Source organism: Kocuria massiliensis, from assembly GCF_900169715.1.
Lineage (GTDB): Bacteria > Actinomycetota > Actinomycetes > Actinomycetales > Micrococcaceae > Rothia > Rothia massiliensis.
Genome location: NZ_LT835160.1, coordinates 229,910 through 345,252, shown reverse-complemented (window position 1 = coordinate 345,252; position 115,343 = coordinate 229,910). Strand labels below are relative to the sequence as shown.

Genomic DNA, 115,343 nt, shown 5'->3' with positions numbered 1-115,343 from the left:
TGTCCGATCTGGGGCTAAACGAAACCGACATCGGTCAGTCGATCCTGAACTTCATGCAACCGGCGCGGGTCCTGAGCGCGGTGACCACGATACTCAGCGGACTCTCCTCGGCCAGCTCCCAGATGTTCGTGCTCGTCATGGTCATGGCTTTCCTCTTTATCGACTCCACGGTCGTTACGGGACGCCGCGAACGCCTGACCACCTCCCAGCCCGGTCTCGGCGCGGCATTCGCGGACTTCACCCACCGCACGTCCAAATATTGGGTGGTCAATACTATTTTCGGCGCCATCGTCGCCGTCTTGGACACGATCGCCCTCATGATCCTCGGCGTGCCCCTGGCGTTTACCTGGGGCGTGTTTTCCTTCGTCACGAACTACATTCCGAACGTTGGATTCATCATTGGCCTGATCCCGCCCGCGTTGCTTGGCCTGCTCGCCGGTGGACCCGCCACCGCCATTTGGGTCGTGGTGTTGTACTCGGTCATAAACTTTGTGGCTCAGGCCGTGATTCAACCGAAGATCACCGGCGACGCGGTGGGCCTGAACACCACGGTCACCTTCGTATCGCTGATCTTTTGGTCCGCCATCGTCGGCCCCTTGGGCGCAATTCTCGCGGTCCCGTTGACCTTGTTTTTCAAGGCCGTCTTTATTGATTCGGATGTGCGGTCCCGATGGGTTGGTATCGCCTTCGATTCCCGGGGCAAACCAAATGATCTGTCACAGAGCCAAGACGCCATGAACGATGACGGCCGGTACTCTTTGCGTAAGACCTACGGCGCCCCGCGCGACTCAGACGAATCGCAACGTGGCGAGAGGCGTCAATTGAAACGTGCGCGTGCGCTGAGGTTTCGCGCGAAGAGCGAAGCCGAAACCCAGGAATAGCCGACCTCGACTACAGCCTCCCAGAAAGAACGACATGAAAATTATCCTCACTGTTACGGGCCTGGATCATGAGGGCATCATCGCCGCGGTGTCATCCGGTTTGGCCGAACAACACGTCAACATCCTCAACGTTTCTCAGACGTTGATGGAAAACTACTTCACCATGATCATGCAGGGGGAATTCGACGAAGATTCCCAGACCATTGAGGATATTCAGGCCGCCATGGAGCCCGTGGGTGAGTCCGCCAAGGTAAAAATCCGGATTCAGGCGGAATCCATCTTCCAAGCGATGCACAGCCTCTAAGGACGGCGCTCATGATGGAAACTAACGCGAATATCCTCGAAACGATTCAGATGATCGAGGAAGATAAGCTCGACATCCGAACCGTGACCATGGGAATCTCCCTGCTCGACTGCATCGATTCCGATGGGGAACGCGCCCGGCAGAAAATCTACGAAAAAATCACCCGGTACGCTCGCAATCTCGTATCGGTCGCCCGCGGTATCGAGGCCGAATTGGGCGTCCCGATCATCAATAAGCGCATTTCCGTAACCCCGATAGCGCTCGTGGCCGGGGCCTCCTCGGACTCCGACTACACGGAATTCGCTCGGACCCTCAACGCCGCAGCTCGAGCCGTCGGCGTGGATTTCATCGGTGGATTCTCGGCCCTCGTCGATAAGGGCCAAAGTCCTGCTGATCGCATTCTCATGGACTCGATCCCCAACGCGCTCGCGGAAACCGACGTCGTCTGCTCGTCGGTCGACATCGGCTCCTCCCGCGCCGGAATTAACATGACAGCCGTCCAGCAGATGGGCGAGGTCATCCGACGCACCGCCGATCTCACGGCCGATTCACACGGCTCTGGTTGCGCCAAGCTCGTCGTCTTTGCGAATGCCGTTTCGGATAACCCCTTTATGGCAGGGGCGTTCCATGGGGTTCAGGAAGCCGATTGCGTGGTGAGCGTGGGTGTCTCGGGGCCCGGCGTGGTCAAACGTGCCCTGGAGAAGGTTCCCGGCGCGTCATTGGACGTATGTGCCGAAACCATTAAGAAGGCCGCATTCAAGATCACCCGGGTCGGCCAGCTGGTGGGAAACCTCGCCGCGGAACGACTCGGCGTGGATTTCGGCATCGTGGACCTTTCCCTGGCGCCCACGGCCGAGGTCGGAGACTCCGTGGCCCGCGTGCTGGAAGAGATGGGCTTGGAAATCGTCGGAACTCACGGGACCACGGCGGCTCTGGCTCTGCTTAATGACGCGATGAAGAAGGGCGGTCTGATGGCGTGTTCGCGCGTCGGCGGCCTGTCCGGATCTTTCATCCCGATCTCCGAAGACATCGGCATGATCGAGGCCGCTGCTCAGGGCGCGATCACTTTGGACAAACTCGAGGCGATGACCGCGATCTGTTCGGTCGGCTTGGACATGGTCGCCGTCCCTGGAGAAACCAGCGCGTCAACCATATCCGCGATGATCGCCGACGAGGCCGCCATCGGGGTCATGAATCACAAGACCACGGCCGTCCGTGTGATCCCGGCTGTGGGCTTGGAGGTGGGCGACCTGATCGAGTTTGGTGGGCTTTTGGGGCGGGCACCTGTGATGCCGGCTCACCAGGGGTCGTCTGAGGTCTTCGTCCGGCGATCCGGGCATATCCCGTCGCCGGTGCACGGGTTCCGTAACTAGCGGTCACGGACGACGCCGCGGCTTCGGGACGAGCGGTGCGGTCGGTTGAATCGGTCCCACCGCACTCGGGAGCGCTGGGCCGCGGCCTCAGTGTCTTTGGATTAAGCTGGCCGCCATCGCCTCGAAGGCGAGCCGTGGGTTGACGTTGGTCGAGATGCGACGTCGGGTGAGGTTGATCGTATCGATCTGCTCGAGGGTGCGTTCGGCGCTGGAGTTGAGGGCGTAGTCTCCGAGCTCTCGTTCCAGGTGATGGTTGATCAGCAATGACCCCGTCTTGAGCTGCAGCGTCAAGACATCCCGGAAGAACGTCGTGAGATCGATCAAGAAGCGATCAAGTGTATCGACTTGAATGCGGCGGGCACGACGCTTTTGGTCCTCTTCCAACCGACGGATCGCAGCCTTGACCGTGGGTGGAACCCGGCCCGATTCTGGGGCGCCGAGCGTCACGAGCAGATCATTCTTTTCCCGCTCGTTCCGTTCTTCGGCGTCTGCGGCAGCTTCCGCCTCTGCCGTGGAGATCAGACGCTCGGCGGCGGCCACGGCCGAGCTGATCCCGTCCAGACCCAGAGGCAACCGCACCACGTCTTCTCGGCGTTGCTTCGCATCGGGGAACATTGCTAATCGACGGGCGATACCGATATGCCCCTGAGCGAGCCGTGCGGCTCGAAGGGCCGTCTCGCTGGGGACCCCATCGCGACGTTCCAGAAGTTCCGCGACTTCCTCGGCGCCGGGAACTTTGAGGTTCACCGCGCGGCACCGGGAACGAATGGTCACGAGGACATCGATAGGGCTCGGTGCGCAGAGCAACCACACGGTATGTGGTGGCGGTTCTTCGATCGCCTTGAGGAGAACGTTCGAGGTCCGCTCGGGCATTCGGTCGGCGTCTTCGACCACCATGATCCGCCAGCGCCCGACGGCGGGCCGATCCTGGGCCTTGACCACGAGCTCGCGAGCCTCTTCGATCTTGATGCTGACGTTTTCGGTCGCGAAATTCGTGACGTCGGCATGGGTCCCGGACATCGCGGTCCGGCAGGACTTGCATTCTCCGCAGCCTCGTTCGGAGGGATCGGGGCGTTCACACAAGAGTCCCGCTGCCAGAGCGCGTGCGGCGACGGACCGGCCCGATCCGGGAGGCCCCGTGAAGAGCCAGGCGTGCGGAACCGCCTCAGAGGCCGCCGCCCTGCGGAGCTGTTTCACGGCCTGGGGCTGACCCACCAATTGATCCCAAACGTTCATCGCGTCCCCTCCTCCCGGAGCACCGGGGCGACGGCTTCCCACACGCGAGCGGCTACCTCGTGGGGCTCTCCCGTGCCATCGACCCGGACCCGGCCAGAGGTCGCGTCACTGGTCAACGACCGAAAAGATTCCTGAACCTTGAGGTGAAATTCGTCGGGCTCGGATTCGAGCCGGTCCGCGGCACCCCGGTTTGCCATGCGACGTCGTGCGTCTGCCACATCCACCGAGAGCACCACGGTGATATCGGGAAGAAGCTCCTCGGTGGCCCATCGAGAGAGGTTCGTGATGTTCTCCTCGCCGAGACCACGCCCAGCTCCTTGATAAGCGGCTGAAGAGTCGATGTAGCGGTCGCAGATGACGATTCGGCCGGCGTCGAGTTCCGGGGCGATGAGCTGGTGGGCGTGGGCGGCTCGAGACGCCGCGTAAAGGAGTGCTTCGGTGTGAGCGTCGATCTCGCCTTGCCCGTGGTCTAAAACGAGGGCGCGGATCCGTTCGCCGATATCGGTGCCTCCCGGTTCCCGCGTCAGCGTGACGGGTCGATCGAGTTCGAGGAGTCGATCGCGAAGAAGTCGGGCTTGGGTCGACTTGCCGCTACCGTCGCCGCCTTCGAAGACGATGAAGATCCCCGGCTTCTGCGGTGCGGGGGAGTCACGGGAATAGCTCAGGGTTGATGTCACCCTCGTAGCCTATCGAATCGCCGACGACGTACGCCGTAGTCTACGGGCGTTAGGGCAGGGGACGCCGGTACCCTGTGGACCATGCAGCAGAATTCGACGGATATCCACAGCCCAGTTGACTCCGACGCGACGGAGCTAGACCCCGCAGACCTTGGCGCCGAATCTGCCGGAGCCGAACGTCGGAACGAATTCTCTCGCGACACCCTCGTGGTGTCCGCCGGACGACCGCCCAGAGAACATGACCAGCCGGTGAATCAACCGGTCGTCTTGTCCTCGACCTTTCATGGCACCGGGGACGTGCAATCGTCGGATCGGACCTACGGTCGGTACACCAACCCCACATGGGAAGATTTCGAAACTGTCCTGGCCGACCTCGAGGGCTCCGAACTTCCGGCCCTGCTCTTCAGCTCGGGTATGGCTGCGGTCGCGGCGGTGGTGCGGCAGGTCCCGGTCGGATCAATCATCGTGATGCCGGAGCATACGTACCTCGGTTCAATGGCTTTGGTCCGTCAGATGGCCGAGCGGGGTATCTGCACTTTGGTCGAGGTGCCCGTCGAAGATACCGAGGCGACTCTCGAGGTGCTCACCCAGCAGGTTCGGGCCCTCCCGGGTTCGGTGCCTGGCGCCGCCGCACCCTACGTCTTGTTCTGGCTCGAAAGCCCCACCAACCCGATGCTGGAAGTCGCCGACCTCCCGACCTTGCTCGCGGCGGCACGCGACCTGGGCGTCCGGACGGCGGTGGATAACACTTTCGCCACGCCACTCGTTCAAAGGCCACTCGTCTGGGGGGCCGACTACGTCGTTCATTCCGCGACCAAGTACCTGGCCGGTCACTCCGACGTCGTCTTGGGCGCCGTGGTCACCCGGGATCCCGACCTCCGCGCGGCGGCTCTTGCCGAACGTTCGCTCGCCGGTGCCATCCCGGGCCCCTTCGAAGCCTGGTTGGGGCTGAGGGGGATGCGAACTCTGGCTCTACGTCTCAAGCAGTCTTCGTCGTCGGCGCAAATTCTCGCCGAGCGGTTGGCTGACCATCCGGCCATCGACGAGGTGCGGTATCCCGGTCTCAGTACGGATCGTGGGCATCACCGTGCGGCGGCTCAGATGAGTTCTTTCGGTTCCATCTTGTCGATCACTCTGCGTGACGGCGCCGCAGCCGCCGAACGCGTGACGGAGCAGACCCAGCTCTGGACGCCGGCGACGTCGCTGGGTGGCGTGGAGTCCCTCATCGAACGACGCCGCCGCCATGCGGGGGAGGCGCCGAGTGTTAGCCCGTCACTATTGCGGCTGTCCGTGGGAATCGAGGACGTCGAGGACCTGTGGACGGATCTGTCGCGTGCCCTGAAATTCACCGGTCCACGGTAGGCTAAGGCCCATGCATATTTTGAACATCGTGCTGATGGCTGAGCATTTCATCAACTTTGCGTTGGGGCTCATTCTCTTTGCCTTGGCGTTGTGGGCCTTCATCTCCGCCCTGGGCGCGAGCGACTACGCCTACCAGTCCGCGTTCAAGCGCACCAAGAAATTTTGGGTGCTCGTGACCGGCGCGTGCTTGCTGGGCGCTTTGCTGTCTATGTTCAGTGCTTTCCGAGGTGGATCGCCGAGCCTGTTTATCCAGCTCATCGCCGCCTCCGCGGTCGGTGTATTTCTTGCCGACGTTCGTCCGGCGGTGCGCACCCGAAGGTAGCGCCGTCGATGTTCATCCTCACGCATGCCCCGGGTTCGCCCGGGGCATGCGTCGTTAACCCACAGTTTCGACTCATGAGGGCGCTCAAAGTGGAACAATGGGGGCATGGCTGAAACGTACAAACTTGTTTTGCTCCGTCACGGACAGAGCGAATGGAATCGAGAGAACCTGTTCACCGGCTGGGTCGACGTTCCGTTGTCGGAACAGGGCCGCACCGAAGCTGCGAAGGGTGGTGCGCTCCTCAGGGAAAGGAACATCCTGCCCGACGTCGTGCACACCTCGTTGCTTCGTCGCGCGATGAATACCGCGAACATCGCCTTGGACGAGGCGGACCGTCTGTGGATTCCGGTGAAGCGCGACTGGCGCCTCAACGAGCGCCACTATGGGGATCTCCAGGGGAAAGATAAGGCCGCGGTACGCGAGAAGTACGGCGAGGAGCAGTTCATGCAGTGGCGTCGGTCCTACGACGTCCCGCCGCCCCCGCTGTCCGACGACTCCGAGTTCTCCCAGGCCCACGATCCACGCTATGCAGACGTGGACGATGCCCCGCGTACGGAGTGCCTCAAGGACGTGCTCGAGCGCATGCTTCCGTACTGGGAATCGGGCATTAAGCCGGATTTGGCGTCCGGGAAGACGGTGCTCGTGGCGGCCCACGGCAATTCGTTGCGTGCGCTGGTTAAGCACCTGGATGGCATCTCCGACGAGGAGATTTCCGGTCTGAATATCCCGACCGGAATTCCGCTGTACTACGAGCTAGACGAAAACTTCGCCCCCACCAAGCCGGGCGAATATCTCGACCCCGACGCCGCTCAGGACGCCATCAAGGCCGTCGCAAACCAGGGCAAGAAGTAACCCTTCCGTCGGCGAAGATTTCGGCTCTCCTGGAAGGCCAATAGAAAAGATCCGCCCCACGAGGACTTCCTCGTGGGGCGGATCTTTTGCGTAGAGCGGGTCTTAGGACGCGGGGTTCGGCTGCGAGTCCCAATCTCCGGTCACCAAGTAGGTCACCTTGCGTGCCACGGAAACGCCGTGGTCACCAAAGCGCTCCATGTAGCGCGACACGAGGGTCATATCGATCGTCGTCTGAGCGTTGCTGCCCCACGAGGCCTCTGCGATGTGGGAAAAGACCGATTCGTGGAGGGTGTTGATGCGTGCCTTCGCGGTGTACACCTCATCCGCGTAGCTCAGCTCTCGGGTCTCCAAGAGCTGGATGACGGACTTGATGATGGTCTTGTCCAGGTCGATGATTTCCTGGAAGGTCGGCACCAGATCGGTGGGCACGGCCGGCTCGGGGAAACGCAACCGGGCGACCTGCGCTACGTGGCGGGCGAGGTCGCCGGCCCGTTCGAGAGAAGCACTCATGCGCAGGGCTCCCACGATCATGCGAAGGTCGGAAGCCACGGGACCTTGGAGGGCCAGGAGATCGATCGAACGCTCGTCGAGCTGGTTCTGCAAGAAATCGATCCGAGCATCATTCGAGATGACCTCTTCGGCTTCTTGCACGTCGGCGTTCAACAACGAATCCGCCGCGCGGTCGAACGCGGCCTCGACGAGAGTCGCAATTTCGACGAGGTCGTCTCCCACCTGTTGGAGCTCGGCCTGAAAAACTTTGCGCACGGTATACGGTCCTTTCCTGACATCACGGAACTATTGTTCCCAGAATTCCAATCTCTCATGAACGAGACCTCGGTCTTGGGTGAACCTTAGTTGAACCCATCGTCTGATGAAGCCACGAAAGCCTCTTTCGGTCCATACTTATGCTTAAGCTGTAGGGGTGAGTTCTGTCGCCTTTGCTCTGATGTGGTGCCTGATCGGGCTTTCTCTCGGTCTGGTCAGCCACTTTGCGTTGCGCAAAAGCGACCGCCAACGCGCCGAATGGGCGGTGGTGGATGAACCTACCATCAGCGACGGCGCGGCACAGGTCTTGGCCGTCGTGGGGCAAGCCTACGTCTTGGTGGACGCGGTCGACGGCGTCGTGAGGGCCTCGCAAGGTTCCTATGCGTACGGGCTCGTGCGCGGGCACAGCCTTACCCAACCCGAACTCCTGGACCTCATCCGGCAAGTCCGGCGGGATGGCGTGATTCTGGAAAAGACCGTCGAAATATCCCGCGGCCCGATGGGCCAGGGAGTCCTCGTGCTTAACGTTCGGATTGCCCCCGTGGCGGACGAATACATTCTGATGCTTGCCGACGATCGCACCGAGATCACCAGAGCCCAGGCGATTCGTACGGACTTTGTGGCCAACGTTTCGCACGAGCTCAAAACCCCCGTGGGAGCCGTCCGGCTTTTGGCCGAGGCCATCGAGGGATCGTCGGAGGATCCTGAGGCGGTTCGACACTTCACGAAAAGGCTGCACAAAGAGACGACGCGACTCACAGCCCTCGTGCATGACATCATCGAGCTCTCCCGGCTTCAGGGAACGGACATCGTCCAAAAGGGCAAGATTATTGACGTGAATCAGTTGGTTCACGAGGCCGCAGACCGCAACAAATTGACGGCCGAAAACAAGAACATCTCCATTCGCGTGGGAGGGGCCGCGACTCGACCCGTTCACGGAGACCCGGAACTGTTGATGACTGCCCTCCGCAACTTGATCGATAACGCCATCCGATATTCGCCGGATAACACCCGAATCGGCGTTGGCATACGATCTAAAGACGGCATGATCGCGATTTCCGTCAAAGACCAGGGCCCGGGGATTCCGGAGGACGAACAAGACCGAATCTTCGAGCGTTTCTATCGGGTAGACGCCGCGCGTTCGCGGCAAACCGGCGGTACCGGCTTAGGCCTGTCGATCGTCAAACACGTGATGGCCCAACATGGCGGAGAAATTTCGCTCTGGTCCACGCCCGGGCAAGGCTCGACGTTTACCGTGACGCTTCCCGAGCTCGACGAGGCGACCGAACGAGACCTGCGCGAGGCGGAATCGGAGCCCGCGCCGGTCCGCGATCAAGAACCCGTATCCATCCTCAGGATGGATCAACCTTCCGCGCCAGACGCGGACAACGAAACTACCCATACCCGGCAAAGCCGGGGTTGACGAGGAGGAATCTCTCGCATGACGCGAATCCTGGTAATCGAGGATGAGGAAGCCCTCAGCGAGCCCCTGGCATTTCTTTTGGGCCGCGAGGGGTTTGAAGTGACGGTCATCGACAACGGCCTCGACGCCGTCGCCGAATTCGATCGTGCCGGAGCCGACCTCGTTCTCCTCGATCTGATGCTCCCAGGCCAGTCGGGCACGGAGGTCTGCAAACAGATTCGTCAGCGCTCGCAGGTTCCGATCATCATGCTGACCGCCAAGGACACGGAGATCGACAAGGTCGTCGGCTTGGAGCTGGGCGCGGATGACTATGTCACCAAGCCGTATTCTTCCCGGGAGCTTGTCGCCCGAATCCGTGCGGTCTTACGCCGGCAGAGCGAAACGGAAGAACTTGTCTCGTCCACGGTCGAGGGCGGCCCGGTGCGCATGGACATTGAGAGGCACGTGGTGAGCGTCAATCGTGAACAGACGGCGATGCCACTCAAGGAGTTCGAATTGCTGGAGATGCTCCTCCGCAACGCGGGACGCGTGCTGACCCGCGGGCAGCTGATCGATCGCGTGTGGGGAAGCGACTACGTCGGCGACACCAAGACACTCGATGTTCACATCAAACGGCTTCGGTCCAAGATCGAGCCGGACCCCTCGCACCCGAGGTACCTGGTCACCGTCCGCGGCCTCGGCTACAAATTCGAGCCGTAAACCGCCGGTAGCCCCCGTCGTTTTGCTCGGGGGCTTCACCGCCAAAACGCCACGAGGCCCCGTTTCCATCAAGGAAACGGGGCCTCGTGAGCGTTGTGCCGCTGGCGCGGCCGACAGGGTTGTTAGGAGGCGCTCGGTGACGAGCTGGTCTCGGCCAAGTTCGGAAGGTACTGCTTGTACTCGTCCAGCGTGCCGTCGAGGACCGGAATATTGGCCGTCGTACTCTGTGCGCCGGAGCTGATCTTGGTGTTTTCCAAGAGTTCGCCCGGTGCCTTGCCGACGGGCTTAAGCAGGGTTTCCTTCTGCTCGAAACGGACCTCGCCGTTGGCGGGGACCTTGACGTCGGCTTTCGCGTCGCCGGTGTCGATCGTCAGTGTCAGGTCTTTATCTGAGGAGTTGACGACGGTTCCCAGCAAGCGACCGGGTGAGTTCTTGTCCTTGGCAATCACCATGACGTTGCGGAACTTGGCGTCGGCAACATTGGCCTGGACGCCGTCGGAGGCGGCGTAGTGAATGGTGGTCGGTTGCTGATGGATGTAACCGCAACCGGTTGCGGACAGAACGGCTGCGGCAAGAGCCATCGTGACACCGGCGCGCCGGACGTTCTGGCGAGCAAAAGACTTCACGTCTCACTCCTTGTGTGGTGATGCGAGGATCGGCCGGCGTTCTGAGGAGAACGCCGAAGACTCATTCTCACGTAAGTTTAGCGCCTTTTGTGGACGCTTCGTCGGTATCCAGGAATATCGCGTGCCGCAGGCAGCGTGAACCTGTGCGCTGACGAGGTGGCCCTCCCCACGATTGGAGGCCAGAGTCCGAATGTGAAGGGTGTCGAAGACCTCAGAATTTGATGAGCTTCATTGTCCGAAACTCGCCTCAAGGGGGTGTATTGAGGCCGTGGTAAACTGGATTGGCTGAAAGGGGTTAATCCATATGCTTTTTGAGGTTGGCGAAACCGTCGTTTACCCTCACCACGGAGCGGCGACGATCGAAGAGATCAAGACGCGCACCGTCAAAGGTGAAGAGAAGATGTATCTCAAATTGCAGGTCGCGCAGGGCGATCTGACGATTGAGGTCCCGGCGGACAACGTCGACATGGTGGGCGTCCGAGATGTCGTCGATGAAAAGGGCCTTCAGGAGGTCATCGGCGTTCTCCAGGCTCAGGACGTCGAGGAAGCTAGTAATTGGTCCCGTCGTTTCAAAGCCAATTCCGAGAAGCTTGCTTCCGGCGATGTGCTCAAGGTTGCCGAGGTCGTCCGCGACTTGTGGCGCCGGGAACAGGTCAAGGGGCTATCCGCTGGAGAGAAACGGATGCTCTCGAAGGCTCGTCAGATTCTGTCCTCCGAGGTCGCATTGGCCAAGGATATCGACGAGGAAGCCGCAGAGACGGAGCTCGACAAAATTCTCGAGGCGTAATGCTTTAGCGACCGCATCACGGTGAAAGCGCGTTCCTCCACCAAGGAGGGGCGCGCATTTGTCGTTTAACGCGTCGATGCGGGGCTTTGGGCGTGGACGACGAAGCGAGCTCGCATTCTCGTTAGACTGACTGCGTGAGCTTGCGTTTTTACAGTACCGATACGGCCAGTGTCCGAGATTTTGAGCCCGTCTTCCCTGGGGAGGCTCGGCTCTATTACTGTGGCGCCACTGTTCAGGGCATGCCGCATATCGGCCATGTCCGTTCGGCTCTCGTCTTTGACCAGCTCAGCCGCTGGCTGAGGTACCGCGGCTACGCCGTCACCACCGTTCGGAACGTGACCGATATCGATGACAAGATTCTGGTGAATTCGGCCAAGAGTTTTGAACAGGGATACACGGGCACACACCCGCGGGAGCCGTGGTGGGCTCTGGCCTACCGCTTCGAACGCGTTTTTGGGCAGGCCTATCAGGCTTTGGGTATCGAGCAACCGACCTATGAACCGAGGGCCACCGGTCACATTCCCGAGATGATTTCCATGATCCGGGAGCTCATCGATAACGGCCACGCCTACCCGGCCCTCGATGATTCGGGAGACGTGTACTTCGACGTCCGTTCCTGGAAGAGCTACGGATCCTTGACCAGGCAGAGCATCGACGAGATGCAGGCCGCGCCCGACGCCGACCCCCGAGGCAAGAAGGACCCCCGAGACTTTGCCTTGTGGAAGGGGCATAAAGACGACGAGCCGGAATCTGCTTCTTGGGAGTCGCCGTGGGGTCGGGGGCGTCCGGGATGGCATCTGGAGTGCTCGGCGATGGCCGGAAAATATCTCGGTGAAAGTTTCGATATTCATGGTGGCGGCCTTGATCTCAGGTTCCCTCATCATGAAAATGAGCTAGCCCAGTCGACGGCGTCCGGCCGTGGGTTTGCCAATTTTTGGCTCCACAATGGGTTGGTCACGTACGAGGGCGACAAAATGTCGAAGTCGATTGGCAATACGGTTTCCCCGGAGGAAATGTTGGCAACCGCCCGACCCCTCGTCGTCCGCTACTACCTCGGCCAGGCGCACTATCGTTCGATCCTAGACTACCGGCCCACCTCGCTCGACGAGGCGAAGACGGCGGTTGAGCGGGTAGAAAACTTCTTGGTCAATGCTGGCGGAGGCTCGGGACTTGCTGAGGTGCCCGAAGAATTTGGCCGGGCCATGGACGATGACCTGAATATTCCTCAGGCCTTGGCCGTCTTGCACGAGCATGTACGGACGGGAAACTCGGCGCTGTCGGCCAAAGACGGGAGCACGGTCGAGGCTGAAGCTGACGCCGTTCGAGCGATGACGGATGCTTTGGGTTTGACGCAGCTGATGGACTTCGGTTCCGCTGGATCGTCGAACGCGGAGCATCAGGCCTTGGACACGTTGATCCGCTCACTCTTGACCCAACGAGCCGACGCACGGGCCTCGAAAGACTGGGACCGTGCTGACCACATCCGCGACGAATTGTCCGCAGCGGGAATCATCGTGAAAGATTCCGCTGACGGATCAAGCTGGTCGGTCTAAGACCGAACCGGATCAGAAAGGCAAAAATGGCTGACGTGAATCGCCCCGGCGCGATCCGAAAGAAGAAGCGAGCCCCCTTGAAGGGCTCAGGTGGCAAGGGACGCCGTTCCCTCGAGGGCAAGGGCCCGACTCCGCGCGCCGAGGATCGCCCCTACCACAAAGCTCATAAGGCGAAGAAGCTGGCTGAACGTCAGCAACGCTCGGCTGGTCCTGCCCGCCAGCAGCGACTCGGCGGCAAACGCACGAGTGAAGAATTGGTTACGGGGCGGAACGCCGTACTCGAGGCCCTGCGTACGGACATCCCGGCCAAACACATCTTTGTGATGGCGAACCTGGAGCAGGATGAGCGGATCCGTGAAATCCTCACCACCGTGACGCGGCGCAATATCCCGGCCCTGGAAATCACGCGTGGAGAAATTGAACGCCTGACCGAGGGCGCCGTCCATCAGGGCGTCGCTCTGCAGGTCCCTCCCTATAAGTACCCCGACGCCGGAGACATGACGGCCAGCGTCTTGGAGAAATGGCATGCAGGGAACCTCTCGAAGCCCCCGCTGTTTGTGGCCCTGGATGGGATCACTGATCCACGCAACCTTGGTGCGATTATCCGTAGCGTCTCGGCCTTTTCCGGCCACGCGGTGATCGTTCCCGAACGTCGCGCCGCCGGTGTGACGGCGTCTGCGTGGAAGACTAGTGCGGGCGCAGTCTCACGAGTTCCTGTTGCCAAAGCGAGCAACCTCAATCGCGTGATTGATCAGCTGAAAGACCAGGGCGTTTTTGTCGTTGGTCTGGCCGGCGACGGCGACGTCGCCCTTCCCGATCTCAATCTGGCGACCGAACCGCTGTGCATCGTCGTGGGATCCGAGGGCAAAGGACTCTCCCGGCTGGTCGCCGAGAAGTGCGATCAGATCGTCTCTATTCCCATCGATTCGGCGATGGAGTCGTTGAACGCGTCGATGGCAGCCGGAATCGCCTTGTACGAGGTCTCTCGCCTGCGGTCACAAGCCTCTTCCTAGAAGAGAGGGCGCGAGCCCGAATACGGTAACCCACATCACGGGCCCTCGAGTTGCGAGGGCCCGTTGACGTATGTAAAGTAATGCGAGTTGCCACGGCGACCGGGTCCAAGACCTGGAAGTGGCTTCCACAAATTTCGCTTTCTTTCAGATTGTCGACTTGCGTCGGAGATCTGAAGGGTATAAACTGAAATATTGTGACTCTCTGAAGCTTCGGTTTCAGAAGGGTGTCGACGAAGTGAACGAGGCGGAAACGTCAAGTTGACTCGCCGAGGAACGGCCGGTAAGGTTGTTCGAGCAAGACCACGGGAGTGATCATCGCTTAGAGCGGTGTTAGTTCCTGATGGGCTCGTTGTTTGAGAACTCAATAGTGTGCTTTGTTTATAGAATGTTGTACCAATGTTTTTTGTAGAAATTCTTGTTGGTTTCAGCATGACCTGATGAACGTTTGATCATCACCCCGTGATGGTTGTTTGTTGGGGTTTTATTTTGTTGAGCCTCGGGTTTTTCTCTTTGTTTGTTTTTTAACGGAGAGTTTGATCCTGGCTCAGGACGAACGCTGGCGGCGTGCTTAACACATGCAAGTCGAACGCTGAAGCTTGGTGCTTGCACCGGGTGGATGAGTGGCGAACGGGTGAGTAATACGTGAGTGACCTACCTTGGACTCTGGGATAAGCCTGGGAAACTGGGTCTAATACCGGATATGACCAATGGGCGCATGCTCTGTTGGTGGAAAGGGTTTGTACTGGTCTTTGATGGGCTCACGGCCTATCAGCTTGTTGGTGAGGTAATGGCTTACCAAGGCGACGACGGGTAGCCGGCCTGAGAGGGTGACCGGCCACACTGGGACTGAGACACGGCCCAGACTCCTACGGGAGGCAGCAGTGGGGAATATTGCACAATGGGCGCAAGCCTGATGCAGCGACGCCGCGTGAGGGATGACGGCCTTCGGGTTGTAAACCTCTTTCAGCAGGGAAGAAGCGAAAGTGACGGTACCTGCAGAAGAAGCGCCGGCTAACTACGTGCCAGCAGCCGCGGTAATACGTAGGGCGCAAGCGTTGTCCGGAATTATTGGGCGTAAAGAGCTCGTAGGCGGTTTGTCGCGTCTGCTGTGAAAGCCCGGGGCTTAACCCCGGGTGTGCAGTGGGTACGGGCAGGCTAGAGTGCAGTAGGGGAGACTGGAATTCCTGGTGTAGCGGTGAAATGCGCAGATATCAGGAGGAACACCGATGGCGAAGGCAGGTCTCTGGGCTGTTACTGACGCTGAGGAGCGAAAGCATGGGGAGCGAACAGGATTAGATACCCTGGTAGTCCATGCCGTAAACGTTGGGCACTAGGTGTGGGGGACATTCCACGTTTTCCGCGCCGTAGCTAACGCATTAAGTGCCCCGCCTGGGGAGTACGGCCGCAAGGCTAAAACTCAAAGGAATTGACGGGGGCCCGCACAAGCGGCGGAGCATGCGGATTAATTCGATGCAACGCGAAGAACCTTACCAAGGCTTGACATACACCGGATCGCAGCAGAGATGTTGTTTCCTTTCGGGGCTGGTGTACAGGTGGTGCATGGTTGTCGTCAGCTCGTGTCGTGAGATGTTGGGTTAAGTCCCGCAACGAGCGCAACCCTCGTTCTATGTTGCCAGCACGTGATGGTGGGGACTCATAGGAGACTGCCGGGGTCAACTCGGAGGAAGGTGGGGATGACGTCAAATCATCATGCCCCTTATGTCTTGGGCTTCACGCATGCTACAATGGCCGGTACAATGGGTTGCGATACTGTGAGGTGGAGCTAATCCCAAAAAGCCGGTCTCAGTTCGGATTGGGGTCTGCAACTCGACCCCATGAAGTCGGAGTCGCTAGTAATCGCAGATCAGCAACGCTGCGGTGAATACGTTCCCGGGCCTTGTACACACCGCCCGTCAAGTCACGAAAGTCGGTAACACCCGAAGCCGATGGCCTAACCCTTTGTGGGGGGAGTCGTCGAAGGTGGGACTGGCGATTGGGACTAAGTCGTAACAAGGTAGCCGTACCGGAAGGTGCGGCTGGATCACCTCCTTTCTAAGGAGCTCAACTTTTGGTTGGCCATGCTGTGCACGAGTGTTGTGCAGGTGGTTTGCTCATGGGTGGAATACAATGTTCGTTCCGCTGATGCCGCGTGTGTGGTGTTGGTGGTGGATGAAGCGCACTGTTGGGTTTTGAGGCAATGAACCTGTGGGTTGTTGTCTTGGTTGTCCCTTCCAGGGGTGTTGCTGCATGGTTGTGTGGTGGTGTTTCTGGTGTGGGGTTGTTGTTTGAGAACTATATAGTGGACGCGAGCATCTTATGATCTGCCGCATCGTTGTGGTGTGGTGGGTTGTATTGTTCTATGTGAATGTCTTTGTGGTGATTATTCGTGTGTTAAATCGTTAAGGGCGCACGGTGGATGCCTGGGCATAAGAAGCCGATGAAGGACGTGTGAATCTGCGATATGCCTCGGGGAGCCGATAACTGGGCTGTGATCCGAGGATTTCCGAATGGGGAAACCCCGCTGCCTGTCAAGGGTAGTGACCCGCACCTGAATGTATAGGGTGTGTGGAGGGAACGGGGGGAAGTGAAACATCTCAGTACCCTCAGGAAGAGAAAATAATAATGATTCTGTGAGTAGTGGCGAGCGAAAGCGGATGAGACTAAACCTGTGGTGTGTGATACCGGTAAGGGGTTGCATCATGGGTGTTGTGGGGTCAATGCGTACCAGTTCTTACTTGGCTGGTGATGCTTGGTGTGGTGATAGGCGAATCATCTGGGATGGTGAACCGGAGTGGGTGAGAGTCCTGTAGCTGAAATCATTGTGCCGGTGTTGGTGTTGATACCCGAGTAGCACGGGGCTCGTGGAATCTCGTGTGAATCTGCCAGGACCACCTGGTAAGTCTAAATACTTTCTTGTGACCGATAGTGTATCAGTACCGTGAGGGAATGGTGAAAAGTACCCCGAGAGGGGAGTGAAATAGTACCTGAAACCGTGTGCCTACAAGCCGTCAGAGCCTTTTGGGGTGATGGCGTGCCTTTTGAAGAATGAGCCTGCGAGTTAGTGCTGTGTCGCGAGGTTAACCCGTGTGGGGTAGCCGTAGCGAAAGCGAGTCTGAATAGGGCGTTGCAGTGGCACGGTCTAGACCCGAAGCGGAGTGATCTACCCATGGCCAGGTTGAAGCGCGTGTAAGAGCGTGTGGAGGACCGAACCCACTTCAGTTGAAAATGGAGGGGATGAGCTGTGGGTAGGGGTGAAAGGCCAATCAAACTCTGTGATAGCTGGTTCTCCCCGAAATGCATTTAGGTGCAGCGTCGCGTGTTGCTTATCTGAGGTAGAGCTACTGGTTGGCTGATGGGCCTGATCGGGTTACTGACGTCAGCCAAACTCCGAATGCGGGTAAGTGTAAGCGCGGCAGTGAGACAGTGGGGGATAAGCTTCATTGTCGAGAGGGAAACAGCCCAGATCATCGACTAAGGCCCCTAAGCGTGTGCTAAGTGGGAAAGGATGTGGAGTTGCTGAGACAACCAGGAGGTTGGCTTAGAAGCAGCCATCCTTGAAAGAGTGCGTAATAGCTCACTGGTCAAGTGATTCTGCGCCGATAATGTAGCGGGGCTCAAGCACACCGCCGAAGTCGTGGCAATAACTTTTTTGTTGTTGGGTAGGGGAGCGTCGTGTACTGCGGTGAAGCTGCCGTGTGAACGTGTGGTGGAGTGTACGCGAGTGAGAATGCAGGCATGAGTAGCGAATGATGCGTGAGAAACGTATCCGCCGAATGATCAAGGGTTCCAGGGTCAAGCTAATCTTCCCTGGGTTAGTCGGGGCCTAAGGCGAGGCCGACAGGCGTAGTCGATGGATAACGGGTTGATATTCCCGTACCGACGAAGAACCGTCCATACTAAACCGTTGAGACTAACCATCCTGGCAGCATGTTTGGTGCACTTTGTGTGCTGGTGTGTTGTTGGCATGGGACCTGATACGGGGCGGTAAACGCATTAACGGGTGTGACGCAGGAAGGTAGCCGGGCCACGCGGTGGTTGTCGTGGTCTAAGCATGTAGGGTTGGTCGTTGTTAAATGCGCGGCCTGTGTGCCTGAGATGTGATGGGACCCCCGTTTGTGGGGGGATTCGGTGATCCTATGCTGTCGAGAAAAGCATCGGCGTGAGGTTCTAGTTGCCCGTACCCTAAACCGACACAGGTGATCAGGTAGAGAATACTAAGGCGTTCGAGAGAATCATGGTTAAGGAACTCGGCAAAATGCCCCCGTAACTTCGGGAGAAGGGGGACCTTGAGCGTGAACTGCCCTTGCGGTGGGGAGCGTGTATGGGTCGCAGAGACCAGGGGGAAGCGACTGTTTATCAAAAACACAGGTCCGTGCGAAGTCGCAAGACGATGTATACGGACTGACTCCTGCCCGGTGCTGGAAGGTTAAGAGGACCCGTTAGCTTCGGCGAAGCGGAGAATTTAAGCCCCAGTAAACGGCGGTGGTAACTATAACCATCCTAAGGTAGCGAAATTCCTTGTCGGGTAAGTTCCGACCTGCACGAATGGAGTAACGACTTCCCTACTGTCTCAACCATGAACTCGGCGAAATTGCAGTACGAGTAAAGATGCTCGTTTCGCGCAGCAGGACGGAAAGACCCCGTGACCTTTACTATAGTTTGGTATTGGTGTTCGGTGTGGCTTGTGTAGGATAGGTGGGAGATTGTGAAGCTACGGCGCTAGTCGTGGTGGAGTCGTTGTTGAAATACCACTCTGGTCATATTGGATGTCTAACCTCGGCCCATGATCTGGGTCAGGGACAGTGCCTGATGGGTAGTTTAACTGGGGCGGTTGCCTCCTAAAGAGTAACGGAGGCGCCCAAAGGTTCCCTCAGCCTGGTTGGCAATCAGGTGTTGAGTGTAAGTGCACAAGGGAGCTTGACTGTGAGACTGGCAGGTCGAGCAGGGACGAAAGTCGGGACTAGTGATCCGGCGGTTCATTGTGGAATGGCCGTCGCTCAACGGATAAAAGGTACCTCGGGGATAACAGGCTGATCTTGCCCAAGAGTCCATATCGACGGCATGGTTTGGCACCTCGATGTCGGCTCGTCGCATCCTGGGGCTGGAGTTGGTCCCAAGGGTTGGGCTGTTCGCCCATTAAAGCGGTACGCGAGCTGGGTTCAGAACGTCGTGAGACAGTTCGGTCCCTATCCGCTGCGTGCGTTGGAGAATTGTGGAGGCCTGTCCTTAGTACGAGAGGACCGGGACGGACGAACCTCTGGTATGTCAGTTGTACCGCCAGGTGCATGGCTGATTGGCTACGTTCGGCAGAGATAACCGCTGAAGGCATCTAAGCGGGAAGCTTGCTTCGAGATGAGTTCTCCTTGCCCCTTTTGTGGGGTGTGAGGCTCCCTGTAGATGACGGGGTTGATAGGCCAGGTATGGAAGCCAGGACTGAAGACTGGTGGAGTTGACTGGTACTAATAGGCCGAAGGTTTATCACACAAATAATGTTTTTTGTTGCTATGAAGATGTAGTGGGACTTGTTGTGGTGTGTCGCGTTCACTGTATGGTTTTGGGATAACAACCCTGTAAATTTGGGGTGTGTTGTTTGAGGTTTCCCGGCTGCACCGTTTGTGGTGTGGTTGTGGTTGAAGGTTTTTCGGTGGTTATGGCAAGAGGGGTACACCCGGTCTCATTCCGAACCCGGTAGTTAAGGCTCTTAGCGCTGATGGTACTGCACCCGGTAGGTGTGTGGGAGAGTAGGTCGCCGCCGAAAATATTTTTGAGTGATGAGGGAGGCGGTTAGCATCGTGATGATGCTAACCGCCTCCCTTTATCCATTTAAGAGCCATTTGGGTTAAGAAGGGGGTCGGCGCCGCATGGCGCCGACCCCCTTTTTCGTGGATTTGGTGAACGTGGGAAGGCGCGATTCCTAGTGGTTAATGACCACCTTCACTGCCTGGGATTCGGCTGCATTCTTGAAGACATCCCAAGCTTTCTCCATGTCGGCGAAATCGAAGTGGTGAGTGGCCAGGCTCTTGATCGGCAGATGCGTGTTCTGAACGGCCTTGATGAGCATATTGGTCGTATTCGCGGAGACGAGGCCGGTCGTGATGGTGAGGTTCTTGATCCATGCCTTCTGCAGTTCGAATTCCACGGGCTTACCGTGGACGCCAACGATGGCGATGTGGCCGCCCTCCTTCACACTGTTCGAGCAGAGTTCCCACGTTGCGGGGAGCCCAACGGCTTCGATGGCCGTGTCGACCCCTCGGCCGGAGGTAACGGTGGCGAGAAGGTCCTCGAGGCTCTCCTTGCCGGGGTTGATGGTGTGCGTAGCGCCCATGCGCTTGGCCATGTCGAGCCGGTTGTCGTCCATGTCCACGACGATGATATTCGCTGGTGAATAGAACTGAGCCGTCAGGAGAACTCCCATGCCCACGGGGCCTGCGCCGACAATCATCACGTCCTTACCGGGGGCCACCTGGCCATTGATCACGCCGATCTCGTGGCCCGTCGGGAGAGCATCCGAGAGGAAGACTGCGACGTCGGTGTCGATGCCTGCCGGGAGGTGGAAGAGAGAATTGTCGGCGAACGGGGTACGCACGTACTCGGCTTGCGTGCCGTCGATCATGTAGCCCATGATCCATCCGCCGCCCTGCCGGCAGTGGGCGTAGAGCTGCTTCTGACAGTTCTCGCAGGTGCCGCATCGTGAGATGCAGGAAACCAATACCCGATCGCCAGGTTTGATGGAGGTGACGGCGTCGCCGACCTCCTCAACTATTCCAATACCTTCGTGCCCCAGAATGCGGCCGTTCCAGCTTCCGGTGGCTTCCCGGGCAGCCGATTCGATCTCGGGGTTCTTGCCTTTGTATATGCCAAGGTCAGTACCGCAGATGGTGGTTTTCGTGATGCGGACGATGGCGTCAGTCGGGTCGATGAGCTTCGGCTTAGGCCGTTCCTCGAATCGAATATCGTGTTCGCCGTAGTAGGTCATGGCGGTCATCGTGTCGGACATGATTACCTCTCTCCAAATGATTTACACGATAATTCAATTTTATACTATGTGTTGGTCGGTGGGTATGTTTGCTGCCTCAATACCGGGCCCGGTGCTGACCTGGAGCGGGCGGCACCGGGCCCGGTCGTTCAATCGGACTGAACTAGTCTTCCCGAAGTGAATTTTCTACGTCGTCGCTGGTTCGAGTGTGTTGACGGCGGAGGTGTGCCAAGCGCGCCAGCGCGTGCGACATCGCCTCCGGGCCGGTGACTCGTACTCGGGCGATAGATTCCGCACGGCCCACCTTGACGCCGAGGTCCTGGGGCTCGAGATTTTTGAGCGCGTCTTCATCCGTGAGGTCGTCGCCGGCGAAGATTGTGATGTCCGCACCCGTGAAGTCCTTGAAGAGGTCCAAGGCGTCGCCCTTCGTGACCTCGAGGACGGCGCATTCGACGACGTATTGTCCTGGGGACAGTCTGACGCCCGGAATGTCCTTCAAGATGCGGACGGCTTCCGCTTCCGCGGACTGTGCGGCGTCGTCGTCGCCCATGGTTCTGGTGTGGAAACCAACCCCCGCGGGTTTGTACTCGATCTCGGAGCCTGGGTGGCGGTCGACGAGCTCCTGGACGGCCTCGGTGGCTTGGGCCAGCGCTTTCTTCTGGGACTCGGTGAGTTTCAGCTCGGGCGATTCTTTCCCGGCCGCAGAGTAGTCGAACTCGCCACCATGAGAACCGGAGAGAAGCATCTTTCCATTCGGGTCGGCGACCTCCTTGAGGAAACTCATCGGCCGACCAGAAATCAGGGCAACCGAGGTGTCCGGCTGTTCTGATAGATCCTCGAGGGAGGACTGGGAGAGGGGAAGGGCTCGGGCTTCTTCAGGAACATTGGTGAAGGGGGCCAGCGTGCCGTCGAAGTCCATGGCGACCAGGAGGTTCGGAGCCGCGGCCGCGCGCTGGAGCTCTTCCTCGACCGCCGGCGTCGGGAACGGGCCGTGCCCGCGGTCGAGATCACCGATCATGGGCAACTCATCCGTCTTGGGTTCTGGGCCCAGATCGTCCTCCCGCGTGCGGGAGAGATCGTCAAGGAAGCGAGTCGACCAATCCTCGACGTCGTGAGCAAAGATCTGCTCACGCATGGCCTTCATGCGCGCTTGGCGTTCCTCGAGGGGCATGTTCTTGGCGTACAGCAACGCATCCTTGAACCCGTCTATATCGTGCGGGTTAATCTGGATCGCATCCGGGAGCTGTTCGGCAGCCCCCGTAAATTCGGAGAGCACTAGTGCACCTGTGTGGTCGAGGTGGCTCACCACGTATTCCTTGGCTACCAAGTTCATGCCGTCACGGAGCGAAGAGACGACCATGACATCCGTGGCGAGGTAGAGGGCGATCATCTCTTCAAACGGGTATCCGTGATGGAGATATCGGATCGCGGTATGCGCCATGGTGTCGAATTGGCCGTTGAGGCGACCGACCATCCCCTCGATCTGCTCCCGGAGCTCAATATAGGAGGCGACTCGTTCACGGGACGGGCTCGCAACCTGAATCATCGTTGAATTCTCCACGGTGAGGTCGCCGTCGTTGAGCAATTCACCATAGGCCTTGAGGCGATGGCGGATGCCCTTGGTGTAGTCCAGCCGGTCCACGCCGAGGTACACCGTCTCGGGATTGCCTAACTCTTGCCGGATCTGCTCGGCGCGACGCTTGGTCGACGGACGTGAGGCCATCTCGGTCACGGCTTCCACGTCGATGGAGATGGGGTAAGACGTCGCCCGTGTGATCCACGTGGGTAGGTCGTGGTTGAGTCGCTCTTTCCGAGCCCGCCGACGTGACGTGACGTTGGGCATCGCCGTCGTGTATGCGCGGTGGAACCGTTCATTGCCTTCGTCCCCGCTTTGCTCCTGTGGGGTTTGGGTAACCTCGGCCCTTTCGCCGTCGAACTGGACTCCCAAAATCTTGTCGCAACAGCGCCTGAAATTGCTGGCGTCACCGGGGCGTTGAAATCCGAGAAGGTCCGCGCCGAGGAGGCCAGTGAGAACCTGTTTCCGCCACGGCAACTGGGCAAAGATTTCCAAAGGCGGGAAGGGGATGTGGTCAAAGAACCCAATCGTCAGGTCCGGCCTGAGGTGGCGCAACATCGCAGGGACGAGTTGCAATTGGTAGTCCTGCACCCAAACGGTGGCGTTCTGTGCAGCGCTATCGGCCGCCGCTTCCGCGAACCTGCGGTTCACCGTGCGGTAGGTATCCCACCAAGTACGGTGAAACTCTGGTGGGGCGATGACGTCGTGATACAACGGCCAGATGGTGGCGTTGGAAAAGCCTTCATAGTATCGACGGACCTCGCCCTCGGAGAGGGGGACCGGCACGAGGTGGAAGACATCGTGGTCAAAAGGCTCGAGCTCCTCGTCGGATGCACCATGCCAACCGATCCATGCACCGGCATGCGATGACATTACCGGTGCCAATGCACTGACGAGTCCACCCGGGGAGCGTCGCCACGATGAGTTTCCCTCGTCGTCGATTGAACGATCCACGGGCAATCGGTTAGCTACGACGACAAAGTCGTACCCGCCACCGTTACTCTCCCGTGTACTCGCGCGTTCCTCGTGAATATTCGTCATGGGGCACATGCCTTTCTCTCTTCGAGCCAGCCTACTTCTAAGCCTATCCGCAGATCTCGCGGGGTGGAGAGGGAATTTTCCGCGGGTGTATTTACCCATGAGGTACCCAGGTATCTCCGTTAGGATGTGGGGGATTCTGTAGTGACTATTCATTCGAACAGGGAGCAAAACGTGGCATCCTCCTCTTCTCCACGGAGTAGCGAGGCGCGAGAAAAGGCGCGTCAAATCGCTGCCAAGCAGAGCAGCCGTAAGACCTCGGGCCTGTGGTGGCAGATTTCCTCAGTGGTGCTCGTCGTGATCATTATTGGCGTTATCGCGGCGGTTTATCAGCACAATAAGAAGTCCGAAATCCCCGATTCCGGTCCAGTCGCTTCGAGTTCCAACCAATATGGCGGAATCGTGGTGACCAAGGACGGTATCAAGAAGGACACCTCGGATGTCGATACGCGTGATATCAACGATCTGAAGACATCGAAGGAAACCGGGCCGGCCGATGACCAGTCGAATGGAAAGCCGGCCACACTTCCGGTCGGTATGCCTTCTGAGCAGGACGCCAAGAAGAATGGTGAGCCCGTCAAGGTCACCATTTTCCAGGACTACAACTGCATTCACTGCGCAGAGTTCGAAAAGTCCAACGGTGAACAGCTGAAGAAGCAGGTCATGGACGGTCAGATCCAGCTGGAAATCAGGAACCTCAACTTCCTGGACCAAGAGACCAGCACGGAATACTCATCCCGAGCTGCCATGGCTGCCTACTCTGTCGCCGAGCAGGTCTCCCCGGAGAAGTTCCTTGACTGGCAGGAAGAGATGATGTCTCACCAGGGTCAGGGCGGCATGAATAACCAAAAGCTCGCAGATATCGCCAAGAAATATGGTGCCGATATCAAGAGCGACTTGGACAACAACAAGTACCGTCCGCTGGTGAACGTCACCGTCAAGGAGTCGCAGAACAACGGCATTAGCGGAACGCCGACGATCTACGCCGACAGTCAGAAGTACGGTAACGGCAGCTTCTCCGATTTCCTGAGCGGAGTCATCAAGGGCAAGTCCGGTAAGTAAGCCGTAACGCTCACCTGTTGAGGGGGTGTCCCGTCGCGATGGGGCACCTCCTCACGGCATTGTTGGGGGTCCGTTTGGGAATGGGACCGCAGCCGGGTAATGTAAGGTGCCGCGAGAACGTGCCTCCTTAGCTCAGCTGGCCAGAGCATCTGTCTTGTAAACAGAGGGTCACCGGTTCGAATCCGGTAGGAGGCTCTAAGATCCCCGGAATATCAACGGAAAAGCGTTGGTGTTCTGGGGATTTTTTCGTTTAATCGTCCCCGAGTCACGGTTAAGTCACGGACTCCACACCCTTTTGCTCCAGGTCCGAACGCTTCGACGATGCTCGAAAAGTCCACCAGGCCCTCCCGCTCGACGTAGTGGCGTCGGGTAAACTCCGGTGAGGAGCGACATGGCTGACCAGCTACCACAAGGGCTTTCTTGGGTCTATCTCATCAATGTATCCGCTTTAGTATTAGCGACAGTGTGCTCAGTTCTTGAGAAAGCACGTTCGGGAAGTGTGGGGTCTAGCGTAAGAGGGTGCGACCAGGAGCTTACTCGCATTGTTTTGCGTTAAGTCTTAGTACTTCACGAATGAAGGGAGGCTGCATCGTTCTTGGTGCCCTTTTGGCACCAGCCGGGTACGGCGGGTTTTAGAACGTGTTGAGCCCCCCCGGATGCAGCGGGCGTGAATCCGGGGGCTCGTCTTCCTAGGAATCTTGATCGAGTTAAGTGTTTGGCTCCAGTTGCCGCGAGTGTCAGAGGTTTATTTGGTGGAACATAGAGGTTTGTGGTTCCTGGAAGCCGGCCTGCATTAAATATCTGCAAGCTTGACAGTCTCAATGGCCTAGGGTTAGGGGGTCGCTGTTGGCTGTAAGCGTATTTCCGTCGATCGTAACTGTGCCGGCTAAGTAGAGGGTTGCTTCCCCCGAGCACACGTGAGGGTCGAGGGGTGCGTAAAAGCTCGGGTGACTCGTAGCCCGCAATCGTTTGTCACGACTTTGGAAGTCCCAGGTTCCTGAGTAACGAGTCGTGTATGCGGTGTACCCACCCCTTTGTGGCGCGGATGGATTGTGCTGGGGAATGGACCAGGCTCCGTTATCGTGTTCAGCTTGCCATCTTAAAGGATCGAAACGATGTGGCATGTAGAACGTGATCATGGCATTGGTTGCCTTGATGTTTGCTCTTGCGTTTTCGACCCATAGCCCAGGTTCAAATTTTCTACTAGGACCGACAGTGATTTCAGAGCGGCTGCAATCCTTGACGAGGTGCAGCCAGCCTCGAATTCTAGGTTCCGGCGATGCTGCATAGGCGGGGACAGCGCTAGCTGCGACTAAAACAGGGGTTGACCATACTGCGGCTTTAGCGATATTTCGCCTGGTGAGTGTAGGCGATTGTGTAGAGGACATGGGGAATCCTTGGTTGAAAAGTGGCTCGTCCGATCGAATAGCTTAACGGTGTACTGCATGGTGACACAAATTTGAATCAGATTCCAGGAGGCTACTTTCGTTGGAGGGGGAGAATATTTACAGGGAATGCGAGGAACCTTGTCTGCGCTATGTGCCAATTGCTGCTCTATATTTATAGGATTGGTGGGGTGCTGGTGAGAATTGTTTGGATGTGTCGAAAGCTCCAGAACTAGGTCAGGGTGGCGGTTCGAATCCGGTAGAAGGCTCCACAGGGTCGGTCCGACCTGGCAATAGCCGGGATCGGACCGACCTTTTTCGTTTTAAGCGGCTTCCGGGGCTACGTTGAAGAGTGCCGAAATCCTCCGCATGTGGAGGTAGTTACCTTGACAGGGGATCCACGAGTGAACGATCAAAACATGGGACAACAGCTGATGAGCGGACGCCTCGTCGTGGTCCGTCACGGGCAAACCGACTGGAATAAGGCCGGGCGAATGCAAGGCAGCTCAGATATTCCGCTGAATGACACGGGGCGTCAGCAGGCGCGGGAGGCGGGAAAGCTCCTGGCCCACAACTATGGTTCGTGGGATTTCCTGGGAGCTTCACCGTTGTCGAGAGCGCAGGAGACGGCGCGCATCATCGGCGAATACGTGGGAATGAAGGACGTGCAAACGATTCCCGGCGTCATCGAGCGCGCGTACGGCCAGGCAGAGGGCGAAGTACTGAGCTTTGAAGACTCGCGTCATCCGCAAGACCTCTTCGAGGGCGTGGAGCCGGAAGGCGAGGTGTACCGGCGTGGAGTAGCGACTTTCAAACAGCTGGTCTTGGACCATCCCGGGAAGAACCTCCTGGTTGTGAGCCACGGGACGCTGATACGACGCACACTGATCGCGACAACGCCGGGGGACTGGAGCGAACACGTCCCGAACGCAACGCCAATCGAAGTGAGCCTCGAGGGACTGTTCTCGTGGGATCCGGCGAGCCTGGACCTCGACTAATCCGGTGCAAGGGGTCTGGGATCATGATCGTTCCCACACGTTCTCATTGACCAGGCCACTTAAAGCCACATAAAATCAAAAATGCACAAACGGGGCCTTCCCCGTGATCGTCGCTGGGGAGTATTAGCACCATGTTCGCTGAAGAACGACGGGCGGAAATCGCCAAGCTGGTTAGCAGCGCCCGTAGGGTCAACGGGGCTGAGCTGTCGCGTCGCTACGACGTCACGATGGAAACCGTGCGGCGAGATCTGGCTGCCCTGGAAACGGACGGCAAATTGCGCCGTGTTCACGGTGGTGCCGTAACGGTCGAACAGTCAACCGCGGTTGAATCCAGCATCTCGTCCCGCCAGACCGTCAATACTCCGGAAAAGCAGCGGATCGCCGCGCGGGCATACCAACTGTTGCAAGACGCCGACGCCGGCGCCGTCGTGCTCGACGCGGGTTCGACCACCGAAATCCTCGCAGACTTGATTGCGACCTCTGACTTTTCCCTCAAATCGGGGGCGGACCGCCTGATCATTACCCACGCCCTACATATTGCGGTGAAACTCGCGGAAGCGGACGGCATCGTGTTGGATCTTGTGGGCGGTCAACTCCGCAAGATGACCTGGGCTGCCGTAGGCACCCGTGCTGCGGACCATTTTTCGACCATTCGTCCCGACATTGCCCTGATTGGGGTTAATGGACTGGATGAAGAATTTGGACTGTCGACGCCGGGACTCAACGAGGCCATCGTCAAGACATCCATCGTCCGATCGGCCCGCCGAGTGGTGCTGCTGTGCGACTCCGCCAAATTTGGGCAGGAGTCGCTGGTCCGATTCGCGGATCTGTCAGACATTGACGCCCTGGTCACCGATAAAGCCCCGGAAGGATCCTTGGCCTCGGCCTTGGAAGAAGCGAACGTAGAGGTTCTCATCGCATGATCGTCACCCTGACAGCGAACCCCAGTCTGGACCGCACGGTCGAGATCCCTGCCCAGTTGGGACGGGGCACCGTGATTCGCGCAACACGGTCCGTGGCGGACCCTGGAGGGAAGGGCGTCAACATTGCCCGGGCCCTCAGCGTGAGCGGTGTCGAGTCGGTCGCAGTTCTGCCAGGGGACAGCGGCGACCCCGTCTTGGCCGGCCTGACCGAAGCCAACGTCCGCTATTCCAACCTCGCCACGGGGTACCCCATCCGTACCAACGTGACCATCGCCGAACCCGATGGAACCACCACCAAAATCAACGCTCCCGGCGAACCGTTCGACGACGTTGCACAACGGGAGCTCACGCGGCTGCTCATCAATGACGCCAAAGGCGCCAGCTGGTTGGTCTTGGCCGGCTCCTTGCCGCCCGGTGTCCCGAGTGATTACTACGCCGTTGTTTCGCGGGCTGTCCGGGAGGTCCTGGGAGACGACGCGCCCCGCATGGCCGTTGACACCTCCGGCGCCTCGTTGCGAGACACCTTGATCGGTCAGGACGGCCTGCCGGACTTGATCAAACCCAATAGTGAGGAACTCGCGGAATTGGTTGGTGGGTCAACCGACGCGGCGGCTCTAGAAGACGATCCGCAAGCCACCGCGCAGAAGGCGCGTGAACTCGTCGATCGAGGTGTCGGCTCGGTACTGGCAACTATGGGAGCGAAGGGAGCCGTTCTGGTGACCCCCGACGGTGCCTGGTATGCCCAACATGCACCCATACGCGCGCGGAGCACCGTGGGTGCAGGGGATTGTTCGCTGGCAGGTTTTCTCTTGGCCGACGAGGCCGGAAAGTCCCCGCGCGAGTGCTTGGTTCAGGCCGTCGCTCATGGGTCGGCCGCCGCATCGTTGCCCGGTACCCAGGTGCCTTCACTCGAAGAAACTACTCCGGAAGCCGTTACTGTCACTGAGCTCAGATAAGGACCTTCTGAGTTCATCTTTCACACTGCAGCCGGGATGACGACACCTCGTATGGGGTGAGGGCTCGCCGGAGGCACTTTCAACAAGGAGCACTATGTCCGCACTAATCACCGTGGATCTCGTCACGCTGGATGAAAACCTTGGCGACGATCGCTTCGCCGTCATCCGGCATCTGACGGGCAAGGTTGTGGACGCCGGACGCGCGACGTCGTTCGACGACCTCTACCGTGATGCCGAGGCCCGCGAAGCCAAAACGGACACGGGCATTCCCGGCGGTATTGCGATTCCGCACTGCCGTTCCTCGGCAGTTACCGAACCCACGCTCGCCATGGCCCGTCCGGCACCGGGCGTGAGCTTTGGCGCGAAGGACGGCCCGGCGGACCTCATCTTCTTCATTGCGGCCCCGGATGGGGCGGACCAGGAACACCTGACTCTGCTCTCGAAGCTGGCTCGGTCTCTGGTTAAAAAGGACTTCGTGGCAGCTCTAAGGAGCGCATCGTCGAAGCAGGAGATCGTGGAACTGGTGAACTCTGCGCTGGGAGTCTCCTCTGCGCCGAAGGCCGAAGGCGCCACGGTTGCCGCAGCGACACCAGCCGAACCGTCGGAATCTGCCGGCCAGCGCAAGCGCTTGGTGGCAGTGACGTCATGCCCGACCGGCATCGCCCACACCTACATGGCCGCGGATTCACTCTCCCAAGCGGCGGAAGAGATGGGCGTGAAGCTCGACGTCGAGACCCAGGGGTCCTCCGGCAACGAAGTCCTCTCGCAGGACGTGATCGACGCCGCGGATGCCGTGATATTCGCGGCCTCTGTGGACGTGCGTGATCGGAATCGATTCGCCGGCAAGCCCGTGGTCGAGTCCCCGGTTAAACGAGGGATCGATGAACCGCGCGTCATGATCGAAGAAGCACTTGCCGCCTCGGAGAACCCCGACGCGCGCCGGGTCTCGGGATCGCGGGCGGAAGGCTCGTCGTCGTCATCTGATGATGGTTCGTGGGGCTCACGGGTTTATCGGTCGCTGATGACCGGTGTTTCGTACATGATCCCGTTTGTTGCCGCAGGCGGCCTGCTGATCGCCATCTCCTTCATCATGGGTGGATACGAGATCGCCAACAATGCTCAGGACATCCTGGGCATTAAAGACGGCGTGGTCAGCGGAGACGGCGCTTCCCTCTTCCACCCTGGCGACGCTGGCCTGTGGCAATACCTGGCCGCGGTGGTCTTCGTCATCGGTAGCCAAGCGATCGGACTTCTGGTTCCGGCGCTCGCAGGATTCATTGCTTACGGAATGGCTGGACGCCCGGGTATTGCGCCCGGATTTGCCGCCGGTCTGGTCGCCAACATGGTGGGTGCCGGATTCTTGGGCGGCATCGTTGGCGGTTTACTCGCCGGATTCGTCGCTTACCTCCTGGCTCAACCGAAATTGCCGCGTTGGTTGGCTGGCATGATGCCGGTGGTCATTATCCCGCTGCTGGCGACCTTGATTTCCAGCGGACTCATGTTCCTGATCCTCGGTCAGCCGATTGCCTGGATCATGACCGTGCTCAACGACTTCTTGATGTCGATGTCCGGCGCCTCGGCGGTCATTTTAGGCCTGGTCTTGGGTGCGATGATGGGCGCGGATCTTGGGGGCCCGATCAACAAGGCCGCCTACCTCTTCGCCACAGCGGGCCTTTCCGCCGGAACGGACGTTTCCAAAGAGATCATGGCGGCGGTCATTGCTTCGGGAATGGTCACTCCATTGGCCATGGCTCTGGCCACCACCGTGCGTCGGAAATACTTCACGGAAGCGGAAGTTTCCAACGGACGAGCTGCCTGGTTGCTGGGTGCATCGTTCATCTCGGAAGGCGCCATTCCGTTCGCCGCGGCCGACCCTCTGCGGGTCATTCCCTCGTCCATCGTGGGTAGCGCCGTCGCGGGGGCGATCTGCATGGGAAGCCACGTGGGATCCCCTGCACCGCACGGTGGTGTGTGGATCCTGTTCTTGGTGGAGAATTGGCCCATGTACCTCGTGTCCGTGATCGTCGGAGCTGTCATCACGGCGATCGTTTACCTGGTCCTCAAAAGGATCGGGAACGCCACATCCGGTCAGGAAAAAGTTGGAGAAACGGCTGCGGCCGCCTAAAACAACCGATCAGAGCATTTCGAGTAAGGATTGATCATCATGAAGAAGCTCACTGGAGTCGGCGTTTCCGCCGGACGTGTCATCGGCCCCGTTGTGCAGATGCCGGAGCCCATCCGGGAACCTGCGGTCGGCTCGACCCTCGAAGATGGTGAGAGCCCGGAGGCCGCCATTGAGCGTCTTCAGGAGGCAGCTGGTCGCGTCAAGGAAAACCTGAAGGAGCGCGCCGGTCGGACCACGGGCAATGCCGCCGCCGTGTTGAAGTCCACGGCCCTGATGGCCGGCGACAAAGCCCTGCTGAAAAATGCCGGCAAGTTGATCACGGGGGAGCAGTACACGCCGGAGCGTGCCATTTGGGAGGCTGCCGGTTCCTACGCGTCACAGATGAAGGCCCTCGGCGGCTACATGGCACAGCGCGTCACGGACATCTTGGATGTGCGCTCGCGCATCGTAGCCGAGCTGACCAACCAGCCGGCCCCGGGAATTCCCGAATCCGACGCACCCTTCGTTCTCATCGCTGAGGACCTGGCTCCCGCGGACACCGCGACGCTCGATCCGACCAACGTGCTGGCCTTGGTGACCTCTGAGGGCGGACCGCAGGCGCACACCGCAATTCTCGCCCGGGATTTGGGACTACCGGCGATCGTGGCGGCCACCGGCGCCACCGAGGTGCCCAACGGAACGCAGGTCTACGTGGACGCGACCGATGGCACCGTCGTGATTACCCCCGGCGCTGCCGAGGAACGCCTCGCGGAAAAGTACGCGAACCGCAAGGAAATCCCGGCCTTTGACGGGCAGGGTGTGCTGGCCGATGGGACCAACATCCCCCTGTACTCCAACGTCGGTAACGGTAAAGCGGCGCAGACGGCTGCGGAGAATATGGCCGAGGGTGTGGGACTTTTCCGCACCGAATTTGCCTTCCTCAACCGAGAAGAAGAGCCGTCGGTGGAAGAGCAGACGGTGGAATACAAAGCCGTCTTCGATGCCTTCCCGGGCAAGCACGTCGTCGTGAGGACCCTGGACGCTGGCGCTGATAAGCCGTTGCCGTTCCTGACCGACACGAGCGAGCCGAATCCTGCCCTGGGTGTGAGGGGCTACCGCACGGACTGGACGACCCCGGGAGTGCTTGGGCGCCAGCTCGAGGCCATCTCGGCCGCCGCCGAGCAGAGCACCGCGGATGTCTGGGTCATGGCACCCATGATCTCCACGGCGCCCGAGGCCCGCGACTTTGCTCGCATGCTCCGTGAGGCGCATCTCGATGTTCATGGCGTCATGGTCGAGACTCCCTCGGCTGCTGTGACGGCGGAGGATATTCTGCATGAAGTCGATTTCGTGTCCATGGGCACGAACGACCTGACTCAGTACACGATGGCTGCGGACCGCCTTTTGGGCGCACTGGCTGAGCTCAACAACCCGTGGCAGCCCGCCGTTCTGAAGATGATTCAACTGACAGTTGAGGGCGCGCAGCGCGCGGAAAAGGCCACGGGTCGTACCAAGACGGTGTCGGTTTGCGGTGAGGCCGCGGCCGATCCTGCCCTCGCCGTCGTGCTCGTCGGTCTGGGCGTGAAGGCGCTGTCCATGAACACCCGTTCCTTGTCCGCCGTCGCTGCCGTCCTCAAATCCGTTACTCTGGAACAAGCACAGCAAATCGCGGCCAAGGTCATGGACGCGCGATCGGCTGAAGAAACTAAGGATGTGGCTCGCGTGGAGCTGCCCATCCTTGATGACCTCGGTCTGTAATCAGTCCGGCATTTCAGGGTTAGCTTCGGCAAGCCCGCAAGACCACAAAATCAAGGAGAACAATCATGGCAGAACGTATCGCCACCATCGCCAGCCGCGTGGGACTCCACGCACGCCCGGCAGCGATTTTCGCCGAAGCCGCCGGCGACCTCCCCGTTGAGGTCACCATTGCGGGCGAGGGCGAACCCGCCGACGATGCGATGGATGCTTCGTCGATCCTGTCGCTGATGTCATTGGGCGCCAAGCACGGGGACAAGGTTGTTCTTCGTGCGGAAGGTGAAGGCTCCGAGGAGGCTCTCGATAGCCTCGTCAAGATCCTCGAGACGGACCACGACGCCGAGTAATTCCGCTTCGCCGGTCTCGTGCCGAGCCGTACGGTTCGGTCGTCCGGCGTCTCACGCTGGTGCCCGGGACCGCAGACCTCAAGGGGTCGCAGTCTCGGGCCTTTGCGTGTGTTTATCCCAGCGATCCGCCTAAACTGAAGATCAGAGTAGCCCGCCGTGCGGGACCACCAACCACGGCGTGGGAAGCACCCCACGCTCGGCAGATGAGGATTCATTGCGACATTTCACCGCTCGATTCGCCACCGACCACGAGATTTCACACTGGGACGATCACGTCACCGCCAACCCGAACGGCGGAAACCTTCTGCAGTCGGCGTCGTTCGCCTCGGTCAAGTCTCATCACGGCTGGAAGCCCCTGTATCTCGTCTACGAAGGCGTGACGGAAGTCCAGGGCGAGGACGGCAGCATCGAGGAGCGCGAGGTCGCCAGCTACAACCTCGTTTTAGAAAAATCGATCCCCGTGTTGGGCAAGCTCTGGTACATGATCAAAGGGCCCGACGTCGCCGATATCCACGATATCCCGGCAATTCTCGACGCCAACCGCGACTTTGTTCGGGAGCAGGGGCTCAAAGTCTTTGCCGTGAAAATTGAGCCAGACATCCTCGATTCGGATGAGAATGCCGCCTTCTTGAAGCGTGCCGGGCTGGTCAAGCAGTTCAACATCCAGCCGAACGATTCCACGGCGATCCTGCCCACCGACGCCGACGAAGAGACCGTGTTGAAGTCCCTGCACTCCCGCGGCCGAAACGCGGTGCGTCGTGCGACGCGCGAAGGTGCCGAAGTCGAGCGCGTGGAACTCACGGAAGAGAACATGAAAAAAATGTTCTCCCTCATGGATACCGTCGGGCAGGGCAACGCTAACGTCAATTTGCGGTCGTTCGAGTACTACAAGGAGTTCTGGACCACCTTCGCCGAGGCGGGGCAGGGGCGGTTGTATTTCACGTACGAAGACGGCGAACCGTCCGTGGGTGCCTACGTCATTCGATACGGCCGCAAGGGAACCTATAAAGACGGCGGTTCGAAACCTCGTCGCAAGCAATATGGCGACTCTCACCTGGTGCAGTGGAAAGCCCTCACGGATCTGATGGAGGACTACGGCATCCAGGAATACGATTTTTGTGGGACGCCGCCGAAGGCCGAGCTCAAGAACAAGGAACACAATTACTACGGCTTGGGCCTCTTCAAGACCAGCTTCACGAAGTCCGTGGTGGATTTTGTTGGTGTGTACGATCAGGTGCTCGCGCCGTCGTCGTATAAGGCCTGGGTCAAGATCGTTGAGCGCGTGATGCGCCAAATCTGGTGGCGCCGCACGCAGCAGCCGTTCTACTAAACCGACGGTTCAGCCGCCATCAACCGTGGGCACAGGATCGCGGTCTAGCGTGAGAGTAACCGAGTTCAAGGAGGGCAGATGAGCGAAGGCACCGAGGGTGAACCCCTGACCGGGGCCTATCCGTCCTCGGGGATCTCGCAGGGCTCGGAGGAGACCTCTGATCCCTTCGGTCCGGATACGTCGGAGGACGTGTATTCGGATCCCTTCTTTGGCACGTCAACGATTCGGACGGTATCGCAACCTTCGGACGACGTCGCCTCCTCGCGGAGCCCTCACGAACCTCATGAACCACCGGTGGCTTATGAGGACCCCTTCGGCGTGCCTTCGGAAGCGGATCCGGGTGAGGCCCAAACCTTTGTCTCCGCCATGCCGATCGTCGATTCCGGACAGGACCGCACCGATAGTCGTTCCCGAAACGTGACGGCGGATTCCACGGATCCGAGTTCGGGAAGCCAACCGCCGACGTCGCGGAGCGGCTCCAGCGCTTATCACCCTGAACGGCCCGCTCCCGAAGCCGTGGAAAACTCCTTGGGCGCCGCTACTCAAGGGTCCGGCGTTCACGACGCGGAACGTATTGGTGCTGCCCGGACGGCACCGCACGATATTTTCCGCAACACACAAGATTTGTCGGAGTCTTCCTCTATTCCGAGCCGCGAGGGCTATTCAACCAACGATGCCCCCGACCCCGGGGTGACTCGGGCGAGCTACCCTTCGGCTGAGGCCTCCCCGCCGGTACCCGGCACCGGGCGGAGAAGCTTCGGCATTCGGCGCATGATGCATTCGGAGAACGTGCCGACCGCACCCATGCGTGTGGTCGAGCGCCTCGCGAATTCACCGTTCGCGAATCCCCGAAGGTTCCAGGAGCGCACCGAGGTTCGAAAGACCCTCAATTTCTCCCTGCGCCTGGCCGAGACCATGTTCCACTTTGGAGCGGATGCGCGCGACGTCGAGACCGCCATCGTGGCGACGTGCGCAACCTACGGGGTGGAGGACGTCGATATCGACATCACGAATCAGTCCGTGGTGATCAACTACATTTCGGAATCCGGCAACGTCGGCCTCGATGCGAACGGTGACGAGGTCTTTAGCCACACGGTGGTGCGGGTGGTGCGTTCATGGTCGGATAACTACGCCGGTTTGACGGAGACACACCGCCTCGTCAAAAGGATTACCAACGGTGATTTGTCGAGGACCGAGGCGGAAAAGCGACTTTCCAGAATTCTCTCCAAGCCCAAGCCGTATCCCCGTTGGCTGGTGAATATTTGCAATTCTTCCGCCGCGGCCGCGATTACGGTGGGTATTGGCGGAACCTGGTTGGGTTCCATCGTGTCCTTCCTGACCTTCACCGTGGTCCAGTACATGGCGGGAAAGCTCGCCGCTTGGCGCATTCCGTCCTTCTTCACCATGGCGGCGTGTTCTTCCCTGGTGACCTTGATCGCGATGATTCTGTTCGCCGTTGGGGCGCCGGTCTCGCCCGCCCACATCGTGGGTTCCGGGCTGATCATGTTGTTGCCGACCCTGACGTTGGTTTCCACGATTCAAGACGCCATTAACGGATTCCCCGTGACCTCGGCCGGCAGGCTCATTTCCACAGGCCTTTCTTTCATGGGGCTGATCGTTGGTATCGCGATCGCGGTGTCCATCACGACCAGTCTGGGTTTCCGGGAGATCGACGTCGACAGCGTGGTCTTCTCTGGGGCGGAACCACTGGTCAATATCGTCTTCATGCTCATTGCGACGGCGTTGATCGCCATCACTGTTCAAGTCAAACCCGAACATATTCTTCCAGGGGTATTTAGCAGTTTGTGCGGCCTGACGGTGTTCCATCTCTTTGCGCTGACGGGCGCCGGCGGACGCATGACGTCGATGGTGGGTGCGATCGGCGTCGGTTGCGCTTCAGCGTTGATCGCGCAGAGGAGGCTCATTCCTCAGGTGGTTTTGGCCGTTCCAGGCCTCACCTTCCTGCTCCCCGGACTCACGATTTTCCGTGGAATGTACACCCTCACGGTCAATATCGATCCCGTGACCGGCCTGATCCCCATGCTCAACGCGGGCGCGATCATCATGGCGATGGCGGCGGCCGTGGTCTTGGGCAATTACCTCATGAGACCGTTTATGAGCAAAGACCCACAAATCCAACGGAAGTTGGTCCGAAGACGCAAGCAAGAGCCTGATCCCCTGGGTAATTAATGCCGGAAGTGCTCGCGGGATTTGATCTTCCGAAGACCTCACTCGAGGGCGCTAGCCGAGGTTCCAATCGACGGGTGATTCGCCCAGCGACGCCAGGGCTTCATTGGCTCGGCTGAACGGACGGGAGCCGAAGAAGCCACGGGACGCCGAGAGCGGGGACGGATGGACCGACTCAATCTTCGGGATGGCGGGCCCGAGCTGCGCGCCCGCGTTCCGAGCGTCGCGACCCCACAGAATTGCCACAAGGGGCTGATTCCGGGAAGCGAGAGCCTGAATCGCGGCGTCGGTGACGTGTTCCCAGCCCCGGTTGCGGTGAGAACCTGCCTCTCCGGCACGGACCGTCAAACAGCGGTTCAACAACATGATTCCCTGACGCGACCACCGCGAAAGATCGCCGTGCTCGGGCGGTTCCACACCAAGATCCGAGCGAAGTTCTCGATAAATGTTGGTCAAGGACCGGGGGAGGGGGCGGACGTCGTCTTGAACGGAGAAGGAGAGCCCCATGGCATGCCCGGGGGTCGGATATGGATCCTGCCCGATGATGAGCACGCGCACCGATGAGAGCGGTTCTTGGAAGGCCCGAAAGATGTTTTCGGCGGCCGGAAGAGTGTGAAAACCGTTCTTGTGCTCGTCGCGGAGAAACTGACCCATAGTGCGAATCGTGGGTTCGACCGGCTTGAGTGCGTCGGCCCAGTCGGCGGCCATGATTTCCTCGAGAGGCTTGACGGTCACGGGTTTTCCTCCGAAGTTCGTGGACGGGGTTGATTCTCCCTAGACTATCGGCGTGGATTCATTGACCGAAGCCGAACTCGCAATTCTCGCGATGGAGAAAAGAACCTGGAAATACTCCGGTGCGAAAGAACGCGCCGTGCGGGCCGAGTTGGGCATGCCGGGAACGGAATACTACATGCGACTGAACCGGTTGATCGATGACGAACGAGCCATTCGAGCGGAACCTGCGCTGATGAGACGCCTCCGCGAACATCGAGACGGTTGATCTCATGACGAAAGACGGCGGTGGGCCGTGGGCTAACTCGGGGCCAAAGGGGATACCCTGGGATTTTGAGCCGTACACGCACCGAGCAGTGCGCCCCGTCAGACTTTGAGGACACGCATGGCCGACTACGAACACGATCAATTCGACGATGTCCCCTGGGATTCTTCGCACCGCGGCGCCTACCGTGGTGACCTTCCGGAGAAGACTGGTGGATTCAAGCACCTGGCCGCCGTGATAGTGGCTGGGATTTGTGCGCTGGTGATCGGTGGGTTGCTGTTCCTGTTCTCCCCGAAAACGGCCGGACCAGAAGCCGCCGGAACGTCGTCGAGTTCGTCGAGCTCGGCTTCGGCCTCGACGTCCGCGTCGTCGGGGGACCAGGCGTCGTCCTCCAGTGACTCCGGCTCCAGTCAGGCAGATCCCTCGACGACCATCGGTGTGTATAACTACGGGTCCAAGGAAGGTACCGCGACGAAGTCGGCCTCGACCTTGCGTGATGCCGGGTGGACGATTTCGGATGTGAGCAACTGGGATGGCCAGGCACAGAACGCGTCGGTCGTCTATTACGCCCAGGGGTCGGATGCGCAGGCCAAGGAGATTGCGAAGAAGCTCGGCATCCAGGACGTCCGGCAGTCCAGCGGATACACCTACGACGTCGTCGTGGTTCTTGCGGCTCACGATGCAGCGGGTGCGACGGGACAATAGTCCGTGCGACCCGAGCCCAAAGGGTGATCCTTGAGGGTTCGCTGTGCTCTGAGCGAAGCCCGGTCAAGGACTGCCGAATCGTTTGCACTCTCTGCGGTGGAGTGCCAATATTGGGGTTAGCACTCATCCTCCTCGACTGCTAAAGAGTTCCTCCGTTTCGGATTTTCGTTCACCGTGAGGACTCACAGTTGTGGGTCGATGAGGATCAGACTCAGTCACCACGGTGAGGCTTGGTGAACTACCGCCCAGAGTGCGGTAGAGCATCGGTCGTCCGTCGCGGGCACCGTGGACGACGCATCCGTCTACCGTCCAGGAGGGACGTCAACCGCCATGGCAAAATTGATTGCTTTTGATGAAGAGGCACGCCGCGGACTCGAAAAGGGTTTGAATACCCTCGCCGACGCCGTCAAGGTGACCTTGGGGCCGCGCGGCCGCAACGTGGTACTGGAAAAGAAGTGGGGCGCACCCACGATCACCAACGATGGTGTTTCCATCGCCAAGGAAATCGAGCTCGAGGATCCCTACGAGAAGATCGGCGCCGAGCTCGTCAAGGAAGTTGCGAAGAAGACCGACGACATCGCCGGTGACGGCACCACCACCGCGACCGTTTTGGCCCAGGCCCTGGTTCGTGAGGGCTTGCGCAACGTCGCGGCCGGTGCGGACCCGCTGTCCCTGAAGCGCGGTATCGAGAAGGCTGTCGAGGCCGTGACCAAGGAGCTTCTCTCCTCGGCCAAGGAAATCGAAACCGAAGAAGAGATCGCCGCAACCGCATCCATTTCGGCCGGCGACCCGGAGATCGGCAAGCTCATCGCTCAGGCGATGGAGAAGGTCGGCAAGGAAGGCGTCATCACCGTCGAGGAGTCCAACACCTTCGGGCTGGACCTCGAATTGACCGAGGGCATGCGCTTCGACAAGGGCTTCCTTTCCGGTTACTTCGTGACCGATGCCGATCGTCAGGAAGCGGTCCTCGAGGATCCCTACATCCTGATCGTCAACTCCAAGATCTCCAACGTGAAGGACCTCGTCCCCGTTCTGGAGAAGGTCATGCAGTCCGGCAAGCCGCTGCTGATCATCGCTGAAGACGTCGAGGGCGAAGCCCTGGCGCTGCTCGTGTTGAACAAGATGCGTGGCTCGATCAAGTCCGCCGCCGTCAAGGCTCCGGGCTTCGGCGACCGTCGTAAGGCACAGCTCGCCGACATCGCCGTTCTGACCGGCGGTCAGGTCATCACCGAAGAGGTCGGCCTGTCTCTCGACACCGCCACCCTGGACCTGCTGGGCCAGGCACGCAAGGTCGTCGTGACCAAGGACGAGACCACCATCGTCGACGGCGCGGGATCCGCTGAGGAGATCGACGGTCGCGTTGCACAGATTCGTGCCGAGATCGCCAACACCGACTCCGATTACGACCGCGAGAAGCTCCAGGAGCGTTTGGCGAAGCTCGCAGGCGGCGTCGCCGTGCTCAAGGCCGGTGCCGCTACCGAGGTCGAGCTCAAGGAGCGCAAGCACCGCATTGAGGACGCCGTCCGCAACGCCAAGGCAGCCGTCGAAGAGGGCATCGTCCCCGGCGGTGGCGTGGCACTGATCCAGGCTGGCGTTCGTGCCTTCGAGACCCTGACGGTCGAGGGCGACGAAGCAACCGGCGCCAACATCGTCAAGGTTGCCGTGGACGCCCCGCTCAAGCAGATCGCTTCGAACGCTGGCCTCGAGCCCGGCGTCGTCGCCGACAAGGTGCGCGGCCTCGAGCAGGGTCACGGTCTCAACGCGGCCACCGGTCAGTACGAGGACCTGATGAGCGCCGGAATCAACGATCCGGTCAAGGTGACCCGTTCCGCATTGCAGAACGCCGCATCCATCGCGGGTCTGTTCCTCACCACCGAGGCCGTTGTGGCCGACCAGCCGGAGAAGAACGCCGGCGCCGGTGCCGAGGGCATGGACGGCATGGGCGGTATGGGCGGCATGATGTAATTTCGGCTCACGCCGGTACATCCCGCTGACGTCAAACCCCCGCACGAGCACTGGCTCGTGCGGGGGTTTTGCCGTGGTGAACCGACGACGGGCAAACCCGCCCCTCGGCGATACCCGTGGGGCGCGCGGCGGTACTAGCATGGACTGACGATGCACTGTGACTATTTCTCCGCCCAGCTCTGCCGTTCATGCGTGCGCATGGGCGTGCCGTACGAACAGCAGCTTGAGGACAAACAGGGCAAAGTGCGTGCCCTGGTGGGGAACCGGCCGGGGCTGGTGTGGCATGAGCCCATGGGGAGCCGGGAATCCGGGTTTCGCAATAAGGCCAAAATGGTGGTCACCGGGACTGCGGAGGACCCTCAGTTAGGCATCGTGGATCGGCGGGGTCGAGGGACCGACCTCAGCGAATGCGGCCTGTATCCCCAAGAAATCACGGATGCTCTACCGATGCTCAAGGACTTCGTGAGAGAGCATCGATTAGTGCCGTACGACATCGCCGCCCGGAGGGGTGAACTCAAAAACCTCATCGTGACGATTTCTCCTCAGCGGGAACTCATGGTGCGTTTCGTTCTGCGAAGCAAAAAGTACGTGGTCCCTATTCGCCAAGGCGTGCCTGAGCTGAAGAAGTCCTTGCCTGGTCTACGAGTGGTCAGCGCCAATATATTGCGCGAACACAAGGCGGTGATGGAAGGACCGGAGGAGATCCCTCTGACGGATCAACGGGTCTTGCCGATGCGCCTCAACGGAATTGACCTCCACTTGAGGCCTCACGGTTTCTTCCAGACCAACTCCGAGATCGCGGCAGGGATGTACCGGCAGGCGGCAGCGTGGGCCGAATCCGTCTCGCCTTCCTCGGTATGGGACCTCTTCTGCGGCGTCGGCGGATTCGCCATGCACCTTGCCGAAAAGTTGGGTGACAGCGTGGAGGTTCGTGGCATAGAGATAGATCCGGAAGCGATTGAGGCGGCGCGTTCCAGCGCTCGGAGCGCCGGCCTTCATCACATCGATTTCGCCGCCGCGGACGCTGGAACTTTTACCAACGGGAGCCATGACGAGCCGGACTGCGTCGTCGTTAATCCGCCTCGACGGGGCATTGGCCTGGAAACTGCTCGGTGGCTGGAATCTTCCCGCGTGGCAACGGTCATCTATTCGAGTTGCAACGCAGAGTCTCTCGCTCAGGACTTGGACGCCCTGAGGTCCTTCACCGCGGTCGAAGCACGACTCTTCGACATGTTTCCGCAGACCACCCACAGCGAAACCATGGTTCTGCTGCGGCGACGGGGAGAGCCCTGAGCTGGCACCGACGGGGGAAAAGGCTAGCGGGGCTAAACTAGTCCGAGTGTTGAAGAACAGGGATCGAGGATTGTGAACATGAGCCTCTCGGAGAGCATCGGGGTGCCACGATCGGATAAAGACGGCGATCCGCTTACCCCTGACCGCACTATCGCGACATCGAACGGTGACCAACACGCTCGCCTGCCAGGATTCACGATGACGACGCCGCGCGGAACACTGGAAGCCGGCGGCGAATTGCACGAAGTCGACCGTGACGAATGCCTGGATGTGGCCCGTGAAATTAATTCCATCGTCGTCGGGCTTCTGCCTTTCGACCCGGCGGAGGCGCCGAGACTCGCGGTACCCGAGTGGTTTAGGTGGACTCCACGAGAGCAAGGCGAGGAGAACCGCATACCTCTTGCTCGGCCCACGGGCACTCTTGGCCTTGATAGCCGCATTTTTCGGGACTCGGTGGCTGCGGCGGTGCAGAGGATTCACGACGGCCAACTAGAAAAGGTCGTCCTGTCTCGGGCGCTGGAGCTTCACTACGACGACGAACCGTTGGATCCCGCGGCACTGTACGCGAATCTGAAAAAAATGAACCCCTCGGCCTACGTGTTTAGCGTCCGCGACACTTCCACGGGTGAATACATCATGGGGGCCAGCCCAGAGTTGGTAGTGGGTGTCGAATCCGGTGAGGTTTCGACCAAGCCGTTGGCGGGATCCGCTTCACGGGCGGCGTCGGACCCGACAGAGGACGCCCAAACGGGCGAAGCCCTCATGAGGTCGGCCAAAGACCGCGCGGAGCATGCGACCGTCGTGGACGATATTGCACATCGATTGAAACCGATCACCACCGAGCTCAATGTTCCCGCGGCGCCCTCGTTGGTGGCGACCCCGCAACTATGGCACCTGGGAACGTACATTTCGGGGCGTTTGCTCCCCGGACTGTCCGCGTTGGACGCGGCACAGGCGGTTCATCCCACGCCGGCTATTTGCGGAACGCCTCGAAACGTCGCATTGGACGTGATCCGAGAGCTCGAACCTTCTCAGCGTGGGTTCTACGGCGGCCTCGTCGGCTGGACCGATCCGGACGGTAACGGAGAATGGGCCCTGAACCTGCGGAGCGGCCGCGTCGGACCTCGGACCGTGACCCTTCGAGCAGGCGCGGGCATCGTGAACGGTTCGACTCCGACGGGGGAGCACCACGAAACCGCCGTGAAACTCTCGACCTTTTTGGCGTCCCTGGGCCTAACCCTCGACGACCTAAACACCCTCGATCAGTAAGGCAGACTTTCGATGACCACCTCGGAAAGAGCCAGCGGCTCGCGGCATGAGCCCGCCGACGACGGCCCGCTCGTCGCCGCTGCCGACGGTTCGGCCTTGGGCAATCCAGGACCCGCCGGATGGGCCTGGTACGTGAATGAGACCTGCTGGCGAGCCGGCGGCTGGCCCCACGGAACCAACAACATGGGGGAGCTGAAGGCCGTTCTGGATCTGGTCGAATCCACCGCGGGTATGCCCGAGCGTCCGCTCAAGATCCTTTGTGATAGCCAATATGTGATCAAGTGCATCACCCAGTGGATGCCCGGGTGGAAGGCCAAAGGCTGGAAGAAGAAAGACGGCAAGCCGGTTCTCAACCGAGACCTCCTGGAGCAACTCGATGCAGCTTTATCCGGCCGCACCTATGAATTTGAGTGGGTCAAAGGCCACGCCGGACACGAGTTGAATGAACACGCCGATGACAAAGCCCGCGCCGCGGCCACGGCGTACCAAAAGCACCAGACGCCGGATGAAGGCCCCGGCCTGGGCGGACTCGCACCGAACGAAGTATCGCGGGAGGTTTCCCCGGGGGCCACACGGAGTACCGCGGCGGGGGAGGCCGCAACGAGAGATGCATCCACGCTGACGGGGGTCCAACCCTCCCGCGCGCAGGAATCTCCCGCCGAGGCCGCCCTCCGATGCGAACAAGAACTCAACGATCCCGCGACTCACCATGACGCCTCACGGGTGCAAGATTTACTGGCCGAAGAACTCGTCTGGATCACGGTGCGTGGCCGTCACGCCGGGCGAGAAGCCGCCCTCCGGTACTTGGATCAGGCGTTTGGCCTCCGGGGAGACCCCGAATACGTCAGCACCCATTCACCGTCAGAGCACGCGGGACTCGTGGTGAGCCGGGTCAAAACTCCTCGCGGACCAGCCGTGCGGACGAGCCTGTGGGTCCGTCGAGAGACCGGTCGATGGGGTCTCGCCGTGCGGCAAGATACCCCGGAGGCCTAAGGCGGTCTACCCGGCGAACATCGAGGCGTTGGCGGCCTCGGTTTCCGCGTAATTGGTGCCCGCGCTCGCGAGGGCCTGGTTGATCTGTCCCATAGATTCCTCGACTCGTGCTTGAGTTTGGCGCCAATTCGACAGGACTTCTTGGAACCTGGCCGAGGCCGTTCCCGTCCACGTGGACTGGAGTTCTTGGAGTGACGTCGTGAGACCATTGACCTCGGTGGCGATGCGCTCCATATAACCTCGCGCCTCGGACGTTTTACCCGTGATGACCTCGGAATCGACGACGAACTGAGCCATGGTGACCTCCTGTGGTTAGGTCCGCGGAGCCTTTCCGCGGTAGCCGATAGCAGGAGGGTAGATCGACGAGTCGAGCCGCTCGACGTCGGGACGACTCACGGCAGCCCCATTGGGGATAAACCGCTATGCCGTGACGTTTTTGCCACTTTGTGGATGGGGATCCTCGGCACCGGGGCGCGCTTGCGGGATCTGGACGACCATTGTCGCGCCGCCGCCATCCGTCTCTTCGACCCGTACCGTGCCGTGATGTTGCGTCACGATGGCCGCCACGATGGCGAGACCGAGGCCGGTGCCGCCAGTGTCGCGGGTGCGGGAGGTGTCTGAGCGATAAAACCTCTCGAAGACCTTCTGCATGTCGTCGCCGTGGATGCCCGGACCGTGATCCACGACCTTCAGTACGGAGAGGTACTCGCCGTCGATTCCCGGCCGAGATCCCACCGCGAGTTCCAGCGGGCTGCCTTCCGGCGTGTACCGCAGAGCATTGGTCACCAGGTTGGCCAAAACCTGCCGCAAGCGCGACTCATCGCCGCGCACCGGAGCGGGAAGGCCTGGGCCTTCCTCGAGGCCGACGACCGAAATCTCACGTTCGGGGGCAGATGCCGCGGCGTCGTCGGCGGCGTCCTGAGCCAGTTTCAAAAGGTCTACCGTGGTGACTTCGAGCGGGCGCCGTTCGTCGATTCGGGCGAGCACCAAGAGGTCCTCGACCAGCTGCCCCATTCTCTTCGACTCTGCCTCGATACGGCTCATCGCCTTTGCGACGTCCTCGTCCGTTTGAAGCGCGCCGTGGCGGTACAACTCGGAATAGCCGCGAATCGACACCAACGGGGTACGCAACTCGTGCGAAGCATCGCCCACGAAGCGACGCATCTTGACCTCGGAATGTTTCTGCGCATCGAAGGCTTCCTCAATGCGGGTCAACATGACGTTGAGGGACAAGGACAGCTGGCCGATTTCGGTTCGTGGATCATGCCGCTCGATGCGTTGGGAGAGGTCGCCCGCGGCAATTCGAGATGCGGTTCGTTCGACCCTTGCGAGAGGCTCGAACGCGCGCGTGACCAACACCCAAGCCAAGGCCGCAGCCGCCGCCAACGTGGCCATGCCGAAGGCGAAGGTAAGGACGCCGACGAGCGTCACCACGGCATTGGTCTGCGTCAGGGGCGTCGCCACGATGACGGTGTAGTTGGAATCCTTCGAGGCGATCGGCAAGATACGCCATTCGGTGTCCCCGGTGTTGCTTGGGACCGTGAGGCCTTGGCCGTTGTACCTCACTCCGTTGTCGTGATTCCAGCCCGTGAGCCGCGGCGATGAATTGCCGTCGTCGGCGACGATCGAACTTACGAGGTTGCCGTCGGAGTCCATGAGGTAGGCGGAATAGCGGAATCCGGGGCCGTCCGTCGACGTGGACTTATCGTTGCCAAGATATTTTGTGAGATTCGCTGCCGAGGAATTCATCTCGGAGTCAATCTGCTGAATCAACTGCCCGCGCAAGGCAGAGACTGCCACCAGGCTGGTCACCGCAATCGCCAATGCGAGAAGAAGAGCCGTCAACATGACCAATTGGGTGCGCAAAGAGAGCGCGCCCAATTTGGACTGTCGGACTCGGCTGGTGACGGACTGCACCACGGTTTAGTGCTTGGACGTCCGCAACAGGTAGCCGACGCCACGCTTGGTGTGGATCAGCGGCGGCAATGACTTGTCGTTGTCGATCTTTCGACGCAGATACGAAATGTAGGACTCCACGATGGAGGCGTCACCGTTGAAGTCGTATTCCCACACGTGGTCGAGGATCTGTGCCTTCGAAAGGACCCGGTTGGGGTTGAGCATGAGATACCGGAGAAGCTTGAATTCCGTGGGCGACAGGTCAATCTCGCGGTCGCCTCGGTAGACCTCGTGTGCGTCGTCGTCGAGCACCAGATCTTCGACGTGCAGCCGGGAATCTTCCTCTTCCAGGGCCTGGGTGCGGCGCAAGACGGCGCGGATGCGGGCAACCACCTCGTCCAAGCTGAAGGGCTTAGTGACGTAGTCGTCGCCGCCCACCGTCAAACCGGTGACCTTGTCCTCGGTGTCGTCCTTTGCGGTGAGGAACAAGATCGGGAAGAGCAAACCGGTGGCACGGATTTTGCGCGTCACGGTGAATCCGTCCATGTCGGGCAACATGACATCCATGACGGCCAAATCAGGGGTTTCGGCGGTTGCTCGGTCCAGAGCTTCGCGACCGTTGGCAGCGGTGATGACCTCGAAGCCGGCGAACCTCAGCGAGGTCGCAAGGAGCTCGAGGATGTTGGGCTCGTCGTCGACAACGAGCAGCTTGGCTTCAGTTTGATGTGCTTTCACAGGCCCAAGTGTCACCTAGTAGGCTGAATGAAGCCTGAATATTGAAAGAGTGCAGGCTGATTTGGCACTGTGGACAGAAAATATTCCCTCAGATTCTGTTACTGGGTACGACGTCGGCGCGCGGCCAAAAAGAGCGCGACCATCAACAGAATAAACGCGAGAGGGAGCAACATCATGGGAAGCATCGTCAAGATGTTCCACGGGTGCATGCCTACCCACTTCAGGATGAGCATGACAACGCCGCTTACCACGCTGATCGCGGCAAGAACGGCAGCCACTACGGCAAACCCGGCAAATCCCGGCGCCTCGGAGGATTGAGGTTCGGGGTGGCCGGAGTCGTGGGGCGAGTCAACGGTGGCTCTGCCCTGGGAAGAACGAGAAGTCATGGGTACCACGGTACCTTTTCGGCCTGAGGGCAGAATGCCGAGGCACCCTCACCGCGTCAGGGTGGCTGTATAATTGATGCTCAAGACTTTTTGACGAGAGGTCTTCCCCGCGATGAGTCCCACAACGGCGTTCGCTTCTGCGTGAACCGCCAAGGGATCGAGGGTAGAGGACCTGCAGAAGCGCCCGCGTGGACGATAAGGGACCGTCTCGCGAACGCGTCGAATGGGGGACATCCCCACGAATACAGCAAAGGAACGCAACATGCCCACCGGAAAAGTGAAGTGGTACGACGAGACGAAGGGTTTCGGGTTCGTGACCGTCGAGGACGGCCAGGAAGTCTTCCTGCCGTCCTCTGCCCTCCCCTCTGGAGTCACGTCCGTCAAGGCCGGAACCCGTTTGGAATTTGGCATCGCTGAAGGTCGCCGCGGAGCCCAAGCGCTCTCGGCACGTTTGCTCGACCGGATCCCCTCCTCGGTGAAGAACCACCGTAAACCCGCTGACGAGATGGCCGTTATCACCGAGGACCTCATCAAGCTCCTCGACGGCGTCTCCAACTCCTTGCGCCGTGGGCGTTACCCGGAACGCGCCGTGGGTAAGAAGGTTGCGACGATTCTTCGGAATGTCGCGGACAACCTCGACGCATAATTAGGCTCAGCACAAGGTTGAATAGGAGTATGTCGAAAACAGTGCAGGACGAACCGGTCACGTCGGTCTCTTCGGGGGCCGCAACGTCCGTGGCGGAACGGGCGGAAGCTCCCACGACTCTGACGCTCGGCTCCCCGCGCAAGGTACGGCGTCGGACCACACGCCTCGACGCCGTGCTCGCCGAGGCCCAGGATGTCGCGCGAGCTGGCGTCCTGGAGATAACCTCCGAGTCTACGATCGGCACGATCCACCACGTTCGTGGTGAAGAAGATCGTTTGTCCACGCACCTCTTTGAATGCACCCTGCCCGGATACCGCGGATGGTATTGGTTCTCGACCGTCGCACGGGCGCCACGGTCGAAAAAGGTCACGGTGTGCGAAGTTGGCCTTGTGCCGGGTGACGACGCCCTGCTCGCCCCCGAATGGATTCCCTGGGCCGACCGGGTACGTCCCGAAGACATCGAAAACGAGGAACCTGAAGAAACCAACGCGCCGGAAACCTCCGACGCGAACGATGACCGCGAAGACTCGCACGGCGCGGACCACGATGCGGACTCCACGGAGGGGGACGCACCGGAGGAATAATTCCCCGGGGACCTGCCCGAGGCGAGGAGATGACCGGGAACGTCACACGAAATCCTGACGGACGACAAACACCACCGGACGGGAACCTTCCGATCCCTTCGCGTGCCCAATTACCGCTGGTGGTTTTTGGGCGCGCTGGTTTCCAACATCGGCACCTGGATGCAACGTATCGCTCAGGACTGGCTGGTGTTCAACGACCTGTCCCACGAGGACTCGACGGCCATGGGCATCGTGATGGCCCTCCAGTTTCTTCCTCAGCTCTTCTTAGCGCCGTACGCCGGGCTCCTCGCGGACCGTTCCGATCGCCGCAAGGTCCTTTTCTTGACGCAAGGAGCCATGGCGGTTCTGGCCGCCCTCCTCGGAGTGCTTGTCATCAGTGGCTCCGCGCAACTGTGGCAGGTCTATGTATTTGCCCTTCTCCTGGGCATCGTCACGGCAATCGACTCGCCGGTGCGGCAGACCTTCGTCTCTAATCTGGTGCAAGACCGTGACTTGCCGAATGCCGTGGCGCTGAATTCGATGTCCTTTAACTCGGCACGTTTGATTGGGCCGGCGATCGCTGGGCTCTTAGTCGCGGCGGTCGGATCAGGCCCGGTGTTCCTGATAAATACGGTGACATTCTTGGCAATGATTGGGGCCATCGTCGCGATCGATACGACTCGGCTTCGACCCATGCCTAGGGTCTCCCGGGCGAGTTCTCGACTACGCGATGGTTTTGCTTACGTGAGATCGCGGCCGGATATTTTGATCGTGATGGTAGGGGCATTCCTGGTGGGGACCTTTGGCATGAATTCCGCGATAAACATTGCTGCCATGGCCACCAGCGAATTCGGTTATGGCGCGAATCAGTTCGGGTTCCTGACCTCAGCGATGGCCATCGGCTCTGTCTCGGGAACTCTGATGGCTGCCAAGAGGGAACGTCCACGACTCCGATTCATTTTTGGGGCGGCCGGACTTTTCGGACTGACGTGTTTGGCTGCCGCCGCTTCTCCCAACGTCGTGGTGTTCGCCGTCATCTTGATCCCGATGGGACTGGCTTCCCTTACCTTCATCACCTCGGCCAATGCCTACGTTCAGGTCTCGACCGAACCGCACATGCGTGGACGCGTCATGAGCATCTATATGGCGGTATTCATGGGTGGAACCCCGATTGGGGCGCCGGTGGTCGGAAGGATTAATGACCTGTGGGGCGCCCGGTGGGGATTGGGCGTGGCAGTTGCCGCGGGGCTGGCGACGGCCTTGCTGGGGTTCCTGTGGTACTGGCGCAGCCAGCACCTTCATCTCACGTATGACCGTTCGCGGCGAGGGTTTGTGAGGCTCGAACGCGACGCCGACTACGCGCCGATCACCGCGGCCTTGGAAGTTCAAGAACCGCGGTGATCGGGTGGGCGGCTTGCCCCACGCCGCCGAGCTGGGCTCGTGTTGGAATCAGCTGATGCGTTCGAGGACGTAATCGATGCAGGTCAGCAACGCCGCGACGTCTTCGGGCTCGATGGCGGTGAACGTCGCGATGCGCAGTTGATTGCGTCCAAGCTTGCGATACGGCTCGGTGTCCACGATGCCGTTGGCACGCAGGATCTCGGCCACCCGCGAGGCATCGACGGATTCGTCGAAGTCGACGGTGGCGATGACGGGGGACCGATGGTCGGGATTTTCGACGAAGGGGCGAGCCAAGGGGTTGGACTCAGCCCACTCGTACACGATCTGGGACGAACGAGCGGTGCGGTCGGCGGCCCAGGCGAGTCCGCCCTGGTCGAGAATCCAGGAAATCTGGTCCTGCAGCAGAATCAGGTTCGTCAGCGCCGGAGTGTTATAGGTCTGGTTCTTGCGGGAGTTATCGATCGCGGTCGTGAGGTTGAGCGAATCAGGAACCCATCGGCCCGTCCCCGCGATCTCCTCGACCCGAGCGAGAGCGGCCGGGGAGAAGAAGGAGAGCCAGAGCCCGCCGTCGGAGGCGAAATTCTTTTGAGGCGAGAAGTAGTACACGTCGGCCTCGGCCGGATCAACACTCATGCCGCCGGCCGCGCTGGTCGCGTCCACCAAAACCAAGGCGTCATCGGAGATCCCCGCCGGGCGGCGAACCGGAGCCGCCACGCCGGTGGACGTCTCGTTCTGTGGCCAAGCGTAAACATCGGCGTCGGGAAAGGCCACGGGCTCGGGTCGAGTCCCGGGCTCGGCCGTCACGATGTGGGACTCTTCCAGGAAGGGTGCATTATTGGTGGCCTTCGCGAATTTGGAACCGAATTCCCCAAAGCTGAGGTGGGCGGCCCGGGAATGAACGAGGTTAAAAGCTGCCGAATCCCAAAAGGAGGTGGCTCCACCATTGCCGAGAATGACTTCGTAACCCTCGGGGAGGTCGAACAGATCGCGAAGTCCAGAGCGAATGGAAGCAACCAGATCTTTGACCGGTGCCTGACGATGCGAGGTTCCGAGGAGACCGGACGACGCCGTCAGCGCGTCGAGCTGAGCGGGCCTCACCTTGGAAGGACCCGCACCAAAGCGTCCGTCATGGGGGTGGAGATTTTGGGGGATGACGAGGTGATCTGTCACGAAGTATGCTCCAATGATCAAAATGGTGGGTAGGCGGCTAGTTGTGCGTCCTGACTACACCATTGTGCGCGGGTTTGTTCACGGGAAAAGAATTTTGGACCGAAGATGACCCTTAGCACCTAGAATGGACAGGCACACACCACGGCCATAGCGAGAAGGGCGTTATACCTCCAATGACGGACCTCGTCGATACAACAGAGATGTACCTCCGAACCATTTTGGATTTAGAGGAAGAGGGCATCACCCCGATGCGCGCCCGTATCGCCGAGCGCCTGGATCATTCAGGGCCCACCGTGTCACAGACGATTGCGCGGATGGAGCGACATGGCCTCGTTCACGTGGAAAGCGACCGATCCTTGGCCCTCACCCCCGAAGGTCGTGAGCGTGCGGTGTCCGTGATGCGTAAGCACCGGCTCGCCGAGCGATTGCTGGCGGACGTCGTCGGGTTGGATATGGCCTATGTACACGATGAAGCCTGCCGCTGGGAGCACGTCATGAGCGAGCGTGTGGAACGCAGGCTCGTGGAGCTGCTGAATTCTCCCAAGTACTCCCCGTATGGCAACGCGATTCCGGGCCTCGAAGAATTGGGTATTACGAGCGAACGAGATGACCCCAAGACGGTCACGTTGTCGATTGCGGCCAAGGACTCCTCGCCTGAAGATCGATTTACGCTGGCGCGATTCCCCGAAGTGCTGCAGGCAGATATTGACGTCATGAAGGTCTTGGGTCGGGCCGGCATGGAGCGTGGCAGCGTGATCAGCATCGAACCCAAGAACGGTGCCATTCACGTTCTCGTGGATGGGTACGACGAAGGGGTGGATCTCGACCCGGAGGTGGCGGACCACATCGTCGTCAAGCGCGGCGCATAACCGGACGTGGCCAAGCTCTACTTCCGCTACGGGGCGATGAACTCTGGGAAATCCACGGCGTTGCTCCAGGCAGCCTTCAACTACGAAGAACGAGGTCAGAGAGTACTTCTGGCCAAACCTCGGGTCGACACGAAGGGTGAATCCCACATCGTGTCTCGGCTCGGAGTATCCCGTGAAGTGAATTTCTTACTTGGTCCGGAAGAATCCGCGAGGGCAGCTTTTCAGCACCACGCCGCCGGAGACGACGGCGGCCTGCATCTCAGCATGGACCTTCCTCCGGTGGCCTGCCTGCTCATCGATGAGGCCCAATTTTTGACGCGAGCCCAAGTGGATGACCTCATGCGCGTCGCTGTGCTCGACAACGTTCCCGTGCTGGCATACGGAATTCGCACCGACTTTCAGACACGGGCCTTCCCAGGATCGGGTCGCTTGTTGGAGCTTGCCCACACCTTGGAAGAGCTCAAGACGATCTGCCGCTGTGGCCGGAAGGCTCTCTTCAATGGACGGCGAGTCGGGGATCACTTCGTTTTCGCCGGTAGCCAGATTGCGATCGATGGCGAGGCTGTGACGTATGAGTCACTGTGCGCCAGTTGTTACCTCCGGGAGACCCAGGGGCAGCTCGGCGAATAGTGCCGTTGGCTCGCTGAAAACTCCCTGTGCCGTCACGAAACCTTGACCATGACGCGCTTCACCTTAATCATTTCGTGATCTGACGGGTCTGGCTGGGGATGCCTCGGGGTGCCTCATGTCTCGAATTTCGACCCCAGCAAGAACCTGTGTGTGAGGACACTTTAAAATTTTTCGGGCGGTCTTGGCGACGAAATATCGGCAAACGAAGTAATGCTCCGATCCCCGCCATGGCGGGGATCGACGGGGTCTGACACGCTTCTGGAGCGAGGCTAAATTCGTCCTTTTTGAGGCCGGAGAAGCGTTCCGATTCGTGTTCAGGTGACGTCGTCGTGATCAAAACGTGACATTTGGGTGAGGGGTGTGTACGCTCGTACTCGTGCCAATCACTGGTCGAGACGGCACCACCGGATAGAACGCCTAGCTCTGCCACTACCCGGTGAAACAAAAAAACCAAACACGTCCGATGGCAGAGGCGGGGGACCCATTATCTGGGTTCTTCCTCGTAAGAGCCCTTGGGGTTAAGTCGCTCCAGCGACCGGGTGTCTCCCATCCGAACCCGACAGCTCACCTCGCAGGCACAGGGAGGAAAACTTTTACTATGGCTAAGCACATCGCGCGTCACCGCGCCGCAACCCAGTCCCACGTCGTTCGTAACACCGGTATTGCAGTTGCAGCTGCCGGCGTCGTTGCAGGCTCCGTCGCTCCGGCTAACGCTTTCGCCGAAGCCGCTTCGACGTCCTACAGCGCACCCACCACGGCTTCCTACGACGCCCCCACCACTCAGGCAACCAACGTCCAGACCGTTGACTACTCCGCTTCCAACAGCGGTGGCGGCGGTGGCGAGACCGGTTCGACCGCAGCTACCGGTAGCCGCGCCAAGATCGTTGAGGACGCCAAGGCTGGCCTCGGCGGGAGCTACGTTTGGGGCGGCAAGAGCTTCGGGGCTTGGGACTGCTCCGGCTTCGTTTCCTACGTTGCTGCTCAGTCCGGCATTCAGCTGGATTCCTACACCTACTCGATGAAGAACCAGCTCACCCCGACCTCGAACCCGCAGCCGGGCGACGTCGTCTTCACCAACAACTACGCTCACGTTGGCATCTACCTCGGTGACGGCCAGATGATCTCGGCCCTCAACCCCTCGCAGGGCACCACCATCACCTCGGTTGATGGCGGCGGCATGATGCCGGTTGATGGCTACTACAGCATGCCGGGACTCTAATCTCCGCATCTCAAGTTTCACCTTGTGAGGCATGAGGGGCGTCCGGGAGGGAAACCCGGACGCCCCTTTTTTGTGCCCGAAACCTTCTCCGTCCAGTCGCGGGTCGTCCACAGTTCGAGATGCTTCGGCGTGGCGGTGCCGCAGGGCTCGTCACAGAGGGTTTCGTGTGCTTATGGTGGAAGAGCAAGTTTCCCTCCTCACGCGAGGCTCCGGTCATGAACCGGTGACCCGCGATTCGGACAGTGCGGAGATCACTTTCGCGTGACGCGACCCCCGACGACCAGCGGGGGTCGCGTTTTTTGTGTCTGCGGCACAACCGGCAGGTTCTATCATGGGGAGATGCCCACACAGTTTGAGCCCCCGCGCAGCAGCAGTGACCAAGAATTTCAAGCCATGGCGGTCGGCATGGTTTCCGGGGCTGTACCTGGAATCGTGATTGGCCTGATCGTCTCCCTCTTCCTCGGAAACCCGGCGATGTGGGTATCGATCGTGGGAGGGGTGGGGATCGTGATCGGGCTTGTCGGCGCGGTCATGTATAACAAGCGCCGTGCCCGCAGGCGTGACTAAGCACCCCGGAGGCGCCGGACCTCGGCGGAAATATTCTCCCGTGCCCGTTCTTCCCAGGATTCGCGGGCGGGCGCCGTCAGATAAATGAACGGCTGAGCAAGAAATCCCTCGAGGATCGTGGCTCGAGCGGCACGAAACTCTGGTCCTGGAACATGAGAGTATTCGGTTCTCACGGCGGCAGCGTAGCGGTCATACCGCGGGGATGCGGCGGCGAGGATGCCGAGGTCGGCGTCGTGGAAGTACGGCCAGAGTGGATCTGGGCAGTCTTGCGTGTGGTCGCTCGTGGCCATGATGAGCTCGGAGGCTCGGCGCACCTCGTCTGGGGGTAGAATGCCGGCGAGATCCGAGGCGCAGAGCTGAGCGCTCTGGGACTCGTCGTGACCGGGCTTTCCGTCATAAACGGCGTCGTGGTACCAAGCCGTCGCACGGAGGATTCGTCGCGACGCCGCATCCAGGGAACTCTGACGTTCGAGGGTCGACACATGTTCCAATACCTCACCGAGGTGGACGGAGGAGTGGTATCCCCGATCCGGAGATTCCCACCGATCTAGCACCCGCCGGCCAAGCTCGGGGTGGTCAGGTGCCCATTCTTCCCAATTGCGAAGCAGGCGAGCCCTGATCTTGGCGGGGCGTTCCTTAGCAGGAATGCGCAGCGGTGAGGCGATCAAGCGTCGGACGAGTTCATGGGGCGTGACGTGAATGGCGCCCTGGGCCACTGCCTCGGCGACAAGATGCTCGGGGACGTCGTAGTGATCTTGGTCAAAGGCCCGAGGACTCAGGCCGGTGCGTTCGGCGACGTCGTGCAGCTCCGAAAGGCGGGAATCCGAGACCATGTGTGCGAACATGGTCCCGTGCGCGGGCCACAAGGGTTGATCGATCCAAACGGTCATGAACCCAGCATGGCACGTGAACCCTGTAGAATGTGTCGGTGCGCCCTCGTAGCTCAGGGGATAGAGCACGGCTCTCCTAAAGCCGGTGTCGGTGGTTCGAATCCACTCGGGGGCACTTTCGTGCCGCGCATCTCGCGCACGTGACTGTCATCATCCTCTTCATTTCACCCTCAATCCCGGGATGTTTTCCCCCGTTTAACAGACCGATCCAGCTCTGCCACGCCGAGCTGGATCGTGAGTCTTCCTGATCGAGGACGCTGCGGCGTCGTGGATTCTTGCGGTCCCTCACGACATACGAAAGTTGACGCCATGAACTCCGAATACACACCGAGGCACGCATCTGCCACGAACGACTCGTCCGGGGGCGACCAGACGGGGACGGGGCAGCACCACATTACGGATACGCGTCCGGCCGTCGAAGACCAGAGCGCTTGGGGCGCGTTGTGGGCCATCGTCATCGGCTTCTTCATGATTCTGGTGGACGGCACGATCGTCTCCACGGCGATGCCCGCGATCATGGAAAACTTCGGTGCCGACATCAACCAGACGGTTTGGGTCACGAGTGCGTATTTGCTGGCCTATGCGGTGCCGCTGCTCATCACAGGGCGCATGGGCGATCGTTTTGGGCCCGGACGCATGTATCTGATCGGCTTGGTGCTCTTTACATTAGCCTCGCTGTGGTGCGGACTCTCCGGCAGTATCGAGATGTTGATTATTGCCCGCGTGTTCCAGGGCTTGGGCGCCGCCATCATGACGCCCCAGACGATGGCCATCATCACGCGTTTGTTCCCCGCGGAACGACGCGGTGCCGCGATGGGTGTGTGGGGCGCGACGGCCGGGGTCGCGAGCCTCGTCGGACCGATCTTGGGTGGCGTGCTCGTGGATACCCTGAGCTGGGAATGGATCTTCTTCGTGAACATTCCGGTGGGAATATTCGCGTTTATCCGGGCCTGGCAGAAGCTGCCGAGATTCCCCGTCCACACGCGACGGATGGACTTCCTCGGCGTGATTCTGAGTGCTCTGGCCATGTTCCTGATTGTCTTTGGCATTCAGGAAGGCCAAGGACACGATTGGGGAGCCATTTGGGGGCCGATCACGGTTCCGGAACTGATCATTGCCGGCGTCGTCCTGCTCGCCCTGTTTGTGGTCTGGCAGAAGATCACGAAATCCGAGCCCTTGGTCCCGCTCGGACTCTTCCGCGACCGGAACTTCTCCCTCGGCAACGCAGCCATCAGCATGGTCGGCTTGATGATCGTCTCCTTCGCCTTGCCGCTGATGCTCTTCTACCAGCTCGTGAGGGGCATGACTCCGACCCAGGCCGCCCTGATGACCGCACCCATGGCTATCATCTCTGGCGTTTTGGCTCCGGTGGTGGGCAAGATCCTGACCGCCCGTCGGGCGCCGTTTATCGCCGTATTCGGGCTTCTCATGAACGTGGTGGGCCTGGTGGGCTACTGGTGGTTGATATCCCCGGACACTGAAATCTGGCTCCTGTTGCTGCCTTCGGTGATGATGGGTGTCGGTGGCGCCTGCATGTGGGCACCGATCTCCATCACGACGACGCGCGATCTCAAACCGAGCCAATCCGGCGCGGGCTCCGGCATCTTCAACACCACCCGCCAGGTCGGTGCCGTGCTCGGAACCTCGCTCATCTCGATGATGATGGAGAGCCGCATCGCCGCGAATCTGCCGATGCTCTCCGGTTCTTCCCATTCGGGGGAGGCATCCGCCGGCCAAACTCAGTTGCCGGAGATGTTGCGGGATGGCTACGCCCAGGCCATGGGCGAGTCCATCCTTCTGCCTGCGGCGGCGATTTTGGTGGCGGCCGTGATGGCCGCGTGTTTCCGGGGCCGCGCGATGGCTAAAACACGGTAAGCCTTCAGCGTCCTCGAGAATTTCACCGGAGGGGCTGCTGGCCCTCCAGCTCCCCGCGGGAAAAGGCATCAAACTTGCCGCGGACCAGCCGGACGGCCAGCCATCCCGCCTCCACGAGCATGGCGAGCAAGACGATCCACCGGATGATGACGAGAATCGAAGCCCAGACCGGCGCCGAACCCTCGGGGGAGGTGAGGGCGGCGTCGATGGCGACGTTCCCCGCGAGAAAGGTGACGAGATAGGCCAGGGGAGCGGACCATAGGGCCCACCGAGTGGCACCTCGAGGCATCGATCGGCCGATCATCGCACCCCATGCGAGCGCGATAAATATCGGGGTGAAGAGTCCCCAGGACCAGTGAAGGCCCGTGTACGCGCTTCGTCCGTCTTCGCCGAGAGCCTGCGAGATGGTGGCGGCGTCGTTAGGGAAACTGAAGGGCTGGAGCTCGGGGAGCGAAACGTGGGACTGTGCCCCCAGCTGCGGCACCATCCATGCGTGAAGCGCCGCGAACATGAGCGCAGCGATGACGAACAGAACTACCACGATCATTCCGGACGAGGACTTCTGTGGATCCGGCCGAGCAATGGGCGCCCACTCGGCGTCGTGATGGTGAGACGGACCCGTGGGGGAGGACGAGGGTGCCCTACGCCGCGAAGGCCCTGAGGGCGCCGTCGACGGCGCGCCGGAATTTCCATAGAGGCGTTGCTTTTGGCCCTTCGACATACCCATAGCTCCATTATGGACCTGAGGTTCGATTCCTCTGGGGCGGGGGCTCTGAATCGAAACTTTGTTCGCTTAGACTGGGGAACAGTATGGATTTTCTGCGCGACTCTTCGTTTTTTACACCGCCCAGCTCCCCGTCCGACGGACCGGGAGCTGAATCGCACGATCCCGGATCGCTCGTGGAGGGCCTCAACGAGCATCAGGCCGAGGCGGTGACCCATTCCGGTTCGCCGCTGCTCATCGTGGCTGGGGCCGGTTCGGGGAAAACAAGGGTTCTGACGCATCGGATCGCTTACCTCTTGGCAACGGGGCGTGCCCATCAAGGGGAGATTCTCGCGATTACGTTTACCAATAAAGCCGCGGCGGAAATGCGCGAACGCGTGGTTGAACTCGTGGGTCCCCGAGCCGAAAAAATGTGGATTTCTACGTTCCACAGCTTCTGCGTTCGTGTGTTGCGGCGCGAGGCTCAGACCCTCGGCTTGAAGTCGTCATTCTCCATTTACGACTCCGCAGATTCCTTGCGATTGATCACGTTGATTGCCAAGGAATTCGAACTAGATGTTAAGCGCTTCGCCCCCAAGGCTTTGCAGAACCGAATCTCGACCCTCAAGAACGAGCTGGTTGATGCCGAAGACAATGCCTCGTCGGCATCAAGCACCGACCCCTGGGAATCCACCGTCGCCCGCGTGTACAGCGAATACACGCGACGACTCCGGGCAGCCCATGCTCTCGACTTTGACGACCTTATTGCGCAGACGGTCTTCATGCTGAGGGCTTTCCCCCAGGTCGCCGAGTACTATCGGCGCCGGTTCCGTCATATTTTGGTCGACGAGTACCAGGACACCAATCACGCCCAATACTCGCTGGTGCGCGAACTCACCGGCCACGATGCGAGCCCGCAGGGCGGGGAGAACCCTTACCCTTCGGCCGTCGAACCCGCGGAGCTGACCGTCGTCGGCGATTCGGATCAGTCCATTTACGCCTTCCGCGGTGCCGATATCCGCAACATCACGGACTTCGAACGCGACTACCCACAAGCGCGGACCATCTTGTTGGAACAGAATTACCGTTCAACACAGACCATTCTCAGCGCGGCCAACGCTGTGATCGAACGTAACCCGAACCGCCGAGAGAAAAAACTGTGGACGGCCTCGGGCGACGGCGTGCCGATCGTCGGCTACGTCGCCGAAAATGAGCACGCGGAGGCGCGGTTCATCGCGGAAGAAATTGACCGGCTGCGTGATGAAGACGGTGTGGCGCCAGGCGACGTCGCGGTGTTCTACCGGACCAATGCCCAGTCCCGCTCGCTCGAAGAAATCCTCATGCGGGTCGGTCTCCCGTATCGCGTGGTCGGGGGAACGCGCTTCTACGAGCGAAAAGAAATCAAAGACGCCCTCTCCTACCTGCGTGCCTTGATGAATCCCGACGACGACATCAGCGTGCGGAGAATTCTGAACGAACCCAAGCGCGGCATCGGTGCACGCTCGGAAGGGGCCATCGCGAATCTCGCGTCGAGGGACGGCTCGTCGTTCATGGCCGCAGCGCGCCAAGCCAATGACGCTCCAGGGCTCGCTGCGGCGGGAGCCAAAAAGGTGACCGCCTTCGTGACGCTCATGGATGACCTCGCGCAGATTGCCGCAACCGAAACCGCCGCGACCTCCCTCGAGGCCGTGCTGGAACAATCGGGGTACCTGGAAGCGCTCCGCACCTCGGAGGACCCCCAAGACGAGTCTCGCGTGGAGAACCTCGCCGAACTCGTGGCCGTGGTTCGTGAATTCGAGCGTGATCATCCGGAGGCCGGCCTTGGCGAATTCCTGGAGCACGTTTCCTTGGTTGCGGACGCGGACCAAATTCCGAATCGACCCAAGCAGGGCGAAGAAGAAGAGGGCGGGGTCTCTGCAGCTCAGGTCGCCCGTGAGGTGGCCGAAGCGCGCGCCGAGGGGGTCGTGACCCTGATGACCCTCCACACCGCCAAGGGCCTGGAGTTCCCCGTGGTTTTCTTGACGGGTATGGAGCATGGAATTTTCCCGCACCAGCGGGCTCTGACCAACGACGACGAAATGAGCGAGGAGCGTCGCATCGCCTATGTGGGCCTCACGCGCGCGATGAAACGGTTGTACCTGACGCGCGCGGAATCGCGTTCAATGTGGGGCCAAGGGCAGTTCAACCCGCCCTCGCCCTTCCTGGAGGAAATTCCCGAGCACCTCATCGAGTGGAAACGGGTGGGATCCGCGGGATTCGGTACAGGATTCGGCTCGGCGGTGTACGGAGCCGGTGGGTTCTCTGGGGGAGGCGCCCGTGGCGGCAGGAGTTCTTGGGCCGATTCCTCGTCGTGGGGAGGCCGGGGCAGCGGAGGAGTCTCGCGACCCGCACCAGCAAGCCACGACGCCGGTTATGGCCAAGGCATCGAGGGGTCTCCCCAGCTCGGGGCTCGGGCGACCAAAGCTTCCCGTGTCCAACAAACCAAAGAGATCCCTTCGTTATCGGTGGGAGACACCGTGGAGCACAAAAGCTTCGGACGTGGCCGTGTGGTGGCCCTGGAAGGTGGGGGCGACAAGACCGTGGCCAAGGTGCGGTTTGCCAACGAGGAAAAACGTTTGTTGTTGCGCTATGCGCCGCTGAAAAAGGTGGAGGGCTAGGGGACGACGTCGTCCTGAACGATCGAATATTCTTTCGCGATCAGCACCAATGGGCTGTGACTAGGGGAAATCCCCGCTAGGGTGTAGTGCAAACCACACCACAGAAGGATTTCTATGCCCTCGAATTCGGTCCATGCCGACCAGAACGAGACCTCATCCGAGCAAACGGGGGCGGGATCTCCTCCCGCCGACCAACGACGTAAAGCAGTGGTTTCCAGTTTCCTCGGAAACTTCGTGGAATGGTTCGACTACGGTGCCTACAGCTATTTGGCCGTGACGATCGCGGCCGAATTCTTCCCTGGCGACACCGATAAATCCCTCTTCATGACCTTCGCGCTCTTTGCCGTGAGCTTCCTGATACGGCCGTTTGGCGCATTCTTTTGGGGTCATTGGGGCGACAAATACGGACGCACCCAAACCCTGGCGTGGTCGATCATTCTCATGACCGGCGCCACGTTCCTGATCGGTTGCCTTCCCGGCGCCTCGACCATCGGAATGGCCGCGCCGATCGCTTTGCTGGTGCTTCGCCTGGTCCAAGGATTCTCCGCCGCGGGTGAGTACGCGGGCGCATCAGCCCTGTTGTCCGAATTCGCCCCACGTGGCAAACGAGGCCGTTACGCCGCGATCGTTCCGGCCTCCACCGCCTCGGGATTGCTCTTGGGGTCGCTGGCGGCCACGATCCTTTACGGCCTGTTGGAGGACTCCGCGATGGAGTCGTGGGGCTGGCGGCTTCCCTTCCTGGTGGCGGGGCCTTTGGGACTCATCGGGCTGTACATCCGTCGCAAGATCGACGACACTCCTGCTTTTCACGCTCACACCACGCGCCAGATGGAGATGGTCCAGCGTGGCCAGAAGCCGCCGTCGCCGACCCTGCAGCTGGTCACCAAGAACTTTCCCGAACTCATTCAGGGCTTCGGGATCGTGCTACTCAACGCCGTCGGTTTCTATGTGGTGCTGACCTTTATGCCGACGTACCTCTCCGAGAATCTTCATTACGACGCCGCGGCATCCCAGCTCGCCACCACGATTTCCCTGGTGACCTACATCGGGTTCGTGTTCCTGACCGGACGTATTGCGGATCGCATCGGGCGTCGAAACACCTTGATCTTGGCCTCGAGCACCTTCTTGGTGTTGAGTATCCCCGCGTTCATGGTCATGGGGACCGGGCACTACGTCTTTGTCGTGGCCGCGCTCGTCGTGATGGGGGCATTCCTCTCGCTCAACGACGGCGCGTTGCCTTCGGCAGTTTCGGAGCTGTACCCCACAGCCATACGCTTCAGCGGATTTGCCCTGGTGTTCAACATCGGCAATGCGCTCTTCGGTGGTCCCATGAGCGCGGTCAACACATGGCTCATTTCCACGACCGGAAACACGATGTGGCCGGCCTACATTCTCATGGGAGCTTCCCTTCTGGCACTGCTGGCGGTGCTCTGGTCGAAGGACCATTCGAGCGTGGACATCGACGACGTCGACCCGACGGAACCGGAGAACCGCCGTCGCGAGGACGCCAGCTACGGGGAGACTGGCGCCAGCTGACGAGGGGGACTGGCACTGGGCTTAAGGGCTCATTTCGTGCACTTTGGGCGAATTGCACGTGAAATGTTCCCCGATGCGGTTCTGCCACGTCGAAATACGGTGCCGCAGTTAGGGTGCTCGCGACCATCTGAGTTAGAGTCACACGAGGGGAGCCCTGTCTCCCGCGTTGATCTCAGGGTCACGGCGGAGGCTGGCGCTCCACGATTATCAGGCCGGATGGGCTGAACGGTTCAGCCGGCACGACTTCGACGAAGAAGGACACATATCCGTGGACCTGTTTGAATTCCAGGCACGCGATCTCTTCGAGAAGCACGGTGTACCCGTACTTCAAGGGATCGTTGCCGAAACTCCCGAAGAAGCTAAAGCTGCCGCCGAGAAGATCGGCGGCGTCACCGTCGTCAAGGCTCAGGTTAAGGTAGGCGGCCGCGGTAAGGCGGGCGGCGTCAAGGTCGCGAAGACCGCCGATGAGGCTTACGAGTACGCTTCCCAGATCCTGGGCATGGATATCAAGGGTCACACCGTTCACCGCGTGATGATCGCTCAGGGTGCGGACATTGCCGAGGAATACTACTTCTCGGTTCTGCTGGACCGCGCCAACCGCTCCTACCTGGCGATGTGCTCGGTGGAAGGCGGCATGGAAATCGAGCAGCTCGCGGTGGAGCGCCCCGATGCGCTCGCCCGCGTCGAGGTCGACCCGGCCAAGGGCCTGGACGCCGAGAAGGCTGCCGAGATCGTTGCTGCCGCCGGTTTCCCGGAGGAGTTGCGTGGCAAGGTCGCTGATGTCCTCGTCAAGCTCGGTGAGGTTTACGACAAGGAAGACGCGACCCTGGTCGAGGTCAACCCGCTGGTCAAGACCGGCGACGGCGAAATCCTCGCCCTCGACGGCAAGGTTTCCCTGGATGACAACGCCGAATTCCGTCACGAGGATCACGCCGGACTCGAAGACAAGTCCGCAGCCGATCCCCTGGAGGCCAAGGCCAAGGAAAACGACCTCAACTACGTCAAGCTCGACGGTGAGGTCGGAATCATCGGTAACGGTGCAGGCCTCGTGATGTCGACGCTCGACGTCGTGGCCTACGCCGGCGAGAAGCACGGCAACGTCAAGCCGGCCAACTTCCTCGACATCGGTGGTGGCGCGTCCGCAGAGGTCATGGCGAATGGCCTCGACGTGATCCTCGGCGATGAGCAGGTCAAGTCGGTGTTCGTGAACGTGTTCGGCGGCATCACCGCGTGCGACGCCGTCGCGAACGGCATCGTCAAGGCCCTCGAGATCCTCGGTGACCAGGCCACCAAGCCGCTGGTTGTCCGTCTCGATGGCAACAACGTGGAAGAGGGACGCCGCATCTTGGATGAGGCAAACCACCCGTTGGTCACTCAGGCGAAGACCATGGACTCGGGTGCCGACAAGGCCGCCGAGCTCGCTCACCAGGCTTCCTAAGCACCGCCGATACATCTCAAGATATAGAGGAAAAAATGTCTATCTTTTTGAACAAAGACTCCAAGGTCATCGTTCAGGGCATCACCGGCGGCGAGGGCACCAAGCACACTGCGCGCATGCTGGCTGCCGGAACCCAGGTTGTCGGCGGTGTGAACGCACGCAAGGCCGGCACCACCGTCTCTCACAAGGCTCAGGACGGCTCTGACGTCGAACTGCCCGTTTTCGGGAAGGTCTCCGAAGCTGTGCAGGAGACCGGCGCCAACGTGTCGATCGTCTTCGTGCCCCCGGCTTTCACCAAGGACGCTGTGATCGAAGCCATTGACGCCGAGGTCCCGCTCGTCGTCGTGATCACCGAGGGTATCCCGGTACAGGATTCGGCCGAGTTCTGGGCTCATGCCAAGGCCAACACCGGCTCGGACGGCAAGCCCAAGACCCGCATCATCGGGCCGAACTGCCCCGGCATCATCACCCCCGGTGAGTCCCTGGTGGGTATTACGCCCGCAAACATCACCGGTTCCGGCAAGATCGGGCTCGTCTCCAAGTCGGGTACCTTGACCTACCAGATGATGTTCGAGCTCCGTGACATCGGATTCACCACCGCCATCGGCATCGGCGGTGACCCCGTGATCGGTACGACCCACATCGATGCCCTGGAGGCCTTCGAAGCGGACCCCGACACCGAAGCCATCGTGATGATTGGTGAGATTGGCGGCGACGCTGAGGAGCGCGCGGCCGACTACATCAAGGCCCACGTGACCAAGCCGGTCGTCGGCTATGTCGCAGGCTTCACGGCCCCCGAGGGTAAGACCATGGGCCACGCAGGCGCCATCGTCTCGGGCTCTTCCGGAACGGCTGAAGCCAAGAAGGAGGCCCTCGAGGCTGCCGGCGTGAAGGTCGGCAAGACTCCCTCTGAGGCAGCACAGCTGATGCGAGAGATCTTCTCCGCTCGGTAAAACCCTGCGCCGAGTCGTCGGATCGCCCGGGCCATCACGGCCCGGGCGATCCTTGCGTTAAGAGGCTCAACCGGATCGCGTTGTCCTCAACGGTCGACACGGACATCGTCGGGCAATATACCGCGACGACCACCGGCCCCACGCCTTTACGGTACGAATTCACGTTGCTGGGGCCGGTGGCGCCACACTTTGGAAATGACGACATCGTGGTGGGCCCACCCACGTTCTCCATCTAGGCCCAGAGGCGTCAGGCCGTCGAGGTCCCAAAGAGGAGCCCGAGGAGGTATGTCGCCAACGCCGCGCCATATCCGATCAATAGCTGGCGTAGGCCTCGCTTGAGGGGAGAGGCTCCCGAGAGCAGACCGACCACGGCGCCGGTTCCCAGGAGGGCAATGCCCACCAAGAACAAGGACAGGATCATCCCGGGGTAGCCCGACATTCCAAAGATGTACGGGAGAATCGGGATGATCGCGCCTGAGGCGAAGAAGCAGAAACTCGAGGCCGCAGCCCCCAGGTCGGTGCCCAAAGCGACGTTCTCCGCTCCGTCCTCTGCGGCGTCTTCGTCATCACGGTGCGACAACGAGGGATCGCAGTCGCATTCGTAGTATCCAAACCGCTCCAGGGCGCGGTGGTGAGCAGCTTCCTCGCTCATGCCGCGCGCACGGTAGATCAATTCGACCTCGTTACGGTCGATATCTAGGTCGGGTGCGACGTCGAGGGTGACCTGGGTGGGGCGGGACGCATCCAGGAGCTCGCGTTGCGAACGTACGGAGACGAACTCACCCGCGCCCATGCTCAGTGCTCCGGCGAGGAGGCCTGCGACGCCGCTCAACAACACCATGTGCGGGCTCGCGCCGGCAGCCCCCACACCCATGATGAGGGCAACGTTCGAGACGAGACCATCGTTGGCACCAAAGACCGCCGCGCGGAAATTACCGGAGAGCTTTTCCCTGCCGTTGGTGGCGAGGGCGCGGACCACCTCTTCGTGTACAGCTTCGTCGGCTGCCATCGAGTCGGTCGCATCCGGATCTTCGTCGTAAGGGGAGCGGCCTTCTGCGCGCTGGGCAAGGGCCAAGACGAAGACGCTCCCGAAATGCTTGGCCATGAATTGAAGGGTCAGAGACGAGATCGAGGGGCGAGGATCCGGTGTCGCATCCGCCCCGAGAAGATCGCGCCAGTGTTGCTGGTGACGTTTTTCGGCGTCGGCCATTTCGAAGAGAATTTCCGCGTCCCGGCCTTCTTCACGTTCGGCAAGGTAGCGGTAGACCGTCTCCTCGGAGATTTCATCGGCAAGGTACCGACGCCAGCGGCGTCGTTGTGCGGCGGTAGAGGGGGCCCGGGAGGGATCTTGTAACGTATCGGCCTCGTGGCGGGAAGGTAGATCCTCGGCAGGGCGGGGGTTCATCGGCTCAGGGTTCATGGGGGTATCTCCTCCGGGCCGAGCCGCGCGATGAATTCACCGCGGAGACTTCGGCCCTTGAATCGTGTCCCGTAATGGGTCGTCAGGCCGAAGGTCTCGCTCGCCCGCAGGAACACGCCGCGTACGGCGCCCTCTGAGCGGGTGAAATGCCGGGAGGGGATCTCCAGTGTGTCGACATTTCGCTGTGATGCCCTGAGGCATCGGTGGGAACTACTCCCCTTCGTTCCGGACCACTTTATCGGATTCTTCGCGACGAAGCACCGTCCCCGTTAACAATGCGCCCAAGGCCACAACCGCGATGCAGAACAACCCGGTGAGCGACCACCCACCGGAAATAAAGAAGAACCCGCCGAGCCAGCCGACGATCGCCGATCCCGCGTAATAGAACAGGTTGTACAGTGCCGTACCCTGAGCCTTGCCGTCGCCTGCCAGGAGGCCGGTCCATGCCGATGCCGTCGAATGGGCCGCGAAAAAGCCCATGGTCAGCAGGACGAGGCCGAGAACTACTACCGGAAGTGGCGACGCCGTCGTCAGCCAAATACCCAAGATCATGACGGCCATCGAGACGAGAATCGTCAGCAACCGACCGAATCGGGCCGATAAACGCCCGGCAACTCCCGAGGTGAAGGTTCCGGAAAGATACGCCAGGAAAAGCAGCGAAATGGCGATCTCGGATAGGGAATACGGAGGAACCTCGAGTTTGAATCCCACGTAGTTATAAACCGTCACAAACGCGCCCATCAGCGTGAACGCCAAGAGAAAGAGGCTGATCATTCCTGAGTGGGTGAGGTGACGGCCGATGCGGCGTGCGGTGGATCGAAGGGCGCCGTGCGGCGGCACCGGAACGAATCGACGGGCCCGGGGAAGCAGAAGGAGGAAAGCGATGGCGGCGGCGACGGCAAGAACCGCCACGCTCGCGACGGCAATGCGCCAGTTCCCCGTGAGCTGAGCGATCGGCCCCGAAACCAGCCGTCCGGCCAATCCGCCGATGGTCGTTCCCGCGACGTAAAGGCCCGTGGCGGCCCCCGAGTGGAGGGCCATCGTTTCCTCGGCGATGTACGCGACGGCGACGCCGGCGAGCCCGGCTAACGCGGCGCCTTGGATAAACCGCAAGACGAGCAAGAGGGAGAAATCCGGCGTCCAGGGAATGATGAGCCCGAGAATGCTTGCCGCGGTGATCGCAATGGTCATGGCTCGCGTCTTGCCCCATCGGTCCGCAACATACGTCCAGGGGAGGGCGAAGATCGCGAGGCCAAAGGTCGCGCAGGAGACCGTGAGGGCCACCGTGGCGACGTCGCGATTCAGGTCAGACGCGATGGAAGGCAGTACCGCCTGAGGCGAATATAGCGGGGCGAAGGTTGCGACACCCGCGCAGAACATCGCGACCAGCATCCGCGTGAATTCCGGGGTGCCTCGGCGGTAACCCTGCCAGGGCGTGCCGTTCGTGCCTGTGTCCGGTGAAGTGGACACCAGCGATCATCTCCTGATGGTGGGGAAGGGGAATATTTTTAGATGGTTGGAATCGTCGCCGGGAACGCGCGGTCGTACATCGCCCCAGAGCCCCAGCGGAACCGGTAGGGGTCCGAGCAGTCGCGGCCATAGCGGAGGGCATCGACGATTTCGGTCGCGGAATCGTCGAGACTGAGCTGCGTGCGTTCCCAGTGAAGTTGTTCGGCATGGGGTGGGCGCCATCCGGCGTCGACCAAATATTCTTCGTCGAGCGGCCAGAGGACAGCCGGGAGAAATTGCTCCGAAACAAGGGTTGCGGTAACGCCACCCGGTCCCGTGAAAGCTTGGGCGTAGGGGGAATCCCCGCCGGTATTGCCCGTATCGTATTCGACGGTCAAGAAGTGCTTCCACGGCAGAGTTCGGATGGCTTCGGAGATTTCGGCGACCAGCTCGGCCCACGAGTTTTCGTCGCCGCTGGCCTCTTGCACCACGGTTTCGACGACGCCGATCCCGCGCTCCACCCAGTGTTGAGGAGACCACGAACCGGCCTCGCTCCGTGGCTCTCGGCTGCTGGAGCCCCATGGGCCGACCCAGTGCTCTTCGTACCGAGGGTCGCCCGCTCCTGGGGCTTCGTCGTTGATGAGGCGGCGACCCTGTGCCAAGGCAAGGTGCCACGCTCCGAAACGGTGGCGCAGCGTCCCCAGCGTGGGACGAGGGGTCGTGTGCCGAGCGGTGTCGGCGGACCATCGGCCGTAGAGCAACGCTAAAGGCTTGCGATTATTACGAATGCAGTACGTCAGGAAGTCCGCGATGGCGCTGCGAAAACGATCTTCCGTGAAATCGGGTATGCGGTCGGTGCCGTCCGGGGCGAACCGTTGGGCGGGGGCCAAACCCATGGAAACGAGTGCCCGGGACCACGAACCATCGCCAAATTGCGAGCTCAGATAACGCGGGCTCGCCGGCCAATCCTGCCGAATCAGGCCAAACACCTCGCGGAGTTCCTGCGGAGGGTCTGCGCGGAAAGACTGGTAGTCCGCGCTCGTGAGGCTCGTATGCGGGTACTGGGTGAGGAACGCAAGCGTCGCACCGATCCGGCCCAAGATCATGGCGGTGTGGTCGTCGCTGACTCCGGCGGATTCCAAGTAGCGCGAGACGTCCTGAACGACGGCCTGGTCTCCATAGGTCGCGATGAAGCCGCGATCTTCGCCCAAGTCGAGGAGGTGATTGACCGCGAGCCACACCCCGGCCGCGAGCAATGTCCCGTTGAGCGCCTCATCCGCGGTGTGCAGGAATTGCTCCGGATGTTCGACCAGAAAGCGATCCAAGAAATCGCGGGGGATATCGGGATACAGGGTGACGAGCCGATACCGGGTTTCGGAGCGGGTCCATCCGGCTTCGGCTAAGTCGTCGATGAGGGACCGGTAGCTTTCGCGAAAGACCGTGTACGCCTCGCAGTCTGTGCCGTCCATGTCCCCTTGCCTTCGTCACGAGCTACCGTGTGCGATGCCGCGACTCCGTGCCGTGCGTTCCCTTCGATACTGACGAGCGTAGGCACCGTCGATGCGCCGTGCCAACACTGGAGGCGGATGTTACCTGATGCGGCGCGGGCAGATTCGGGTCCCACGCGACGACGGCGCCTCTCCCCGTGGGGGAGAAACGCCGTCGTGCGGTTGGCCGGTGGCCTATTTCATGGTTTCTACCGGATCGTTACCGATGCGGCCGTCCGCCTTGGTCAGGCCGTTGATGGCCTCGACGTCGTCATCGGTGAGTCGGATGTTGAGGGCTTCAAAATTCTCGACGATGCGTTCCGGGGTGACCGACTTGGGAATCACGACGTTGCCGATGGCCAGGTGCCACGCGATGACAACCTGTCCGGCGGTGGCGCCGTGACGCTCGGCGATATCGCCGATGACCTTCTCCTTGAGGACGTCGCCACCCTGTCCCAGCGGGGACCACGCCTCGGTCTTGATGCCGAGTTCCTCGTTGACCTGGCGCATCTTCGACTGGTTGAAGTACGGATGCAACTCGATCTGATGGATCGCCGGCGTCACGCCGGTCTCGCGGATGATTTCGCGAAGCTGCTCTTCGGGGAAGTTCGAAACGCCAATCGAGACGACCTTGCCCTGCTTCTGCAGCTCGATCATGGCCTTCCACGTGTCCAGGTACAGGTTGTTATCCGGCTGCGCCCAGTGGATGAGGTACAGATCCACCGGCTTGGACAAGCCCAAACGCTCAGCGGACTGGTCGAAGGCCTTCAACGTGGACTCGTAACCCTGGTCGTCGTTCCACAACTTGGTGGTCACGAAGATCTCGTTCTCGTCGACGTCGGAACCCGCAATTCCGCGGCCGACGCCTGCTTCGTTGCCGTAAATCTTGGCGGTGTCGATGTGGCGGAATCCGGCATCGAGTGCCTGACCGACGACCTTCTCCGCGACGTCGTCCTCAACCTGCCACACGCCGTAGCCCAGCTGCGGAATCTGCTGACCATCGTTGAAAGTGACGTTCGGTGACTTAGTCATATAAAACTTCCTCTGCTCAGCGTGACTGTTTCGGGGTGCATAACAAACGGGCGGGAGGGAGTATTCCCTGCCCGCCCGTTCGCGAATCGTGTTTTTACGCGTTGTCCTCGGTGATGAGTTCCGCGGCGCGCTCGCCGATCATGAAGCAGGTGATGTTCGGGTTGACCGAAACGATCTCCGGCATCACGGAGGCGTCGGCGACGCGGAGGCCGTCAATGCCCTTGACCTGCAGGCGGGCGTTGAGCGGAGACATGGCATCATCGTCTGCGCCCATCCGGACGGTCCCCACAGGGTGGTACACCGTGTTGTGAGTGTCGCGGATGTAGTCGGCCAATTCTTCATCGGAGGTGAGGTCCTCGCCCGGGAACAATTCCTTGCCGCGCCATTCGTCCAGGGCAGGCTGCGAGGCGATTTTCCGGGCCGTACGAATGCCCTCGATCATCACCGACATGTCGTATCCCTGCTCATCGGTGAAGTACTTGGGATCCACCTTGGGCTTGTCGCGGAAGTCGAGGGACCGCAGGCGCACGGTGCCGCGCGAGCGTGCGTGCGGCACGTTGGGGGTGAGGCAGAATGCGTTCTCTGACGTGGGGAAACCCCGACGGAGGGTGTGCATGTCGAAGTTGACCGAGCCGTAGTGCATCATCAGGTTCGGCCGTCCGGGCAGCTCGTCGTCGAAGCCCGCGTCCACCTGAGTGAAGAGGCCAATTTCCCACCACTGGGTGGATTCGGAAACCATCGGCTTCTTAGCCTCCCACTGGATCACGCCCTCGGGATGGTCTTGGAGGTTCGCGCCGACTCCGGGGGAATCCACGACGGCTTCGATGCCGACATCGGCCAAGTGGCCGGCCGGGCCGATGCCGGAGAGCATCAACAATTTCGGGGTGTCGATCGCTCCTGCGGAGAGCACGATTTCGCGCCGGGCCTTAATCACACGGGGCGTGCCGAAGGCGTTATCTACGACCTCGAGGCCGGTCGCCCGCCGGTCGTCGTCGAGAAGCACCCGCTTGACCTGGGTGCCCGTCAGTAGGTGGAAATTTTCCCGTTCGCGGATCGGGTGGATGTAGGAAACCGACGACGAAGAGCGAGTACCGTCCGCACGGCGGTTGATCTGGAAGAAGTTGGCGCCGTTGGTAACCGTGGTGCCCGAGTTGAATCGCGTGCGGGGGATCCCGGCCTGTTCCGCCGCATCCAGGAGCGCGACGCCGCAGGGATCCTGAGGCGGAACGTTCATGAGCGACACCGGACCGGAATCGCCGTGGTGCTCACCGCCCTCGGTTCCCGCGTCCTCATTGGTCTCCAGCTGCTGGTAGAGCCGGTAGCCGGTCTCGGAGTTCCAGCCATGAGCGCCGTGCACGGACTCCCATTCGTCGAGATCCTCGCGCGGTGCCCAGAAAGCGATGCATGAGTTGTGCGACGAGCAACCGCCCATGACCTTGGCCCGGGCCATTCGCATGAAGGAGTTGCCGTTTTCCTGGGGTTCGATCTGGTAGTCCCAGTCGTAGCCGGATTCGAGGAGCTCCATCCAACGGTTCAGGCTGAGGACCTCGTCGATGCCAGCGTCGTCGCGGCCGGCCTCGATGAGCGCTACTTGAGCATCAGGATTCTTCTCGCTCAACCGCGCGGCGGTGGCGGCGCCGGAGGATCCGCCGCCGACGATGATGTAGTCGAATTCTTGCGATTCGTTCATAGCGTGGTGTCCTTTCGTGGATGCTTATCGGTTGTCGCTGAACCAGCCGGTCACGGCGGGGGCCGTGTTGTGGTAGATGTGCTTGGTTTCCTGGTACTCGCCGAGGCCCTCGAGGCCCAGTTCGCGACCGATGCCGGACTGCTTCATGCCGCCCCACTCGGCCTGGGGGAGGTAGGGGTGGAAGTCATTGATCCAGATCGTTCCGTGGCGGAGGCGACCCGCCACCCGATCGGCCTTCCCGGCGTCATTGGTCCAGACTGCTCCGGCCAGACCGTAGAACGTGTCATTGGCCGTCGCGACGGCTTCGTCTTCCGTGGTGAAGGTTTCGATGGTTACGACCGGTCCGAAAGCTTCGTCTCGGACCACCGACATTCCTCGCTTGACCTGGTCCATCACGGTCGGCTTATAGAACCAGCCCTTGGCCAGGTCACCCTCCGTGGCTGCCTCGCCGCCGCAACGCACGCGGGCACCTTCGGCCACACCCGCCTCGACGTACGCCGCAACCTTCTCGCGGTGCTGCTCCGAAATCAGGGCCCCGGTCTCTGCATTTTCGTCGAAAGGACCGCCGATGCGAATATTTTCTGCACGACGTACGAGCTCGGCCGTGAACTTCTCGGCGATGGACTCTTCCACGACGATGCGGGCACCCGCCGAACACACCTGACCGGAGTGCACGAAAGCGCCATTGAGGGCGTTGTCCACGGCGGCGTCGAAGTCGGCATCGGCGAAGATGACGTTGGGGTTCTTTCCCCCCAGCTCCAACGCGATCTTCTTGACCGAATCCGCTGCGGTCCGCGCGATGGTCCGACCGGTCACGAGACCGCCGGTGAAGGAAATAAGATCCACATCCGGGTGGCTGGAGAGCGGCGCACCGGCCTCCGCGCCGGCACCCAACACGAGGTTGGCGACGCCGGCCGGCAGACCGAGCTCGTCCAGAATGTCCATGAGCAGGATCGCGGTGTGCGGGGTCAGCTCGGCGGGCTTCAAAATGAAGGTGTTACCGGCCGCGAGCGCCGGGGCAACCTTCCAGGCCACCTGCAACAAGGGGTAGTTCCACGGGGTGATCATGCCGCAAACGCCCACGGGTTCGGTGACGATGCGTGAGGAGACCGCGGGGTCGCCAGCGTCCACCACGCGGCCCGCTTCCTGCGCGGCAGTCTTGCCGTAGTACTGGAAGCACGCAGCGATGTCGTCCATGTCCAATTCGGATTCGACGAGGCGCTTACCGGTATCCAGTGACTCTGCGCGGGCGAATTCGTCCTTGCGGTCACGCAATTTCTGGGCGACGGCGAGCAGGAAGTCGCCACGTTCGGGAGCGGATGCCGACCAAGCGCCCTCGTCGAAGGCCTTGCGTGCGGCGGCTATTGCCTTCTCGGTGTCCGCGGCGGTCGCCTCCGCGACGGTGCCGACCTCGGACCCGTCGGCCGGGCAGATAATGGTTCGGGTGCCGCCCTCTTCGGCGGGGACCCACTGTCCGTCGATATACAGCGTGTTGCTCACTGAGAACCTTCCTTTGCAGTTGCGTCGTCCGAAAGGTCTTCGGACTGTGGGGTGCTTTCCGTCGACGGGAAATCCATCGACCAATCCGTGATAGCCACCGAAGAACCGATGATTTCGGTGGATCCGGTGTCCTCGATACTCGGTCCGCTCAAGCGGATGAACTCTTGGTGGCGCTCGTGGTTGTCCAGGACGTCGTGAATGAGCTGTTCCTTGGTGTAGCCGTAGACGTCGTACCCGCGCGAACCCGTCAGGGCGAAGGGTTCGAAACGGTAGTAGGTGTCCTCCGTGCTGGAGGGGCTCAACAGGTAGCGCGGAGTGGGGCAAGCAATGGGGTACACCTGGTAGATGAAGTCGCGCTCGCCGTCCATGTGCTCCGTCAAGGTCACATACGGAATATCGCTGGAGGGGTCCAAACCGTGGACGACCTCCGCGGTGACGCCTTCGGTCAGCAAGGCTTCGCCCACCTCTTCCAGGGCGGGGGAGACCACGGTCTGAACGTACCGTCGAGCGGCTCGACGGCCGGGATATGTGACCGAGCGAGCCAGGCGCTGACGCCAATTCCGGGTCTTGCCGGCGGGTTCGATCGAGGCCGCTCGGTTCGCCGCCTGCACGCCGGCGTACGCGGCCAGTCGGGAATCCATGTCGGCTCGTTCGACCCGAAGTGCCTTCCACAGCCCAAACATCACCAGATACAACACGATCGCAAACGGCAGTCCAAAGACAATCGTCGCCGACTGCAGCGTCGTAATACCGCCGATCATCAACATGGCTAGGGTCAGTAGACCTGTGGCGGCCGCCCAGAAAATGCGCATCCATCGGGGGCCGTCTTCGTTGGGATCCTCGATCGTGGATGCGAAGTTCGACATCACGAGGGCTCCGGAGTCGGCGCTGGTCACGTAGAACAGCAGGCCGGTGAATGTTGCGACCGCGGCCGCCGCCGTCGCGCCGGGATACTGGGCCAACAAGGTGTAGAAGGCTTCTTCGGAATTGTTCATGATCGATTGGCCGAACGCCGCGTTTCCCTGCTCGAAGATTAGGTGCAACGCGGAGTTCCCGAAGACGGAGATCCAGACCAAGATGAAGATGAACGGAATGGTCAAGGTCCCGATCACGAATTGGCGGATCGTGCGACCACGCGAGATGCGGGCCAGGAAGAGTCCCACAAAGGGCGACCACGCCACCCACCAGGCCCAGAAGAAGATGGTCCACGTATTCATCCAGTCATCGGGATGATCGAAGGCCATTGCATCCATCGTCATGCCGGGGAAGCGGCTCACATAGTCGCCCAAGTTGGTCACGAGACCGTTGAGCAAGAATGCGGTGTCGCCGAATACGAGGATGTACAAGAGGAGGGCAATCGCGAGGTAAATATTCAGCTCGGACAGGCGACGAATGCCCTTGTCCACGCCGGACACGGCCGATGCCGTCGCGAGTAGGACCGAGACGACAATGAGCCCCGCCTGCACCGCGACGCCCTGAGGCAGATTGAACAGGAAGTGCAGGCCGAAGTTGATCTGCACGACGCCGATACCCAGCGAGGTGGCCACACCGAAGATCGTGCCGAGCAGGGCCGCGATGTCGACGGCGTCGCCCGCGGCACCCTTAATGCGCTTGCCAATGATGGGGTACAGCGCGGACCGGATCGACAGCGGCAGATTGAATCGGTAGGCAAAGTAACCGAAGGCTAGTCCCATCAGGGCGTACATGCCCCATCCGGTCAAGCCGTAATGGAACAGGGTCCAGACGACGGCTTGGCGGGCTGCCTCCGCCGTCTCACTCGAGCCCTGCGGCGGCCCATAATATTGGGTGACCGGTTCCAGCACGGAGTAGAACATCAAGTCGACGCCGATACCGGCGGCAAACAACATTGCGGCCCACGAGAAGAGCGAGAATTGCGGCCGAGAGTGATCCGGGCCGAGGCGGATGGTTCCCGTCTTGCCCAGGGCAACGAGCACCACGAACACGAGCACCACGGTGCCGGTGAGAACGTAAAACCACCCGAAGTTTTTCGATACCCATGCCACGACGGCACCCAAAACCGTGCTTGCCGAATCCGGGGCGAGTAGCGCCCACACGGAAATCGCCAGAATGCCCAGCGCTGCTCCGCCAAAGACTTTCCAGTTGGTCTTCATGGTGGCGTATTTGTTCATGCCCGTTGGGGGGTGGGGATCCGCCCCGGGGTCATGAGTTTCCTTCAGATCATCTGAACTGGGTCTTGAGACGGTAGTGGATGCAGTTGTGCTGGGATCGTTCATGGGTCCTATCTGAGCGTCGACGTTGGTTCGTTGAGCTAAGAAGCAGTCTCATTCACGATATAACACCCCTGACAAGGTTAAACATTGAGATGTCGCGGTGTTTACGGCGAGGAGGAATTACCCCTCGATCAACTGGTGGATTTCCTCCGCGCCGATCGCCGAGGAAAAAATCTGCCCCTCGTCCATGACGGCCTGGAAAAGTTCCGCCTTGGATGACTTCAGGTCCATGACCTTTTCCTCGATCGTTCCGGCGGATACGAGGCGATACACCATGACATTGCGGTCCTGTCCGATGCGGTGGGCTCGGTCCACGGCCTGTGCTTCGGCCGCCGGGTTCCACCACGGATCCATGATGAAGCAGTAATCCGCTGCCGTGAGGTTCAAACCGAATCCGCCGGCCTTGAGGCTGATGAGGAAGATTGGTGCCTCGCCGGCGTTGAAGGCATCCACCACGGAACCGCGATCACGGGTCGTGCCGTCGAGGTAGACATACGGAATGCCTTCCTCCTTGAGGACCTCGGCAATCAGTGTCAAGAAGGAGGTGAACTGACTGAAAACCAACGCGCGATGGCCGTCCTGGATGATTTCGGGGAGGTTATCCCGCAAATACGTCAGCTTGGCGGATTCCACGTCCGCGTGCTCCTCATCGACCAGTCCCGCCGCAAGGGAAAGCCTGCGGAGCATCGTCAAAGACTGGAAGATCGTAAAGCGATTCTTGTCCATGTCCTGGAGGAGACCGAGAAGCTTTTGTCGTTCCCGCTGTAGACGAGTGTCGTAGACCTTCCGATGGGCCTCGGAGAGCGGCACATCGATGCGGTGTTCCTGCTTTTCCGGCAATTCCGCAGCCACCAGCTCCTTGGTGCGTCGCATCATGAGCGGGCGCACCCGTTGGCGCAAGCGCGGGAGGGCTTCGGGGCTCTCACCGCTGGTGATCGGTTTGGCGTAGGAGTCTCGGAATTTTCGGGCGGAGGGGAACAAACCCGGCGCCGCGATCGAGAACATAGACCAGAGTTCCATGAGGTCGTTTTCCATGGGAGTACCGGTGACCACGAGCTTAAACCGCGCCGGGAGGTCCCGGGCTATCCGGTGGGCTTTGGTCTTTGCGTTCTTGATGAACTGTGCCTCGTCGAGCACGAGCCCAGTTAGCCCCAAATCGCGGTATTCCGCTTCGTCGAGCCGCATCAAGGCGTAGGAGGTGATGACGACGTCGGCTCCGTTTGCGCGATCGCCCACCGAACGGCGGCTTTTGGCGGAGGTTTCCGTGATGAGTTCGACGCTGAGCGAGGTCGCGAAGCGTTGAATCTCCCGCGCCCAGTTGGGTGCGACCGATGTTGGTGCGACCACGAGGAAACGAGGGCGCGTCGCGGATTCGGAGCGTTCGGTGCGGTGCACCTCGAAAGCGTGCAAGAACATTGCGATGGTTTGTACCGTCTTGCCGAGGCCCATGTCGTCGGCGAGTACTCCGCCGAGTCGGTGGTCGTACAGAAACGACAACCACTGGTAGCCCTCGAGTTGGTAGGGCCGCAAGGTCGCCGTGAGATCTTCGGGGAGGGCGACCTGGGGAAGGTCCTCGAGTTCCAAGAGAGACTGGACGGATTCTCGCCATTCGTCGGCCACGTGCACGTCGGTGGCGAGTTCTTCGAGATCTTCCCACAGCCCGGCCTGGTGGCGGTTGATGCGCAAGGCGGCCGATTCATCCTGAAGCTGCCGCGCCTCAGAGATCAGGTCTCGGAGCTTCGTAAACTCGGGGCGATCGAGCCGGAAGTAGGAGCCATCGCCCAAGAGAAGGTGCTTCTGGCCGGCGTCGAGGGCACGGAAGATGTCCACAAACGGCACGTACCAGGCTCCCGCTTTCACGGTCACCCCCAGATCGAACCAGTCCCGATCGCCGGTGGACTCGACCGAAACCTGCACCTCGGCGTCGCCGTCCAAGGATGTGAACTCCGGAATGTCGCCCCGGACCTCCACACGAGTCCCCGGGATCTCTTCGACGGTGGGGATCACCTTTTCGACGAGGTCGTGGCTTTCCCATCCGGACAGCTCGGTCGAATGCAGCGGAGTGACCGGAAGAGCCCGTCGCACTTCGGAAATGACGTCATGCTCACGTTCGGTATCGCGAATTTCACGGTAGGGATCGGGATGGCCAACGCCGATGGGAACCCGGGTCCATTCTTCGCCCTCCGCAGCGGCATCGGGGTCCTCGGCGACGTCGTTCGGCCATTTGACGTGGGATTGTGGGTAGAGCCAGTACCAGTCCACGGCGGCCGGGAAGAGGCGGTCGTCGTGACGTCCGGGAGAAAAGAATTCGACCTCGAGGATCAGTTCTGGGGAGAGGACCTCGGGCAGGGCAGGTGCGGCGTCGTCGTCGGCGAAGATGGGGGTGCGGCGGGCCACCTGGGGGTAGAAGTCTTCCGCAAAGTCACGGATCTCGCTGGCGGGTATGGACATCTCGCCATCTTCCGCAATCGAGCGAGCGAGGTGGGTGGGCCGTTCGGCCAACGGGAAGAAGAGGAGCTCGGTGTCTTCTGTAATCCACGGTTGTTCGGCGGCGTCGTGAGCTAGCTGGGGGATGGGGGACGGTCGTGTGCCGCCCCATGATCCGGTGCCCTCGGCGTCCCGGGTGTACTCCGCATGAAGGGCGCCGCCGAGGGCGAAATACGCCTGGGGGTCGTGCTGACGGCCTAAGGGAAAAGCCGAGGAAGCGGGAACCCAGGCCGTCGAGGCGTCATCGGACTCGGGGCTCGCCGCGAACCGGAATCCCGGTGAAACTTTCAGTCCCTCATCGTCCGTTCGTTCGATGCGTAAATCGAGGGTCGATTCCGGTGCCAACCCAATGACGACGGGGCGTTCGCGCACCAGAATTGCTATCCCCAGGGAGGAAGCACGTTCCAACAGGTCCCACAGCAGGGATGAGCTCACCTGATCCAAACGAACGTAGTCGCGCGTGGAGGCGTACATTCCCTGGTCGGGGTGGACCACGGAATAGAACTCACGGAACCACTCCGAATGTTCCTCCGGGATGCTGGGCTCGTGAACCGTGTCTCCGGCGAAGACGTTCCAGTGGAGCCCGCCCTTAATCCAGCGGCCTCGCGTGCCGAGCTTAAGGGGGCGTGCCGTCAGGTGGACGGGAGCGACGACGTCCTCCGTCGGGCGGCCGTATCCTCGGTGCCGGGGGACCTCCACATCAAGGTCCAAGGCCGCCGGAACGCGGTGATGCTGACCCGATCCATAAGCGCGTTGCGACTGAAGGGCCCGGGTCATCTGACGGCGCCATGAAGACTGCATGTCGCCCAGTGCTCGATGGGAGGTGGCCTCTTTGCGGCCAGAGAAGTCAGTGAACGTCTGGAGAGCCGAGTCCGGGATCTCGACACCGCTGGCCTCCGACCAACGGCGGACGGCATCGGGAACCTCTTGGCCGGACGTGTTGTGTGACCCCGAAGGTTCGGCGGGCGACGCGGAGCGCAAAGGACGGTCCTCCGTGGGATCGCCCCAACCGCCTTCGTGAAACCACCCGAGCAGGGCGGCGACCACGTGTTTGCAGTTGGTGCCCACGGGGCACGAGCAGAAGGAGTGGAAGGGTGCCGAATGCGGGGCTTGCTTTTCCGGAAAGATGACGGTCTGTGAATAGGATTTCCGCTCGCTGCCGGAGACCTTGGACGAGAACGTCAGGCTGTCTGGGTCATAGGCCGCAGAGAGCACTTTGCCCGCACGGTAGTACCGTTCTCCCCGGCCAAAGGCGTTATGGCCCACGGCTTTGATGATGTGCGCGACAGAGACCGGCATCTGCTGAGCGGGAAATGGCATAACTTCCAATCTATACCCCGCAGAAATTCTTCGAGGGAAGACTTTTCATCGCGACAATTTCTTGGGTACGCTGGGAAACAGCTTCAAGAGACCCAACTGCCAAGCTCCGACTTGGTTGGGCACCAACCCCATGTTCACGGGTGGTTCGGATGACGAAGCGGTCTATATTCGCCGCATGAGCGGCACTGTTGCTTGGTATAGACAAGAGCATCGAAAGGATCGCGCGACAGCGCTGATGGCTATGGCCACCCCGAATTCCCGTTCCGATTTCTCCGCGGCGGTTCCCGTCTCGCACGGATACCACGCGATGAGCATTCAAGATTACGCGCGAGTCGATTCCGCGCGGACCGAATTCCTCAACTTTCTCCTGGCACCCACGAGCGCCGGTGAACCGATCGTCGCGCTCGCCGCAGACCAGGCCGCATGAGTCCTGGCACCCGCGGTCTGCTTCTTGACTCCGACGTCCTCGCCGAAATTCGCCGCACACGCCCTAACCCCACCGTGGTGGCCTTTTTGCGCCGTCGGTCGCACCGGACGCTGTTTCTCTCGGCCCTCTCCTTGGGTGAGCTCAAAGGACTGTATCCCCACAGGGAGACCGATCGATGGCTCGACGAGCTCGTGGAGCGGTTCGAAGATCATGTGCTGGATGTCGACCCTGCCGTGGCCCGGGCGTGGGCTGGGCGGTCGAGTCCCGAGTCCATTTTGCGCCTGGGGCAACGCTCCTCGACGTCGTGGACCGGGGCGGCCGTCGAGGGGTTGATCGCGGCAACCGCCGAGGTGCATGGCCTCACGGTCGTGTCCGCCAAGGCCGACGTTTTCCGGTCCTGGGGCGTGGACGCCCAGGACCCGTGGCGCGAAGCCTAGGGATAGCCGTCCCCTGACGGGCGTGTCACACGCGATGGCGTGAGGCCGCACGACCCGGTCCTCGCCGTTGGGCACCACGCTCATCACGCCACCGGCGGAGCTGTCGGCTTCGATGAAATTCGATCGCCCTGTCGTAATACCCCTCCAATTTGAGCGAGGCTGCACCCCATGATCGGGCTTCCATGGCCTGGCGGCCGTTGGTGCTGAGGGGCGCACGCGCCTCGGGGTCTCGGAGCGACTCCACGATCGTGCGAAGCATGCCGAGTTGTCCGGGTTCGTACAGGCGGCCGGTGACGCCGTCGTCAATGATGTCTAGGGGTCCGCCCTTGCCTACGGCCACGGTGGCCACGCCCGAGGCCATCGCTTCCTGCAGTGTTTGGCCAAAGGTCTCGAATTCCCCGGGGTGGGTGAACACATCCAGGCTCGCGACGTGCTCCGCGAGACTTTCCCCCGTGAGCTGCCCCGTAAAGATTGCTTGGTGAAGCGTCGTCTTGAGCCGGGAGAGTTCGGGGCCGCCGCCGATGATGACGAGCTTTACTCCCGGCAACGACTGGATGACTCGCAGATCCTCGACCTGCTTCTCCGAGGCGAGGCGCCCCACAAAGCCCACGAGGGTATCGCTCGAAACGGCCCCGAGTTTTTGCCGAACCGCTTCCGAGCGACGGCGGGGATGGAACAGCTCGGTATCGACGCCGCGGCCCCACTTGAAGACACGAGGCACCTCAAGTGATTCCAGGTAGTCCATGGACGAGTGCGACGGTGCCAACGTCATGGTCGCCGTGGTGTGGATCGAGGCAATGCGCTTATTGGCGTAGGCCTTAAGCCACGGCATTCCGTACCGGTGTGTATAGGCCGCGACATCGGTCTGATAGACGGCGACCGAAGGGATTCCCAAGGAATGGGCCGCTGTGACGGCGCGGGCCCCGAGAACAAACGGTGAGGCAATGTGCACGACGTCGGGACGGTAGTCGGCCATGAGGCGTCGTACTGCCGCCACGGTTCCCATGGAAAAGCGCAGGGTAGGGTAGCCCGCCAAGGGGAGGGACGGCATACGGACGGTGGGGGTGCCCTCGACCTCTTCGTAGGTTTGCCCCGGTGCCAACGAGATGGGGCAAGATTCAGGGGTTTGGCGGGACGCGGGAAATGCGTCGTCGTGAACCGCCCTTGGGAGGCTGGGCAGCACGGTGGGGGACCAGTCCGAAGGCTTGAAGCCGCGCCCAGACGGAGCCAAGAACATGACTTCGTGGCCGCGGCGTCTCAGATTCTCGGCGCTTCGCAACAGCGAGGTTGTGACGCCGCTGAGGTGAGGAACAAACGATTCGGCAACCATAAGGATTCGCACACACCCATACAACCGCGCCGGGGATACGGGGCGTTCATCAACAAGTAACGGTCGGTTGAACGGCGAATGAAAAGCCAAAACGCGGGCCACGTGAGATGATGAATCGCGATGATCAAGACGCCTCGTAGACCCTCGCTTCCCCAGTCACTGCCGATGCCGCTTTGGTTGCAGGCCGTGACCGAGATTCTCTTGACCGCGATCGGCTCGCTGCTGTTCGTGGCCGTGATCGTGCTCCTCGGGTGGTTCACCTTGGGCATGCCCGGTTCGGTGGGAGCTGTGCTGGGAGGGTCCGGGCAATTGTGGCTGGCAGGCCACGGCGTCGGCGTCCACTTGAACATTCCCAGCGGGGACTCCTCCTCGCCGGTTCAAGGCGTTTCGAGTCTTACTCCCTTGGGCCTGACGGTGGTCCTCGTGCTCTTCACCCGTCGCGCGGGAAAGCGATTGGCGCGAGCTTCCTACGAGGGACAGTTCTGGCAGGCCATCCTGGCGGCCGCGGTGACGTACGGCGTCATCGGCTTGGTCGTCAGCCTCGTGACCAGTAACTCCGCCGTCAGAACCGAACCGGTTGCCGCGACTTTCATTCCGTTGTGGGTGGTGATTCTCGGGATGCTCTGGGGTGGGCATCGTGTAGCCGGGTCGTGGTTGCGTCTGGTCGGTATCGACCCGGATAAACTTTCCGAAAAGTACAGCCAATATTCCCGGTGGACGGGCGCCTACGTCGTCTCCTTGATTCGAGCCGCCTGGGTCGCCGTCGTTGGACTGGTGGGCGCCGGCGCGCTCTTGACGGGCCTGTCGATTTTCGTCCACTGGAACCGCATCGTCTCGCTGTACCAGGGTCTTCACGCGGGTGGGGTCGGTGACCTCGCGGTGACTCTCTTGCAATTGGCACTGTTGCCCAACCTCATCATTTTCGGAATGGCCTGGGGTACGGGCGCTGGATTCTCCTTGGGTGCAGGCACCGTGATCTCACCCGCGGCAACCACCACCGGAGCGCTCCCAAGCCTGCCGGTCCTCGGCGCCGTACCCGCGGATCCGGGAGTGTGGGGATACTCCGTCCTCGTCTTGCCCGTCCTTGCGGGAGCCCTCGCCGGTTGGTATTTCATTCGTGACGGCGAAAATCACCTCGATGAATGGTTCACCTTGCGTCTTTCCTGGCGGTGGCTGGCAGCCATCCTGTCGGGGTTATGCGTAGCCCTGGGAATCGGCCTGTTGGTGTGCATCGTGATCTGCCTCTTGGCGGCGCTGGCGCATGGCTCTCTCGGCATTGGACGGTTTACCGATGTTGGTCCGCACCCTTGGCTGACCGGTGTGTGGGCCGGCATCACGGTCGCGGTGGGTACCCTGGTGGGCCAACTATTGGGCCCATGGATTGAACGAGACCCAACGGTGGAGCCCATTAGTGTGGAACGGCCCCCGCGCAAAAAAGAGGGCCGGGCAACATCAACCGTCCGGACCTCGGGAACCGAGTCGGAACACGGCCCGACGTCCCGGGGAAGATCCGTGAAAAACGAGGCCAAGGATTCCTCAGCCAAAGATTCCTCGCGGAAGCCCTCTGCCGGTGCTTCTTCCGAGAAGCCCGGGGCCACGACGGCCGACGCGGAACGCACCCCGAACCGTTCACGTGACGCCGGTGCGTCCAGATCGATTGCCGCCCTCGGCAAGACGTCCTCCGGGGCTAGCCGGGCGGATGGGGCATCGAGTCATGAACCTCGCCGCGGCAGTGATGGCAAGGGCCCTCTCCCACCGAGGCCACGGGGCGGCTCCACGCGGTACGTCCCGCCGGCTACGGCGTCTTCCCCATCCCAGCCAAAGACCGAGGAAGCTCCGCGGACCGAGCAAGACGACAACACAGGTTCCTCACCCGCACCGCGTCGGCATGTCGCACCGTGGGCCGACGACCGGAAACCTCGCGAGGTGCCCGGGGGTCGTCCGGTGGTCGCGCGTCCTCGGCGCAAGTCTCGGCGGACGACGGACGAGGGCGACCGGTAGTTTCAGGGTTTGGGGCTTCCCACGCCAGCTGGTGGGAGGACGCTAGCGACCGAGGATCCGACTCATGAGGGTGTCGTAGAGATCAGACTGGCACTGTCCGCTCGAGGAAATCGTCAGGGAATTCTGCACACAATCGCGATAGTCGCTGGTCACGTTCCAGAGCGCCAAGTTAATCCCGGAATTGGCGATGAAGTACAGGTTCGCCAGCAAGACGAGAACGAGGACCACGTGCCCCACCCAAGGGCCTCTCGTTTTCGTGAGCGAGACCATGGTGAGGATCGTCCACACGACGCCGAGTGCGAGAAGAACCATCGAGATCACGAGTGCCCACTGTCCCACGGGTGTGACGGAAAGGACCGTCCCCATGAAACCGGCGACCGAAAACGCAATCATGAGTCGCGATCGATACACGAGCGACTCGTGCCGCTTGATATTCTCCGGATTCGCTTCGCCGTTCGGTGAGGTCATGATCCCAACTCTACCGGGGCACTGAGTAGAGTATGCCCATGCGCATAGTGGTTATGGTCTCCGGATCCGGGACCAATCTTCAGTCCATCCTCGACGCCGTCGCGGCAGGATTCCTGAACGTTGAGGTCGCCGCCGTCGGCGCCGATAAGCCCTGCAAAGGCTTGGAACGAGCCAAGGAACACGGCATCGCGACCTTCGTCGTGTCTCCGAAGGATTACGCAACGCGTGAGGCGTGGAATCGCGCCTTGGAGCAGCGAATCGGCGATGAATCCCCGGACTACATCATTTTTGCCGGCTTCATGCGCATCGTCGATGCGGACCTGGTGAACCGCTTCGCCGGCCGCATCATCAACACGCATCCGGCGTTGCTGCCCTCTTTCCCCGGCGCACACGGTGTGCGCGATGCCCTGGCGTACGGCGTCAAGATCACGGGGGTGACGGTACATGTCGTCGATGCCGGGGTCGATACGGGTCCCATCCTGGATCAGGCTGCCGTTCCCGTGCTCGAGGGGGATGACGAATCCGCCCTTCACGAGCGAATTAAAGTTCAGGAGAGGTCACTCTTGGTGACCACAATTAAGAAACTCTCTGAGGGCCTAATAGACTGAATGGGGCCAGCGGCGGATGAGCGCCGTCATCGACGAGTTGGAGTTTCCGTGTCCCAGACCGATCTGGATCGCATCCCGTTCACCAGAGCATTGATTTCCGTTTTCGACAAGACCGGCTTGGAGGATCTGGCTCGAGGGCTTCATGAGTCCGGAGTCAGCATTGTCTCCACGGGGTCGACCGCAAGCACGATCCGCGACGCGGGTGTTCCGGTCACCGAGGTCTCCGAGATCACCGAATTCCCCGAATGCCTCGAAGGCCGTGTCAAGACCCTGCACCCCAAAATCCACGCGGGCGTCCTGGCTGATCGCCGCAAGCAGGACCACGTTGAACAGTTGTCGGACCTCGGAATCGAGCCCTTCGACCTCGTCATCGTGAACCTGTATCCGTTCGTCGACACGGTCGCCTCCGGTGCGGGCGAGGAAGACGTGATCGAAAAGATCGACATCGGTGGCCCTTCGATGGTCCGCGCCGCCGCCAAAAACCACCATTCCGTCTCGGTGGTGGTGGATCCCCAACAATACGACGATGTTCTCGCCGCGGCTCGTGGCGGCGGTTTTGACCTGGCGGCCCGCCGTCGGCTGGCTGCCGGAGCCTTCGCCCACACCGCCGCGTACGACACGGCCGTGGCAACCTGGACCCAGCAGCAATTCGTGCAGGACCCGGACGCGCAATTCTGGCCCCCCTACGCCGGACTCGGATTCGAACGCTCCGCGTCATTGCGGTATGGCGAGAACCCCCATCAGCGCGGCGCCTTGTACGTCGATCCGGCCTCCGCCCCGGGCATCGCCCAGGCAGAACAGCTCGGCGGAAAGGAGATGTCGTACAACAACTACGTTGACGGGGACGCCGCGCTGCGTGCCGCGTACGACTTCGAAGATCCCGCCGTCGCGATCATCAAGCACAATAACCCCTGCGGCATCGCTGTGGCCTCGCCGGGAGCGGACGACCCCATCGCTGACGCCCATCGCAAGGCTCACGCCTGCGATCCGCTCTCCGCCTATGGTGGCGTCATCGCGGCCAATCGCGAGGTCACGCTTGGAATGGTGCAGACGGTCAAGGGGATCTTCACCGAGGTCATCATCGCACCGGCATACACCGCCGAGGCCCTTGAGCTACTCCAGACCAAGAAGAATCTCCGTATCCTCGTGTTGCCGGAAGGTTTCGAGCGAGGCTCCATCGAGTACCGTCAGGTCTCCGGGGGCGCGCTGTTCCAGCAGAGCGACCGGCTCCAGGCCGAGGGCGACGATCCCAGCAACTGGACCCTCGTCGCGGGTGAGGCCGCCGACGAGCAGACTCTGAACGATCTTGCTTTCGCCTGGCGTTCGTTGCGGGCAGCTAAGTCCAACGCCATCCTCCTGGCGAACGACGGCGCCGCCGTGGGAATCGGCATGGGCCAGGTTAACCGGGTGGACTCGTGCAAGCTTTCCGTCGAACGTGCCAATTCCTTGGGCGAGGACGGCGCCGAGCGCGCACGGGGTTCGGTCGCCGCGTCGGATGCGTTCTTCCCGTTCGCTGATGGTCTGCAGGTCTTGTTGGACGCCGGCGTCCGAGCCGTTGTTCAGCCCGGCGGGTCGATCCGTGACGAGGAAGTCATCGAAGCCGCACGCCAAGCGGGCGTCACGATGTACACCACCGGGGCCCGTCACTTCTTCCACTGATCCGGAACCCTACGCATGACGACGCCGCCTGCCTTCGTCTCGGAGGCAGGCGGCGTCGTGCGTGAGTTCCGGCGTGGGCACAATGGGGCTATGTCTCACGAGCTAACCGTCGACCGCAAGCCTCCGCTGATCGTCGTCATGGGCGTTTCGGGCACGGGGAAGACGACCATCGGTTCCGTTCTCGCTCGCCGTCTCGGAGTCGCATTCGTCGACGCCGACTCACTGCACCCGCGAGCCAACATCGACAAAATGGCCGGGGGAGAGCCGTTGAACGACGACGACCGCAGACCGTGGTTGAGCATCGTCGGGAAGCGCCTCGGGGAGGCTGAGGTGACGTCTGAGGGAATGGTCATGGCGTGTTCCGCGCTCAAACGTGCGTATCGGGCCTCAATTCTGGCCGAGGCGCCCAGGGCTTTCTTCCTGCACCTCTCCGGTTCGGAAGAGACGCTGGCGCGTAGGTTAGAAGGCCGACACGAACACTTTATGCCTCCGGCACTCTTACGATCTCAGCTCGAGACGTTGGAGGGATTGCACCGAGACGAGCCTGGGGCGACGGTCGAAGTCGCGGGAACCGTGGATCACATTGTGGCCGAATGCGAATCCGTCATCGAGCGAGGGACGCCGTGACGGAAGAGGCGCCTGACTGGTAGAGATAAGTTATGAATTCGACCCAAAGCTCCAGCCGCCGTCCGAAAAATCAGTCCGCCGAGGAACATGGCGCCTTCTACGCCGTGACGATTTTTCCGTTGCTGATCCTCGCGGCGGGAGTCCTTGGCTTCCTCGTTCCGGGCGCTTTCGCGGGGCTCACGGGGTGGGTCAACCCGCTTCTGGGATTCATCATGTTTGGGATGGGCTTGACCTTGACGTTTCCGGATTTCGGCATGGTCGCGCGTCGCCCCATTCCGGTGGTCATCGGGGTCATCGCGCAGTTCGTCATCATGCCGTTCCTGGGCTGGTTCGTCTCTTGGGCGTTGCAGCTGCCGCCCGAATTGGCCATCGGCGTGATTCTGGTCGGGTGTTGTCCGGGCGGCACGGCGTCCAATGTCGTCTCGTATCTGGCCAAGGGCGACGTCGCCCTGTCCGTCGCGATGACGACGATCTCTACTCTGATAGCCCCGTTCGTCACGCCCGTGCTTGCGGTGTTGCTTGCCGGTGAACGCATGTCAGTGAGCGGAGCCAGCATGATGATGTCGATTCTGCAGGTCGTGCTCGCGCCCGTCATCCTGGGCCTGCTGATTCGCTGGCTGATGCCGAGGTTCGTCAACCGAGTCACGGCCGCACTTCCCTGGGCCTCGGTCGTGGCGATCTCGGTCATCGTCGCGATCGTCGTCTCTGGCTCGGCGGCCGCCATCGTCTCTGCTGGATTGCTGGTTCTTGTGGCTGTGATCTTGCATAACGGCTTGGGGTACGCCCTGGGCTACGGCGCTGCGGCGATGTTCCGGTTGGTACCGTCTGCGCGACGCACCACGGCCATTGAGGTGGGGATGCAGAATTCTGGCCTAGCGACGTCGCTTGCACACACGTACTTCACTCCTGAGGCGGCCCTCCCCGGAGCCGTTTTCTCGGTGTGGCACAACGTATCCGGAGCGCTGCTCGCGGCCGTCCTGCGGCGTCGTGCGGTGTCTGAGCGCTAAAGCCCAGACATCGCACGTGGTGGTTCAGCGAGTCTGAGTGCGGAGGTCCTCCAGCAAGTACTCGCAGGAGTCTCCGCCCCGCAAAACCGTGTCGTTTCCGCCGATTCGCACCTTGACGTCGCTCGCCCGCTCGGAGCGCGCTGCCACGCGGATCCGGGTGGAGTCGAGGAAGACGTCCAGCAACTGGCCGTGGTATTGAACCTCGAAGCCGACCGAGCGGAGCTCTTCGGGCATCGACGGGTCAAGCTGGATGCAGTCCGTCAGAACCTGCACGCCCGCGTAGGCCCGCTGAACGACGTCCAGGGTTCCGCACATCGCGCCCAGATGGATGCCTTCTTGAGTCGTGCCTCCCTGGGTGTCATCCAAGTCGGCCATGAGGGCATCTTGGTACACGCTCCACGAATGGCGGGGATCCACCCGGGACATGATGGACGCCGTCACCACACGGGAGAGCGTCGAGCCGTTGGAGGTGCGCGGCAGGTAGAAGGCGATGGTCTCCTCAATTTTGGCCAGGGAGACGTCGTATCCCAGCAGCGATAGCTCTTCTTTGAGGCCATGTTGGCCGAAAAGATACACCAGCATGAGGGTATCCGCCTGCTTGGAGAGCTTGTAATTATTGGTTGCGTCGCCTTCGGATTCGAGGATCAAATCCATGCGCCCGATGTTGCCGTATTTGCGGCGGTAGTGATCCCAGTCGATTTCTTGAAGGTCGTCGTAACCGTCGAATTGGCTGATGGTGCCGTCACGGTTGAATGGCACGGCTAGCCGGGAGGCCATGTGCTTCCACGACTCCAACTCGGCCTCGTTGACGGAGTTGGACGAGGCCACCTGGAATGCCAGGTGCTCGGGCAATTCGTCGAAGATTTCCGAGGTGTGGCGGAACAACCACGCGGCCAAGATATTCGTGTAGGCGTTGTCCTTGAGTCCACCGCCATCCACGGAACCGGGGTAGCCGTCGTGATATTCGTCCGGGCCCATGGCGCCCTCAATGTGGAACCGTTCGTCGGCCTCGTCGTAGCTGATCAGGGACGAGAAAAAGCGCGAGATTTCGATCATCAGCTCGGCGCCGTGTTGAGCGAGCCAATCGGTATCGCCCGTGGCCGTGTAGTACTGCCACGCATTGAACCCAATCGCTAGGCCCACGTGGAATTGGCGCCAGGAATTATCCGGCATCCAACGGTCCGAATGCGGGTTGTACAGCTCGACCGGCGTCTCTTCGCGTCCGTCGGAACCGGACTGCCAAGGGAACATGGCTCCCTGTGCGCCGAATTCGGCGGCTTTATGGCGTGCAGCGGGAAGACGGTTCCACCGGTACTGCAAGAGCGAGCGAGTCACGGACGGCATGCGAAGGGTGATGAGCGGCAGAATGAAGATTTCATCCCAGAAGATATGACCTCGATACCCTTCGCCGTGCAGACCGCGCGCCGTGACACCGGCGTCGTTGAGTTCCATGTTGGGACTTAGGGTCTGCACGATGTGGAAAATGTGAAGCCGCAGCGCCAGCATCGTGTCGACGTCCGCATCGATATCCACGGCAAACCGTGCCCAGAGGCGGGACCATGCTTTTTCATGTGCCGTGTAGAGGCCCTCGAATCCGCCCTCGGAACGGTTGAGCGTTTCGACGGCGCCCAGGAGAGAGGAGGCGATCGCGGCGTCGCGTGAAGTCACCATCGCCGTGGTCGTGTCGAAAGTGATCGACTGACCATCCTCGCCATTCACACGGTAGCGGCGCATCTCGATGCCGCCGGGGCGGACCTCGCGTTCGAGGCGGGTGTTCACCGCGGCGCGCACGTTGGTGCGTTGGGCGACCGAAACCTGGTGATCCGATTGGTTGGTCCGCACCACATTGACCAGAGTTTCATCTGGAAGGGTCGTGGAACCGTCGACCACGAGGTGGTGACGGGCGAGATCCTTGTATTCCCGCACATTGTTATTGGTGACGTTCGGGTCGATTCCGCTGCGCACGTGGATACGCCCGCTCCAGCCAACGGGGGTGATGGTGGTTTCCATCGCGGCCAGGTGCCGGTCGGCCATCGAGACAAGGCGCCGCTGGGTGACTTTGACGCGTCGAAGATGGTGATCCGGGTCTTCCGACTCGGAGTCGGGTACCTCAACCAGGGTGCACGTGCGCGTCAGTACGCCGTGGCGTAGGTCCAGCTCCGTGATCTCGTCGAGAGGCTTCATGCCGCCTTCGGACCACCAGTCGCCACCGCGGAGGCGGATGTCGAAGAATTGGAAATTCGGCAGGTTGACCATCGACTCGTGCTCGAGGTCGCGTCCATTGATGTGCGAGACCACGCGGTTGAATAGGCCGGCGACGTAAGTGCCGGGATAGTGGATGCCGTCGTCACTTCGTTCCGGACGGCACCCGCGAACACCCATGTAGCCATTGGCCAAGGTCAGCAGCGCTTCGCGGTGACCTTCCTGTTTCGGATCAAAGCCGTGGAAAATGAGCTTCCAGGAGTCATCCCGTTGGGCGCCCAAGTCCAGCTCGGCGACGTCGTTGTGGACGACGTCGGCCCCGGCTCGCTCCAGGTCTTCTCGTTCGCCATGCCGGTTGATGCCGACGACGAGGCCAAACCCGCCCGCGCGTGCCGCTTGAACACCCGAGACGGCGTCTTCGATCACGGCGGCTTCTGAGGGATCGATCCCGAGCTGCTGGGCGGCTGCGAGGAACATGTCGGGGGCTGGCTTCCCGGGGATGCCATGCTCCAACGCGTAGGAGCCATCAATGATGACGTCGAAGACCCCGTCGAGTTCCGCGGCCTCCAGCACCGGCCGGGAATTGCGAGAGGCAGTGACGAGGGCGGTCGGGATGCCGCTGCGCTGGAGGCGGAGGATCAAGTCCACGGTGCCGTTGAAAACGGTCACGCCGTGTTCTTCCAGCTCTGAGGTGAAGTAGTCATTCTTCAGCCGCGCCTGCCCTTGGACGGTCCACGCACCGGCAGAATCTGCCTCGGAGCCTTCGGGAAGCGCCGCGTGACGTGCGGCGAGGAGGGTGCGGACGCCGTCTTCGCGGGCTCGCCCGTCCACATACTCGCGGTAGTCGGTGGCGATGCTGAATTCGCTCCGATCGATATCCTCGGCGGAGTATCCCGAGGCTGGTTCCAAGCGCTGATCGGTCAGAATCGCGTCGAAGAGCTGCTTCCACGCGCTGGAATGGACCGACGCGGTATCCGTGACGACGCCGTCCATGTCGAAAATGACGGCTTTTTGTGGGATGGACATGCTGAGGTCCGAGCGATTTTCACGAGTCGTTCTCGAATCGGGCCTGTAGGGCGATCCCGATCGTAAGTTCAATGGATCGCTAGTGCCGAGCGGGCTCAAGGAATTCATCAAGGCAAAAGACCTTTCGGGTTGGCTCAGGCCCCCATTAAACACGTTCGGTATGCCGCGGGTCCGCTTCGGAGGCTGAATTTCCGGCAACGTTCACGTATGGCTTGATCTCATCCACCGTCATGTGACGTGAAGCCCCAGAGGATTCTCACGATGTCTTAGACTTGAGGAGAATCTTTTCGCGTGCCACGTCGGTCGGCGTGTGCTCAGGTCACCAGGAGAGCAATGACGAACCCTTCCACGCAGGATGTCAACAATCGATCGCTGAGCGAGTTCGATCCCGAGATCGCCGAGGCCATCACCGCGGAGCTGGGTCGCCAGCGCAATACCCTGGAGATGATCGCCTCCGAGAATTTCGCTCCCAGAGCCGTCTTGGAAGCTCAGGGATCCGTCCTGACGAATAAATACGCGGAGGGTTACCCGGGCCGTCGATACTACGGCGGATGCGAACACGTGGACGTCATCGAGGATTTGGCCCGGGAACGCGCCAAGAAGCTTTTCGGGGCCGAGCACGCCAACGTTCAGCCGCATTCCGGTGCGCAGGCGAATGCCGCCGTCATGATGGCCCTCATGCAGCCCGGCGATACTTTGATGGGCTTGTCCTTGGCTCACGGCGGCCATTTGACGCATGGCATGAAGCTCAACGTCTCCGGAAAGCTGTACAACATCGCCGCGTACGAGGTGGACCCGGCCACCGGGCGCTTGGACATGGACAAGGTCCGTGAGGTTGCCCTCGAGGCAAAGCCCAAGGTCATTGTTGCCGGATGGTCCGCGTACCCCCGCGAGCAGGATTTCAAGCGATTCCGCGAGATTGCCGATGAGGTCGGCGCCTACCTTTGGGTGGACATGGCGCACTTTGCGGGCCTCGTCGCGGCCGGATTGCACGCCAACCCGGTACCGCATGCTCACGTCGTCTCCTCGACCGTGCACAAGACGCTCGCGGGGCCGCGTTCCGGTGTGATCCTCTGCGTCGAGGAGCTCAAGAAGAAGATTGACTCGGCGGTTTTCCCCGGCCAACAGGGCGGACCGCTCATGCACGTGATCGCAGGCAAGGCCGTGGCCTTCAAGATCGCCGCAAGCCCGGAGTTCAAGGATCGTCAGCAGCGAACCATCGAAGGCGCCCAGGTGCTTGCGGAGCGGTTGTCGGAGCCCGACGTGGCCGAGCACGGAATTTCGGTGCTCACCGGTGGCACCGACGTCCACCTGGTGCTCGTGGACCTTCGTGAATCGGAGCTCGACGGTAAGCAGGCCGAGGACATCCTCCACGAGGCGGGGATCACGGTGAATCGCAACGCTGTACCCAATGACCCTCGCCCGCCCATGACCACCTCGGGCCTGCGTATCGGTACGCCTGCGCTGGCCACTCGCGGTTTTGGTCGCGAAGAATTTACGGAAGTCGCGGACATCATTGCGACGGCGCTTAAGCCGAACGCCGACGTCGCTTCCCTCCGGAGCCGCGTAGAGAAGCTCGCCGGCGAGTTCCCGCTCTACGAGGGCCTCGAGCAGTGGTAACCGCGGAACCTCAGACCCACGAAGCGACGACCGGAAAGACCACGATGACGGAACAGAACCACCAGGCGCGGATACTCGACGGAACGGCTACGGCTGCGGCCATCAAGACAGAGCTTCGAGACCGCGTCGACGCCCTCAAGGCCAAGGGCATCACGCCGGGCCTTGGCACGGTTCTGGTGGGGGACGACCCCGGTTCGCGCTCCTACGTTGCAGGCAAGCATCGGGACTGCGCGGAAGTTGGAATTGCGTCGATCCGGCGAGATCTTCCTGAGGATGTCTCCCAGGAGGAGCTCGAGCGGGTGATTCAGGAGCTGAATGATGACCCGGCATGCACCGGATACATCGTCCAACTTCCGCTTCCGGAACACCTGGACACCGGCCGCATTCTGGAGCTCATCGATCCGCTGAAGGACGCGGATGGTCTGCATCCCACCAACCTCGGCAAGTTGGTGCTCAACGTGTATGGGGAGATGGATTCTCCCTTGCCATGTACGCCAAACGGGATCATCGAGCTGATGCACCGTCACGGTATCAATCTCGTGGGCAAGGACGTCGTCGTTCTCGGACGAGGGATTACGGTGGGCCGGCCGCTCAGCTTGTTGCTGGCGCGTCGTGACATCAACGCTACGGTGACGGTGGCGCACACGGGAACCAAGAACCTGGACGAGGTACTTCGTCGCGCGGACATCATCGTCGCCGCGATCGGAGTTCCCCATGCCGTCAGGCCCGAGCAGGTTACGGACGGGGCCATCGTGCTGGACGTCGGTGTTTCCCGGGTCCTAGATCCGGAAACCGGCAAAAAGAAGCTCACGGGAGATATCCATCCCGACGCCGCCGCTAAGTCGGCGTGGTATTCGCCGAACCCGGGCGGCGTCGGGCCGATGACTCGCGCGATGCTCCTTGTGAACGTTGTCGAAGCTGCGGAGCGCGCGGCTGCCTGACGGGCCCACTCCAAACTAGCTTCATCTAAAACAGCCTCCAACTAGGGGAAATGCATTTCCCTAGTTGGAGGCTGTTTTCTGTTAAAGTCGCCCACTAGGGGAAATAAAAATTTTAAAGAAAACTATTGCCATGATCTCAAGGGTCGACTATGAATAAGGGTAACGAACAACCCGCGCTCTAGTTACTCGTCGGGATTCGTTGCCGGACCGTCAATGAAGACGGTGCCGGATTGGGTGTGTGGCACAGGGTGTGCTGCGCCTATGAAAGGACATTTGTGATGTCTCATAAATACCGGAAAGTCTTTGCCATCGTGTGCATGTCATGTGGGGTCGCTGGCGCAGTTGCGAGCCCAGCAAGTGCCACCGCCCTGTATGAGCATAAAAACTATTCTGGGTTTAAGTTTGATGCTCCGAAATCCAATAATCTGGGCTTCATGAACGACAGGGCTTCGTCGATATCCTCGGCAGGCATTTGGACGGTATATTTTCAGGATGACCGATATCGGGGTGCACGGTTTGAAACCAGCCACAGTTTTAATGACCTAAGAAGAACCCAATTTGGGAACTGGAATGACCGGATTAGTTCCTTCCATCATAGTAATATTAGGTAGTTAATCCAGTTGGCGAAGAGGGGTGTTCAGAAATGCCCCTCTTCCATTGGTTATCAAGAGAAGATGATGAACATCAAAGGTATGTCGGCGGTAGCCGTACTAGGGATGACCTTGTTGATGACGGGGTGCACCAGCTTGGAAACTGCCCGTGACCAAGAAGCTCGGGCCAAACTTGATGAAACCCGCAACCATATTGTCTATCCGCTAGATGAGTATAGGGCGAGTCCTGAGCAAAAAGTGACTATGGAAATTGCTCGAATCCGTATTGTGGAGAAATGCTTTCGAGATCACGGCATTTCGGTGCTTCCCGTAAAACGTGAAGACGTGACTTTCAATGATGAAAGTCGAGAATACGGAATTTGGAATGAACTCGCAGCGAAGAATGAAGTTCAGTTCCTTCTCGCAGCATCCCAGAGAACCTCCGGAGGAACGTTTTACGAGTCCTCTATGGATGAGCTACGAGTTAAATGCCTCGCCGAACATGATGGTGAGGTGAGGCGAGTTTCACCTGCAGAGGAAGAGAACATTAGTGGGCTCGCTGACAGATTGTCGCTCGAGGCGGGGGACGCGGCCCAGAAAACGCCGGAATGGGGGTCCGCGGTGCGGAAATGGGAAGTTTGCCTTAAAGGTCGCGGGCTGACCCCTGTGTCTGGCGAATGGGACACAGAAGAAAGCAGAAACGTTGCTGAAAGAGACTTGTCCGATTCTAGAAACGCGGAAGAATTGACGAGGCTCGCCATGTTGGAAGCGCGGTGTTCGCAGGAGTCCAACATGGCTCAGTCGTTGGCCGATATTGAGGCGTCGTTCCAAATTCCACTCATCGAAGATCATCAGGCAGAACTCGACGCCGCGAAGGAATTTTTCCGGACCAAATCGGAGGCCGCTGAGATGTACCTCAGCCAGGTGGCATCGTGACGTTGACGCCTGGGCTTAGATCGGGTGGTCCGGACCCGGACGAAGCGTCGTCGCCCGAAGACTACGTTGAGGTCGAAAATCCTCGAACCAGCGAAGGCGCACGGCAATCCGCCATGCGACGTTGGAAAGTCGTTCTGGTGGTCTTGACTCTGGCGGTGAGCTCGGTGGGGTCCTTCGCACTGGGGCTCAAATACAAACCACAGGGACCATCGGTGGAGGAGCAAGGAGAAGCCGTCGTACCCGTCTGGGCCAAGGTCGAACGTCGTGTGGTCTCGGAGGGGATCGATGTCGCCGGAAACGTGGAGGACGGTACGACCGCGGACATTTTATCCCCGCGGGACGGGGTGCTGACGCGACGAACCCTGTCGCCTGGTGATCAGGTGGCGTCCGGTGATCTGTTGGGGATGATCAACGGTGAGCCGATCTATGGGTTGGACGGTCCATTGCCGTTGTATCGGGATTTGGCCCTGAAAGACTCCGGGGACGATGTCCTTGCCCTGCAACGATCTCTGTCTTTGGCAGGCTATCCCGTTGCGCCGACGGGAACCGTGACCCGCGAGATGCTGAGGGCAGTGGAAGCTCTGTACCGGAGCGATGATCTCCCCACCTCTGAGGGGCGTCTGACCACGATCCCGCATGCCCATTTCGTGTCATTGCCGGACGGTAAGCGTCAGGTGGTCAATACCGCAGATGTTGCGACCACGGTGGGTATCCACGACCGGTTCGTCGTCCTACGCACGTCCGAGGCTCGTGTGAAGTTTCGGCTTCCGGCAGAGCGCCGCGAGCAGGTAACCGAGGGAACCGCCGTAGACGTGCAAACAAGTCGCGGCCGGACCGCTGGCGCGGTGCAAGCCATAGGCTCCTTCGACCCAGGAACAGAAGGCATCGGGAGCGGCTACGACGTTACGGTGACGGTTCACGAGCCCAGCATATTGGTGCCGGGTCAATCCGTCAGCGTTCATGGGCGTGGAGATCGACAAGAATCTCTCGCGGTTCCTCTCACTGCCGTACGCCAGGAGGGTAGTGGAACATTCGTCGAAGTAGAAGACCCTTCAAGCCGGGCTGAGGGTTCTTCATCCGGCCCACCCACACGACGCGTGGAGGTTAAGGTCCTACGACGCGACGACGGATACGCGGCGGTATCTGGGGGCCTCGAGGTTAACCAGCGGGTGCAGCTTCAATGATGACGTCAACAAATCACAGCGTCACATCGGAATCAGCTCATTCGACCGAACCGATCATGACGCTGCATGAGGTGACGAAGGAATTCCCAGGTGCGGACTCACCCGTTCTGAAGGGCCTTGATATGGCGATCTACCCGGGCGAGTTTGTGGCGATCGTTGGCCCCTCGGGAGCCGGCAAGAGTACTTTGTTGAATCTGCTGGCCCTTCTCGACCGACCATCCCAAGGCCGCTATGTGGTGAACGGCCAGGACGTTTCACGTCTGAATGAGACACAGCGCAATAACCATCGATCCCGCATGTTCGGTTTGGTCTTTCAGGCTTCCAATATGTTGCTGGAGGAATCTTCCCTGACTAACGCGATGATGGGGCTGCGGGTGCGCCACATTCCACCAAGACTGCGACGCCGGCTAGCTCGGAATACCCTGAATGAGCTGGGACTCGGGCATCGTCTCAACACGCGAGCCAAGCTTCTCTCGGGAGGGGAACGTCAACGGTGCGCGATCGCGAGGGCGGTGGCGACCGACCCGCCAGTGGTCCTCGCCGACGAACCGACGGGGAATCTGGACGAGGAGAACACGGCACGCGTTGTCAACATCTTGCGTTCGCTCCATGCTCACGGCAGGACCGTCGTCGTCGTTACCCATGACCCCGAAGTGGCGGCGGCGGCGCAACGCCGCATCGAGTTACGGGACGGTCGGATCGTTAGGGACGAGGTCCAGGCCAGGCGCGGCCGGTCCCCTCACCTCGACGCTCTGCGTAGACCTGGGGACCACGTATCTCGCCGGAAAGGTATGTGGCTGGTTGGCCTGCAGGATGATGTAGTCGATGCCTTCGCGGCCTTAACGTCTCGTCCATTACGAACCCTGATCGTGGTGCTGTCTTTCATGCTGGGCGTGGGCGGACTGACGAGTTCCGTGGGGCTCAGTGAAACGGCGGGCCAACAGGTCCAGGCAAGGTTCGCGCAACAGGAATCGTCGCATCTCAGGGTGAGTTATCGAGATTCGGGGCCGGTCCTCGGAAAAGCTAAATCAGATACGAAAACAATAGCTACGAGGACGGAGGGAATACTGGCCTCGTTGGAATACGTCAGCGCCGCCGGCTATCAGGTCCTTGCGGCGCCGTCCGATGTACAGGTCACCAGATTCTTTCCGTGGGACGGAGAGATGGAAGCAGCATCAACTGGTTTGGGAATTTTGTCTCACGCGCGAGCTCGACAGGCAGGCGTGCATTTTTTCCCGGCTGGAGTAGGGAATGTCCTGCAGCAGATGGAGGCTGGCGGTGCGTTGGGGGAGGCCATTGTGTCTCGGGAAGCCGCACGCCATTTGGGCATGGCTAGCGAGGAGCTGACCCATCAGCCGAGGGGTTATCACCTGTGGGTCAATGGGCGGAGGTTGAACGTCGTCGGTATGTTCGACCCAGGCCCTGAACTTCCGCTCCTGACGAATACGGTGTTGGTAGCGCCGGAGGTCATGCGTGAGGTTCCTGGGATGGTCGTCGAGTTTGTGGTGGATGTGGAGCCAGGATTCGCCCGTGCCGTGGAGAATGCCATTCCTCTCGCGCTCGCGCCGGAAAATCCTGGACTCATCTCGGTGAGTTTGGCTTCCGACCTCGGAAAGCTCAAAAGTGCTGTATCGGGCGACCTCGGCCTCTACGTGGCGGTACTTTCCGCAGTTCTGCTGGTACTTGCAGGCTTCTCGACGGGAATGGCGATGTATCTCTCGGTGCTTTCTAGGTCGTCAGAGATTGCACTTCGGCGTGCCATCGGGGCCACCAGACATTCCATTGCGCGCATCTTCATGACCGAGGGGCTTCTCATGGGCCTGTGTGGTGGCGTGTGCGGCGCCTTTGCAGGGATGATTGCCACTATCGCCATTGCTGCGAGTCATGAATGGCAGGCCGTGCTGCACCCCTGGCAACCTGCAGTCGGGCTGTTCGTCGGAAGCGTGGTGGGAACCGCCAGCTCTGCCTATCCGGCTTGGGTTGCCAGCAGGCAAGACCCCGCTGGAGCCATGAGAGCCTAGGCAACAACCGCGCCAGATTCTCGACACCAGCTGACCCGCGGCCGGATCCACGAGACGATCCGGCCGCATCGCCCCTTGTACAATGGAATCTATGCAATCTATTGGTAGTTCAGATCCACGCGCCGGCAATGTCACGCCCTCAACTTCGACCACAGGACGCGCCTTCTGGGCCACTGTGATCGGTATGGCGGTCATGGTTCTGATCTTCGTTTTCGCTGTGATTCAGGCTGCCAATGAGCAGTCCGTTCTTGGGTGGATTCTTGCCGCGATTGCTTTCGGGTGGTTGGCTCTCGCCGTGTATGCATTGTTCCTCGTCCGGGGAACTCTGCGATTCGGTAAGTCTGCGGTCCGCAAATTGCAGAGCGATCTGGCAGATGCTCAGTTGAGGGCGCCATCCGCGGGAACTTCGGCGGCTCCGGCTACAGATTCCATGCGTGACCAGAAGCTCGCGCATTCCTTCCAGATTGTTCTCGTGCAGAACAAAGTCCTCAAAGAAGAGCTGGAAAAGGGCGAACAGTCTGATCCCGAGGTCGTGAATCGCGCGATCGACACCATTAACTTCACCGCCAAGAACGGCATGGGCATGGTTCGTTCCGAAACGACCGTCGACGGGACCGTCGTCGACTAGGTCCTTCGCCGCCGTCGGGTAGGGTACGAGAGCGTACCGCCGGTTGCGGTGGCGACCATCAACAACTTGAGGAAGGCGTGCACCCTATGGCAGAAAATACCCGTGACGCGAACAGCCTCCGCATCGCGACCGTGAACGTCAACGGAATTCGGGCTGCCTTCAACCCCAAGAAGAAGCAGACCATGGGGCAGTGGCTCGACGGGCGAGACCTCGACATTCTGTGTCTTCAGGAAGTCCGGGCTCCAGATAAGAATCTTCGTCAGCTGCTGGGCGAAGACGACTGGCACATTCTCCACGCGGAAGCTGCCGCGAAGGGGCGCGCGGGGGTCGCCATCGCCACGCGGAAGGATTCCAAAGATCGGCCGTCGAGGCTCTCAGGCCAGCCGATTGCCACACGCGATCACATCGGTGAAGAATACTTTGCGACATCCGGTCGCTGGGTCGAGGCGGATTACGAACTCGCCAACGGACAGACGCTCACTGTGGTTTCCGCATACGTTCACTCGGGCGAGGTCGGGACCGAACGTCAGGACGACAAATACCGTTTCCTCGATGTCATGCTTCAGCGCCTCCCTGAAGTGGCGCAACACTCGGATCACGCCCTCATCGTGGGCGATCTGAACGTCGGACACACGGAGCTCGACATCAAGAATTGGAAAGGCAACGTCAAAAACGCCGGATTCCTCCCGGAGGAGCGCGCCTATTTCGACCGCTTCTTCGGTGATCTGGGGTATCGAGACGTTGCCCGAGGGTTGGCGGGCGAGGTCCCCGGGCCGTACACCTGGTGGTCCTACCGCGGACAAGCTTTTGATAACGACGCCGGATGGCGGATCGACTATCACATGGCTACTCCGGCGATGGCAGACGCCGCGCAGAACGCCGTCGTGGACCGTGCGCCCAGCTACGACACCCGATTCTCCGACCACGCGCCGTTGGTCGTTGACTACCAGTTTTAGGACGATCGCCCGAGACCCCGAGTGGGGAAAGGCGGCCGTTGGAAGAGAAAGAAGAGCATGACCGAACGCACGATCCCAAACGCCTCCACGGGGGCTCCCCGTGTATTTTCCGGTGCGCAGCCGTCCGCGGACTCCATGCACCTCGGCAATTATTTGGGTGCCGTCCGTAACTGGGTCGATATGCAGTCGGATCATGAGTGCATTTACTTCATTCCCGACCTGCACGCGATTACCGTTCCGCAAGATCCGGCCCAGCTCGCGGAGCGGACCCGAAAGACTGCCGCGCAGTACATCGCCTCGGGGATTGACCCGACGAGCACGCCGTTCTTTGTGCAGTCTCACGTTCCGGAGCATTCGCAACTCGCGTGGTTACTCACCTGCATTACCGGTGACGGTGAGGCCCGGCGTATGACCCAATTCAAGGACAAATCGGCCAAGCAGGGTGCGGATAACACCTCTGCAGGTTTGTACGCTTACCCGATGCTGATGGCGGCCGACATCCTCTTGTATCAAACGGACCAGGTCCCCGTGGGCGAAGACCAGAGGCAGCACCTGGAATTGACGCGCAATCTGGCGCAGCGCTTCAATCAGCGATTTGGGGAAACCTTCGTGGTCCCCGAAGCCAAGATCATGAAGTCCACGGCCAAGATCTACGACCTCCAGAACCCCACCGCCAAGATGTCCAAATCTGGTCCCTCGGATAACGGCGCCATCTGGCTCTTGGACGAACCCAAGAAGATGGCCAAGAAGATCAAGTCAGCCGTGACGGACGATGGCTCGGAAATTCGGTTTGACCGGGACTCTAAGCCCGGTGTGTCCAACCTCTTGAGCATCTACTCTTCTCTGACGGGGCAGAGCATCGAAGAGATCGAGACCGAATTCGAAGGAAAGATGTACGGGCACCTGAAGGTCGCGCTCGCGGAAATCGTGGTCGATACCTTGGGCCCGATTCGCGAACGGACCCTCGAGATCATGAACGATCCCGCGGAACTGGATCGGCTCTTGGCCATTGGTGCGGAGAAAGCGCGCGAAATTGCCGGACCCACGGTCGCCTCAGCTTACGAGCACATGGGCTTTCTCGCGCCCCGGGCGTAGTCTCATTCGACTCATGGGTGCTTCGGAGAGTCCGCTGAGCCGCGCGGTGAGCGTGAGCCCGACGATCCTGCCCGGTAAGAGCTATCTGAGCCTCATTCTGGAGGTTCCCGACGACGTACAAGACGCCGTCATGAACTGGCGGCGTCAGCATGGCGCTGCCGAGGGATACCCGCCGCACATCACCGTCTTCATCTCGGAACTCGGGGAGAAGCCGTATGTGGAGGCCAACCGGTTCTTGCGTGAGATGCGATCTGAGTTGCGGGGTAGGGGACCGGCGGAGATAGCGCTGTCCGGGACCGGCACGTTCCGTCCGATCAGCGACGTCGTGTATCTGGCCCTGGCTCGCGGCAGTGACTTCCTGAACCACCTGCATGAGCAATGCCGCCGCATTCGGAACAGTGCGTCACCGTTCATGTTTCATCCACACATGACGATCGTCCAGAACGAAAGGCGGCGACTGTTAGAAGCCGCCTTCCGAACCTTTGACGCCTTCGAGGCACATTTCACGGTCCATCGAGCGTGTGCTTTCCTCAGCGACGAAGAGGGCTGGACCCACCTGGGAAATATCAGTTTCGACTGACATCGCCGGGGAAACGGCGACGGCGTCGGCCCCAGCTGAGGAACCGACGCCGTCGTGCTCTGGTGTAGCCCCCTTACCGGGGGCGCGGTGCGCTACAGAACGTCCGTCTCGCCGTTCTCTTTGAGGGAGTTAACGGCGTTCTTCACCCGTTGTGCGTGCTCTTGCGTGGTCACGAGGAGAGCATCCGGGGTGTCGACCACCACGATGTCTTCCACACCGATCAGGGCCACGATGCGGCTGGTGTCCGAAGCGACGATCCCTGAGGCATTGTCTGTCATCACGCGCTTGTTTTTGCCAATGACGGCGACCTCGTCCACATTGACCGCGCGATTGAGCCGACTGATGGCGGCAAAGTCGCCGACGTCGTCCCAAGTGAAAGACGCAGGAACCATGGCTACGTCGCCGGCAGCGGCGGCGGGCTCGGCCACAGCGTAGTCGATCGCGATCTTCGGCAGGCTCGGCCAGACTCGATCCATGACCTCATCGCGCTGATCCGTGTCCCACGCGCGAGCGATCTCCATGATGCCGTCGTGCAGTTCGGGCTGATTGGCTTGAAGATGCTTCAAGAGAAGCTGCGCGGGGGCGACGAACATGCCGGCGTTCCAGGTGTAGTGCCCGCTGCGCACGTAAGCTCGCGCGGTGTCCTCGTCGGGCTTCTCCACGAAATCCTCGACCTTGAGCGCCGAGGGAGCTTCCTCGATGTTGAGGTTTTCGCTAGCGCGGATGTATCCAAAGCCCGTGGATGGCGACGTGGGAGTGATGCCGATGGTGACAATCCGGCCGGAAGCAGCCGTGACGACGGCTTCCTCAACGACGCGGTGAAATTCCTCGGTGGGCTCCACGACGTGGTCGGCGGCGAAGGAACCGATGATGGCCTCGGGATCGCGCAGGGAAATAATGGCGCTCGCGAGGCCGATCGCTGCGCCGGAATCCTTGGGCGACGGCTCGAGGACGAGATCGGTATCCGTGCATTCCGGGAGTTGTTGTTTGACAGCCTGAGCATGAGTGCTGCCCGTGATGACCATCACAGAGTCGGAGCTTAGATCGATCAAACGGTCATACGTGGAGCGCAACAGGGAATGTCCCGAGCCGGTGAGATCGAGGAGGAACTTGGGCGCGTCAGCCCGCGAAAGCGGCCAGAGGCGAGACCCAACACCCCCTGCCGGAATGAACGGGTAGAAATGTGCGCTGTGAGTTTTCATCGTCCCCATCGTAACCGTTGATTTCGTCATAGTTCGTTCGGCCTGCCGCGCCGACTTTAGGGCAAAATGACCCGAACTCGGCCAACCCTCCATCGCCGGGACCGGCGCAAAGAGTGGGAAGCGTCGGAATAGTGGATAAAAAAGTATCGTAATTGCCCGTGTCAGCGCGTTATTTCGGGGATCGACATGGTGTCACCAACGTGCTCTACGGCTGGTAATCTGAGCTTTGAACTCGCTCACTTATGACACGTCGGGGCCTGCCCGATCTGCACAGTGGCAGTACTATGTGGGCCCCCGCCGGCGGAAGACCGACGCCGCGGCCCTCCACTTGATACATCAGGAGGTTATTCAGTGCCGAATACGTCCAAAGGCACCGTCTATCGAGGTAGCCAAGGCATGTGGTCCTGGGTGGCCCACCGGGTCACGGGCATTGCAATTTTCTTTTTCTTGTTGGTCCACGTCTTGGATACCGCACTCGTGCGCGTGTCTCCGGAGGCCTACAACGCCGTTATCGCGACGTATAAGAACCCCATCATGGGTCTCGGTGAAGCCGGCCTGGTCGCGGCTATCGTGTACCACGCCTTCAACGGCTTGCGCATCATCCTGATCGACTTCTGGAAGAACGGCGCTAAGAACCAAAAGGCCATGCTGTGGGGCGTTTTGATCCTGTGGGTCATCGCGATCGTTCCCTTCGCCATCCGCCATCTCGCGATCGTTTTTGGAGGTCACTGACCCATGTCAACTCCCTTGAAGACTCGGATCGCCGCTCCGCGCAGTCACGACAACAGTGTCAACGGCGTCAAGTACAACCGGTCCAGTTCCAAGCGCAATAACTTCGAGATGTTCGCATGGTTGTACATGCGCGTTTCTGGCGTCATCCTGATCGTCCTGATCTTTGGCCACCTCTTCGTCAATCTCATGGTGGGCGACGGCGTCCATGCCATCGACTTTGGCTTTGTTGGAGGCAAATGGGCCAACCCGTTCTGGCAGGTCTGGGACTTGATCATGTTGTGGCTCGCGATGTTGCACGGCACCAACGGCGTGCGCACCGTGATCGACGACTACGCCGAAAAGGACAAGACGCGCTTCTGGCTCAAGACCCTGCTGTTCTTGGCGGCCGGATTCATTCTTCTGGTCGGCACCTTGGTGATTTTCACCTTCTCACCTTGCCCCAGCGGCGCGGATCCTTCACTGGTCCCGTCCTTCTGCCCGGCGAAATAGTCTCTGCCGGACGCCCGACGTCGAGGCCGTTCTGATCACGGCCCCAACCTTTCGATTCAAAGAGGAAAGAGCATCCAAGTATGCAGCTTCACAAGTACGATGTGCTCATCGTCGGTGCCGGCGGGGCCGGTATGCGCGCGGCCATCGAATCTGGCCAGCGAGCTCGCACCGCGGTTCTGACCAAGATCTATCCGACCCGGTCCCATACGGGTGCGGCCCAGGGTGGCATGTGTGCGGCCCTTGCCAATGTCGAGGAAGACAACTGGGAATGGCACACCTTCGACACGATTAAGGGCGGCGACTACCTGGTAGACCAGGACGCTGCCGAGGTCATGGCCAAGGAAGCCATCGACGCCGTGTTGGACCTGGAAAAGATGGGCCTTCCCTTCAACCGCACGCCCGAAGGTCGTATCGACCAGCGTCGATTCGGTGGACACACGCGTGATCACGGCAAGTCGCCGGTCCGTCGTGCCTGCTATGCGGCCGACCGCACCGGGCACATGATCCTCCAGACCCTCTACCAGAACTGCGTCAAGCACAACGTCGAGTTCTTCAACGAGTACTACGTGCTGGACCTGATCATGACCGAGGTGGACGGTCAGCGTCGCCCGGCCGGCGTCGTGACCTACGACCTGGCTACCGGTGACCTCCACGTCTTCCAGGCCAAGTCGATTGTTTTCGCTTCCGGCGGTTGCGGCAAGATCTTCAAGACCACCTCGAATGCCCACACCCTCACCGGTGACGGCATGGCGATTGCGTTCCGTAACGGTCTTCCGCTCGAGGACATGGAGTTCGTGCAGTTCCACCCGACCGGTTTGGCCGGACTCGGCATTTTGGTGTCTGAGGCGGCCCGTGGTGAGGGCGGTATTCTCCGCAACTCCGAAGGCGAACGCTTCATGGAACGGTATGCGCCGACCATTAAGGACCTCGCCCCGCGCGACATCGTGGCCCGTTCGATGGCTAATGAGGTGCGCGAAGGCCGCGGTTGCGGACCCAATAAGGATTACGTCCTCTTGGACCTCACGCACCTCGAGCCGGCACACATCGACGCGAAGCTCCCTGACATCACGGAGTTCGCTCGTACCTACCTCGGTGTGGAGCCCTACACCGAACCGGTTCCGGTCTTCCCGACCGCGCACTACGCCATGGGCGGCATCCCGACCAACATCGATGCCGAGGTGTACCAGAACTCGGAAGTCACCGTTCCTGGCCTCTACGCCGCTGGCGAGGTTGCTTGCGTGTCGGTTCACGGGTCCAACCGCCTGGGCACCAACTCCTTGCTGGACATCAACGTGTTCGGTAAGCGCGCAGGTATCCGTGCCGCGGAATACGCAGCGACGGCCGAATTCTTGCCGATCGCCGAGGACGCGACGAAGCGCACCGAAGATCTCCTGAACATGGTCCGTAGCGGCCACGGCGAGGAGAAGGTGGGTGTGCTCCGCAAGGAGCTGCAGGACGTCATGGATGCGGACATGCAGGTGTTCCGTACCGCAGAAACGATCCACAACGCGCTCGACAAGATTGCGGACCTGCAGGATCGTTACACCCGTATCGCCATTCAGGATCAGGGCAAGCGTTTCAACCTCGACCTGCTGGAAGCCGTTGAGCTTGGCTTCCTCCTCGAGCTGGCCAAGGTCATGTCCGTGGCAGCCCTGCATCGTGAAGAGTCCCGCGGTGGTCACTTCCGCGAAGACTTCCCCGATCGCGATGACGAAAAGTTCATGAAGCATTCGATGGCCTACCTGGATGAGAGCGCCGAGACCGACAGCGTCGCCGGCATCCGCCTCGAGACCAAGCCGGTGATCTTCACCCGCTACGAGCCGATGGAGCGTAAGTACTAATGACTACTCAGGAAATGGATGCGGCAGAGCCCGCATCGAAAGTTGATCTTCCGGGCGAGTCCGGCGGCGGGGGAGAGATCCCCAAGTACAACATGACCCTGAAGGTCCGTCGCTACAATCCCGAGGTCTCTGACGAGGCGTACTGGGACGAATTCGAGCTCGAGATGTTCGGCACCGACCGCGTCTTGGACGCTTTGCACAAGGTCAAGTGGGAAATCGACGGTTCGTTGTCGTTCCGCCGCTCCTGCGCCCACGGCGTGTGCGGATCCGATGCCATGCGCATCAACGGCCGCAACCGCCTCGCGTGCAAGACCTTGTTGAAGGACCTGGACCTCGAAAAGCCGGTCACGGTCGAGGCCATCAAGGGCCTTCCGTGCGAGAAGGACCTCATTGTGGACATGGAACCGTTCTTCCAGTCCTACCGTGAGATCATGCCCTTCCTCATGAACGAAGGCCATGAGCCCGAGCGCGAACGGTACCAGTCGCAGGAAGACCGGGAGCGTTTCGACGACACCACCAAGTGCATCTTGTGCGCCGCGTGCACGTCGTCGTGCCCCGTGTTCTGGACCGACGGTCAGTACTTCGGTCCGGCCGCGATCGTCAATGCCCACCGGTTCATCTTCGACTCGCGTGACGACGCCGGTGACATGCGTTTGGAAATTCTCAACGACAAGGAAGGCGTCTGGCGCTGCCGGACCACCTTCAACTGCACCGAGGCGTGCCCCCGTGGCATTCAGATCACGAAGGCCATCGCCGAAGTCAAGCAGGCAGTTCTCGCCCGCGCGTTCTGATCGCTGATCGGTTCCCGGGTCGACGACGCCGCCCCATCCCCGCTGGATTTTCGGGGGAGCGGGCGGCGTCGTCATGTTTTAACACGATTGCAACGTGCCGACGAATTCATTCGGGGGCGCTATGGTCGCTCTTATGGCTAAAAGTCCGTCTTCTTCAATATCCGGTAGTCCGCTTCACGTGACCCCATTGGTCGGTAAGTTCGTCGAGGAACTCATCGCCTTCAGGCGTGACGTGCATCGTCACCCCGAGCTTTCGTACCGTGAGCACAAGACGACGGAACGCATCATGACGCGGCTCGAACGGGCAGGCCTCAAACCGGTTCGGTTTAGTCGAACGGGATGTTATGTCGATATCGGACAAGGCCCCCTCGCCGTCGCTTTGCGCGCCGACATCGACGCGTTGCCGATTCATGAGAAAACCGGCCTGGAGTTCGCATCGCAGAACGAAGACGTCATGCACGCCTGCGGTCACGATATCCACCAAACGGTCATGCTGGGTGTGGCACTCACCTTGGCGGATATCGATTCCTCGGCGCCTCTGGCCGGTACGGTGCGGGTGATCTTCCAGCCCGCCGAAGAGCAGCTACCTGGAGGCGCACTGTCCGTCATCAAGGAAGGTGCCCTCGAGGGAGTGCCGCGCGCCTTTGCCCTGCACTGTGAGCCGAAGGTCGACGTCGGAAAGGTCGGGACCCGCATTGGAGCCATTACCTCCGCGACCGACACGATCAAGCTGAAGGTCAGTGGTCGTGGTGGACACACCTCCCGACCGCACCTGACGGAGGACCTCATTTACGCGATGGGGCAGATCGCGATCAACGTTCCGGCCGTACTGTCTCGCAACCTCGATGTTCGTTCCGGCGTCTTGGTGGTGTGGGGGCAGATCGAGGCGGGCGTGGCTCCGAATGCGATCCCGTCCACCGGCTATATGGCCGGAACCATGCGGTGCCTCGATGCCGACGCGTGGTACCGCGCAGGCGAGCTTCTCGACGAAGTCGTGGAACAGGTTTCTGCTCCGTATGGAGTGTCGGTCGAACTGGAGCACGTTCCGGGGGTGCCTCCCGTCGTGAACACTGAGGAGGAAACCACCCTGCTGGAAAATGCCGCTCGCGCAGAACTCGGGGAAGATTCCGTGGTGCTCATGGAACAGTCCATGGGCGGTGAGGACTTTGCCTGGATGCTCCAGGAAGTCCCGGGCTCCATGATGCGGTTGGGAACGAGGACACCTGGCGGGCCTACGTACGACCTCCACCAAGCCGATTTTATTGCCGACGAGCGCGCCATTGAGTGCGGAATTCGCGTTATGGCCGCCACAGCTCTCCGGGCGATCAACCTGACTCACCGTGGTGGCTAGGCGTTATCCGGACTGCTGTGGATGGGGTCTCCGGTTCGTGGTGTGACGGTTTAGACTAGGGTTCGTACCGCATATCACTCGCGACCTATCCGGGCAGAGGCATGAGACCCTTCCGGATCGGCGCCCCCGGAGGTAATTCATGCCCGCCCTTCGATTTTTGGCACCCCGCCGCACCGTCGCGGTGACGGGGGCCCTCGTCAGCGCGTCCGCGCTGATCCTTACCGGTTGTGCACCGGCTCCAGATAAGGACGCCGATATCGCCAACGATCGCTCGGATTACACCGGCTGTATTGTCTCGGATTCGGGTGGATTCGATGACCGTTCCTTCAACCAGAATTCCTATGAAGGACTCCTGAAGGCCAAGGACGACTACGGCATCCAGACCAAACAAGCTGAGTCCCAAGCCGTCACCGATTACGAACCCAATGTGAATTCGATGGTTCAAGGCGGTTGCGGACTGACCGTCACGGTGGGCTTCAACATCGCCGATGCGACCAAATCCGCGGCGCAGGCGCACCCGGAGATGCACTTTGCCACCGTCGACGACAACTCGATCGATCTGCCCAATGTGCGCCCTATCATCTACGACACATCCCAGGCAGCCTTCCTTGCCGGGTACCTGGCGGCCGGCTCCACCAAAACCGGCAAAATCGCCACGTTTGGTGGCATGGAAATTCCTACCGTCACGATCTTCATGGACGGATTCGCCGACGGCGTCAAGTACTACAACGAGCAGAAGCACAAGGACGTCAAGCTGCTCGGATGGGACGTCGCCAAGCAAACCGGAACATTCACCGGTGACTTCGAAGACACCGGCAAGGGAAAAACCACCACTCAGAACTTCCTCAATGAGGGTGCCGACATCGTGATGCCCGTGGCGGGCCCCGTCGGTAACGGTGCGGTGGACGCCGTGAACGGTTTCAACTCTGATGAGCCGAAGAACCCAGCACGCATCATCTGGGTCGACTCGGATGGCTACGAAACCCTCGCGAGCGGGCAAGAGTATGTGCTGACCTCCGTCATCAAGAAGATGGGCGACGCCGTCGAGAGCTCATATAAGGACGACATGGAAGGCAAGTTCACGAACCAGCCGTACGTGGGAACCTTGCAGAACGACGGCGTCGGTCTGGCCCCGTATCACGATCAGGAGGGCAGCGTGCCCGCCGAGCTCCAGAACGAGGTCAAGGATCTCAAGCAACAGATCATCGACGGCAAAATTACGGTCTCTTCCAAGGCCAGCCCGGTGAAGAAGTAACGAGGAAGGCCGAGAATGAAACTCGAACTCCGCTCGGTGACCAAGCGCTTTGGCTCCTTCACCGCGAATGATTCCATCGACCTCGTCGTCGAACCCGGAACCGTTCATTGCCTCCTGGGCGAGAACGGTGCGGGAAAGTCCACCCTCATGAACGTGATCTACGGGCTGTATGAACCGAGTGAGGGTGAGATCCTGCTGGATGGAAAGCCCGTCCATTTCTCCGGACCGGGGGAGGCGATGGCCGCAGGTATCGGCATGGTGCACCAGCACTTCATGCTGGTTCCGGTGTTTACCGTTGCCGAGAATGTTGCTCTGGGCGCCGAGGAGACCAAAGGGGCGTCCCTTAACCTCGAAGCCACTCGTCGCAAAATCCGCGAGATCTCAGATCGTTACGGTTTCCATGTGGATCCCGACGCCGTCGTCGAGGACCTGCCCGTCGGCGTCCAACAGCGCGTCGAAATCATCAAGGCCCTGGTGCGCGACGCCGAGATTTTGATCTTGGACGAGCCCACCGCCGTGCTGACTCCGGCCGAGACTGATGAATTGATCTCGATCATGGACCAGCTTCGTTCGGACGGTAGGTCCCTGCTGTTCATCTCCCATAAATTGCGTGAAGTCAGGGCGATTTCCGACGAAATTACCGTGATTCGCCGAGGCAAGGTTGTCGGGACCGTTGAACCCACGGCGTCGACCACGGAGCTGGCATCGATGATGGTCGGGCACGACGTCAACCTGGTGGTCGACAAATCCGCCCCGGTGCTCAATAAATCCGAATTCTCCGTTGAGGGCCTCTCGCTGGTCTCTCCCTCCGGGGTCAAGGTCCTCGACGACGTCAACCTCCAGGTTCGCGGCGGCGAAATCCTCGCTATAGCGGGCGTTCAAGGTAACGGACAAACCGAATTCACCGAGACCATCATGGGATTGCACCCCAAAGCCACCGGAACGGTGAGCCTCAACGGGAAGAATCTGCTCGGGCGGTCCACGAAGAAGATCATCCGATCCGGTGTGGGTTTTGTTCCCGAGGACCGGCTCGACGACGGCTTGGTGGGATCCTTCAGCGTCGAAGAAAACCTGGTATTGAACCAGTTCGATGACCAGGAGTTCTCCCGTGGCCCGCAGCTGAAGCGTCGCTCCATCCAGGAGAACGCCCGCCACAAAGTCGCTGACTTCGATATCCGTCTGAATAGTATTTCCGATCCGGTCGAGACGCTCTCCGGCGGCAACCAGCAAAAGGTGGTTGTGGCGCGAGAACTGTCCCATCGCCTCTCGCTGTTTGTGGCTTCCCAGCCCACCCGCGGCGTGGACGTGGGATCCATCGAGCTGATCCACCAGAGGATCGTTGCGCAACGCGACGCCGGAACGCCGGTGATCCTCGTGTCCACGGAGTTGGACGAGATCTACGCCCTCGCGGACCGGATCGCCGTATTCCACCACGGGCGTTTGATGGGCATCGTGGACCCAGACATCCCACGGGAAGTCCTCGGCATGATGATGGCCGGGGCGACGGCCGACGAGGCCTACGCAGAATCCTCGCACCGAGCACCGGCGGAAGCCGCCGAAGGAGAGACCGTATGAGCTCCACCGAGTCACCGCAGTCCGTGCAGCCACCGGCGGACGGCCTTGCCGCCGTCTCCGCCGCCGATGCCTCGCCTGCACCCGTCACGCCGCCGTGGTCCAGTGGCCCCGAAAAGCCTTCCCTGGCATACCGCATTACGTCGTCGCCGCTCGTTCTCTCGGCCGCGGCCCTCATTGCCGCACTGATCGTGGGTGGCCTGTTGATCATCTTCACCGATCAGCGCGTCCTGACCCGCATGAATTACTTCTTTGCTCGACCCAGCGACACCTTCGTGGCCGCCTGGAAATCTGCCAGTGCGGCGTACGTCGCGCTCTTCGAAGGGGCGATTTTTAACCCCCACGGCAAAGATTTCACGCAGAAGATCTACCCGTTGACCGAAACCTTGACCATCGCGACGCCGCTGATCTTTGCGGGTCTCGGCGTGGCGATCTCCTTCCGATCCGGGCTGTTCAACATCGGTGCCCAAGGGCAAATCATCGTCGGCGCCATCATCGCGGGTTATATCGGGTTCAGCTGGCACCTGCCGATGGCCATCCACCTCTTGTTGGTGATCGTTGGCGGCATCGTCGGGGGTGCCTTGTGGGGCGGACTCGTGGGTCTGCTCAAGGCCAAAACGGGGGCCCACGAAGTGATCCTGTGCATCATGCTCAATTACGTGGCCCTGAACTTTATTCTCTACCTGTTGACGACGCCGGGGTTCCAGCGGCCGGGATCCACCAACCCGATCTCCCCGCAGATCGACTCCAGCGCCCAATTCCCGAAGCTATTTGGCGACGGGTTCCGGTTACATTGGGGCTTCGTTCTGGCCATCCTCGCCGTTCTCCTCGTCTCGTGGATGATCAACCGCTCGACGATCGGCTTCCGGTTGCGCGCAGTGGGTTCCAACCCGAAGGCCGCGAAGTCGGCCGGCATTAACGTCACGATGGGATACATCGTGGTCATGCTCATGTCCGGTGGACTGTCCGGGATGGCTGGGGTTTCGCAGGTTTCGGGCACCGAGAAAATTCTTACCGGTGATATCGCCGCCTCCTTCGGATTCGACGCGATTACGGTCGCCTTGCTCGGGCGCTCCAACCCCTGGGGCACCTTCTGGGCGGGATTGCTCTACGGTGCCTTCCGGGCCGGTGGCGTGGCCATGCAGACCAACACCGGCACCAATATCAACATCGTTTTGGTCGTTCAGTCCCTGATCGTCTTGTTTATTGCCGCTCCGCCGCTGGTTCGTGCGATTTTCCGCCTCCCGGATCCCCGGAAAGCGGCTAGCACGAAGCGTCGTCCGGCACCTCAGAAGGCAGGAGCCGCACAATGAGCACTTCCGTCAACGCTCCCGTTTCGTCTTCCTCCGGCGACGTCATGTCCCCGGCACCGGCGACTGCAGTGGTCCGTAACTGGCGTCACGCGATCATCTTCACGGTCCTGGCGGCACTTGCCCTGCTGGTGTGTGGACTTCGTTCGACCTCAGCCACGGTCACGTTCCGGCTCTCCGATAAACACGATGTGATCCGTTTGGCCGACATCGACCTTGTTGCTTCCGCGACGGGCTGGATCCTCGTGGCCGTCATGGTGCTGATTGCCGTTTATGCGTGGCTGGTCAGCTTCCGGGGACGCCCCGTATCCAGGTGGGCCGCCGTCGTCTTTTGGTTCGCATTTATCGTGGCGATGCTGGTGTGGGCCGTTAGCCACGCGGACGGCAACAGCTTGTCCCTTCCGGGTCTGCTTGGTGGCTCCTTGACCCTGGCCGTGCCGCTGATTTTCGGTTCGATGTCCGGACTGCTGTGTGAGCGATCCGGCGTCGTCAATATCGCGATCGAGGGGCAGCTGCTGTTCGGCGCGTTCGCGGCCGCCATCGCCGGGACCGTCTCGCATAATGCGTGGGTCGGGCTGATCGCAGCGATGATCGGTTCCATGCTGGTCTCTCTGATCCTCGCGTCCTTCTCCATCAAATACCTGGTGAATCAGGTGATCGTGGGCGTCGTCATCAACGTGCTGGTCTCGGGGCTCACCGGCTTCCTCTATTCCACGGTGCTTTCGCGCACCGACGTCGGACTGAACGCTCCGGAGCACCTTCCGAGCTTCGCGATCCCGGTGCTCTCCAAGATTCCGGTGATCGGGCCCGTACTCTTCGACCAATCCGTCATCGTTTACCTGATGTACGTGGTCGTCTTCCTTATCTGGTTCGGTCTCACCAAAACCCGCTGGGGACTGCGGACCCGCGCCGTGGGGGAGCATCCCAAGGCAGCCGATACCCTGGGCGTTTCGGTCAATCGCCTGCGATTCTTCAACGTCTTGCTCGCTGGTGCTGTTGCCGGGTTGGGCGGTGCGTTCTTTACGCTGGTTTCGGTCTCGAGCTTCAACAAGGACATGACCGCAGGCCAGGGATATATCGCTTTGGCGGCGTTGATCTTCGGTCGGTGGCGACCCTTCGGGGCATTGTTCGCCGCGCTCTTGTTCGGTTTCGCGACCAACCTGCAGTCCGTGTTATCCCTACTGGGAACCACCGTGCCGAGCCAATTCCTCGCGATGCTCCCGTACCTGGTCACCATCGCCGCCGTCACCGGGTTGGTGGGGCGTTCACGCGGCCCCGCGGCCAGCGGCATCCCCTATGTCAAGGAATAGCAGCATGACCACCACGAACCACACGAACGGAGAGGCTCCGTGGGAGCCCCTCATGCTCGCTGCCCGCGAAGCCTTGGAGCATTCCTATAGCCCGTATTCGCGATACCGCGTCGGTGCCGCGGCGAGGACGTCCGACGGCCGCCTAGTCACCGGCGCGAATATCGAAAATGCATCGTACGGGGTCACCTTGTGTGCGGAATGTTCCTTGGTGTCAGACCTCTTCCGCACCGGAGGTGGTTCACTCAGCGAATTCGTGTGTGTCAATGGTGACGGCGAGGTCATCATGCCGTGCGGCAGGTGCCGTCAATTGCTCAACGAACACCGGGCGCCAAATCTGCAAATCATGACGCCATTGGGTCCTCGTACGATGGACGAGGTGCTTCCGCAAGCCTTCGGAGCCGCGGACGTCGGAGGAAACGCCCCACAGAACCTGCGAGATCAGAGCCAAGAGTCATCAGTACAGACAAGGGGTCACCATGAGTGAACGATTCGACGTCGTGGACGTCATTCGAGCCAAGAGAGATCGTCTCGGCCTCACCGGCGAGCAGATCGACTGGGTCGTAGACGCGTACACGCGCGGAGCCGTCGCGGATGAACAGATGTCGTCCTTGGCCATGGCGATTTACCTCAACGGCATGAACCGCGAAGAAATCGCCCGCTGGACCCAGGCCATGATCGCCAGCGGCGAGAGGTTGGACTTCTCGTCCATCATTGGGCCGGGCCAAAAGATTGCCACCGCCGACAAACACTCCACGGGAGGAGTAGGGGACAAGATCACGCTCCCGTTGGCACCGCTCGTTGCCGCCTATGGGGTAGCCGTCCCGCAATTGTCGGGCCGTGGCTTAGGGCACACCGGTGGAACGCTCGACAAACTGGAATCCATTCCAGGGTGGCAGGCGTCGATGAGCAACGAACGCATGATTTCCCTGCTCGGCAGCGTGGGCGCGGTGATTTGCGCGGCCGGTGCGGGACTCGCTCCCGCAGACAAGAAGCTCTACGCGCTCCGCGATGTTACGGGGACCGTCGAGGCCATTCCGTTGATCGCGTCGTCGATCATGTCCAAGAAGATCGCTGAGGGGACGGATTCGCTCGTCCTCGACGTCAAGGTGGGTTCCGGGGCGTTCATGAAGGACGAGGCCACGGCCCGGGAACTCGCCCAAACCATGGTCGACCTCGGACATGAGGCGGGCGTCAAAACCACAGCTTTGCTGACCGACATGTCCACGCCGCTCGGACTGACCGTCGGTAACGCGATCGAGGTCGAAGAATCCGTGGACGTCCTGGCAGGTGGCGGTCCGGACGACGTCGTCGAGCTCACCGTTGCCTTGGCCCGGGAGATGTTGAGCGCGTCGGGAGTGGACGAGGATCCTGCCGATGCACTCGCGGACGGTCGGGCCATGGATGTTTACCGTGACATGATTCGGTCCCAAGGGGGAGACCCCGACGCCGCATTGCCCGTGGCGCGCGAATCCCACGTCGTGACCGCGCCGGAAAGCGGAACATTACGTCGGCTTGACGCGCTCGCCGTGGGGGTCGCTTCGTGGCGACTTGGTGCGGGGCGCTCTCGCAAAGAAGATCCGGTACAGGCCGGTGCCGGGGTGCGTTTGCACGCCAAGCCGGGCGACACCGTGCGCCAGGGGCAATCTCTCATGACCCTCTTGACCGACACCCCGGAACGCTTCGACCGAGCCCTGGAATCCCTGGCTGATTCCTATGAGATCGCCACGGACAATTCAGCTGGTGCCGAAAGAGCGCTGATCCTCGGTAGACTGTCGGCAGAATAGGTCCAAAAGTCCTTGCCCCGCGCCGAATGGGGCACTTCTCGAGCGCGTCTGACGTAGGCGCAGAAACACAGGTGAGTCGTGGCTTTCAAGCTTTTCCGCAAGAACTCAGACGACGACGCGCAGGGTTCGGCCAACGAGTCGATCGACGCAGCGCAGCAGGACGATGCCTCATCGTCCTCGAAGGTCCGAGCTCTTCCGGACCGCCCTGAGCTGCCGACGACCAACGGTCTGCCCGAGCTCGTCAAGCTCATGGAGTCGCATCGGGTGGCCACGTTGCAGCTCAACCAGCACGGCAACGAAATGACCGCCGTGATGGAGCCGAGCGAGAAGCCCGAGCGAAAGGTCACCGTGGACACCGAGTCGACCTGGTTCGACCCGGTCGCCAAGCTCTACACCGCGGGCCAGGCCAGCGAGAATGGTCCGTGGCGCCGCGCCGAGATCATGATTTCCTCGGTGCGCGACGGGAAGCGCTCGGTGGAGATCGAATACACCTACCCGAACAGCGACGAGCAGGTCCGCGAGGGCTATACCCAGGTGGTGCGGAGCACCTTCGCCCAGGGTGGCAAAGACGCGGCCACGGCTAAGCCGACCGACGTAGACCGTCCCGTCGCCGCTAAGCCCCAGGCATCGGAGAATGCTCAGAGCACCTCGGCGTCCGCGACTCAGGGCCAGGAGCAGAACGAGGTTCTGGGTGCGCCCACCGCGCCGTCTGCCGACGAGGGCAAAATCACGTCCAGCCCGGCCACCGCGACGGTGGTTTCCGGATCGGAATCGCGCGGCTCCGTGACGGATGCCCCAGCTTCCGCGCCGAAGGGGGAGGCTCAAACTGCCCCGGCGAAGGGCGCCGCTGCCTCGGGCAC

At 60.8% G+C, this 115,343-nt stretch carries 92 protein-coding genes, 2 tRNA genes, 3 rRNA genes and 2 riboswitches (2 of these 99 running past the window's edge); of the genes, 71 read left to right on the top strand and 26 right to left on the bottom strand.

What is annotated here, in order from left to right:
- The 3 genes in view from B9Y51_RS03055 to B9Y51_RS03045 are tightly spaced (at most 34 nt apart) and all read left to right on the top strand, a layout consistent with a single transcriptional unit that may run on beyond the window.
- Window positions 1-881: the 3' portion of an AI-2E family transporter gene (locus tag B9Y51_RS03055; protein ID WP_158088240.1), read on the top strand. Its footprint begins 355 nt before the window's first position; 881 of the gene's 1,236 nt are visible here — the last part of the coding sequence; its start codon lies off the left edge, out of view; it ends in the stop codon at window positions 879-881.
- Between the two features lie 34 nt (window positions 882-915).
- On the top strand, window positions 916-1,185 hold the full coding sequence (locus tag B9Y51_RS03050; RefSeq protein ID WP_048681269.1) for an ACT domain-containing protein: 270 nt from the start codon (window positions 916-918) through the stop codon (window positions 1,183-1,185).
- Between the two features lie 11 nt (window positions 1,186-1,196).
- Window positions 1,197-2,558 (top strand): PFL family protein, encoded by a 1,362-nt coding sequence (locus B9Y51_RS03045; protein WP_126855806.1) that lies wholly within the window; start codon window positions 1,197-1,199, stop codon window positions 2,556-2,558.
- Window positions 2,559-2,645: 87 nt separating this feature from the next.
- Here B9Y51_RS03045 and B9Y51_RS03040 read toward each other — a convergent pair whose 3' ends face one another.
- Complete coding sequence (locus B9Y51_RS03040; RefSeq protein WP_085528723.1) at window positions 2,646-3,794, bottom strand: DNA polymerase III subunit delta'; 1,149 nt, start codon at window positions 3,792-3,794, stop codon at window positions 2,646-2,648.
- The gene (gene tmk / locus B9Y51_RS03035) at window positions 3,791-4,471 is read right to left on the bottom strand and encodes a dTMP kinase (protein ID WP_245826033.1); all 681 of its coding nucleotides are present in this window, start codon (window positions 4,469-4,471) and stop codon (window positions 3,791-3,793) included. The genes B9Y51_RS03040 and tmk overlap by 4 nt, the downstream gene beginning before the upstream one ends.
- 81 nt (window positions 4,472-4,552) lie before the next feature.
- On the opposite strand from tmk, the gene B9Y51_RS03030 reads away from it, so the two are divergent.
- The 3 genes from B9Y51_RS03030 (at window position 4,553) to B9Y51_RS03020 (ending at window position 7,007) form a co-directional block, all read left to right on the top strand.
- A complete protein-coding gene (locus tag B9Y51_RS03030; RefSeq protein ID WP_085528722.1) occupies window positions 4,553-5,833 on the top strand; it encodes a trans-sulfuration enzyme family protein in 1,281 nt (426 codons plus the stop codon).
- A gap of 10 nt (window positions 5,834-5,843) precedes the next feature.
- On the top strand, window positions 5,844-6,155 hold the full coding sequence (locus B9Y51_RS03025; protein ID WP_048681274.1) for a DUF2516 family protein: 312 nt from the start codon (window positions 5,844-5,846) through the stop codon (window positions 6,153-6,155).
- A gap of 105 nt (window positions 6,156-6,260) precedes the next feature.
- A complete protein-coding gene (locus tag B9Y51_RS03020; protein WP_085528721.1) occupies window positions 6,261-7,007 on the top strand; it encodes a phosphoglyceromutase in 747 nt (248 codons plus the stop codon).
- A 102-nt stretch (window positions 7,008-7,109) separates the two neighbouring features.
- On the opposite strand, the gene phoU is transcribed toward B9Y51_RS03020, so the two are convergent.
- The gene (gene phoU, locus B9Y51_RS03015; protein ID WP_048681278.1) at window positions 7,110-7,772 is read right to left on the bottom strand and encodes a phosphate signaling complex protein PhoU; all 663 of its coding nucleotides are present in this window, start codon (window positions 7,770-7,772) and stop codon (window positions 7,110-7,112) included.
- A 157-nt stretch (window positions 7,773-7,929) separates the two neighbouring features.
- Here phoU and B9Y51_RS03010 point away from each other — a divergent pair, with 157 nt between their 5' ends.
- Complete coding sequence (locus B9Y51_RS03010; RefSeq protein WP_425432048.1) at window positions 7,930-9,195, top strand: sensor histidine kinase; 1,266 nt, start codon at window positions 7,930-7,932, stop codon at window positions 9,193-9,195.
- Window positions 9,196-9,213: 18 nt separating this feature from the next.
- The gene (locus tag B9Y51_RS03005) at window positions 9,214-9,894 is read left to right on the top strand and encodes a response regulator transcription factor (protein ID WP_048681286.1); all 681 of its coding nucleotides are present in this window, start codon (window positions 9,214-9,216) and stop codon (window positions 9,892-9,894) included.
- Window positions 9,895-10,016: 122 nt separating this feature from the next.
- Here B9Y51_RS03005 and B9Y51_RS03000 read toward each other — a convergent pair whose 3' ends face one another.
- Window positions 10,017-10,520, bottom strand: coding sequence for a hypothetical protein (locus tag B9Y51_RS03000; RefSeq protein WP_048681290.1), 504 nt, complete (start codon window positions 10,518-10,520; stop codon window positions 10,017-10,019).
- 304 nt (window positions 10,521-10,824) lie between these two features.
- On the opposite strand from B9Y51_RS03000, the gene B9Y51_RS02995 reads away from it, so the two are divergent.
- From B9Y51_RS02995 to rrf, 6 genes are all read left to right on the top strand, one after another.
- Complete coding sequence (locus tag B9Y51_RS02995) at window positions 10,825-11,307, top strand: CarD family transcriptional regulator (RefSeq protein WP_048681292.1); 483 nt, start codon at window positions 10,825-10,827, stop codon at window positions 11,305-11,307.
- A 134-nt stretch (window positions 11,308-11,441) separates the two neighbouring features.
- On the top strand, window positions 11,442-12,860 hold the full coding sequence (cysS, locus tag B9Y51_RS02990; protein ID WP_085528719.1) for a cysteine--tRNA ligase: 1,419 nt from the start codon (window positions 11,442-11,444) through the stop codon (window positions 12,858-12,860).
- 26 nt (window positions 12,861-12,886) lie between these two features.
- Complete coding sequence (gene rlmB / locus B9Y51_RS02985; RefSeq protein ID WP_085528718.1) at window positions 12,887-13,873, top strand: 23S rRNA (guanosine(2251)-2'-O)-methyltransferase RlmB; 987 nt, start codon at window positions 12,887-12,889, stop codon at window positions 13,871-13,873.
- Window positions 13,874-14,394: 521 nt separating this feature from the next.
- Window positions 14,395-15,925 (top strand): 16S ribosomal RNA (locus B9Y51_RS02980).
- A gap of 337 nt (window positions 15,926-16,262) precedes the next feature.
- Window positions 16,263-19,356, top strand: a 23S ribosomal RNA gene (locus B9Y51_RS02975).
- A 157-nt stretch (window positions 19,357-19,513) separates the two neighbouring features.
- Window positions 19,514-19,631 (top strand): 5S ribosomal RNA (gene rrf / locus B9Y51_RS02970).
- The 16S, 23S and 5S rRNA genes sit together here, the layout of an rRNA operon.
- Before the next feature lie 156 nt (window positions 19,632-19,787).
- Here the strand turns inward: rrf and B9Y51_RS02965 are convergent.
- Both B9Y51_RS02965 and otsB read right to left on the bottom strand, forming a co-directional pair.
- On the bottom strand, window positions 19,788-20,870 hold the full coding sequence (locus tag B9Y51_RS02965; protein WP_085528717.1) for a zinc-dependent alcohol dehydrogenase family protein: 1,083 nt from the start codon (window positions 20,868-20,870) through the stop codon (window positions 19,788-19,790).
- Window positions 20,871-21,012: 142 nt separating this feature from the next.
- Window positions 21,013-23,466: a trehalose-phosphatase gene (gene otsB / locus B9Y51_RS11425; RefSeq protein WP_126855773.1), complete on the bottom strand. Its 2,454-nt coding sequence runs from the start codon at window positions 23,464-23,466 to the stop codon at window positions 21,013-21,015.
- A 171-nt stretch (window positions 23,467-23,637) separates the two neighbouring features.
- Between otsB and B9Y51_RS02955 the strand changes: the two genes are divergently transcribed.
- The 10 genes from B9Y51_RS02955 (at window position 23,638) to B9Y51_RS02910 (ending at window position 36,513) form a co-directional block, all read left to right on the top strand.
- Entirely contained in the window at window positions 23,638-24,525 is an 888-nt protein-coding gene (locus B9Y51_RS02955) for a DsbA family protein (RefSeq protein WP_048680113.1), read from the top strand.
- A 121-nt stretch (window positions 24,526-24,646) separates the two neighbouring features.
- Window positions 24,647-24,720, top strand: a tRNA-Thr gene (locus tag B9Y51_RS02950).
- Window positions 24,721-26,314: 1,594 nt separating this feature from the next.
- Entirely contained in the window at window positions 26,315-26,908 is a 594-nt protein-coding gene (locus B9Y51_RS02945; RefSeq protein WP_085528716.1) for a histidine phosphatase family protein, read from the top strand.
- Between the two features lie 131 nt (window positions 26,909-27,039).
- Window positions 27,040-27,831: a DeoR/GlpR family DNA-binding transcription regulator gene (locus B9Y51_RS02940; protein WP_048679746.1), complete on the top strand. Its 792-nt coding sequence runs from the start codon at window positions 27,040-27,042 to the stop codon at window positions 27,829-27,831.
- On the top strand, window positions 27,828-28,787 hold the full coding sequence (locus B9Y51_RS02935) for a 1-phosphofructokinase family hexose kinase (RefSeq protein ID WP_048679743.1): 960 nt from the start codon (window positions 27,828-27,830) through the stop codon (window positions 28,785-28,787). The genes B9Y51_RS02940 and B9Y51_RS02935 overlap by 4 nt, the downstream gene beginning before the upstream one ends.
- A gap of 94 nt (window positions 28,788-28,881) precedes the next feature.
- The gene (locus B9Y51_RS02930) at window positions 28,882-30,912 is read left to right on the top strand and encodes a PTS fructose transporter subunit IIABC (protein WP_085528715.1); all 2,031 of its coding nucleotides are present in this window, start codon (window positions 28,882-28,884) and stop codon (window positions 30,910-30,912) included.
- Between the two features lie 39 nt (window positions 30,913-30,951).
- Entirely contained in the window at window positions 30,952-32,649 is a 1,698-nt protein-coding gene (ptsP, locus tag B9Y51_RS02925; protein ID WP_085528910.1) for a phosphoenolpyruvate--protein phosphotransferase, read from the top strand.
- Window positions 32,650-32,714: 65 nt separating this feature from the next.
- Window positions 32,715-32,993 (top strand): HPr family phosphocarrier protein, encoded by a 279-nt coding sequence (locus tag B9Y51_RS02920; RefSeq protein ID WP_048679737.1) that lies wholly within the window; start codon window positions 32,715-32,717, stop codon window positions 32,991-32,993.
- Between the two features lie 214 nt (window positions 32,994-33,207).
- Window positions 33,208-34,323 (top strand): lipid II:glycine glycyltransferase FemX, encoded by a 1,116-nt coding sequence (locus B9Y51_RS02915; protein ID WP_048679735.1) that lies wholly within the window; start codon window positions 33,208-33,210, stop codon window positions 34,321-34,323.
- 78 nt (window positions 34,324-34,401) lie between these two features.
- Window positions 34,402-36,513: a threonine/serine exporter family protein gene (locus B9Y51_RS02910; RefSeq protein WP_085528714.1), complete on the top strand. Its 2,112-nt coding sequence runs from the start codon at window positions 34,402-34,404 to the stop codon at window positions 36,511-36,513.
- A 51-nt stretch (window positions 36,514-36,564) separates the two neighbouring features.
- On the opposite strand, the gene B9Y51_RS02905 is transcribed toward B9Y51_RS02910, so the two are convergent.
- Complete coding sequence (locus B9Y51_RS02905; RefSeq protein WP_048679732.1) at window positions 36,565-37,245, bottom strand: uracil-DNA glycosylase; 681 nt, start codon at window positions 37,243-37,245, stop codon at window positions 36,565-36,567.
- A 52-nt stretch (window positions 37,246-37,297) separates the two neighbouring features.
- On the opposite strand from B9Y51_RS02905, the gene B9Y51_RS11030 reads away from it, so the two are divergent.
- The 6 genes from B9Y51_RS11030 to B9Y51_RS02875 all read left to right on the top strand — a co-directional run bounded on the left by B9Y51_RS11030 (window position 37,298) and on the right by B9Y51_RS02875 (window position 43,732).
- Window positions 37,298-37,510, top strand: a complete 213-nt coding sequence (locus B9Y51_RS11030) for a DUF3263 domain-containing protein (protein ID WP_238651160.1) — start codon at window positions 37,298-37,300, stop codon at window positions 37,508-37,510.
- 117 nt (window positions 37,511-37,627) lie between these two features.
- A complete protein-coding gene (locus B9Y51_RS02895) occupies window positions 37,628-38,212 on the top strand; it encodes a LytR C-terminal domain-containing protein (RefSeq protein ID WP_085528713.1) in 585 nt (194 codons plus the stop codon).
- A gap of 330 nt (window positions 38,213-38,542) precedes the next feature.
- Window positions 38,543-40,177, top strand: coding sequence for a chaperonin GroEL (gene groL / locus B9Y51_RS02890; protein ID WP_048679724.1), 1,635 nt, complete (start codon window positions 38,543-38,545; stop codon window positions 40,175-40,177).
- Window positions 40,178-40,327: 150 nt separating this feature from the next.
- Window positions 40,328-41,470: a methyltransferase domain-containing protein gene (locus tag B9Y51_RS02885; protein WP_085528712.1), complete on the top strand. Its 1,143-nt coding sequence runs from the start codon at window positions 40,328-40,330 to the stop codon at window positions 41,468-41,470.
- 78 nt (window positions 41,471-41,548) lie between these two features.
- Window positions 41,549-42,739 (top strand): isochorismate synthase, encoded by a 1,191-nt coding sequence (locus B9Y51_RS02880; protein ID WP_048679712.1) that lies wholly within the window; start codon window positions 41,549-41,551, stop codon window positions 42,737-42,739.
- Between the two features lie 12 nt (window positions 42,740-42,751).
- Window positions 42,752-43,732, top strand: coding sequence for a ribonuclease HI family protein (locus B9Y51_RS02875; protein WP_048679711.1), 981 nt, complete (start codon window positions 42,752-42,754; stop codon window positions 43,730-43,732).
- A gap of 6 nt (window positions 43,733-43,738) precedes the next feature.
- Here the strand turns inward: B9Y51_RS02875 and B9Y51_RS02870 are convergent, their stop codons facing one another.
- From B9Y51_RS02870 to B9Y51_RS11305, 4 genes are all read right to left on the bottom strand, one after another.
- The gene (locus B9Y51_RS02870; RefSeq protein ID WP_048679708.1) at window positions 43,739-44,029 is read right to left on the bottom strand and encodes a WXG100 family type VII secretion target; all 291 of its coding nucleotides are present in this window, start codon (window positions 44,027-44,029) and stop codon (window positions 43,739-43,741) included.
- Window positions 44,030-44,152: 123 nt separating this feature from the next.
- A complete protein-coding gene (locus B9Y51_RS02865; protein ID WP_082156701.1) occupies window positions 44,153-45,580 on the bottom strand; it encodes a sensor histidine kinase in 1,428 nt (475 codons plus the stop codon).
- A 75-nt stretch (window positions 45,581-45,655) separates the two neighbouring features.
- Window positions 45,656-46,363: a response regulator transcription factor gene (locus tag B9Y51_RS02860; protein WP_048679703.1), complete on the bottom strand. Its 708-nt coding sequence runs from the start codon at window positions 46,361-46,363 to the stop codon at window positions 45,656-45,658.
- 98 nt (window positions 46,364-46,461) lie between these two features.
- On the bottom strand, window positions 46,462-46,749 hold the full coding sequence (locus B9Y51_RS11305) for a hypothetical protein (protein WP_245826032.1): 288 nt from the start codon (window positions 46,747-46,749) through the stop codon (window positions 46,462-46,464).
- A gap of 262 nt (window positions 46,750-47,011) precedes the next feature.
- Between B9Y51_RS11305 and B9Y51_RS02850 the strand changes: the two genes are divergently transcribed.
- The 3 genes from B9Y51_RS02850 to B9Y51_RS02840 are packed head-to-tail and all read left to right on the top strand — an operon-like array spanning window position 47,012 to window position 49,359.
- Window positions 47,012-47,395 (top strand): cold-shock protein, encoded by a 384-nt coding sequence (locus B9Y51_RS02850; protein WP_048679698.1) that lies wholly within the window; start codon window positions 47,012-47,014, stop codon window positions 47,393-47,395.
- A 29-nt stretch (window positions 47,396-47,424) separates the two neighbouring features.
- Window positions 47,425-47,979, top strand: coding sequence for a DUF3027 domain-containing protein (locus B9Y51_RS02845; protein WP_085528711.1), 555 nt, complete (start codon window positions 47,425-47,427; stop codon window positions 47,977-47,979).
- 54 nt (window positions 47,980-48,033) lie between these two features.
- Window positions 48,034-49,359, top strand: coding sequence for an MFS transporter (locus tag B9Y51_RS02840; protein ID WP_048679697.1), 1,326 nt, complete (start codon window positions 48,034-48,036; stop codon window positions 49,357-49,359).
- A gap of 48 nt (window positions 49,360-49,407) precedes the next feature.
- Here the strand turns inward: B9Y51_RS02840 and serC are convergent, their stop codons facing one another.
- Complete coding sequence (gene serC, locus B9Y51_RS02835; protein WP_085528908.1) at window positions 49,408-50,529, bottom strand: phosphoserine transaminase; 1,122 nt, start codon at window positions 50,527-50,529, stop codon at window positions 49,408-49,410.
- A gap of 173 nt (window positions 50,530-50,702) precedes the next feature.
- On the opposite strand from serC, the gene B9Y51_RS02830 reads away from it, so the two are divergent.
- The 4 genes from B9Y51_RS02830 (at window position 50,703) to B9Y51_RS02815 (ending at window position 53,814) form a co-directional block, all read left to right on the top strand.
- Window positions 50,703-51,398, top strand: a complete 696-nt coding sequence (locus B9Y51_RS02830) for a metal-dependent transcriptional regulator (protein ID WP_048679692.1) — start codon at window positions 50,703-50,705, stop codon at window positions 51,396-51,398.
- A 6-nt stretch (window positions 51,399-51,404) separates the two neighbouring features.
- On the top strand, window positions 51,405-52,028 hold the full coding sequence (locus B9Y51_RS02825; protein ID WP_085528710.1) for a thymidine kinase: 624 nt from the start codon (window positions 51,405-51,407) through the stop codon (window positions 52,026-52,028).
- Window positions 52,029-52,466: 438 nt separating this feature from the next.
- A riboswitch (cyclic di-AMP (ydaO/yuaA leader) is annotated at window positions 52,467-52,618 on the top strand.
- Window positions 52,619-52,626: 8 nt separating this feature from the next.
- Window positions 52,627-53,247 (top strand): C40 family peptidase, encoded by a 621-nt coding sequence (locus B9Y51_RS02820; RefSeq protein WP_085528709.1) that lies wholly within the window; start codon window positions 52,627-52,629, stop codon window positions 53,245-53,247.
- Between the two features lie 339 nt (window positions 53,248-53,586).
- Entirely contained in the window at window positions 53,587-53,814 is a 228-nt protein-coding gene (locus B9Y51_RS02815) for a hypothetical protein (RefSeq protein WP_085528907.1), read from the top strand.
- Here the strand turns inward: B9Y51_RS02815 and B9Y51_RS02810 are convergent.
- Window positions 53,811-54,704 carry a DUF4031 domain-containing protein gene (locus B9Y51_RS02810; protein WP_143467967.1) on the bottom strand — a complete coding sequence of 298 codons (894 nt, stop codon included), beginning with the start codon at window positions 54,702-54,704 and terminating at the stop codon, window positions 53,811-53,813. The genes B9Y51_RS02815 and B9Y51_RS02810 overlap by 4 nt on opposite strands.
- A 42-nt stretch (window positions 54,705-54,746) precedes the next feature.
- Between B9Y51_RS02810 and B9Y51_RS02805 the strand changes: the two genes are divergently transcribed.
- Window positions 54,747-54,819, top strand: a tRNA-Arg gene (locus B9Y51_RS02805).
- 194 nt (window positions 54,820-55,013) lie between these two features.
- Complete coding sequence (locus B9Y51_RS02800) at window positions 55,014-56,579, top strand: DHA2 family efflux MFS transporter permease subunit (RefSeq protein ID WP_065424236.1); 1,566 nt, start codon at window positions 55,014-55,016, stop codon at window positions 56,577-56,579.
- A gap of 22 nt (window positions 56,580-56,601) precedes the next feature.
- Here the strand turns inward: B9Y51_RS02800 and B9Y51_RS02795 are convergent, their stop codons facing one another.
- Window positions 56,602-57,306 (bottom strand): hypothetical protein, encoded by a 705-nt coding sequence (locus B9Y51_RS02795; protein WP_143467966.1) that lies wholly within the window; start codon window positions 57,304-57,306, stop codon window positions 56,602-56,604.
- A gap of 83 nt (window positions 57,307-57,389) precedes the next feature.
- On the opposite strand from B9Y51_RS02795, the gene B9Y51_RS02790 reads away from it, so the two are divergent.
- From B9Y51_RS02790 to sucD, 4 genes are all read left to right on the top strand, one after another.
- Window positions 57,390-59,939, top strand: a complete 2,550-nt coding sequence (locus B9Y51_RS02790) for a UvrD-helicase domain-containing protein (protein WP_085528706.1) — start codon at window positions 57,390-57,392, stop codon at window positions 59,937-59,939.
- A 114-nt stretch (window positions 59,940-60,053) separates the two neighbouring features.
- Complete coding sequence (locus B9Y51_RS02785; RefSeq protein ID WP_085528705.1) at window positions 60,054-61,475, top strand: MFS transporter; 1,422 nt, start codon at window positions 60,054-60,056, stop codon at window positions 61,473-61,475.
- Window positions 61,476-61,743: 268 nt separating this feature from the next.
- Window positions 61,744-62,913: an ADP-forming succinate--CoA ligase subunit beta gene (sucC, locus tag B9Y51_RS02780; RefSeq protein ID WP_048680084.1), complete on the top strand. Its 1,170-nt coding sequence runs from the start codon at window positions 61,744-61,746 to the stop codon at window positions 62,911-62,913.
- 35 nt (window positions 62,914-62,948) lie between these two features.
- On the top strand, window positions 62,949-63,866 hold the full coding sequence (gene sucD / locus B9Y51_RS02775) for a succinate--CoA ligase subunit alpha (protein ID WP_048679679.1): 918 nt from the start codon (window positions 62,949-62,951) through the stop codon (window positions 63,864-63,866).
- A 247-nt stretch (window positions 63,867-64,113) separates the two neighbouring features.
- Here the strand turns inward: sucD and B9Y51_RS02770 are convergent, their stop codons facing one another.
- The 8 genes from B9Y51_RS02770 to B9Y51_RS02735 all read right to left on the bottom strand — a co-directional run bounded on the left by B9Y51_RS02770 (window position 64,114) and on the right by B9Y51_RS02735 (window position 78,503).
- Window positions 64,114-65,286: a VIT1/CCC1 transporter family protein gene (locus B9Y51_RS02770; protein WP_085528704.1), complete on the bottom strand. Its 1,173-nt coding sequence runs from the start codon at window positions 65,284-65,286 to the stop codon at window positions 64,114-64,116.
- Window positions 65,287-65,496: 210 nt separating this feature from the next.
- Entirely contained in the window at window positions 65,497-66,756 is a 1,260-nt protein-coding gene (locus tag B9Y51_RS02765) for an MFS transporter (RefSeq protein WP_143467965.1), read from the bottom strand.
- A gap of 38 nt (window positions 66,757-66,794) precedes the next feature.
- Window positions 66,795-68,204, bottom strand: coding sequence for a TY-Chap domain-containing protein (locus B9Y51_RS02760; RefSeq protein WP_085528703.1), 1,410 nt, complete (start codon window positions 68,202-68,204; stop codon window positions 66,795-66,797).
- Window positions 68,205-68,417: 213 nt separating this feature from the next.
- Window positions 68,418-69,254 (bottom strand): aldo/keto reductase, encoded by an 837-nt coding sequence (locus B9Y51_RS02755; RefSeq protein ID WP_085528702.1) that lies wholly within the window; start codon window positions 69,252-69,254, stop codon window positions 68,418-68,420.
- Window positions 69,255-69,348: 94 nt separating this feature from the next.
- A complete protein-coding gene (locus B9Y51_RS02750) occupies window positions 69,349-70,944 on the bottom strand; it encodes a GMC family oxidoreductase (protein WP_085528701.1) in 1,596 nt (531 codons plus the stop codon).
- Window positions 70,945-70,968: 24 nt separating this feature from the next.
- Window positions 70,969-72,444 carry an aldehyde dehydrogenase family protein gene (locus B9Y51_RS02745; protein WP_085528700.1) on the bottom strand — a complete coding sequence of 492 codons (1,476 nt, stop codon included), beginning with the start codon at window positions 72,442-72,444 and terminating at the stop codon, window positions 70,969-70,971.
- Window positions 72,441-74,594: a choline BCCT transporter BetT gene (gene betT / locus B9Y51_RS02740; protein WP_065424234.1), complete on the bottom strand. Its 2,154-nt coding sequence runs from the start codon at window positions 74,592-74,594 to the stop codon at window positions 72,441-72,443. The genes B9Y51_RS02745 and betT overlap by 4 nt, the downstream gene beginning before the upstream one ends.
- Before the next feature lie 222 nt (window positions 74,595-74,816).
- Window positions 74,817-78,503: a DEAD/DEAH box helicase gene (locus tag B9Y51_RS02735; RefSeq protein WP_085528699.1), complete on the bottom strand. Its 3,687-nt coding sequence runs from the start codon at window positions 78,501-78,503 to the stop codon at window positions 74,817-74,819.
- An 81-nt stretch (window positions 78,504-78,584) separates the two neighbouring features.
- Window positions 78,585-78,715, top strand: a riboswitch (SAM riboswitch).
- Here B9Y51_RS02735 and B9Y51_RS02730 point away from each other — a divergent pair.
- Together B9Y51_RS02730 and B9Y51_RS02725 are read left to right on the top strand one after the other, a co-directional pair.
- Entirely contained in the window at window positions 78,679-78,930 is a 252-nt protein-coding gene (locus B9Y51_RS02730) for a hypothetical protein (protein WP_152692736.1), read from the top strand. (Overlaps the previous riboswitch by 37 nt.)
- Window positions 78,927-79,367: a PIN domain-containing protein gene (locus tag B9Y51_RS02725; protein WP_048679662.1), complete on the top strand. Its 441-nt coding sequence runs from the start codon at window positions 78,927-78,929 to the stop codon at window positions 79,365-79,367. The genes B9Y51_RS02730 and B9Y51_RS02725 overlap by 4 nt, the downstream gene beginning before the upstream one ends.
- 25 nt (window positions 79,368-79,392) lie before the next feature.
- Here the strand turns inward: B9Y51_RS02725 and B9Y51_RS02720 are convergent, their stop codons facing one another.
- Entirely contained in the window at window positions 79,393-80,709 is a 1,317-nt protein-coding gene (locus B9Y51_RS02720) for a glycosyltransferase family 4 protein (RefSeq protein ID WP_085528698.1), read from the bottom strand.
- Window positions 80,710-80,862: 153 nt separating this feature from the next.
- Here B9Y51_RS02720 and B9Y51_RS02715 point away from each other — a divergent pair, with 153 nt between their 5' ends.
- A complete protein-coding gene (locus tag B9Y51_RS02715; protein WP_143467964.1) occupies window positions 80,863-82,698 on the top strand; it encodes a cell division protein PerM in 1,836 nt (611 codons plus the stop codon).
- 42 nt (window positions 82,699-82,740) lie between these two features.
- On the opposite strand, the gene B9Y51_RS02710 is transcribed toward B9Y51_RS02715, so the two are convergent.
- Complete coding sequence (locus B9Y51_RS02710; RefSeq protein WP_048679652.1) at window positions 82,741-83,166, bottom strand: hypothetical protein; 426 nt, start codon at window positions 83,164-83,166, stop codon at window positions 82,741-82,743.
- 38 nt (window positions 83,167-83,204) lie between these two features.
- Between B9Y51_RS02710 and purN the strand changes: the two genes are divergently transcribed.
- The 4 genes from purN to B9Y51_RS02690 all read left to right on the top strand — a co-directional run bounded on the left by purN (window position 83,205) and on the right by B9Y51_RS02690 (window position 87,067).
- The gene (gene purN / locus B9Y51_RS02705) at window positions 83,205-83,774 is read left to right on the top strand and encodes a phosphoribosylglycinamide formyltransferase (RefSeq protein ID WP_085528905.1); all 570 of its coding nucleotides are present in this window, start codon (window positions 83,205-83,207) and stop codon (window positions 83,772-83,774) included.
- 48 nt (window positions 83,775-83,822) lie between these two features.
- Window positions 83,823-85,433 (top strand): bifunctional phosphoribosylaminoimidazolecarboxamide formyltransferase/IMP cyclohydrolase, encoded by a 1,611-nt coding sequence (purH, locus tag B9Y51_RS02700; RefSeq protein ID WP_085528696.1) that lies wholly within the window; start codon window positions 83,823-83,825, stop codon window positions 85,431-85,433.
- A 90-nt stretch (window positions 85,434-85,523) separates the two neighbouring features.
- Window positions 85,524-86,060, top strand: a complete 537-nt coding sequence (locus tag B9Y51_RS02695) for a gluconokinase (RefSeq protein WP_085528904.1) — start codon at window positions 85,524-85,526, stop codon at window positions 86,058-86,060.
- 32 nt (window positions 86,061-86,092) lie between these two features.
- Window positions 86,093-87,067, top strand: a complete 975-nt coding sequence (locus tag B9Y51_RS02690; protein ID WP_085528695.1) for a bile acid:sodium symporter family protein — start codon at window positions 86,093-86,095, stop codon at window positions 87,065-87,067.
- 24 nt (window positions 87,068-87,091) lie between these two features.
- On the opposite strand, the gene B9Y51_RS02685 is transcribed toward B9Y51_RS02690, so the two are convergent.
- Entirely contained in the window at window positions 87,092-90,295 is a 3,204-nt protein-coding gene (locus B9Y51_RS02685) for a beta-phosphoglucomutase family hydrolase (RefSeq protein ID WP_085528694.1), read from the bottom strand.
- Window positions 90,296-90,628: 333 nt separating this feature from the next.
- On the opposite strand from B9Y51_RS02685, the gene glyA reads away from it, so the two are divergent.
- The 9 genes from glyA to B9Y51_RS02640 all read left to right on the top strand — a co-directional run bounded on the left by glyA (window position 90,629) and on the right by B9Y51_RS02640 (window position 100,846).
- Window positions 90,629-91,915 carry a serine hydroxymethyltransferase gene (gene glyA / locus B9Y51_RS02680; RefSeq protein WP_048679639.1) on the top strand — a complete coding sequence of 429 codons (1,287 nt, stop codon included), beginning with the start codon at window positions 90,629-90,631 and terminating at the stop codon, window positions 91,913-91,915.
- Between the two features lie 44 nt (window positions 91,916-91,959).
- Window positions 91,960-92,856, top strand: a complete 897-nt coding sequence (locus B9Y51_RS02675) for a bifunctional methylenetetrahydrofolate dehydrogenase/methenyltetrahydrofolate cyclohydrolase (RefSeq protein WP_048680070.1) — start codon at window positions 91,960-91,962, stop codon at window positions 92,854-92,856.
- 674 nt (window positions 92,857-93,530) lie between these two features.
- Window positions 93,531-94,382, top strand: coding sequence for a hypothetical protein (locus B9Y51_RS02670; RefSeq protein WP_085528693.1), 852 nt, complete (start codon window positions 93,531-93,533; stop codon window positions 94,380-94,382).
- On the top strand, window positions 94,379-95,566 hold the full coding sequence (locus tag B9Y51_RS02665; RefSeq protein WP_085528692.1) for an efflux RND transporter periplasmic adaptor subunit: 1,188 nt from the start codon (window positions 94,379-94,381) through the stop codon (window positions 95,564-95,566). Before B9Y51_RS02670 ends, B9Y51_RS02665 begins: the two co-directional genes overlap by 4 nt.
- On the top strand, window positions 95,563-97,587 hold the full coding sequence (locus B9Y51_RS02660) for an ATP-binding cassette domain-containing protein (protein WP_085528691.1): 2,025 nt from the start codon (window positions 95,563-95,565) through the stop codon (window positions 97,585-97,587). Before B9Y51_RS02665 ends, B9Y51_RS02660 begins: the two co-directional genes overlap by 4 nt.
- Before the next feature lie 91 nt (window positions 97,588-97,678).
- Window positions 97,679-98,215 (top strand): hypothetical protein, encoded by a 537-nt coding sequence (locus B9Y51_RS02655; RefSeq protein WP_048679636.1) that lies wholly within the window; start codon window positions 97,679-97,681, stop codon window positions 98,213-98,215.
- An 86-nt stretch (window positions 98,216-98,301) separates the two neighbouring features.
- Window positions 98,302-99,171, top strand: a complete 870-nt coding sequence (locus tag B9Y51_RS02650; RefSeq protein ID WP_048679633.1) for an exodeoxyribonuclease III — start codon at window positions 98,302-98,304, stop codon at window positions 99,169-99,171.
- 57 nt (window positions 99,172-99,228) lie between these two features.
- The gene (gene trpS, locus B9Y51_RS02645) at window positions 99,229-100,266 is read left to right on the top strand and encodes a tryptophan--tRNA ligase (protein WP_048679630.1); all 1,038 of its coding nucleotides are present in this window, start codon (window positions 99,229-99,231) and stop codon (window positions 100,264-100,266) included.
- A 13-nt stretch (window positions 100,267-100,279) separates the two neighbouring features.
- Window positions 100,280-100,846 (top strand): 2'-5' RNA ligase family protein, encoded by a 567-nt coding sequence (locus B9Y51_RS02640; RefSeq protein ID WP_085528690.1) that lies wholly within the window; start codon window positions 100,280-100,282, stop codon window positions 100,844-100,846.
- 92 nt (window positions 100,847-100,938) lie between these two features.
- On the opposite strand, the gene B9Y51_RS02635 is transcribed toward B9Y51_RS02640, so the two are convergent.
- Window positions 100,939-102,048: a mannose-1-phosphate guanylyltransferase gene (locus B9Y51_RS02635; RefSeq protein WP_085528903.1), complete on the bottom strand. Its 1,110-nt coding sequence runs from the start codon at window positions 102,046-102,048 to the stop codon at window positions 100,939-100,941.
- Between the two features lie 351 nt (window positions 102,049-102,399).
- Here B9Y51_RS02635 and sdhC point away from each other — a divergent pair, with 351 nt between their 5' ends.
- From sdhC to B9Y51_RS02575, 12 genes are all read left to right on the top strand, one after another.
- The gene (gene sdhC, locus B9Y51_RS02630; RefSeq protein ID WP_082156683.1) at window positions 102,400-102,780 is read left to right on the top strand and encodes a succinate dehydrogenase, cytochrome b556 subunit; all 381 of its coding nucleotides are present in this window, start codon (window positions 102,400-102,402) and stop codon (window positions 102,778-102,780) included.
- A gap of 3 nt (window positions 102,781-102,783) precedes the next feature.
- The gene (locus B9Y51_RS02625) at window positions 102,784-103,269 is read left to right on the top strand and encodes a succinate dehydrogenase hydrophobic membrane anchor subunit (RefSeq protein ID WP_048679625.1); all 486 of its coding nucleotides are present in this window, start codon (window positions 102,784-102,786) and stop codon (window positions 103,267-103,269) included.
- A gap of 80 nt (window positions 103,270-103,349) precedes the next feature.
- Entirely contained in the window at window positions 103,350-105,110 is a 1,761-nt protein-coding gene (gene sdhA, locus B9Y51_RS02620; RefSeq protein WP_048679623.1) for a succinate dehydrogenase flavoprotein subunit, read from the top strand.
- Window positions 105,110-105,901 (top strand): succinate dehydrogenase iron-sulfur subunit, encoded by a 792-nt coding sequence (locus B9Y51_RS02615; RefSeq protein ID WP_048679620.1) that lies wholly within the window; start codon window positions 105,110-105,112, stop codon window positions 105,899-105,901. The genes sdhA and B9Y51_RS02615 overlap by 1 nt, the downstream gene beginning before the upstream one ends.
- Window positions 105,902-106,034: 133 nt before the next feature.
- On the top strand, window positions 106,035-107,252 hold the full coding sequence (locus B9Y51_RS02610; protein ID WP_085528689.1) for an amidohydrolase: 1,218 nt from the start codon (window positions 106,035-106,037) through the stop codon (window positions 107,250-107,252).
- 139 nt (window positions 107,253-107,391) lie between these two features.
- Window positions 107,392-108,507, top strand: a complete 1,116-nt coding sequence (locus tag B9Y51_RS02605) for a BMP family lipoprotein (protein WP_048679617.1) — start codon at window positions 107,392-107,394, stop codon at window positions 108,505-108,507.
- A 15-nt stretch (window positions 108,508-108,522) separates the two neighbouring features.
- Window positions 108,523-110,082, top strand: a complete 1,560-nt coding sequence (locus B9Y51_RS02600) for an ABC transporter ATP-binding protein (protein ID WP_085528688.1) — start codon at window positions 108,523-108,525, stop codon at window positions 110,080-110,082.
- The gene (locus tag B9Y51_RS02595; RefSeq protein WP_048679613.1) at window positions 110,079-111,392 is read left to right on the top strand and encodes an ABC transporter permease; all 1,314 of its coding nucleotides are present in this window, start codon (window positions 110,079-110,081) and stop codon (window positions 111,390-111,392) included. Before B9Y51_RS02600 ends, B9Y51_RS02595 begins: the two co-directional genes overlap by 4 nt.
- Window positions 111,389-112,699 carry an ABC transporter permease gene (locus tag B9Y51_RS02590; RefSeq protein WP_048679611.1) on the top strand — a complete coding sequence of 437 codons (1,311 nt, stop codon included), beginning with the start codon at window positions 111,389-111,391 and terminating at the stop codon, window positions 112,697-112,699. Before B9Y51_RS02595 ends, B9Y51_RS02590 begins: the two co-directional genes overlap by 4 nt.
- Window positions 112,700-112,703: 4 nt before the next feature.
- The gene (locus B9Y51_RS02585; RefSeq protein WP_085528687.1) at window positions 112,704-113,183 is read left to right on the top strand and encodes a cytidine deaminase; all 480 of its coding nucleotides are present in this window, start codon (window positions 112,704-112,706) and stop codon (window positions 113,181-113,183) included.
- On the top strand, window positions 113,176-114,483 hold the full coding sequence (locus tag B9Y51_RS02580; RefSeq protein ID WP_085528686.1) for a thymidine phosphorylase: 1,308 nt from the start codon (window positions 113,176-113,178) through the stop codon (window positions 114,481-114,483). The genes B9Y51_RS02585 and B9Y51_RS02580 overlap by 8 nt, the downstream gene beginning before the upstream one ends.
- Window positions 114,484-114,561: 78 nt before the next feature.
- On the top strand, window positions 114,562-115,343 hold the 5' portion of the coding sequence (locus B9Y51_RS02575) for a hypothetical protein (protein WP_085528685.1). The gene runs 856 nt beyond the window's last position; the window shows 782 of its 1,638 coding nt (coding positions 1-782); it begins with the start codon at window positions 114,562-114,564; its stop codon lies beyond the right edge, outside the window.

Excerpts from the sequence above, each read along its gene's own strand:
- B9Y51_RS03050 (WP_048681269.1), top strand. The coding sequence starts at position 916 with ATGAAAATTATCCTCACTGTTACGGGCCTGGATCATGAGGGCATCATC.
- B9Y51_RS03045 (WP_126855806.1), top strand. The coding sequence starts at position 1,197 with ATGATGGAAACTAACGCGAATATCCTCGAAACGATTCAGATGATCGAG.
- B9Y51_RS03040 (WP_085528723.1), bottom strand. The coding sequence starts at position 3,794 with ATGAACGTTTGGGATCAATTGGTGGGTCAGCCCCAGGCCGTGAAACAG.
- B9Y51_RS03030 (WP_085528722.1), top strand. The coding sequence starts at position 4,553 with ATGCAGCAGAATTCGACGGATATCCACAGCCCAGTTGACTCCGACGCG.
- B9Y51_RS03025 (WP_048681274.1), top strand. The coding sequence starts at position 5,844 with ATGCATATTTTGAACATCGTGCTGATGGCTGAGCATTTCATCAACTTT.
- B9Y51_RS03020 (WP_085528721.1), top strand. The coding sequence starts at position 6,261 with ATGGCTGAAACGTACAAACTTGTTTTGCTCCGTCACGGACAGAGCGAA.
- B9Y51_RS03005 (WP_048681286.1), top strand. The coding sequence starts at position 9,214 with ATGACGCGAATCCTGGTAATCGAGGATGAGGAAGCCCTCAGCGAGCCC.
- B9Y51_RS02995 (WP_048681292.1), top strand. The coding sequence starts at position 10,825 with ATGCTTTTTGAGGTTGGCGAAACCGTCGTTTACCCTCACCACGGAGCG.
- rlmB (WP_085528718.1), top strand. The coding sequence starts at position 12,887 with ATGGCTGACGTGAATCGCCCCGGCGCGATCCGAAAGAAGAAGCGAGCC.
- B9Y51_RS02965 (WP_085528717.1), bottom strand. The coding sequence starts at position 20,870 with ATGTCCGACACGATGACCGCCATGACCTACTACGGCGAACACGATATT.
- otsB (WP_126855773.1), bottom strand. The coding sequence starts at position 23,466 with ATGACGAATATTCACGAGGAACGCGCGAGTACACGGGAGAGTAACGGT.
- B9Y51_RS02940 (WP_048679746.1), top strand. The coding sequence starts at position 27,040 with ATGTTCGCTGAAGAACGACGGGCGGAAATCGCCAAGCTGGTTAGCAGC.
- B9Y51_RS02935 (WP_048679743.1), top strand. The coding sequence starts at position 27,828 with ATGATCGTCACCCTGACAGCGAACCCCAGTCTGGACCGCACGGTCGAG.
- B9Y51_RS02930 (WP_085528715.1), top strand. The coding sequence starts at position 28,882 with ATGTCCGCACTAATCACCGTGGATCTCGTCACGCTGGATGAAAACCTT.
- ptsP (WP_085528910.1), top strand. The coding sequence starts at position 30,952 with ATGAAGAAGCTCACTGGAGTCGGCGTTTCCGCCGGACGTGTCATCGGC.
- B9Y51_RS02920 (WP_048679737.1), top strand. The coding sequence starts at position 32,715 with ATGGCAGAACGTATCGCCACCATCGCCAGCCGCGTGGGACTCCACGCA.
- B9Y51_RS02910 (WP_085528714.1), top strand. The coding sequence starts at position 34,402 with ATGAGCGAAGGCACCGAGGGTGAACCCCTGACCGGGGCCTATCCGTCC.
- B9Y51_RS02895 (WP_085528713.1), top strand. The coding sequence starts at position 37,628 with ATGGCCGACTACGAACACGATCAATTCGACGATGTCCCCTGGGATTCT.
- groL (WP_048679724.1), top strand. The coding sequence starts at position 38,543 with ATGGCAAAATTGATTGCTTTTGATGAAGAGGCACGCCGCGGACTCGAA.
- B9Y51_RS02885 (WP_085528712.1), top strand. The coding sequence starts at position 40,328 with ATGCACTGTGACTATTTCTCCGCCCAGCTCTGCCGTTCATGCGTGCGC.
- B9Y51_RS02880 (WP_048679712.1), top strand. The coding sequence starts at position 41,549 with ATGAGCCTCTCGGAGAGCATCGGGGTGCCACGATCGGATAAAGACGGC.
- B9Y51_RS02875 (WP_048679711.1), top strand. The coding sequence starts at position 42,752 with ATGACCACCTCGGAAAGAGCCAGCGGCTCGCGGCATGAGCCCGCCGAC.
- B9Y51_RS02870 (WP_048679708.1), bottom strand. The coding sequence starts at position 44,029 with ATGGCTCAGTTCGTCGTCGATTCCGAGGTCATCACGGGTAAAACGTCC.
- B9Y51_RS02865 (WP_082156701.1), bottom strand. The coding sequence starts at position 45,580 with ATGTTGACGGCTCTTCTTCTCGCATTGGCGATTGCGGTGACCAGCCTG.
- B9Y51_RS11305 (WP_245826032.1), bottom strand. The coding sequence starts at position 46,749 with ATGACTTCTCGTTCTTCCCAGGGCAGAGCCACCGTTGACTCGCCCCAC.
- B9Y51_RS02850 (WP_048679698.1), top strand. The coding sequence starts at position 47,012 with ATGCCCACCGGAAAAGTGAAGTGGTACGACGAGACGAAGGGTTTCGGG.
- B9Y51_RS02845 (WP_085528711.1), top strand. The coding sequence starts at position 47,425 with ATGTCGAAAACAGTGCAGGACGAACCGGTCACGTCGGTCTCTTCGGGG.
- B9Y51_RS02830 (WP_048679692.1), top strand. The coding sequence starts at position 50,703 with ATGACGGACCTCGTCGATACAACAGAGATGTACCTCCGAACCATTTTG.
- B9Y51_RS02820 (WP_085528709.1), top strand. The coding sequence starts at position 52,627 with ATGGCTAAGCACATCGCGCGTCACCGCGCCGCAACCCAGTCCCACGTC.
- B9Y51_RS02815 (WP_085528907.1), top strand. The coding sequence starts at position 53,587 with ATGCCCACACAGTTTGAGCCCCCGCGCAGCAGCAGTGACCAAGAATTT.
- B9Y51_RS02810 (WP_143467967.1), bottom strand. The coding sequence starts at position 54,704 with ATGACCGTTTGGATCGATCAACCCTTGTGGCCCGCGCACGGGACCATG.
- B9Y51_RS02800 (WP_065424236.1), top strand. The coding sequence starts at position 55,014 with ATGAACTCCGAATACACACCGAGGCACGCATCTGCCACGAACGACTCG.
- B9Y51_RS02795 (WP_143467966.1), bottom strand. The coding sequence starts at position 57,306 with ATGGGTATGTCGAAGGGCCAAAAGCAACGCCTCTATGGAAATTCCGGC.
- B9Y51_RS02790 (WP_085528706.1), top strand. The coding sequence starts at position 57,390 with ATGGATTTTCTGCGCGACTCTTCGTTTTTTACACCGCCCAGCTCCCCG.
- B9Y51_RS02785 (WP_085528705.1), top strand. The coding sequence starts at position 60,054 with ATGCCCTCGAATTCGGTCCATGCCGACCAGAACGAGACCTCATCCGAG.
- sucD (WP_048679679.1), top strand. The coding sequence starts at position 62,949 with ATGTCTATCTTTTTGAACAAAGACTCCAAGGTCATCGTTCAGGGCATC.
- B9Y51_RS02770 (WP_085528704.1), bottom strand. The coding sequence starts at position 65,286 with ATGAACCCTGAGCCGATGAACCCCCGCCCTGCCGAGGATCTACCTTCC.
- B9Y51_RS02760 (WP_085528703.1), bottom strand. The coding sequence starts at position 68,204 with ATGGACGGCACAGACTGCGAGGCGTACACGGTCTTTCGCGAAAGCTAC.
- B9Y51_RS02755 (WP_085528702.1), bottom strand. The coding sequence starts at position 69,254 with ATGACTAAGTCACCGAACGTCACTTTCAACGATGGTCAGCAGATTCCG.
- B9Y51_RS02750 (WP_085528701.1), bottom strand. The coding sequence starts at position 70,944 with ATGAACGAATCGCAAGAATTCGACTACATCATCGTCGGCGGCGGATCC.
- betT (WP_065424234.1), bottom strand. The coding sequence starts at position 74,594 with ATGAACAAATACGCCACCATGAAGACCAACTGGAAAGTCTTTGGCGGA.
- B9Y51_RS02735 (WP_085528699.1), bottom strand. The coding sequence starts at position 78,503 with ATGCCATTTCCCGCTCAGCAGATGCCGGTCTCTGTCGCGCACATCATC.
- B9Y51_RS02730 (WP_152692736.1), top strand. The coding sequence starts at position 78,679 with ATGAGCGGCACTGTTGCTTGGTATAGACAAGAGCATCGAAAGGATCGC.
- B9Y51_RS02725 (WP_048679662.1), top strand. The coding sequence starts at position 78,927 with ATGAGTCCTGGCACCCGCGGTCTGCTTCTTGACTCCGACGTCCTCGCC.
- B9Y51_RS02715 (WP_143467964.1), top strand. The coding sequence starts at position 80,863 with ATGCCGCTTTGGTTGCAGGCCGTGACCGAGATTCTCTTGACCGCGATC.
- B9Y51_RS02710 (WP_048679652.1), bottom strand. The coding sequence starts at position 83,166 with ATGACCTCACCGAACGGCGAAGCGAATCCGGAGAATATCAAGCGGCAC.
- purN (WP_085528905.1), top strand. The coding sequence starts at position 83,205 with ATGCGCATAGTGGTTATGGTCTCCGGATCCGGGACCAATCTTCAGTCC.
- B9Y51_RS02695 (WP_085528904.1), top strand. The coding sequence starts at position 85,524 with ATGTCTCACGAGCTAACCGTCGACCGCAAGCCTCCGCTGATCGTCGTC.
- B9Y51_RS02690 (WP_085528695.1), top strand. The coding sequence starts at position 86,093 with ATGAATTCGACCCAAAGCTCCAGCCGCCGTCCGAAAAATCAGTCCGCC.
- B9Y51_RS02685 (WP_085528694.1), bottom strand. The coding sequence starts at position 90,295 with ATGTCCATCCCACAAAAAGCCGTCATTTTCGACATGGACGGCGTCGTC.
- glyA (WP_048679639.1), top strand. The coding sequence starts at position 90,629 with ATGACGAACCCTTCCACGCAGGATGTCAACAATCGATCGCTGAGCGAG.
- B9Y51_RS02675 (WP_048680070.1), top strand. The coding sequence starts at position 91,960 with ATGACGGAACAGAACCACCAGGCGCGGATACTCGACGGAACGGCTACG.
- B9Y51_RS02670 (WP_085528693.1), top strand. The coding sequence starts at position 93,531 with ATGATGAACATCAAAGGTATGTCGGCGGTAGCCGTACTAGGGATGACC.
- B9Y51_RS02660 (WP_085528691.1), top strand. The coding sequence starts at position 95,563 with ATGATGACGTCAACAAATCACAGCGTCACATCGGAATCAGCTCATTCG.
- B9Y51_RS02655 (WP_048679636.1), top strand. The coding sequence starts at position 97,679 with ATGCAATCTATTGGTAGTTCAGATCCACGCGCCGGCAATGTCACGCCC.
- B9Y51_RS02650 (WP_048679633.1), top strand. The coding sequence starts at position 98,302 with ATGGCAGAAAATACCCGTGACGCGAACAGCCTCCGCATCGCGACCGTG.
- trpS (WP_048679630.1), top strand. The coding sequence starts at position 99,229 with ATGACCGAACGCACGATCCCAAACGCCTCCACGGGGGCTCCCCGTGTA.
- B9Y51_RS02640 (WP_085528690.1), top strand. The coding sequence starts at position 100,280 with ATGGGTGCTTCGGAGAGTCCGCTGAGCCGCGCGGTGAGCGTGAGCCCG.
- B9Y51_RS02635 (WP_085528903.1), bottom strand. The coding sequence starts at position 102,048 with ATGAAAACTCACAGCGCACATTTCTACCCGTTCATTCCGGCAGGGGGT.
- B9Y51_RS02625 (WP_048679625.1), top strand. The coding sequence starts at position 102,784 with ATGTCAACTCCCTTGAAGACTCGGATCGCCGCTCCGCGCAGTCACGAC.
- sdhA (WP_048679623.1), top strand. The coding sequence starts at position 103,350 with ATGCAGCTTCACAAGTACGATGTGCTCATCGTCGGTGCCGGCGGGGCC.
- B9Y51_RS02615 (WP_048679620.1), top strand. The coding sequence starts at position 105,110 with ATGACTACTCAGGAAATGGATGCGGCAGAGCCCGCATCGAAAGTTGAT.
- B9Y51_RS02610 (WP_085528689.1), top strand. The coding sequence starts at position 106,035 with ATGGCTAAAAGTCCGTCTTCTTCAATATCCGGTAGTCCGCTTCACGTG.
- B9Y51_RS02605 (WP_048679617.1), top strand. The coding sequence starts at position 107,392 with ATGCCCGCCCTTCGATTTTTGGCACCCCGCCGCACCGTCGCGGTGACG.
- B9Y51_RS02600 (WP_085528688.1), top strand. The coding sequence starts at position 108,523 with ATGAAACTCGAACTCCGCTCGGTGACCAAGCGCTTTGGCTCCTTCACC.
- B9Y51_RS02595 (WP_048679613.1), top strand. The coding sequence starts at position 110,079 with ATGAGCTCCACCGAGTCACCGCAGTCCGTGCAGCCACCGGCGGACGGC.
- B9Y51_RS02590 (WP_048679611.1), top strand. The coding sequence starts at position 111,389 with ATGAGCACTTCCGTCAACGCTCCCGTTTCGTCTTCCTCCGGCGACGTC.
- B9Y51_RS02585 (WP_085528687.1), top strand. The coding sequence starts at position 112,704 with ATGACCACCACGAACCACACGAACGGAGAGGCTCCGTGGGAGCCCCTC.
- B9Y51_RS02580 (WP_085528686.1), top strand. The coding sequence starts at position 113,176 with ATGAGTGAACGATTCGACGTCGTGGACGTCATTCGAGCCAAGAGAGAT.